Genomic DNA, 115343 nt, shown 5'->3' on the forward strand with positions numbered 1-115343 from the left:
CGACAACCACATGATTATTTGAGTGCAGATCTATTCCACAGTACAGTGTCATAACAGCCTCCTCTTTTAGCCTGGTTAGCTAGGTTGGTGTAGCACCAACCGGGGAGGCTGGCTAGAGGATTATCAGCGCTATTGGTTGGAGAATGTGGAAACTGGGTACCTCTCAGGATGCAACCAAACCGAATGCATTAAGTGCCGTATTGGGTGCGGGTTCCACGATGTTCTACTTCATGACTCCTCCTCAACCTGGATTTGACTTAACAAACTTCGATTTTGATAAGGACGTTTCACGTGTTTATGAAACTGGCGCACTGAACGATGCAACATCTACCATGCTGCCTGACGGGGCACCTTCAGTAGACAGCTTTTTGGGAAGGTCGCTGACTTTTTCAGTTCCGGCGTAATCTTTCATCCTTAACGTCATCGGCATCAATGAGATAAAATCGCGATTGGTTGCATTATCGTATAGGGTCGCGGTCAGAACCGTGTCACCAGCAGTGATACGAATCTGACTATCAGCCAGCGCCTGTTTCACCGTCACCATCGACATAGTCGTAGCACAGAGCATGAACAGCCCGACCTGACTAAATAGTTTTGTTTTTAGACCTAAGAACATAGTCCTCTCCGGTAACCTGCAGGTTGTTCTTCGCACAACCTATTCAAATGGTGGTCGTTTTTTACTTATCTGACGCTTCGATCAATACGGTTCCTGACATAGGTTCAATATCTTCAATACCGCTAATACCCACCCCGAGACGATGCATTTCATCACCTGCATAGAAGTCTTTATAAAGCATGAATACGTCTCCCCACGGGGCGTAGTAACTCAATTCTCCTTTTTTCCCATCGTGGTAGGCTTCACCGGAGGTGACCGTCAGTTTTTCGGGAGGATAGAACATCCACTGGGCATCACGGAAATTCGATAATTCGAGCCGTAACGGGAGCTGTTGGTAAAACTCCTTAGCGGCTTGGGTATCATATAGGTGAAAGGTTGCTGTCTGTCCCCGAGACGTAATGCTGACCTTCATTGACGACAGACTCAATTCATGAGCGGCGACGGTTAATGTGCCGGATATAAAGATCAACAGTCCAGACATTAAAGCAGATACAATCCATTTCATGTGGTTCTCCTTCACCTAATCCTCTACAAACAAAGACTGGTTGCATATTCACAAAACCTGGTTATACCCTTAACTTACCGATCACTCATCACGGTCGCTATCACGATCCTGCGTAATCGTTGCCTATTCGTACAATTCTGATTTATGTCTGAATATTGGGCTTTTTTCGGTCCGATGTTGCCTGTATAAACGTAACGTAATTCTAAAGCTGTAAATTACGCCTGCATCAGGTGTTCTAGTTCGTCCACCTTCTTTTCAAGTTGGTCAATGGTGTCATCCTGATTCAATCCATCCATTTGCTGCTTTAGTCTTTGTATATGCTGTTTTATAGTCTCTACAACATCGGCTTCAATACGCTCTTTGGCATCCGCACCTAATGCTTTTGCTTCTTCTAACAGCTGATCTAACTCACTTTCCAGTTGCTCAACTGTAGGCTCGGCAGTTTTATCGATCCAGGTCGAGATTGATTGGTCGATGCTTGATGCAAGCGACTGTAAGCTCTCACCAATCTGGTTTTGCACCTCCCTGGCTATTCCCGTTAATTTGGTACTGCCCTGGATCACTTGTTGGTCCTGAATTAATGTGCCCGGACTATCGCTAGTGATAAGTTTAATAATCTGTACGCCTTTGACTTTGGAGTCGTCTGTAATGACAAACAAAGCAGAATCAGTTGCCAAAGTATGGTGGCTTTCATCTACCGTCACATTCACGTCAAAATTACCCTGATCGGTGTAGATGACCTCATTCACCTTGCCAATGATTTGATCACCATGCATTAATGGCGCATTGTTCTTCAACCCGTCTACAGCATCATAGCGAATCGTAAAATTCACACCAGATTCCATACAACCGGCCAGAAACAACACAACTAAGCTACAACACAATTTACCTAAAAGTCTCATCAGACGACTACTCCAACACATTTTTTCTACAGAGCCTAATAGGGCGCAGTATGGCCTTTTCGGGTTAAATTGCAATGATAAATGTAGCGTGAATAGCCTCCTCTTCTATGTCGGATAGGCGGCACCTGTTGCCAGGTGCCTCCCTCCTCAGAACCGTACGTGCAACTTTCACTGCATACGGCTCAAGCCTCCACAAAGGCACCGTTAAGCACCCAGTAACTAAATTACCTTTGCGATACATGCTTAAAGCTTTAAAACTGCCCCAATGGTGACTCAGTGAATAAGAAACCAAGGTTCGTTGTCAGAAGACGCACTAATTTCATTCGAAATCATCATTTGCTTTTCTTCTTTAATAAAGTTCTTCAAGCTATTTCGCAACGGGAGACCAGCTAGAAGTCAGCTCGCTTTCGCGCCAGATATAAACCTGTATCCCCTTCGTTACAAAGGGGCATTCGCTTTCTCTAGCCTCCTTTACCTGCATACCTATCGGCAACCCTCACAGGTTGCTTTCCCATAGGGAGGTATACAGGCTTACCCTGTTCCGTATGTCGCGTAAAATGTCAACTTAGATGCCCACTATAGTGCGAAGAGTACGCTGATCACGAAAGAGTAATGTCCAATCTCTTTCCGACTCTCGCTGCCATTTTGGCTACAGCGTATTAACCACTTCCGCTGCTTCATCATATAACGCACCTTACATGGATTCACATTACATTCATCATATTGACTCCCTAGCACTCACCCGAATTGTGGTTCTCAGGAGGAACATCCTCTCACGATTCCGTTCCCACTCAGCCTAACGTCTGAGTTTCGTTACATTGTCGGTTCCGCTGCTTTATTCAGGAACCTAGGGTCATCTGGTGATACAGACGGTTCACTCTTGTCGTGGTGAACAACGCTTCATACGACTTCAGGTCGCACAGATATATTTGTGTTAGAAAATCCTGACCATCTGAATGGGTTCACCATGTTACGGTTGAGTGCTAATGAGAGACGATACTATCGATAACTGATCTATCGTTGGAATTAAATATCCGGCTAATAAAACCGACATGCCATTTAATCTGCAGAATAAGGGCGTTCCTATAACCCCCCCGCCGAATCACTCACAGGGGCTGTCTGAGTGACAAATAAAGAACGCCTACCTTACTGCAGATAAAAAGCTTTTCAGCTCTTCAGTCTGCGGAGCAGCGAAGACTTCTTCGCTGGGGCCGCTTTCCCAGACTTTGCCCTGATTCATGAACACGACTCTGTCCCCAACCTCCCGGGCAAAGTTCATTTCATGGGTAACCAGAATCAGGGTCATCCCCTCTTTCTTTAACTGCTCCAATACTTTAAGAACTTCTCCAACAAGCTCAGGATCCAGTGCAGAGGTAATTTCATCACACAACAACACCTTAGGGTTCATAGCGAGCGAGCGGGCAATAGCAACGCGCTGCTGTTGTCCACCGGACAAGTTCGCCGGATAGGCATCGAATTTATCGCCTAAGCCGACTTTTTCCAGCAACTCTTTAGCCTGAGCTTCACATTCCTTCACATCTTTTTTTAACACCAATTTCGGTGCCAGCATCACGTTCTCACCAACGGTCATATGAGGAAACAAATTAAAGCTCTGGAAGACCATTCCAACACTGTGGCTAAGCAGGCGTAATTTATACTCGTCATCTTCTACGGCCTGACGGTCAACCACTATCGCCCCGTCCTGATAGGTTTCCAACCCGTTCATACAACGTAACAGTGTACTTTTTCCGGAACCGCTGCGACCAATGATAGAGACCACTTCACCAGCCTTAATCTTCAGGTCCACACCTTTCAAAACATGGTTATCACCATAGTATTTGTGTACTTGATCAACACTAACGAGAGACATAAGCTTTTTTCTCCAAATAACGAGCGAATAATGACAGAGGAAAACAAGTAATGAAGTAAAGTGCGGCAACCATGGCGAACACTTTAAATGGCTGGAATGTAGCGTTGTTGAGCATAGTGCCCGCTTTTGTCAGCTCCACAAAACCGATGATTGATGCCAAGGCAGTGCCTTTGACAATCTGTACCGAGAAACCAATCGTCGGAGCAATCGCAATACGATATGCCTGAGGAATAATCACATTACGCATAGTCTGAATGTAGTTAAGTCCCAGAGTCCGACATGCTTCCCATTGCCCTTTGGGCAGGGCATCGATACAGCCACGCCAGATGTCATGAAAATAAGCACTACTATAAAGGGTCAACGCTAACGCCGCGGCTGACCATGCACTCACTTCTACCCCCAGCAAGGACAAACCAAAAAACGCCATAAACAGCTGCATCAGCAATGGTGTGCCTTGAAACAGTTCAACATACAGTTGAATGGCTCGGCCCAGGTGAAGATTTTTGGTACTTCTGAGCAGTGTCAATCCCAGACCCACAATACCACCACCAATAAAAGCGATCAGAGACAACAATACTGTCCAGCGTGCAGCCAATAACAGATTGCGCAAAATATCCCAATCGGTAAATTGCATCATCATAATAGTCTTCTCCTACAGCGCAGGATTTTTAAATACACGGGCTTTTATCAGTGCGAAAAACTGACGCATTAAGACCGCAAGAACAAGGTAAATCAACGCTGTGACAGCATAGGATTCAAAGCTTAAAAAGGTTCTCGACTGCACAAAGTTAGCCGCAAAGGTCAGTTCCTCTACCGAGATCTGAGAAACCACCGCAGATCCCAGCATGACAATGATGCACTGACTGACCAGCGCCGGGTACACCTTCTGGTAAGCAGGTAGTAATACAATCCGGGTAAAAATCTGACTTCTGGTCAGCCCTAATGTTTTACCTGCCTCCCATTGACCTTTTGGTGTTGCTTCAATCCCGGCACGAATAATCTCTGCACTATATGCTCCCAGGTTAAACACCATAGCAATAAAACCGGCTTCCCACGCACTCAGTTTTACTCCTAATGCAGGTAAACCAAAAAAGACAAAAAACAGCTGAACGATAAAAGGGGTATTGCGGGTTACTTCTATATAAGTGCCACATAGCCAACGTAACCAAACCAAAGTACTGGTACGCCCTGCAGCACACAAAGTACCGACAACTAATCCTGCAATTGTTGAAATGACGGTTAATTCAATGGTGGTCCACAGACCTGCCACAAACTGTGGCAGGTAAGGAACCAGACCAGTAAAATCTAGCTGGTAACTCATTCAGATATCCTTATATATCAAGGTCTTTTGGAAACGGAGCTTTAAGCCACTTTTGAGATAGAGACTCTAATACGCCTTCAGATTTTGCTTTAGAAATCAGTTTATTCACTTCTTCCACTAGCTCACTTTCGCCTTTCATTACCCCTACGTAACAAGGTGAGTTTTTCAGCATAAATTTGGCTTCCGGGGCTTTACTCGGATAGCGAGTAGCAATTTCCGTCACGACAAGGTTACCAGTCGCGATGAGATCAATCTGACCTGAAAGGAATGAAGACAGTGTCGCATTGTTATCTTCAAAGCGTTTGATGGTAGTGCTCTGAGCAGCAATTTTGCTCAGTTCAATATCTTCAACCGAACCGCGAGTAACGCCAACAGTCTTATTCGCTAAATCAGCAGGTTTGCTAACTTCTTCTCCTGACGTTCCAAATACGCCAAGGAAAAATGGCGCATATGGGTTACTAAAGTCGATAGCTTTTTCACGTTCCGGATTTTTACCCATACTAGAAATAACCAGGTCAACTTTCTGTGTTTGCAGGTAAGGTATACGGTTTGCGCTGGTTACTGGTACCAGTTCCACCTTTACACCCATCTCTTTGGCCAGATATTTCGCCATATCAATATCATAGCCTTGGGGCTTCAGATCGGTCCCCACAGAACCAAATGGAGGAAAGTCTTGCGGAACCGCAACTTTCAGAACAGCCTTTTCCTTAATAACGTCCAGCTGATTCGCTGAGGCTGCTGAAATATTTGTTACCAATGCTGCTGTTGCAGCCACTAAAGAAATTAACTTACGAATTTTCATTGCTATTTCCCTATACAATTAAGACACGATTGAAACATTCAACACAAATACTGCAACGATCGTTCCAAGTTGTTAGAGAAAATATAATTGATTGATTTTATTAACCAAATATCTCGATTTGGACTCCATTCACTTTCAAGTAGCAAAGTAAACGGCCAAACGAATCCTATTTCTGGTGCGTTCATGCCCCAAAACAGATCAGTACGAAACGGCCTCAAAACAGATATATGCCCCCCCCTCAAAAAAAGAGATCACCCGCCTAGGCTAGAGCAGGATGATCTCTGGAAAGATACATTACATCATGAATTTGATTTTACAGGTGTCAGCGTTTTCAGGGCCACCTGCTCTGACTGCATCATAAAGCGGTAAGTAATCGCTGCGACCGTACCGCCGATAAACAGTGCGTAGTTCGCCAGTTCAGTTACCACAAAGGTTGCGATAATGGCGGCAAAGCCAGCGATCAACAGTGCGTACACACTTTTCTTATTGATACCATTTTCATACCAGTAACGACCTTTAGGTGATTCGGTATACAGCGAATCTACATCAATTTCCTTTTTCTTAATCAGGAAGTAGTCAACGATAACAATACCGTAAAGCGGACCAATCATCGCACCCAGTATGTCAACCGTATAGTGAATCACTTCCGGGTTGTTAAACAGGTTCCACGGGGTAAGTAGTACCGAACCAAAGGCTGCGATAAAACCACCCGCTTTGAAACTGATTTTTTGTGGAGACACATTTGAGAAGTCAAATGCCGGTGCCACAAAGTTAGCCACAATGTTGATTCCGACGGTAGCGAAGATGAAAGTCAGCGCACCCAGAACAGTAATCAGACCAGAATCAAGCTTGTTCACCGTTTCCACCGGGTCAACAATCATCTCACCAAATACCGGGATAGAAGCCGAAACGATGATGACAGCGAACACAGAGAAAAGCACAAAGTTAAGAGGTAGACCTAGCAGGTTGCCCAGTTTCAGTTGCTTATATGAGCCACAGTAGCGGGAAAAGTCGCTGAAGTTCAGTGTCGGACCAGCAAAGTATCCGGCAACCAGAGCAATGGCGATTACCATCTGTGTCACCACATCCCAGCCTTCCAGGTTTTTGCTGCTTAGGTTAAAGCGGATATTTTCCCAGCCAGCTTTATCAATCATGTACACACACAGTGCAGCCATCGCAATATAAATAGCCGGGCCTGACCAGTCGATCACACGACGGATCATATCCATACCAAACATAAATACGATACCCTGAAGCACCCACATAGAGACGAAACCAACCCACCCAAGGTACGACAGGCCAATGAAAGAGCTGTCCGCCAGACTTTCTAACTCAGGGAAAAAGTAAAGAAGCAAAATGATAAATGAGCTAGAAGCCAGGTAAGTCTGGATACCGTACCAGACCACAGCAATCAGGCCTCGGATTACAGCTGGAATATTGGCACCAAATACGCCAAATGACATACGTGCAATAACAGGAAATGGTGCGCCAGCCTTTTGGCCCGGTTGTCCCATCATGTTAGCAAAGACCATTACAATAGAAATACCCACTAACAGGCTGATCAAAACTTGTATGCCGTTTAAGCCTAATGCAAATAAGCTTGCTGCAAAAACATATCCACCGACGCTATGAACGTCAGACATCCAGAAAGCAAAAATGCTGTACCAGCCCCACTTCTGTTCTGTATCCGGCAGTAAATCCTCGTTGCTCAGTTTAGGACTTTGAGGTAATGCTGTTTTCATACGACTCTCCGTAGTCACCATTGTATACAATTTACAACCAACTTCGTATGCGAACATTATGCCAAAACTGTACTCACTTTATTTTTCATACTGTTACGCGTGATCGTCTTTATTTTCTTAGGTTTCGTTCACCATTGAGGTGCACAAATCACCAAAAACGTGCGTCACAGAATGTGATTCAGACAAAGAATTACCAATAGACAGGGGTTTTTTGATGGTATACATTTTGCAACCATGTCTTGTATACAATATTAACTTTGTTTGTATAGAGTGTATTCATGTCTAATGATGAAAAGATTTATAGAAAATTATTGAAAGCTATCGTTGAACATCAGCTTCCCCCAGGCTCCAGATTGCCTGAAGATCGGCTCTCTGAAGCATTCAATGTAAGCCGAACCGGGATCCGAAAAGTTCTTCAGCGGTTGGCCATCGAACAGTTTGTCTTAATTCGGCCAAACAAAGGCGCTCAGGTAAACGAGCCAAGTGAGAAAGAAGCGCATGAAGTCTTCGATTCCCGGATTCTTATTGAACCACAGCTTATTTCTGATCTACTGCTGAATTGGGATTTACAACAGTCAGAGCGGTTTCGCAATATGGTTGATCAGGAGAAACAGGCTTATATCGATAATGACCTTGCCGCCTCAATTCAACTTACGGCCAAGTTCCATTATGAGTTAGCGCAAGTTGCGGGTAATGCCGTTCTTGCGAATTTTGTCGAACAACTTTGTTACCGTTCATCGCTGGTTATAGCCGCATTCGGTTCTAAAGACAGTGTCAGTTGTGACTGTGGTGACCACAGTGACTTTATTAATATTCTCGATACCGGTGACATCGTAAAAGCACAGTCCTGGATGAAGCATCACCTACAGCACATTAAATCCTCACTGAACCTTGAAAGCCAGAAAGAGGAAAATATTGATTTCCAGCGTCTGTTCGCTGATTAAGACAAAGATATGTATATAAAGTAATCGCTATCAGGATCAGAAAAGAGAAAACCACAGGATTTAATTATATGGATAGTAACAACCCTCGTGACTATATGGGATATGGTCGTGATAATCTGCCAGACGTAGTATGGCCGAATAAAGCAAAAATTGCCGTTCAGTTTGTACTGAACTATGAAGAAGGCGGTGAAAACTGCGTTTTACACGGTGATGAGCACTCCGAAGTCTTTCTTTCTGAAATGTTTGGTGCACAAGCTTACAAAGGTCGTCATATGAGTATGGAGTCACTGTACGAATATGGCTCAAGAGCCGGTGTCTGGCGCATTATCAATGAATTTGAAAAACGAGGGCTGCCTTTAACGATCTTTGGCATCGCAACAGCCTTGCAGCGTAACCCTAAAATGGTTCAGGCAATTAAAGATAATGGCTACGAAGTGGTATGTCATGGTCTGAAATGGATCCATTATCAGGATATGCCTAAAGATATGGAGCGCCAGCATATGCAGGAAGCGCTGGAGATCATTGAAGGGCTTTTCGGCAAGAAACCAATGGGCTGGTATACCGGGCGTGACTCGCCAAATACGCGAGATCTGGTAGCGGAACATTCACACTTGCTGTATGACTCCGATTATTATGGTGATGATCTGCCGTTCTGGACTCAGGTCGACGACGTTAACAATCCTGGAGAAAAGCGACCACATCTGGTGATTCCGTACACATTAGATACAAACGACATGCGCTTTGCTTCTCCTTATGGTTTCAGCCACGGTGATGAGTTCTACCAGTATCTGAAAGATACGTTTGATTGTCTGTATGCTGAAGGTGAAACCACGCCTAAAATGATGTCTATTGGCATGCACTGCCGTATTCTCGGTAAACCTGCCCGCTTTATGGCACTGAAACGTTTTCTTGACTATATTCAGTCACATGAAGGGGTCTGGATTGCTAAGCGTGAAGATATTGCTAACCACTGGATAGAAAACCACCCGGCGGAGTAACGCAAAAACACAAAAACCCTGATAAATATCAGGGTTTTTTATACCAATACCAGTAATTACATTATTAGATAATTGCTGGACTGGTATTATATTCCATCACAATGTAAAGCCAATGGTTTACGCAATACTGACCGTCTGACTCACGACGGCTGCTTTTTCCGGAAACGCCTGATTCTTCACGCACAGCTGAATATCGCCCTCACCAGAAGGGTAAGCCACCACAGTCAGTATATCTCCGGCCATCAGATAGTTTTTCTCACCAAACTCTTCATAAGCGGTTGCACCAATAGACATCACACACTGCTTAGGAAAACCATGTGCTTCCAGCATGGTATGCAGATCTTCCAAAGGCCCTTCATCAGCCTGATTATTCATGGTATCAACGATCCACTCAAGAAGAGCACGGTTGAACAGGCTATACTGACTCACCTTGGTATTGATACCGTATGGAAATAACACGCCATCACGCTCAACAAAAGACGCCAGCCAGTAGTCATTCAGAATACCCTGTTCATCAAAACGGTCTACTGGTAACCAGGTATCGCTCACGCCTTTACTGGCACTGCCCCAGTTTTTCTTCTCTGAGATTTTCTTTGCCCCTTCTTTGCGCAGGGTACAATCATTGAATACCGTAAAGTGGCTCGGCTCAATACTTTCTACCTCACCTTCATCAGAATAAGTCATATCGCACAGCAGCAGAATTTCTGGCTCTAACTGAGGCTGTTCACCCTGTGGTATTTTCTGGAGAGCATTTGAATATGGGTATACCGATAACTCAGAGTCGGCTTCCGGCAAATAAAAAGGGAAAATCCCCTTAGGTTTTCCCTCTTCAGCAGATACAGATAAAAACTCTTTCAGTTCACCTGCCTGTTCCAGGTGACCGGCAAAGTTTCCTGCAATTCCAAATCCAATAATATTGTTAAGATCCATAAAAAACCTGTTTTTCTGTCAAGTTAAAAAGAGGTGCGGTTAAACCGCACCTTTTCAGAAAGTTCGCTGGGAGGAGATAATCTTACAGAGCGGTAATCATCTTTTCCAGGCAAGTAAGCCCGACAGCGACATCTTCAGTGAGTACATCTTCCAGCGGATTATGACTGATGCCCTTTTCACAGCGTAAAAATAGCATACTCATAGGCGCTATAGTGGCCATCATCATCGCATCGTGACCTGCGCCACTTGGCAGCAGATGAACTGGCTTACGTGTGACATCTTCTGTCACTGAAGACCAGAGACTTTGTAACTTAGAATCACACGTCACAGCCGAAGCTTCATATATTTTTTCTGCCTCGGCTGTCACCTGTCGTTTCTGTGCAATGCTTTGCAATCGCATCAATAACTGAGTACAACTATTTTCTAACAGTTCCTGATTCTGGCTGCGGATATCAATACTAAACTGTACCTTTCCCGGTATCACATTGACTGCACCGCCTTTGATGTCACATTTGCCGACAGTCGCGACGATACCTTGTGCTTTGGCATAGGCTTCGATCGTCGTGATCATCTCAGCCGCCGCGCACAGCGCATCATTTCTCAGCTCTAAAGGCACGGTTCCGGCGTGTCCTGCCATGCCAGACACATCCACAATAAAGCGTTTCGCTCCGGCAATGCCTGTGACCACGCCGACAGGCAGACCACAGCTTTCCAGTACCGGCCCCTGCTCTATATGAACTTCCAGATACGCCTTGGTTTTATCGCCTGCACGGCTCGCCTCTGGAATCGCGTTTATGTCCAGGCCAAACGCTTTCATGGCCTGCCCGATGCTAATGCCAGAGGCATCTTTGATATCCAGCCAGTCCGGATTCCAGGTACCCGCTACGCCACAGGAGCCCAGTAGCGTCGTATTAAAGCGAGTCCCTTCTTCATCAGCAAAGGCAACCACATCAACATGAAAAGGCAGCTCAATATTGTTAAGTTTAAGGTTACTCAGAGCCTCAATAGCCATGATCACACCCAGGGTGCCGTCATATTTACCGGCATTTACAACCGTATCACTGTGCGAACCAATGATAACCGTGCCTTCGGTTGGGTTGCTGGAGAGCAAGCGCCCCCACTGATTTCCAACCTCATCCTGCCAGGTCTGAAGGCCAGCTTCCTCCATCCACGCCCCAAGCTGATGATGAGCAGCCTTGTGCTCATCAGTGAGGTATGCTCTGGTTACCATTCCCTCCATGGAACTAAATGTGGCGAGTTGCTCAATTCGATCCATTACCCTTTGAGCATTAACTTCGTCTTTCTGAACGTGAACTTTATTAGAAACCGGCATCCTTTCTCCTGACCTTTTCTCTTATTATTTCGAATACAGTTCCATGGCGGCGACAACAGCCTGCCCTGCAACGATCGGTGCACGGTGCTTAATCAGAATCGCTTCCAGCCCCGCAAGGGTAGCCAGAACACATTCCTGACGAGCATTATAGCCCATTGTACCAATACGCCAGATCTTTCCGGCCAGCGGCCCAAACGATGTGCCGATTTCAATACCAAAACGCTGTAACAATTCCGAACGGATGGCTTCACCATCCACCTGTTCCGGGATATAAACACCCACAACGTTATTCATTTTGAAGTCTTGTTGACCGAACAGCTTCAGTCCCATAGCAGTAAGCCCCTGAGCCATAGCGTCACCGGCAAGCTTATGGCGGGCAATCACGTTGTCAGCACCTTCTTCAAGGAAGATACGAGCACATTCTCTCGCCGCGTACAACATACTTGTCGCTTCAGTATGGTGGTTCAGACGTTCTGGTCCCCAGTAATCCATCACCATTGCCAGGTCAAAGTAATTAGAGCGGATGATCTCGTCTTCACCAGCGACATGGTGAGCCGCTTTAATACCGGCCTCGACATGCTTTCTGCGGTTAATCACCTCAACGGCCGCTTCACTTAGCGTGATAGGTGCGCTGCCCGATGGACCACCAAGACATTTTTGCAGGCCGGCAGAAACCGCATCCAGATTCCACTCGTCTACTTTAAGATCGTTACCTCCGATGGAAGCTGTCGCATCGCAGTAAAACAGCACACCGTGGCGCTTGCAGACTTCGCCCAGCTCATCCAGAGGCTGGTTCATCGTCGTAGAGGTATCACCCTGTACCGTTGCTAGAAGCTTAGGTTTGAACTGTTTGATCTCTTGTTCAACTCGTTCTGATGATGCGACTTCACCCCATTCAAAATTGATAGTACGAACCTGAGCACCAACACGCTGCGCAATTTCACACAGAAGATGCCCAAAGCGGCCAATCACCGGGATCAACACTTTGTCACCTGGTTTTAAGATGGAAACTAATGCCGCTTCAATACCGGAACGCGCCGTACCGTCAATCAGCATTGTCTGCTGGTTCTGAGTCTCAAATACACCACGGTACAGTTCCTGAACCTGATTCATATAGCCGGTCATGACGGGGTCATACTGACCAATCAGTGCTGACGACAGAGCCTGATGTACACGCGGGTAGGCATTGATTGGCCCTGGTCCCATCAGCAGGCGTTGCGGCGGGTTTAATGTCTCAAATAATTGTTTAGTTTCCATTGTCTTCTCCATGTATTCCAAGGCCATCACTGCGGGGATCGCTGGCGGCTGTCGTTTTGCCGTTGCTATCCATAACAATTGCACCAGCATGACCCATTAATTCGCTGTTATCCGGTACAGAAGTGATGTCATGCCCTCTCTGAGTCAGTTCATCACCCAGTGCTTTGAATAATTGGTTTTCTAATCGTAATTGGTTGGTATCATCGCCCCAGGTTCGCCCGAGTAGCCAACGTGGCTCGGCAATCGACTGAGCCAGGGCCTTGTCCTGATACACAAAGCGGGTAAACAGGCATGCCTGTGTCTGAGGTTGCCCCTCGCCGCCCATCGTTCCATAAACGATACGTCGGCCATCGTTAAGCTCGGCATACGCCGGGTTTAAGGTATGAAACGGTTTTTTTCTTGGCTCCAGGCTGTTCAGGTGAGCCGGATCCAGGGAGAAACTTTTTGCCCGGTTGTTCCAGACAATCCCGGTGTTCGGCAACACCGCACCAGAACCAAACTCCCAGTACACACTCTGAATAAAACTCACCATGGTGCCGTACTGATCCGTAGCCCCCATCCAGACCGTATCTCCCGGTTTTGCTACTTTCGGCCATGGCATCGCCACTGACATATCCACCTGCTCCGCAAGCGAATCAACCACTGAATCATCCAGCCAGAGCTGCAGCGATTTAGCCAAATGTGCCGGGTCAGTAATTTCATTATCCCGAACCAGAAAAGCCTGTTTTGTTGCTTCCACCAGCAGGTGAACATGATCGACTTCACACGTGACTTTATCGGCCAGACGATCGTAGATAGCGAGTATCAGAAGTGAAGCTAAACCCTGCGTCGGGGCATCATGGTTATATAAACACCCTTTACCAGTATTCACACTCAGCGGCTCACCGACAGAAGCCTGATAGGCCTGCAGATCGGATAAAGAAATCGGGCTGCCCAGAGCGTCCAGATCGGCGGCGATCTGTTGTGCCAGTTCCCCGCGATAAAAATCATCCAGACCACGTTCAGCTAACTGCTCAAAAGTGTCTGCCAAGCGCAGGTTCTTTACAGAATCCCCCGCCTTCAGAACCTCTCCTGCTTTGAGGAACACATCACTGAAACTTTCTAGCTGATGTAAGCGGTCATAGGTTTTCACGCTGGCATCATGCAGACTGTTCGTCACCTCAATGCCATCTCGTGCAGCGTTAATCGCTGGGTCTAACAGCTGAGATAGCGGTATGTGGCTTGAGTTAATCTGCAGCGCTTTATCCCACGCAGAAATCGTTCCGGCAACCGTCACCGCGGCTTCACCGCCACTCTCAGGAAGCTCGTCACCCATCTTTTTATAATGGCTGATCGTTGCTTTCTCGGCCGCAAAGCCGCAACCGTCAATGGCAACAGGGGCTTTATCCTTCTCACAGATCAGCCAGAAGCTGTCGCCGCCAATACTGTTCATATGAGGGTATTGCACAGAAACCATCGCAGCCGCAGCCACCATCGCCTCACTTGCCGTTCCACCGGCTTTCAGGATATCTAATCCAACCTTGGCTGCCTCATGGTGAGGAGCCGTAAAGGCTATCTGATGCTTCATAGCCCCTCCTTGTCATTAACCAAAAGTAACGCCATATTGATGAGCGATTGCTCGCTGTCAGGCAGCCCGAGAATAGAAATACCACACGGACCTTCTGGCTGATCCAGAACTGGAATATGCAGTTGGGGGCACCCTGACAATCCAGCTATCGCCGTCAGTCCCATAAGCTGCGAACGGTATTCCGCAAGTTCACCTGCCGTAGTCGCAAGCTTAGGTGGTCCTGCTGGTGTCGTAGGTAAAAGGATTGAGCCACCGCACTCTTTCAAGAGCACAATCAACGACTCGCGAAATTCTGCTTGTTTCTGAATACCTTGATCGTACTGTTCTGGCGTAATAGTTCTTGCCCAATGGACACGCTCAGCAATGGCAGGATCAAGCGCTTCTTCATGCTCATCTAGCCACTCAGCGTGCCCCTGGATGATCTCGAATCCCTGAATAGTACGGAATAATTCACTGAGCACAGCGAAATCGCTGAACAACCCTTTGTCATCTACTTCGCAAACTGACAGGCCCGGTTGTGCTGCCGCCTCTGTTACCCGCTCGATTCGGGATAAGTACTGAGGTCCCTTCAGAGAACTCACCACGTTAAGGACATCCGACCGGATATCAACATTCGTGTTGGCCAGAGCCTGATACGCTTTTTTCAGTACCGGTAGCTGACGTGCAAATAAACCAGCCGTATCGAAACTTTCTGCGAGTTCAAAAGCGTTATCGAGAGAGAATTTACCCAGTGTTGGACGCAGACCGTAGATACCACAATAGCTGGCGGGTACCCGAACTGATCCACCGGTATCCGTACCGATAGCGAAATCAGCTTCACCACGAGCAACAGCAACAGCTGAGCCACTTGATGAGCCTCCGGGAATGCAGTCTTCCGCTTTCGGGTTAACCGGCGTGCCATAATGCACATTCTGTCCATTCAGACTATATGCCAGCTCGTCTGTCTGTACTCTTCCAACACATTCCGCTCCCTGAGACAAGAGCGCAGTAATCAGAGGAGAGGTGCTCTCCGCTGGGGAATGGGTAGCCAGCCAAGTTGGATTACCAGCCCCGGTGACATAACCTTTCACGTCAAACAAATCTTTGAAAACAAACTGTAAGCCAGTCAGGTCTCCCAGACCCGCGGGTAACAGCTCGTCGGGCCCTTGTTGACAATACACAGTGCGATCGACATCAGTCATAATCATTCCTTATGCATGCTTCTCAGATGCTGCAGATTCAACGGCTTCCTGACTTGCATATCGGTTCGCTAAGATAGCGCAGTAGAAGATCTGAATCGGATGGTAAAGCATGATTGGCAAAAGCAGCATCCCCAGGTTTGGATCAGCACCAAAGATAACTTTCGCCATCGGAACTCCGGCAGCCAGTGTCTTTTTCGTACCACAGAATACCGCAGCCACTTCGTCTTTTCTTTCAAAGTGAACCTTACGGGCACCCCACTGAATAGAATGAACCATCACCAGCAGAACCACACAGCATATAGCAACACATACCGCTAACAGTCCAACAGAGAAGTCGCTCCAGATATGGTTTGCAACTGAGTCACAAAACGCGTTATAGACAATCAGGATGATGACGTACTTGTCGACTTTATTGACTACAGCTTTGTGTCGCTCAACAAATTTAACCAGTAACGGGCGCAGTAGCTGTCCGGCAATCATAGGCAGTAGTAACAGCTTAGCAATAGAGATAACGGAGCCCAGCAGATCCAACTCTACTCCTTCGAATCCCATGAATAACTGAATAAACAAAGGCGTAATAAATACCCCGAGAATACTAGACAGTGATGCGTTAAAAATAGCACCCGGAACATTACCTTTACCCACACTGGTCATCGCAACGGAAGAAGAAATAGTACTAGGCAATACAAAAAGGTAGCAGAAACCGAACGCCAGAGCCGCCGGCATAAACGCGAGGAACGTATCACCAAGTAACAACCACAATGCCGGATAAAGCAAGAAAGTGGCACATTGAATATAAACGTGCAGCCGCCAGTTGCTCACACCCGCTTTAATCGCCGCTGGAGAAAGTCCAAGGCCATGCAGGAAAAAGACAATAGCAACACCAATGCCCGTTAACTTATCTAGATGAATAAGGCCATCCGTTTTACCGATTGATTCGGTAAACGTCGCTAATAAAATGGCACTTACTAAGCCCAGTAAAAACCACTCTTTTTTTAATTTATTTACAACACTCATTATTTCGTCCTTTATTCCAATTCGCCAAGCTGGCGGTAGTTGGAACTGATTGTCTGGCTAAGATTGGAAGCGTGTTCTTTCAACAACAGAAAAGTTTCATTAACAAAGTAGGCGATCAGGCTCATCGGGACGGCATAACTGTCCAGAGGTAATTCGTTATTCATATAACAAACAAACACCTGATTGACATCAGACGCATATTTCTGACCCGACTGATCGGTGATTAACAGGCAATCGTAAGGTTTTAGAAACTCTACGATTTGCTTAAAATTCGCCACCCGGCGACGAATGCCAAACAAAATGACAAAATCATCTTCACTGATCGACGCTAAGTCTTCTCCGATGGTCTGTCCCGGAAGTGGGAGTAATTCAACGTGCTTACGGCACTGAGCAAGCTGCTGGCGAAAATGCATCGCTAACGGGTAACTATTACGGTATCCGATAATTTTAATGCGCTTCGCTGTGGCCAGCTTTTTAATAAGCTGGTCAGTGTTTCCCTCTGCTAGCTGAGACCACAATTTCTCAAGTGCTACGGCATCCTTACTGAAGCCTGTGTCGTGCAGCTCACCTGTAATCACCGGGTTACCTTTATCACGTTCAGACATCATTTCGCTTCTCAGCGCAACATGATCCTCATACCCTAGCTTACGGATGAAACGGCTTACACTGGTCTTCGATACCTGACAAGCTTCCGCTATTTCACTGGTAGACAACATCAGGATTTTGTCAGGGTTTACCTGAAGAAAATCCGCTATCCGCCGGTTCCCATCACTGAGTGATGAGTAATGTTCAGTAATACGTACACTTAATGAATTATTGTTTGTCATTTGCTTTTTCCGGTTACTCTGTTACCTGCTTGACTGTTGATAAAAATTTGCGTTTTATGGGTTGATGCAAACGTTCTTGTGTTAACCTCACGACACCCAAAAAGAAACGATCGAAACATCACGACAAAATTATTGCAACGATCGTACCATATCTATTCTATAAACATAAGATTATGAGTTGATGAGTAAAGTAGATTATTTCGCTTATTTTTCACTCGATAGCGATGATGCAAACAACCTTTTAAATGAATGATTTTGGTGCAATCATCACCAAAGCAGGGCAAGAAACTTCTGGTTTTGGCTTCAAAAAGAAATGATAAGAGAGATTGGGGCTAGTGGGGAGTCAGGTAACAGGTTATCAAAATAATTAATTACACTGTCAGAGGTTAATTTGGGATATTGCAAAGGAAGTGACAAAGATAGCGGCCTCCCGCGAGGACTCTCAATCCAACGTTTATCTGTAGACTATGTGGGTGAAGCCGTTAAGCACTTTAATCCGGCTTTTGTTCGCGGTTGTCTTGGCGTTAAAATCCACGACTAATCACTGTTCTACTGAGAGCCACATTAACCAAACAGACAAACCTGAAAAACTATGATTTACTCACCTGCCATACCAACAAAAAGTTATTCGCTGGCATAGGAATTTTTTTGATTAGCTGCATTCCTTTGCCCCAGTTGATTAATTGCTCAACTGAGCGAATTCCACCAAAGCCACTGGCTTTTAGAGTTTTATCGAAATCCCGGTTGCTATCACTGGTGTATTCGCCGTGTATTTTCATAGGCCCATACTGACAAAATATGCCTCCATCAGGCAAATTTGATGCTATCAGTTCCATCATCTGTCGGGCTTCTTCCGGCTGCATTATATGAGTGGTATTGGCAGTGAATACGGCATCTACCGGAACATCAGGCCATGCATCCCGACCGATAGTAAACTCAACTGGCAGAGTAATATTGTGCAGTCCTGACTCGTTTATCCAGGCACTAATGCTGACATGGTTTTCTGGCATATCACTGGTATGCCAAATAAGGTGAGGCAACTGCTCCGCAAAAAACACCCCATGCTGTCCGGTACCTGAACCTATCTCCAATACTCGTTGAGATGCTTTAAAATAGACGGAAAGCTGCTCCAGAATAGGCTGTTTATTTCGTTCACAATAAGGCGAAAAATGCTTGGGCATAAGTTTCGTTCCTGAATACCTTTAACTAAACACAGCATTATATATCTTGTTTGTGCTGGTTCGTAAACTACGGTCTACATTATACTAACTGAGAATTTTTTGCCCCAATGAGTTGCGATTGACATCATAGCGAATAGTAGTGTTCTGATTTTAGAATACATTAATTAATGTCAGGCAAAAGGAAGGACAGGACCCCTATAATTTTCCTCCAGCTAATATTCTGTATAGTTCATTATAGCTAACATCTTCGCGGCAAATAGCATAAGATACACGGCCTTTACCTAGTACTGAGCCACTCATCGTAATGACAGATAACACACAGCAAGTGACATTTGCCGATCTTGGTTTGATTCCAACCTTAGTCGAGCGACTAGAATCCTTGGAATATAGCCAACCGACTCCAATTCAATCTCATACCATTCCTCACGTACTTGAAGGGCGAGATATTGTAGGTGGTGCCAATACCGGTTCTGGTAAAACCGCCGCTTTTGCGTTGCCAATTCTGCAAAAGATCTACCAGCAAGATACATCACCTAATTGTCGTGGCAACTTCGTGTCTCATCTGATTTTGGTTCCAACTCGTGAGTTGGCATCACAGGTGGCTTACAACATTAAATCCTACTCGTACCATCTTAGAGATAAAATCAAAACGGTTGCGGTATTTGGTGGCGTATCGGTGAACCCTCAAATGCTGGCTCTTCGTGGTGGTAGTGACGTTATTGTCGCAACTCCGGGCCGCCTACTGGATCTAGTATCTAGTAACGCCATCAAGTTGGACCAAGTAAAAACACTCGTCCTCGATGAAGCCGACCGTATGTTGAGCCTCGGATTTACCGACGAACTCAATAAAATTCTTGCACTACTACCCGAGAAGAAGCAGACACTGCTGTTTTCTGCCACCTTCCCTGAAAAAGTTACGAGCTTGGCTAAGGACTTGCTGCACGATCCCGTTGAAGTCCAATTACAGAGTGCGGAAGCCAGTACGTTGGTACAGCGTGTGTTTAGTGTCAACAAAGGTCAGAAGACCGCAGTACTTGCGCACCTAATCAAACAGCACCAGTGGCGACAGACTTTGATTTTTGTTAATGCCAAGAATGCCTGTAACCACCTAGCTCAAAAACTGTCAAAACGCGGCATCACTGCGGAGGTTTTCCATGGTGACAAGGGGCAAGGCGCTCGTACTCGCGTGCTTGAAGGGTTTAAGTCTGGTGAGATTCAAGTACTTATTGCTACCGATATCGCGGCTCGTGGTCTTGATATAGAAAAACTACCAGTGGTTATTAACTTTGACCTTCCACGTAGCCCTGCTGACTATATGCATCGCATCGGGCGTAGTGGTCGTGCGGGCGAAATCGGCCTTGGGTTATCGCTTATTGATTACGATGACTATCACCACTTTAAAGTGATAGAAAAGAAAAATAAGTTCCAGCTTGAGCGTGAGCAGGTTGAGGGCTTTAAAGTGGAAGACGATCAAAGCGAAGCCTACTTTGCACCGATGAAACCACGTGCAAAGCCTGCCGGTACGGGTAAAAAGAAGAAAAAGCGCAATCAGTAGAATGTAGTTGGTGAGAGAGCTAGCGAGTTTGCTTTCTCACTTTAATCGCGTCTTTTATAGTAGTGTAGAGCCTTACTTGAAACGTCAAGTAAGGCTCTTTTGTCTTTCAAGAGTCGATTACGCGCTATCGTACTATCGACGCGTCGAACGTCCGCGAGATGAGCGTTTCTTAAATGCAGATGCCGCTTTAGCCTGCGACTTCAGAATCGAATCAACGGTGAGCGGCATCGGCTCTTTCGGTTCAAGACCATGAGGGAAAGTACGTGCTCTCGGTGGTAAGTTATATTCTTCCGCGCTCGCTCGTGGCATGCGCTTAAAGCGATATAGGTAAAAGTTCTCCAGCTTTTCTCTCGCCCATTCGGTTTTCTTTAAATACTTAACGCTACTCGCAATTGAGGGCTTGGTGTTAAAGCAGTTAAAGCGCATTGCGGTATCTAGAATGTCCCAGCCATAAAAATCCACCAACTCTTGCAACATAGTTTCTAGCTTTAGCCCGTGCAGTGGGTTATTGCGTTGCAGTTCGATTCTTTCTTCGTCAGTCATCATTTTAGGGGTCTCACACATTAAAGGGCGGAGTTTAGCAAAGTATGCAGTGCAGAGATATCTAAAGTCACGATGCGATGATTTGAAAAAAGTTTGGGGACAGGTTTTGTCTATTGCCTGTCTAGGTTTCCCATACTTCAGTTAATTTAGTTTTTGCTAATTTTGTAAAGTCGATAGCAAACTTTGTCCATCTTTGAGTCAGCGAGATCTACGCTGACTCTGTGATCACCAAGCGATTCTGCCCGTTTTAATTCAATATCTCAATTTTTATTGAGTCATATTCTTGCTCATTGGGCAAAATTAACTAATGATTATCTATGGTATCTATTGCTTATTTTGTAGATTGTTGATAGTTACTTCTATATAAAAGCACATTGCTATGAGCAGAATGTGATTTTTTAGTTAAGACAATTCTTGTAATAGTGATAGCAAGATTAGTCTTTCACAGTTCACCTAAATGAAGATTGAAAATATGAGTACAGGTACAGTTAAGTGGTTCAACGGAGATAAAGGGTTTGGTTTTATTACGCCGGACGATGGAAGTAAAGATTTATTCGTTCATCATTCGGAAATTAAAATGGATGGTTATAAATCACTTAATGATGGTCAAAAAGTTGAGTTTGAAGTGGGCAAAGGCCAAAAAGGTCCGTGTGCAATTAACGTCAAGCCATTATAAATTGCGTAAAGATACATAGCATTATCATCAAACAGACCCATGAAGATTTATTCTGGGTCTGTTTATTGTGACACTATCCATAAAATGCTTTCTTCTGAATTTTGTCTGTAGAATCTAGCTGACATAACACTCCTTTGTCCAATAGTAAGTTAGCCAACGCTGAGATATTTTGTGATCTACTCTGGAATATGAGGGTGTCAAACCGCTAACACCCATGATTTTGCTCTCTCCTGATAGCGGGCATAATGATATTACCCTGATAAACCACTAAGGCAGAACCGTGAAGATTTCCTCTTCGGACAATCTGGACTTAGGCAGTTCAGCATTAAAATCCGTTTTCTTACGGTAACCCAATGCGGCCATAACAACCGCTGTGTATCCTTGCTCAAGCAGGCCCAGTTCTTCATTCATAGCCTTAGTGTCAAAACCTTCTATTGGTACAGCATCAATCCCAAGCGCTCCTGCGCCCAGCAAAATAGTCCCCATATTCAGGTACAGCTGTTTCTCCATCCAGTGTTGAGCATCCTTTAAATCATAGCGATGCATATTAACAAAACGAGTACGACCTGCGTTGACCAGCTCTTTAGATTCTGGAGTAGAGAATCGGCCATCGTTCTCTTCAGTTTCCAGAATGTGCTTAATGTAATTATCATCAATCTGTGTCTTGGCACAGAACAAAATCACATGGGAAGCATCCGTTACTTTTACCTTGTTAGAAGCAAACGTGTTTTGAGTTGCTTTTGAAAAACGCGTTTTGGCTTCCTCTGTTTCTGCTATAACAAAATGCCAGGGCTGAGAGTTTACGCTGGATGGACTACAGCGAAGTAAGATCTTAATTTGTTCAAATAACTCCTGCGGTATTTTCTTATCCGCATCAAACTCCTTGGTTGCATATCGAGCCAAAGCCACATTTGCAATATTCATTTTTATTACCCTGCTTCTGTCCGTTAATTAGATGGTTAAGATATGTTCGTTACTCGGCCTGAGCCACTTTCTGCTCTTGTTGCTGTAGTTCATACATGGCGCGGTAACGTCCTTTGTGAAGAGCCATGAGCCGGTGATGGCTTCCCTGTTCAATCAGGTGCCCTTTCTCAAGTACCAGTATCTTATCAGCATGATGAGTGGTTGACAGCCGGTGAGCCACGACAATCATGGTGACTTTTCCCTGAAGGTCGTTTAATGCTCGTTGTACCACCTGTTCCGTTTCACTGTCTACGTTAGCGGTGGCTTCATCAAGCAATAATACCTTCGGTGATCCCGCTAAGGCCCGGGCGATGATCAGTTGCTGACGCTGACCGGTAGACAAACGTAAACCACCTTCACCTAATGCCGTCTGGTACCCATCCACCATATCCATGATCACATCGTGCAGATGGGCCTGTTTCGCAGCCTGATGCACGGCGTCTTCACCCAGGTTTCTCCCCATATCGATATTATCGAAAATGGTCGTGGCAAGAATAAATGGCTCCTGGGGAATAAAGCCCACTCTCTGTCGCAACGTATCATGGGTAAATTCATTCAGAGCCAGTCCGTCAATGGTTATCTGCCCCGACTGAGGCTGATAGAAATTCAGCAATAAGCTGAGTAACGTGCTCTTTCCGCTGCCGGTATGCCCGACCACTGCAAAAAATTGCCCCGCCTCCATGCTAGCATTTATATCATGCAGAATCGGTTTATCAGCCTGATAACCGAAACTGAGTCCTTCAATCGATAACCGGCCGTGCTCAATCTCTGAATACGTGCCTTTTTCGGTTTGAGACGAAGGCTCCTGCAATAATTCATATACCCTATCACCAGCGACAATCGCCTGCTGATACAGACTGAAACGCTGAGTGATATCGACCAGAGGTTCTGTAAATCGACCAAGATAATTGAGGTAAGCATACAACACCCCAATTTCCGCTACCCCCTGAACCACTTTCAGGCCAAAGAACCAGACCACTCCTGCGAGTACAAGGATACTAAGCAAGTTAATGGCAGGCCTCAGCAGCAGAGACGCAATCACTACCGTTTTTAGGCGGGTGTCATAATAATGCTCATTAATCTGCTCAAACTGTGAAAACTTGGCCGGTTGCTGATTGGTGGCCTGAATCACCGGCATACCACTGATGGATTCACTGATGGTCGCATTGATGTCAGAGCGAAACTGGCGACTGTCTGTCACCACTTTCACACTGAATTTCTGATACAGATAAATCAGAGCGACGACCGTTGGGATAAGCAACAAGGCCACCAGCATCAACTGAAAATCTAAAATAGCCATGGCGATCAGAATACCGATAAGCAGGATCATATTCGCCAGCACATTAGACAGAAACTGCACATAAATGTCTTTGATGGACTCAGTATCGTTGGTGATCCGGCTGACCAGTTGTCCGGTCCGGGCATAGTCAAAATACGCCATCGGCAGTGTCAGCACATGCTTAAACACCCGCTTACGTATATCCAGAACCGCATTCAGAGCCATATCCAGAAACCTGAGCGTTTGCTGATATTTAAGGTACGTCCCAAGCAGGGTGGAGAGGATAAACAGGCTGATGACACCCACCACAGGCCAGACTGGATAAGTATCAGGCATAATAAAGTCGTCAATAAAGACTTTACTTAACATGGGCCCAAGCACATCAAACCCGGTTGCTATCACCACCAGCATAATGGTTTTCAGCAGCAAGATTTTGTCGGCAAACACGTAGCTCATCAGTAGCCGGAGTGAGCCAGAGTCTTTATTCTGCCTAAGTTTGCTATTATTCTTCATGGGGTTGTTCTCTGCCATCAGGATGCATTCTCCATCGCCTGCTCCATTTGCTGATACGCCGCCATTCTGGAATACCAGCCATCCCCCGCAGTGAGTTGTTGATGGTTTCCTCGCTCAATAATGCTGCCATGAGACATCACGATAATGTCATCCGCCTGCTCAATTGCCGATAAGCGGTGGCTCACAATCAGCAGGGTCTGTGCTTGTCGCTGTTGCAGATGTTTGATAATCACTTTTTCCGTATGAACATCGACAGCAGACAGGGCATCGTCCAAAATCAATATCGGCGCATTACTGATGAGTGCCCGGGCGATGGAGACTCGCTGCCTCTGCCCGCCAGATAAAGTCACTCCCCGCTCTCCGACCAGCGTGCTGTATCCCTCCGGAAACTGGAGAATATCGTCATGAACCTCAGCCAGCCTTGCCGCCTGGTAAACATCCTCATCCGAAGCCTCTGGCCGACCCATTCGGATATTCTCCATGATACTGGTACTAAACAGAAACGCATCCTGAGGCACATAAGCATACAGTCCCCGTAGCCGGGCAATAGGGATCTGTTTAATCGGTGTGCCGGCGATTTCAATGCAGCCTTCAGCAGAATCCCAGTAACGCATAAGCAGTTGTAACAATGTTGATTTTCCCGCTCCCGTTGCGCCAGCTATCCCCAGGACATGATTTTCCGGCAAGCTAAAAGAAATATCGTTCAGATTAGGCTGAGCCGTTTCAGGATACGTAAACGTGAGGGCATCAACCGTCAACTGATAGCCATCAGGAATGGACTGTCCGGAATCATGAATGCTGTCAGGCAGTTGTAACAGATCTTCTAAGCGTTTAATTGCAGCGTTACCCCGCTGCAGAATATTCATCAGCCAGCCAAAGGCATACATCGGCCAGATCAGTTCAGATAAGTACAACGTAAAACTGGTCAGTTGCCCGACCGTCAGTCTGCCTTCATGAATTTGCCAGCCACCAGCCGTTAACACGATAAGCAGAGCCGCACCTAAACTGAGCTGGATAATAGGATCAAACTTGGCTTCTGATCGCTGAACCTGATAGGTACTCTCTGCGGCCTGTTCTGCAATCACATTAAACTGTTCAGCTTCTATTGACTCACGCCCCATAGACTTGATCATACGAATACCGGTCATGGCCTGCTGCGTTTGTTCATTCAGTGATGAGAACTTATCCAGCGTCTCTTTAAACTGATGATGAATCCGGCTGGAAAGACGATAAAAGCCAATGCCCATAAACGGAAATGGGAGTGCGGCCAACGCGGCAAGCTGCCAGTCGATAAACACAAACATCATGACTAGGACAAAAATAAACGTCAGCAGCCCGTCAAACCCGGAGAGTATGCCTTCGCCCGCCGCTATTTCGACCGCATCGATATCGTTCGTCGCCCGCGCCATCAGGTCACCCGTAGAATGACTGTTGTAGAAAGCCTGCCCCTGACGGGTGAGGCGCTGATAGAACTGCTGACGCAGAATATTACCAAGTTTGTAAGAGGTACCGAACAGCATACGCCGCCAGCCATAACGCAGCAGATACACCGCAATACTGGCCACCAACAAACCTAACAAGTAATTTTCCGTCGAGCCTAATTCACGGGTTTCCAGTAACTGGTCGATAGACTGTCCGATAAGCCATGGAATGACCATATTAATCACTGCAACGGTAAGAAGCATGATCAGAGCAAGGGCATATGTGTACCAGTAGCGGCGAAAAAACCACCCCAGATGTTTAAATAACTGCATGGTGTTCTATCCAGAGAAGATGAAGAGTTGCCATTTGCCAGCTACGTACACTATTACGATTCGAACCACTAAGCAAACGGATGTGTATTCTATGCGTTGGCCTCGGGTTTAAGTATCCTGAACGTTTGCCTATTTCTACAAATCGTCAGTTCAATACTTAATCAGGCATCAACAAAAAATAATTTCGCTTTTTTTTGAAGATTTTTATTGCGCAGAGAATAATCGGGGATTACTATCTGCGCGCTTCTTGATGATAGCCAATCCTAGTACATCACAGGCTGTTTGTGACAAGGCGATAGAGCAACTATCCAAGAGTGACTTTGACTGCGGTTTCCGCGCTTATTGACGCTCAACTTTTCATCCGGGTATGAAAAGTTACTTTTCCTTAGGAGGTTGCTTATGACACATGCCGTGTTAGATTTCGCGTCGTTTTCATCTTCTGCACCAACAGCAGAAGAAATCCAACTGATTGAATCTTCCGTAGCACAATTCGGTGCACCGCTGCTTTTACTCGACTGCGATATTATCAGGCAGCAGTATCGTGCGCTTCGTGACGCTCTGCCAAATGTAACACTGCATTTTGCACTCAAGCCATTACCTCATTATGCCGTAGTGAGAACCCTGCTTGATGAAGGCGCAAGCTTTGATCTGGCCTCTTCTGGTGAGGTAAAACTGGTTGCCGCACAGAGAGTGCCTGCTGACAAAACGATCCACACGCATCCGATCAAACGAGATCAGGATATCTGTGATGCACTGGCTTATGGGTGCAACGTTTTTGTCGTGGATAACCTGAATGAGCTGGAAAAGTTTGTCGCGTACAAAGAGGAAGCCGAGCTACTTGTGCGACTGAGTTTCAGAAACTCTGAGGCCTTTGCCGACCTCTCCAAGAAATTTGGCTGCAGTCCGGAACTGGCAATACAGATCATCACCAGAGCAAAAGAGCTGGGTATTCGGATCAAGGGGCTGTCTTTCCATGTGGGCTCACAAACCATGAACCCGCAGAAATACGTCGATGCGATCAATGTCTGCAATGATCTGATGCTTAAAGTTGTTTCTCTTGGTCTGCCGGCACTGAGCACTCTGGATATCGGCGGAGGCTTTCCGGTGAGCTACTCGAATAAGGTCATACCGATCGGCGAGTTCTGTAAACCGATTAATGAAGCGCTGTCTGAACTGCCAGAAACCGTCAGTGTGCTGGCTGAACCCGGTCGCTTTATTGTTGCGCAGGCCGTGACCAGCGTTGCCTCTGTTATGGGACAGGCAGAAAGAGACGGAAAAATCTGGTACTACCTGGATGACGGAATTTATGGCTCTTTCAGTGGGCTAATGTTTGATGAGGCAACATACCCTCTGACCACGATTAAACAAGATGTACAGCGCTACCCAAGCGTACTTGCCGGACCAACATGCGACAGCATTGATGTCATTTCAGAGCACATCATGCTGCCAAAACTGGACAATGGTGATCTGGTCATCGGACGAATGATGGGAGCCTATACGTCTGCAACGGCGACAGACTTTAACTTCATTCAACGAGCTCAGTGTATCGCGTTCAATGAAGAGGCCGGACAAAAAGTACAACTGGGCTGATTTTTAGCCCCTTCAATGTGTTGGAGCCCCAAATCATAACGAGGGGCTCCATTTTCATACACTGCTTAAAAGCAACCTTCAGTGATGACACGTTGCACGGTAAAGGCCTATTGCTCTGTCTTATCAATACCCAGATATTTAAGCATCAGCTTTTCATAAACCGGTTCGGTATCGCCATTCTTCATTTTTCGGATGAAATATTTTTCAAAGAAGATTTTGGCAACATGAACCCACCTGCCTTTTTTAAACCAAACGACATTTCTCGGCGGTATCTGAGGCATAGCAACAAAAGCCATCCCGGTGTCGCCCATATCGGCAAGGCAGACTGCATTCCATACCGCCTTAGTACTCACTTCCTTACCTTCCAAATCCGCGCCGATATTAAAGGTTAATGCTCTCACCATGGCTTCTATCATGTAGCCGGTTTTGGGTACACCGGTCGGAACAACCGTGCTTTCTTTCGGTGCAATCGCAATACAAACGCCAGCTGCGTAGATTTCAGGGTAAGCAGGGTTACGCTGGTATTCATCCACAATCACGAACCCTTTCGGATTCACTAAGCCGTCAAGCCCCAGCAGTGGATCTATGCCCTTAAATGCAGGTAACAGCATGGCATGCTCATAGGAAAGACTGTGGGTCTTTTTCACATTGCCGAGATCATCCAGCTCATCGACGGTCAATGTCTTATCTTTAGCGGAGAGAGACTTCGCGTTACATATCCATTGAATATCACGCATACGCAGTTCGGATTCGAGCATACCTTTTGAGTCACCCACACCGTTCAACCCCAGATGTCCGATATAAGGTTCACTCGTCACGAAGGTCATCGGTACACGATGGCGGATTTTTTTATCTCTGAGATACTTATCGACAATAAAGGCATATTCATACGCAGGTCCAAAGCATGACGCACCAGGCATTGCCCCGACAATCACCGGGCCTGGATTATTGATAAGTTTATCCAGGTCAGCCCGACACGCTTCGGCGTGCCCAATATTACAAACACTTGACGTTCCACGCTGTTCAGGCCCGGCACCTTCTACACCTGAAAAATCAAGCGCTGGCCCTGTGCACAACACAAGATAGTCATAAACGAGCGTTTGCCCGTCAGAAAGCTCGATGGTCTTAATGTCTGGCTGCAGGCAGGTGAGTGCTGCATGAATAAACTGAATCCCTTTTTTTTCAACATATTGGGCAATAGGAAATGACGTATCGCCACGATCCCGCCATGTCACCGCAATCCATGGGTTAGAAGGCGTAAATTCAAAATCGGCTTTATCATTAACTAATATAACCTCATGCTCTTTAGAAAGGTGTTCTCGTAATTCATATATCGCTGACATACCACCTAACCCGGCTCCAATTACGATAACTCTCGCCATAGCGTCCTCCAGAACGGTCTATTTGATAGAGAGAGTCAGTGAGAAACGGACTCTCTCTATGATTAAGTACAATATGAAATCCTGCTTTTACTACACCACATCCCAGGCCAAATCTAATTTAAGTAAAACAAATCTATCTTCGTGTTTTTGCCCCTCACGCCATTTTTCTGCGCATATACAGATAATAGAGAACAGGAATAACCACCAATGTCAGAAGCGTAGAAGCAAACAAGCCAAAGACCAGACTAATGGCTAGCCCATTGAAAATAGGGTCGTCCAGTATAAACATGGCCCCTATCATTGCAGCCAGAGCAGTCAGGATGATCGGTTTTGCCCGAACCACACCGCTGTTCACCACGGCCTCAGCCAGATCGACGCCTTGTGCTAACTGCTGATTCACAAAATCAACCAACAGAATCGAGTTACGTACAATGATCCCCGCCAGAGCAATCATCCCTATCATAGAGGTTGCCGTAAATGGTGCATGTAACAACGCATGTCCGGGCATCACTCCGACCAGAGTCAGAGGGATGGGAGCCATAATAATGAGCGGCACACTGTAAGAGTTGAAGTTCATCACCACCAGCAGGTAAATCAGGATAATACCCACAGAGTAGGCAATCCCCATGTCCCTGAAGGTTTCGTACGTAATTTTCCATTCACCATCCCATTTCAGTGCGACATGAGATAACCCGTCAGGCTGGTTAATCAGGGATTGATCCCATTGCGGGTATTCCTCACTCAGCTTGCTGGAAATTTCAGCCATACCATACAGAGGGCTATCCAGTTCACCGGCCATATCTGCCGTCACCATTATCATCGGCTGCATATTCTTATGCATGATACTGTGTGGCTGTGTGCCTTTGCGGATCTGCACCAGTTCACTCAATGGAATACGGGTTCCGGCGGCCGTAGGAATAGACATGCTAAGAATCCCCAGTAAATTGACTTTTTCACCATCGGCCACACGTAACCTTATCGGCTCTGCGTATTTTCGCCCGGACGCATGAAGATAGGAAACGTCACTGCCACGAATCGCACTGGCAATAGTCTGACGTATCATTGCCTCTGGTATTCCCAAACGTGATGCCCGGGCACGATCAATGGTTACCATCCAATGTTCCTGCGCTGCCGGGACATCCACATCAATATCGACAATATCTGCTGTCGCTTTAAATGCTTTCTGTACTTCAAGCGCTGTCTGTTCACGCATATTCTGAGTCGGTCCATACACTTCAGCCAGAATCGGAGACCACACCGGTGGTCCTGGTGGAATTTCTACCACCTTCAGAACCCCACCGGCTTTCTCAGCAATAGGAGCCAGCCGCTCACGCGCATCACGGGCGATATCGTGGCTGGCCCGGTCACGCTCATGCTTGCCTAGCAGGTTAACCTGCAAATCACCCAGTTCCTGCGACTGACGCATGAAGTAATGACGAACCAGACCATTAAAATTAATCGGTGCAGAGGTACCGGCATAGAGTTGTACAGAGGTGACTTCCGGCAGTTTTTCAACCTCAGTTGCAAGCTCATGAAGCACCGTCTGAGTTTCCTCAACAGGTGTCCCTTCCGGCATATTCAGCATCACCTGAAATTCCGATTTATTATCAAACGGCAGCATCTTAAGCACCACCAGTTCCACCACGGGTAATGCCATTGCCCCAATCAGGGCGACACTAACAACAAGACTCAGTAAACGGCGTGACGACTTGGCTTTTGTTCCTGTCAGAAACTGTCCCAGAAACCGACCAAACCGACCCTGTTTCACCACAGGTGTATGTTCACTATGCTTACCTGACTTCAGCAAATGAATGGCCAGCCACGGGGTCACAATAAAGGCGACAGCCAGTGAAATAAGCATACCCGTACTGGCATTAATCGGAATCGGGCTCATATACGGCCCCATCATACCGGTAACGAAAGCCATCGGAAGTAAAGCAGCGATAACAGTTAACGTCGCCAGAATCGTCGGGCCTCCCACTTCATCAACGGCCTGAGGAATCGCTTCTTTCCAGTTTCCGCCGTCTTTCTGATGCCGGTGAATATTCTCAACCACGACGATGGCGTCATCAACAAGGATCCCGATAGAGAATATCAGAGCAAACAAAGAAATGCGGTTTAGCGTGAACCCCCATACCCAGGAAGCAAACAGGGTAATCGCCAGGGTCAGCAAAATCGCCCCGCCGACCACGACAGCTTCCCGCCAGCCCATACTAATGACCACCAATACCACAACAGCCGTTGTAGCAAAGATGAGTTTGCTGATCAGCTTATTCGCCTTTTCACTCGCGGTCTGGCCATAATCCCGTGTGACTGTAACGTTAACCCCCTGTGGGATCAGTACATTCCGGACCTGATCAATGCGGGCGGTAATAGCCTGAGTCAGATCAACGGCATTAACCCCGGGCTGTTTCGCAACAGAGACCGTCACCGCAGGAAAAACCTGCCCTTCCTGACTCATCCAGACATTTTGTGAAGGTACGTCTGCGACTTCTTTTACCTCGGCAATATCCGCCAGATAGATTGGCTGGTTATTACGCGTACTGACAATAAGCTGCCCAACGTCATCCGCTGAGGTCAGGAAACTGCCGACCTGCAGACTGATCTGACGGTTGTCCTGAGTCAGAGACAAACCATTGTGTTGTTGGTTCGCATTTTGCAGAACCTCAGTAACGCCCATCCAAGTCAAACCGTAGGCATTGATGAGGGCCGGGTCGATAGTCACCTGAACTATCCTGTCATGGCGTCCTACCGTTTCGATCTGACGTGTGCCGGGTAAATGCTTCAGCTCGGTCTCCAGCCCGTTTGCTACCTGTGTCAGTTGTTCAGCGGTAATATCTGCCCGCTTACTCCACAGAGTCAGGTTCATGATTGGAACATCATCAATGGCACGAGGCTTCACCAGAGGCTGACCGACACCAAGGTTGGCCGGAACCCAATCCTGATTCGAAACCAGCTGGTTATACAGGTCAACTAACGCCTGTTGTCGGGGCTTTCCCACCTTGAATGCCACAATAAGCATGGCCTGCCCCGGCTGAGAAAATGAGTACATCGTATCAATGTCTTTCATTTCCGACAGTACCTGCTCTGCCGGCAAGGTCACCAGTTGCTCAACCTCTTTCGGTGTCGCGCCAGGGAACGGAATGTAGATATCCGCAAAAGTCACTTCTATCTGAGGTTCTTCCTCTTTAGGAGTAATAAATACCGCACCAATCCCCATCAACAGTCCGATTAGCGCCAGCAATGGCGTGATCGGAGAGTGCAAAAACTGTTTGGCAATCCTGCCTGAAATGCCAAGCTCATGATTATTTCGCATACAGGCCTCCTTGGCTGCTCAGTACGGCGTAAGCATCTGTCGCTATCTTATCTCCGACTTTTAGACCAGAAAGAATCTCAACATACCCGTCATGAGCTCTGCCCAGACGAACCTGTCGCAAAATAAAGTGATCCTGTTCTTGTATATAGACAGCAGACAGCTCGTTCTGACGCAGCAAAGTGGTCTCCGGAATGAGCAGTTTTGCCTTCTCTTCCAGTGGCATCGCCAGTTTTACCCAAATACCATTTTTCCATACCGGAGAGTCCTGCTCAGGCAGGTCAGCCCGAAGCACAAAGCTATGGCTTCCCGGAGAGGTAAACTGGAATAATTCATGCTCAGTAAGGGTCAGAGACTGACCATCAGGAAAGGTCACTTTAAGAGGCGTGGACTCTTGTAACTCGCTGGCATACCGGATAGGTAACGAAGCCACAACGCGCATACGCTCAAACGAATAACCAGCTAACAGTACCTGACCCGGATTCACCGTTTCACCTAAAGAAACCATCCGTTCTGATACTATTCCTGCATAAGGTGCGGTAATCCGGGTATAGCCCAGATTTTCACGTGCCTGAACGACGCCGGCCTTCGCCTGTTTCAGCGCACTGCTGGCTGCTCTTGATTCAGTCAGTGCCGCATCATAGTCTCGTTTGGCCACAGAGCCTTTTTTGAATAAGTCAGCAAGACGTTTGCGCTGACTTTCCGCATAAGAGACACGAGCTTCAGCCGCCTTCAATGCCGCTTTGGCCTGGTCTAGTCCGGCGGTCTGGGAAGTATTGGTTATCTGAATCAGTAAATGGCCTTCAGGTACGACGTCATTCACATCAACACCAATGGCACTGACTCGTCCGCTGGTCTGTGCTGCTACGCTTCCCTTATCAATGGGTTCCACCTGGGCATCCAATACTAACCATTCGGGAACCGTCTGAGCCGTTACATCAAATACAGCCACCTGACTATCCGCAGCAGAAGAAAACCAGGAAGGTATACAGAAAAAGAGGAAAACCAGAAATTTACGCATAACCCAGCACCTAAAGTTTATCGTTTAGAACAACTCAACTAAGAATCGAGTTGCAGGAATCATTTAGCGTAAGTCTAGTACACTTTCAAATATTAGAAAAGACTTATATAGAAAATTCTTAATCACCTTGTGACCACCATACGATGACATAACCACAACGGCGTTATCTGACAGTTAAAGGCTTTGATTAGAGGGATGAAAAACACATTAAAATTGACCTTATCACTAGTACATGTGGGTATGCCCTGACCGGTAAAAAATAAAAATATTGTCTTCCTCGGTGTTATACGCCGTCCATGACGGAAGCCCCTCTCCATTTGGATTGCCTGACTTAATAAAATTATTAATAACAAATGAAATCTCTTTCTTCATTAAATCCAGCTTAACTGTACTCCGTGATATGGAATATATCGACCAGACTGAACTCTTTGTTTTCATACTGATATTTAAATATACAACAGTTAGGGATACCGTTTTTCAGCACCTCATCCGGTTCGTGCCAGTGGGATAAAAACTGTTTGCAGGCTCCGGAATGAGATACCGCCAGAACACACTGATGATCATCTTGCTCCATGATATTGGTACAAGTCTCAACAACTCGCTCCCGCAACTGTTGCCGCGATTCACCACCAAACTGTACATAATGACTATCTCGTGTGGAATATTCAGGATGAAGGTCTTCACTTTCAGATTCGTACACGCCGAAGTTCATCTCCTTCAGGCCTTTTAACCTTATGTAATGCATTCTGTTCCGCGTAACCAGCTCTGCGGTATCACAAGCCCGCTCTGCAGAAGAGCTGTATAAATGATCCAGTTCGATATCATCAAAAAACTGAGCGGTTTCACGGGCCTGCCGGATACCATTTTCCGTCAAAGGTGAATCACACCACCCTTGAATCTTTCTTCTGACGTTAAACAGAGTTTCCCCATGGCGCATCAAATAGAATGTTTTTGTCATAGTGGCTCCTAATGCTTTTATACGCAAAACAGCCCGCCGAAGCGGGCTATTTCTGTTCGGCCTAATCGAAAAATTACAGTTCAGAACCGTTAGAAGCAATCACTTTCTTATACCAGTCGAAAGAGGCTTTTTTCTTACGATCCAGGTTACCGACACCATTATTATCTTTATCTACATAGATAAAGCCGTAACGTTTTTCCATTTCACCGGTTGACGCACTCACCAGGTCAATACAACCCCACGGCGTATAACCCCACAGCTCCACACCATCTTTCACTGCTTCACCCATCTGCTCGATGTGCGCTTTCAGGTAGTTGATCCGGTAGCTGTCATTGATAGAACCGTCTTCTTCAACAGTATCAAAAGCGCCCAGACCATTTTCAACCACCATCAGAGGCACTTCATAGCGGGAGTAGATATCATTAAGTGTTACGCGCAAACCAATCGGGTCAATCTGCCAGCCCCAGTCAGACGCTTCCAGATATGGGTTTTTCACGCCCCCCATCAGGTTACCGGAACCTGTTTCATTGGCCGGGTCAGCGGACACACAGTTAGACATATAGTAGCTGAACGTATAGTAATCAACCGTACCTTCAGCCAGGGTCTCAACGTCACCCTCTTCCATTTTCACTTCGATGTTGTTTTCTTCGAAGTAGCGTTTTGCATAGTAAGGATATTTACCACGAACCTGAATATCACCGCAGAAGTAGTTGTGCATTTTCACATGTTCCTGCGCAAGCAGGACATCTTCCGGATTACAGGTGAACGGGTATGTTGTCAGGAACGCAATCATACAGCCAATCTTAAAATCCGGATTAATGTCATGTCCCAGCTTCACCGCTTTGGCACTGGCGACAAACTGGTGATGCAGAGCCTGGAAGCGCAACTGCGGATCATCAACCTGATTTACAAAGTCAGTCGTACCATCATTCAGAATACCCAGACCAAGGTAATTACCCAGCGGCATAGTACCGATATTGATTTCATTGAAAGTGAGCCAGTACTTCACTTTACCGTTAAAGCGCTTAAACAGCGTTTCAGCATAACGAGTGTAACAATCAACGACAGCACGGCCTGCCCAGCCATTGTATTCCTGAGTAAGGCCAAACGGTAATTCATAGTGAGAAATGGTAACCAGTGGTTCGATGTCATATTTCTTCAGTTCATCAATCACATTTTCATAAAATTGCAGGCCAGCTTCGTTTGGTTCAAGCTCCATGCCGGTCGGGAAAATACGGGTCCAGTTGATTGAAAAGCGGAAGGTTTTAAAGCCCATTTCAGCAAACAGGGCAATATCTTCTTTAAAGCGGTGATAGAAATCGATCGCCTCGTGGGAAGGATAATGAACGCCCTCTTCGATGGCACGGGTAATACGACGTGAAACAGTATGGGTTCCCCCACTTAACATATCACTCGTACTCGGACCTTTGCCGTCAACGTCCCACGCTCCTTCGAACTGGTTTGCAGCGGTCGCTCCGCCCCATAAAAAGCCTTCAGGGAAAACTGTATTACTCATTATCTTTCTCCGGTCATTCTGGTTAGAAACAATATTCCACATAAAACAGCCAGATCATCGACCTGCCGGTTTGAATGTGAACACTTTAACCATACTCTACACCACCAATGAAACCGGTTACAATTAATTTTTAAAAAATTTGACCAGGGTATGATTGTATACGCCGGTTTTAAGAATGCACCCCTTTCTTACTTTGCTTCCATCTTCTCAGCCACCTGAACGGAGCTTAAGCCTCTGTTGCTGACAACTTATATTCAACCTGATTGATGGCCTTTCGGTAGAACAGATAAGCCGACATTCCCGCCAGTATATTACCGCACAGTGCACCAACAAACAGACCGACTAACCCGTGCCATTGCGCTCCGAGCCAGACACACGGCAGAAAGAATGCAAACAGACGCAGTGCCGATATCGTCAGTCCAATGTAGGATTTACCCAAAGCGTTCGATACTGATACCATGATCATACAGATACCAAGCAACCCAAGACTAAAAGGCACTACCGTTAAGTGTTTATAGAGAATGGCCCTCACTTCGGGCTCACTACTCATAAGTTCAACCAGAGGAGTCGCCAATAAGAAAGTGAGTATGGCAATAACCAGCTGAAAACCAAATACAAATTTTACAGCAATGCCTACCAGCGTCCGGATATCAGCCGTGCGTTTTTCACCCATCAGTCGACCAATCATGGGTGGCATTGACATCGTCAGTGCCAGAACAGCAACAATAGAGAAAAATTCAAATCGCGAACCCAGCGCCCAGGCGGCTACGGCTGCCGAACCAAAACCAGCCACCAGCTTAGTGGCAATAGTTGAAGACAGCGGCGGAAGCAACTGACTCAGCGTTGCCGGCCCCATAATGTGAGCAATTTCAGACAGGCTGTGGCGAATGTCCAGATCTTCCCATTTGAACAGCATCCAGTGTTTGGAGGAGACCTTAGTGACGACATACAAAGCCCCCACTGTAAATGCGATGCTCGTAGCAATCGCAGCCCCATTGATGCCAAAGCCAAAGGTAAAAATAAACAGTGGATCCAAGGCCAGGTTGAGCAGGCTGGTGACAATCATCATCGTCCCCGGCAGCATGGTGTTTCCGTTCGCCCGGCATAAGCAGTACAGCAGATACAACACGGCACCAATCCACGAACTTAACAGCCATAAAGGCCAGTACTGATCGATGATTGGATTGACTGTCTCCGGAGCGCCTAACAAAGAAAGGATGGTATGCCTGAGTACATAAATCAGAACGCCGAACGATGCCAGACTTATCGTCCCTATCGCGATAATCAGCCCTCCCAGTTGCTTGGCATAACGGTTTTTACCCGCACCAATTGCTTTGGAGATCACTGCTGTAGATGCAATACCCAGGCCGACCTGGAGGCCGATAATGAGCATTTGCATAGGCATGGTAAACCCCTGTACCGCTAACGGCAGCACACCTAACTGACCAATAAAAGCACTGTCTATCAGTTGAAAGCTCATCAGAGAAAGGACGCCGAACAGCATTGGCCAGGTCATTTTGTACAACTGCAGTCCGGGTGACATTGTTTGGTTATTTTGCATATATACGGCTCAGGTTATCAGCTTCTGATGACGTCATCTCACCAGTCTGTAATCAGGAAAGCAGAGCATATTACCTTTACTGATACCCATGACACAACCATACCTGTCGTTTAATCTGAGTAGACTCCTGCTTTACTTTTATCTCATCAGTCAAATTAGCACCTATGCCCGGATAATCTACATCTGACTTATGTGAGACTATTCATTTAGTCGCTCACAGTTCTATTACTAGGCCATTTCAGGTCTGACAAAGCGCCCCCTGGCTTTTTCGACCTCTTCCCTTAACACACACTCTTCCGCATGATCATTAATAAGTCCCATCGCTTGCATAAAAGCATAAACCGTTGTGGGCCCCACAAACTTCCACCCCGCCTTTTTTAACGCTTTAGACAATGCCTTAGAGGTTTCAGATGTAGAAGCGGTTTGAGGTTTAGCCAATTCGTCTTCATCGGGTTCATAGCTCCAGAAAAAAGCGGCAAGAGAACCATATTGAGCCACCATGTCTCTGGCACATTTTGCGTTATTAATCACCGCATCTATCTTCCCACGGTGGCGTACGATCCCCTTATCGGCTAGCAGACGCTCAATATCGTCGTCCGTGAATTGAGCTACTTCATTAAAATCAAAACCATGAAATGCGGCCCGGAAATTTTCTCTTTTGGACAGAATCGTTCGCCAGCTCAGGCCAGACTGAAAGCTTTCAAGGCAAAATTTCTCAAATAACCGGATATCATCATCGACCGGGTATCCCCATTCTTTATCGTGATACTCAAAGAATTCAGGCGCAGCGGAACACCAGCCACACCGAGGTCTCCCATCAGGTCCTTTTACCGTTGAACTCATTTTTACACCTCCATCTTATGATTAAGAAACGTATGGTTGAGAAAAACGGCAATCACGGGTTGAAGGTATTGGCGTTATCTGCATGTTTTCACCATTAATGCACTACACGTTGCTGTTTTCTGAACTATTAAAGGAATACATTCGAATTTCATCCCGCGGAAACCAGCCTGTTTTTTCGTAAAATCCTTGCGCCTTTACATTGTCGCTGTAGACAAACAAGTGCGTTTTGGAAATCCCCATAACAGCCAGAGCGGCAACGGACTTTTCCACCAGGTTATGACCTATTTTCTGTCCCCGATACTTTGGTGAAACCGCTAAATGCTGCAAATACCCTCTACGACCATCGGTTCCGACCAGAACGGCCCCAACAATGTCATTATTATCCAGAGCCACAAAACTTAGGCCCTGATTTCTATTGAGGTAGTTTTCGATACTTTCTTTTGAGTCTGCATCCCGCAGAGACAGGCTTTCTGTCTGACTCCACAAACTGATCACCGATTCATAGTCGGAAATGTCCATTGTTCTGATTGTTATCACTTAAATATCCTTAATTCACATCAAACCTATACAGCCAAGAGATTTTAAGCCAGCAGTCAGGCAGGTACGCACCGGCCGGTACTGAGGTAATGTACCCAGTCTTCTCTTCCCCGCTGCTTAGCTGCATACACCGCCTGATCAACATCGTACCCCACTTTGTGGAATTCAATCGCCCAACGATTATCTGCACTCTGCTGCAAGGTGACATAAGATGCTCTGGATGAATGATTCTGCATTGAATGAACCAGAGGCTCTTCGTCAGTGTATGCCTGCAACCCGACACTTCCCGGATTAATGATTAATTGTCCCGTCGATAACTCAACGCATCTTGGTATGTGTGTATGACCACAAAGCACAATCGGTGAAGAAACTCCGTTTAACAGCCTGATTATTTCGCTGTCAGCACGAACCGCTGGTCCGCCGGTATGGATATCTTCTAGCAAATACACCAGATCATCATCCGGAGTACCGTGACAGGCATAAATGTCAGGAGTGATCTGTGCATCAAATGGCAGCTGTTTCATCCACTCCAGAGGTGGCTCTCCAAGAGAGCCTAAGATGAATTTCATCGTTGGGTTTGAATCTATTTCATCTTGTGTAGCTTCATAAATTTGCCGGTCCTGATTTCCTGAAATCGTTACAGCTTCCAGTTCAAGCAGGTAGTCATAAGTCTCTCTTGGAGCAATAGGGCCATAGAGTATGTCACCAAGATTAACAAACGTTGTTACACCTTTTGCTTTTGCATCATTAACAACAGCCTTAAGTGCAAATATATTGCTATGAATGTCAGATAAGACGGCTATTTTCTCCAATGACTTCTCCTTGTGCTTCTTATCTCGCGTCGTCTGTTTTTCTCTGGTTAGATAACCCTATCCGAATGCATTGTGTACTCCTGATGCCCTGAGTGCTCATCGGCTTGTTCGCTCACCACAGTAAAACCCTGAGATAAGTAAAAATTAATACTTGCTTCATTTTCTTTATAAACAGACAGTGTCAGGGGTGCTCTTTGCTCTTTTGCATGCTGTATCAGTTGCTTACCAATACCTTGTCCCTGATATTCGGGTGTAACAAAAATCGCCGCTAAGTTACTTTCATACAACGCATAAAACCCCACGATGTTTCCTTCCTGTTCATATACATAAACTTCCGAAGCAGGAATGTAAATGTTGCGCATATTCTTAACCTGAGATTCCCAGAACTCAGGCGCAACAAAGTCATGAGCTTCTACCGAGGCCACCAGCCAGATAGTAAGCACAGATTCAATGTCGCTTTCCCTGTATTTTCTAATCATTATCAATTAACGCCATTCATAATGGATAAACGTTTTTAAGACGTTCTTGTGGAGTGAGTAATGAAAGATACTGGTAAAAAATCTTGCTGTTCTTTTTTTTATTCGTATCCCGATACCTGGTAATGGACAAATCAACCTTAGAAGGCATCAACGACGTGCTACCAATTATTCAGGCTCATGCTACCATGTATTTTAATACTCAAAATGAATCATATGAAGCTCAGGAATAAGGGCTATAAAACATCATAGCCCTGGGGAAGTGTTTGCTGGTGCGTATTTTATGTCAGTAACCAATAAGTCAGTGGCTGCCAACAATAAGGCTGTTCACTGATAAGCTGGATATTCGTTGCATCTTCCGGCGTAAATACCCGGGCAGACAGAACGTATTCGCCATCGTTAATAAATATTTCCAGAGAAGACGAATCGGCCAACACTTGTAGTTCAACATCCTGACCATTTTCCCACAGAATTTCACGGACCAATTCCCCATCCGAAGGCAGGGTCCGACTGCGATCAAGCAATATTCGTTGGTTATCCGCATCAAGAATAAAGTCACAATAGTACTTGCCGTTATCCATCAGTCTTAGGGTCACAGCACCAGTTTCCGGCCAGCTAAAACGGGTATGCAGCTCAAAGCTTTTAGACGCCACATCCACCACTTGTTTCATGACTGGTCCGGTGAATTCAACCTGATGCTGGTCTCCACGCATTGCCTGCAATTCACGCGCAGGATTTTGGTACAGCCTGCCGTTCTTCCAGTGAAGCTCTCGTATACAGGTTAGCTGATGCATCCAGTTATCCTGCAAACTCGGTTGATCGATTTCGTCCGGCATCCCCATCCAGCCTATCAGCAATCGACGGCCATCTGCAGCAGCAGCTGTTTGTGGTGCGTAGAAGTCAAAACCGTGATCAAGCTCCTTAAACCCTTCAAGCGATAGCTGATCATTCTCATCCAGTGTTGCCTGCGCATAGCCGCAATGGTGAGGAATATTATGAAATTCACTCTCCGATGGTATGCCCTGAGGACAAAAGTTACTGATAAGCTGACCATCGACCTGATACAGATCCGGGCATTCCCACATATAGCCAAAATCACCCATCTTGTCACCAGACAGACCGACATAGGACCAATTATACAAATCATCAGAGCGGTACATGGCGAGCCGTCCCTGAAGCTTACCGTCTGGGTTTTCTTTCTGAGCCCCCAGTAGCATAAGCCAGTGGTCACCATTACGCACCACCTTTGGATCACGACAATGTGGTGTAACACCCGGTGGCAGTTCCTTAATGACCGGGCCCGATTTAGTGAAATGAATTCCATCCGTTGAGGTGGCAATGCACTGCGTGGTCATACGGTCACGATCTTCACCAACCCGCACATTGCCGGTATAGAACAACACCAGCTCTTTTTCAGTTGATATAGCATGCCCCGAATATACGCCGTGACAGTCAAACCAGTCTGACGGATACAGTGCGACCGGCTTTTCGTGCCAGTTCACCAGATCGGTACTGGTGTAATGCACCCAATAACGATTTTTATCTCCGGGAATAAGCGGATCTAAACCATAGAAGAGATGGTATTCCCCCTGATGAAAGATAAAGCCATTGGGATCATTAATCAGGCCTTGCTGTGGAGCATGATGCCACTTAGGGCGAAAAGCTGACCGGGCAGGAAGTAAAATATCGGAAATCAGCTTGTGCTGGTTACTCTCTATAACTTGTCCGATACGATGCCATTCCTGCTCTGTTAGCGGTTCGTCAGGGTGCCAGCTAAGTTGGGACAGGGATGAGCTAAATGACCATTCTTCAGCCTCTGCAGTCAATTTTTCCGAATTCACTAACTCGAACACGACACTTTCTTCAACCCGCAATATTCTGCGTATATTCTCTTTACCACCACAAGCCGCAATCAATTTATCCAGCATCATCATACCTGTAAAAGCCTTCGTCTTAACATTAAAATCGGGAACGTTTGCAATTCTTTACCACATAGATAAACGTTGCAAATAACAGTCAATTAATCTGTGAGAGCTATCAACATGTAATTGTTAGGGAGAGCCAGAGAGGCCCCCTTGATTGAGTAAAAATAGCGACGCATAGACTCCGACAGCGTTAAGCACCCGGAGTAATGCTTCAAGACGAGAAATCAATTGATCAGGGCTGTATTACAAGCATCAATAACTCGTTCTACAGTTAAGCCAAACAGATTGAACAATTCATCGGCCTGAGCAGATTCCCCGAAGCTGTTCATACCAATAATACGGCCGTCTAAGCCAACATATTTGTACCAGTAATCTGCAATACCCGCTTCAATAGCAACACGAGCCGTGACAATTAGACATTACAAAGCGGTCACGGTTGGCCCATTCCGGATTCTGCGGGTTATGGTTCATGTGGCTGCGCCAAAGCACTTCGGCAATATCTGCCATCCCCATTGGTGCTCCCGGGTGACCAGAATTGGCTTTTTGTACACCGTCCATGCTGAGTACCCGGATAGCATTTGCCAATGTCCTACGTGAAATAGATTCTATTGTCATATAAAAATACTCTTTTAATAAAAATTCTCAAATTCTTTGATAGGTAGTTTCCCACGCAATAATAGAAAATTAAGGAAACGGCTTGTCGAAGTTGAAATTATTTTTTCTTCATTTACCTGATGCTTTTTAAGCAAATCAACGGAAAGATGAAGACGAGAAATCTCTTCACAAAAATGTGCATCAGAACCTGTTGTAAAATAAACACCAATTTTATTACCTATTTCGACAATTCTATCGCACCTTGCATCACTCCCCTTCCGACTCTTTCCTGACAGGGAGGTATTATTAACTTCAACCGCTATATTATTATCTTTGGCACATTTGAGTACCTGCTCCATATCAAATGGGAAGTTTGGATTCCCTAAATGACCAAGAACATCAATTCGCCCACTTTTAATAACATTAATAAGAGCGGCTGTGTGTTCTGCCTCTGAAGCTGGTTTAAATACTGGTTCGTGAAAGCTGGCGATAACCCAATCCAGATGTTGGTCTGACGAAGAAGGGAGATCGATCTCTCCCTTTACATTGAGTATATTAGCTTCTACGCCCCTTAAAATGCCTACACCATGCAAAAAGCGGGGCAAAATTCTTTGATTATTGAAATACCAGTAGTGGGGAGCCCCTGGCATTTCCGGAGCATGGTCTGTTATACAAAGAAGTTTTAGCCCCTTATTCTTCGCTGCAAGCGCATTCTCCTGAATAGTGCTAAATGCATGTCCGCTTGCAATAGAATGCGTGTGGGTGTCAATAACAATATCCATTGAGCCCTCCTAGAGAAATAAACTAATTAATTTCAAATGATCCGTCTTTGTTGAGGAATAGGTTTAAGTCAGCTCTAATTGAATGATTAAGTACCTTTTCAACATTTACCGCATCGGATTTTTTATAAAAATCCAAAGCATCTTCCGGAGAGCTTCCGCCACGAATTTTTCTGTCAACTAACCTCTCTTGTAGAAATTCAGTTTTAGTATCAACAAATATTGTAAAATCAGCTAGATGACAAAGGCCTTCCCATACTGGTTCTTTAAGTAAAAGATAATTCCCTTCCACTACAACAATATTCTTATCAACTGATATAGCGTCATCGACAGGGTCATGGATATTTCTATCGTAATAAGGCCATTTAGGGCTATTGTCTTTTAACTGCTTAAGCTTTCTGATTAACTCAGATAAATTAAAGGTTTCAAACGCGCCTTTAATACTTCTTAATGGAATAGTTTTACCATCACGTATTATACTACTCTCATCTAATAATTCATTTGGATAATGAAAACCATCAAATGGTAATACCTGCAATGGTTCAATATTTTTATCCTTCTCAGATAAATACTCCCAGAATGCGGCAAGTGTTGATTTTCCGCTTCCCGGAGGAGCACAGAGAAAAATGATAATTCTCTCTTTTTTTTCCTGATAAAGGCGACTGAATTTCTCTACCAGTGGTTTATGTATTAATTCTATATCTTTCTTTGGAAATTCTGCTCGGACTTCGAATCCGCTGATATTTAAGTTCACTTTCATCGTGATGCCTTATTACGCGATCTCCTCTTCGATTCTTTTCAGCAGCATTTCACAAGATAGTTTCATGACTGTTTTGATAAGAGACTCATACCTCATCTGCGAAAAAGATTCGAAAGAAGAAAACCTCAATTGATCGATCGATTCTAAATAAAAGCTGTCTTGCTGTGAGCTGAGAATGGTTTGATGTTTAAGAAAGTCATAGATTGTTTCATCCCCAAATTCCAGCTTTTCTGGCTGCGACAATGTGTAGTCCAATACCTGGTTATACAGCCCAATATCGGCATAGGTTTGCAAAGAGATTTTGCCCATAGCTAACATTAACTTGGACACCACATCTGTCGTTACAAGTGGGCCTTCTTCCTTTAATAATGGCTCAACCGCATACTCTCTGACCAGTTCATCCTGAACAAATACATCTGGCAGCAAAGCCTTTAATTTGAGGTTTAATATTTTATTAGAAACCTGAAGAAATGAAGTAGCATTGTCGCACTCCTCCAGTTTATCCAGTAAATTTTCTATATGAGACAAACTCTTATAACCCCTTAATTATGTGGTAGCTAACAGGCTACCACATAAAGTCGTTGTAACTACACTGTCAAGCTCACGTCGTAAAACTCTAGCAACGCTTTTTCTGCATGTTCATTCCACACATAATTATGTCCTTTCAGTATTGCATCGAGCTCTGCAAAAAAAGGCTCATCTTCCGCAAGAGACATAAAATCATCAATAGCAGTCAGCGGAAGATCAATATGTGGATAGATCAGTTTCTTTCCGCCAGGAATCTCTAGCTGACTCAGAATGGTGTCCGGAGCCGCCTGAAGACCACCAACGTGCGTAATCATAAATGAAGGGTTTATTCGCCGTTCAGATGACAACTCTAGTGATTCGAGCATATCTCCTGTCGAGCCACCGGATGTACCGACAATATGGGTTGCTTCATAATGCACATTGTAGAAGTTGAATGGTACTTTAAATTGCTTATCCGTGGGTCCTGCAAAGAAGTTAAGGCATCCGTCATTACCAAGAAGGTCATCTGCCTGCTCAAGTACCTGTGAGACGGCAGCATAGACCATAACGTCATCATATCCTTTCCCATCATTTAGCGACTTTAGAAACTCCACTGGGTCTGCATGCTTTGCTGTATTTACATAATGAAGTTCGACACCGTTTTCCTTTGCGGCAGAGACCGGGATCAGGCTTTCTGCTCGCGCTAAACGCTCTTCATCTATGTCGGTTACCACGATCAGTTTTGGTTTTACAGGTCCGTTGACAGCATAGTCAATGGCTCCAATTCCCATCGGTCCGGCACATGCCAGTAGAGCAAGAGAGCCGTCTTCTTTGATGCCCATTTGGTGTTCATAAACATAGGGCGTTGTGTGGTAACTGGCATGGTATGCGCCAATGATACAACTCATCGGCTCTGCCAGTGACGCATCAGCAAAGTAGTGACCCTTGTATGGCAGAACACAACCCAGTTCGATGGCTATTTTAGGTATGATGGAATACGTGGCATTACCACCAAAAGTCTCATAGCTATAGCCTGCAGAGTAGCCTGATGGTAGCCCCATTGCAGGTTGCAGTACGAAGTAGTCACCGGCTTTAAACTGATCTTTCAGATTATCACCCACTTCCACAATAATCCCTGCATACTCGTGTCCGGTGATAACTGGTACCTCATCAATATTTTCCGGCACTCGCTTGTGGTTACTGCCTAGTAGTGCAGCCTTATATGTCGACAAACAGATACTGTTTGAAATGTTTTTAACCAATAGCTCATCACTTGTAATCTCAGGAAAATCAAATGTTCTAAGCTGAACATCTTTTTCTCCACAAATGACTGCCGCTGTAGTCTGAACCATGTTATTTCTCCTCTATGGGGCGAGTTCTCGCCCCATACTTCCTCATTTATGCCTGCTGTCCGATTGATGTGAAAAGGTCATCAAGTGCGGGGTCACTGATAAAGTTCTTTATTGTGACAACCGGTAGCCCTGTTGCCTTAACCGCTCTGTTTTTCAGGCTTTCATGCGTTACAACAACATCCGCCTCTGCAGGTACTTTTTCTATGGCGTAATTTTTCACCTCTACATCATAACCAGCCTGAGTCAGTTTTCGCTTAAAGGTTGAAGCCCCCATGGCACTGGATCCCATTCCGGCATCACATGCAAATGCAACAAACTTAATATTTCTGATCTCATTGCCTGATACTGAAGCGTCAGCCTTTGCGTTCGTAGTAGTAGTAGTAATTGCGCCTTCCGCTTTCATATCTTTCATATTGGTAACGGACTGCTCGAAATCACCTTCTTTATTTTTGCTCTTGGAGACTTTCAAAATGGCACTTGCGACTATAAATGAAGCGATTGTCGCTGTAGTTACACCTGCAATCGTCGCCAGGAAACCGCCCTTAGGAGTCAGCGCAAGGTACGCAAAGATAGAACCTGGACTAGGGCCAGCCACTAACCCGGCATCAAGCATATTGAACGTCATGATGCCTGTCGCGCCACCAGCTATCATGGCTAAAATCATGGATGGCTTCATCAGCACATACGGGAAATAAAGCTCGTGAATACCGCCTAAGAAGTGAATGATGATTGCACTTGGCGCTGAGCGTTTACTTAGGCCCTGACCGAACTTCGCGTAGGCAAGCAACATACCCAAACCAGGCCCCGGATTAGACGCTACCATGAAGAAAATTGACTTGCCTGTTTCTGACGCAGCCTGAAGTCCTAGCGGGTAGTAAATACCCTGGTCGATAGCATTATTCAGGAAAAGCACTTTTGCCGGTTCATTAATAATCGAAAGAAGAGGTAAGAAACCTGTGGCAACCAGGGCTTCAATACCTGATTTTACAAACAGGTTTGCCGCCGTTACGGATGGGCCCACAACTTCATACGCAAACAAGCACATGACCATACCCATAATCCCGAGAGAGAAGTTATTTACAACCATCTCAAACCCGGACGGGATTTTGTGCTGAATGCGCTTATCTACCTGAACAACTACCCAGGCACTGAGCGGTCCCATTAACATCGCACCGACAAACATAGGTATTTCGGCACCAACGATAACCCCCATCGTACCGATAGCACCCGCCACAGCACCACGCTTTTCACCAACAATATGACCGCCGGTATAACCAATCAAAAGTGGTAACAGATAAGTAATCATCGGCCCGACGATACTGCCAAACGCCTCATTTGGCATCCAGCCGGTTGGAATGAATAGAGCGGTAATAAAGCCCCACGCAATAAATGCGCCGATATTCGGTAAGACCATGGCGGTTAAATGCCCGCCAAAGGCCTGTACATTGGCTCTCATGTTATTTGTCACGTTATTTTCCTCTTAACAGGTTTTTATAATGTTCAGTACTTCTTCTTTTGAAGTTGCTGAGGTAAGGCTTTCAATATTGGTTTCATCTACAAGCACCTCACTAAGTGACTGGATAACTTGTATATGTGTATCAGAATCCTTTGCAGCTAGCGTTAATAGCACGTTGACGGGTCCAAGCTCTGAACCAAAATCAACAGCTTCACTAAATACATGTATACCTAAACCAGTCTTCAACACCCCGGTTTCCGGTCTGGCATGTGGCATTGCTATGCCAGGGCATAATACATAGTAAGGCCCATTTTCAATGGTCGACTGGATGATAGCGTCAGAGTAATCAGCGGTAACATAACCTTTCTCTTCAAGGTATCGGGTCGTTGTCTTTACGGCGTCTTGCCACCTTGTGTTACAATCAGTAACGACGTCGATTAGGTCATGGTCAACTAGGTCATATAGCATAGTGATATCTCGTGGTATTGATTTGTTGAAGCTATTATCGATAAGAACCTTAAAGGCGAGCAATTCACCCAAAAACGTGATAGACCTCAAAGAAAACATCAAGTCAACAATCAATTAACAACTCAATTCTCAAAATCCACATGAAAATTTCTTAATTATTTTGTTTTAATTACAATTCAATAGGAAATATTAGAGCTCAGTCAAAAATAACAAATCTATTTTTAATTTATTAAATTTGATATAGATCCGCTTATTGAGGTTGACGCAATAAAATATGTGATTTCCAGCTCGAATTGTCTTTTTGAAGCGGTAAGAAACCTGAGGATATGTAGTGATGTATGTCACCATTTCGTCTTTACAACAACATCCAGGTAACCTAATTACAACATTGGCCATTTTTTGCATTAAATGGCGTTGTAGCGGAGTTAGTTCTTGAGTGCTTTATTATTATCGAGAACATTAGGGCGTGTTTCATAAAACAGAGCTGGATTAACTTCCCGTCGGTTATTCTTCTTTACTATTTTTTAACTTAAAAACACCCTTCTCCTGATAAGAAAGCCGCATGTTACCGGTGATTTATCAAATCAGAGAATGGCTTCCTGTCTATGCATTGATGGTAAAAATGCTCGTGAGTTACGCTCTGTAACAAACCGTAACAGATGGCAAAAAGGCATTTACACCTCCACACTGGAACCGGTAACATAATTTTCATTGAATGCCTTTGGTTGTGAAATATACCGTTTTAATATGGGCCACTTAATTTTCGATGAAAAATTGAGCCATCGTATAAATCATCGGAAAAACATATCGTTAGTAAATGCATCAATATTCACTGCAAATGATAAGTGTGATCTGAGTAATATTTTCTTACAAAGTTTTCGGCTTTTGTAGAAAATTATGTGATGTGACGATATATTTCGAGCCAAAGACTACTAATAAGAAAATTATTCCGAGAGCTGACTCACATAAACAGCCGTTCATAACATGAAACATCATTAACCCTCAAAAATAAGGCATACACAGATATGCCACTATGTTCATTTTTCAATAAATACATTTCAACTTAATGAGGAGCACAAAATGAAGGGCTTTTTTAGTAAGCTTTCACAAGCGTTGATGCTGCCAATCGCCTTGCTGCCGGCTGCTGGTATTATGCTTGGTATCGGTGGTAGTTTCACCAACGAAACAATGATCAACGCATATCAAATTGATATGCTGCAAAACGGCACGTGGCTAAACAGTTTTCTACAAATTATGACGGCTGCGGGCGGTATTGTTTTCGCTAACCTTCCGGTTATGTTTGCACTGGCTATTGCAGTCGGTTTTGCAAAATCAGAAAAAGGTGCAGCAGCAATTGCAGCACTGATCTCATTCCTGGTTATGAACGTTGCTATTGCTAAGACTCTGGTTGTAGGTGGCCTGGTCGAAGGTGGTGCAGTGGTTCTGTTCGGTGACACATACAACGGCCTGTTGACCAGCACTCTGGGTATCAACGGTACACTGAGTATGGGTGTATTCGGCGGTATCATCGCTGGTGCGTTCACTGTTATTCTGCATAACAAATACCATGACGTAAAACTACCAGATTACCTGGGTTTCTTCGGCGGCGCTCGTTTCGTGCCAATCGTATGTGCATTCTCTGCACTGTTCTACGGTATCGCACTGACTTTCATCTGGCCATTCATCGGTGCCGTATTCGGCTGGGTTGGTGGTGCACTGGGTGAAATGACAGCGTCTGGCCACGGCTACATCGCATCTTTCATCTTCGGTATCATTGAACGTTCACTGATCCCAATCGGTCTTCACCACGTATTCTACCTGCCTCTATGGCAAACAGACATCGGTGGTATCGCTAATATTGCTGGCGAAGCAGTGAAAGGTACTCAGAACATCTTCTTCGCATCACTGGCTAGCGGCGACTTCTCGCAGTTCACTTCAACTAACTTCATGACCGGTAAATTCTCATTCATGATGTTTGGTCTGCCTGCTGCGGCTTACGCTATGTACACACTGGCTGACGAAGAGAACAAGAGCGCTGCAGGTGGTCTGCTATTCTCTATCGCACTGACTGCATTCCTGACAGGTATCACTGAACCAATTGAGTTTACATTCCTGTTCCTGGCTCCTGCTCTTTACTACGCAATCCACGTACCACTGGCTGGTATCTGCTTTATGCTGATGGATATGCTGAACGTTAAAGTAGGTATGACCTTCAGTGGCGGCTTCATCGACTTCGCTCTGTTCGGTGCTCTGCCTGGTATGACTGGTGTTCAGAACAACTGGTACTTCATCCCTGCAGTAGGTGTGGTTTACGCATTCGTTTACTTCTTCGCTTTCCGCTGGTTTATCATTAAGTTCGACGTGAAAACTCCGGGTCGTAAAGGCAGCGCAGTTGCAGTCGTATCAAAACAAGACTACCGCAATGCAAAAGCAGGCGCTGGCGACACAGCAATGGCTGACGCAATGATCGAAGCACTTGGCGGCAAAGAAAACGTTGTTGATGTAGATGCATGTATTACTCGTCTGCGTATCACTGTTAAAGATGGTTCTCTGGTTAAAGAAAACGATCACTGGACAACTAACCTGGGCGCGAAAGGTCTGGTTAAAGTTGGTGACACTGGTATCCAGGCTATCTACGGTGCACAAGCTGCAACTTACAAAGCACAAATTAACGCTCGTCTGGGTCAATAATGCTTTTAGGTTTCAAGTATCGGCGAATAGGTTCATTCCTTATTGATTTAGCCATCGTCAGAATGTTCGCCCAACTTGGCATACAGGTGTACTTCGGTATTGTCACTTATCTGGGTAAAGGGGCCGGTGTGTCCCTTTCCTTAAGCGACAACATCACCCTGCCTGTATTGCTGTTGTTATCAGTGATGGTTCTGCTGCTCTTTATTGGTGTATACGTTGGCTATCACTGGCTGTGTTACAGGTTGCTGGGAAATTCTCTGTCGAGATATTTCCTGCACATTAAAGTAGTTTCAGGCAATGATAAGCCTCTGACACAAAGCCGGTATTTGAAAAGGGAATTTGAGAAGGTATTGCTGTGTGTTGCCACGGTAGGCATGTATATGTTTTACAGCGGCGCTCAATTTGTGGCTTTTGGTTACCAGCCTTACCATGATAAGCGCAATCACACGAAAGTTGTAGATGCCTGACAGGCGAGAGTATCGCTTTTATCCCCCTTTATTTAAAATGCACACTATCTGATAGTGTGCTTTTTTGTTTTCTGTAAGCGGAAATCAGTAAAGCCATTCTACTCCTCAACAATCGCCTGCTTCGGACATTCATCGACACAGGCACCACACTCAGCACAATGCTCCGCACTTATTTTATAGGGCTTATCCTCGATGATGGCACCGTCAACCGGACAGCACTCCTTGCACTGACCGCAGCTATCACACTCCATGGTTATTTTAAACATGTTACATCCTCTATAACTGAACGTGTCTAAGTAGCAAATTGCTGCAAATCAAACACGATACGCTCTCCCCCGCGAACCTGATCACGAAGGTGAGCCAGTTTGGCATCCAGAACTGACAACTGCTTAAGACCGGCACGCTCTTCCTCACTAGTGGGAATAACGGCAGCAATACCCCCATTTTGGATAACCAGACGACGATCACCAGACAGTGCCAGTAGCGGATCATGGGTAGCAATAAGCACCATTTTTTCCTTTTTGACCAGCAGTTCCAGAGCCCGTAACCGATCCACCCCTGCATTTTCAATCTCATCAATAAGCACGATGGGTGATGCGCTGAGGCACGCCACATCGGCTATCATCAGGGCTCGGGACTGGCCTCCAGACAATGCTGTAACTGGTGTTTCCATAGAAAATGGTTCTCCAGCCAGCTCTACTGCCAGGGTAAACACCTGCTCCACGCTTGCGGCCACATCGCTGACAAGACGACTCTCTGCATGCATGGAAACAAATTCCCGAACCGTCAGATCCATAACAAAATTCATGTTCTGGGAAAGTTGGGCGACGAGTTGCTGATCACCAGACATACGCTTTTCTTCGTCCGGAACCTGTCCGTCCAGCAGAATCTGGCGGCGTGACGGTGTATCTTTCTGAGCCAGACTTTCGATGTCCGCCAGTAGTTGGCTCTTACCTGAGCCCGTCGGCCCTACGATGCAGATAACCTCTCCCGCCCGGATTTCTAAATCCTGATCCTCGGGCCGTCCTTGCTTATCAAACCCGGCTTTTACCGTCACACGTTGGATGCTGGTCTGGCTCTGTGCCTGAAAGAGCTGCATCTGTTCAATAAATTCCTGACATTGGTCTATCAGCGTCTCTATTGTCAGTTCAAACTGACTCAGATGCTCATCAGGCAATCCATTCAGGAATTCGGCAAGCGTCTCCTGACGTACGGAAATATCCAGAGCCAGTGCAGTAAAAAAATCCCGCAGATAAGGATACTCCGCCAGCAGTTGCGGCAGTGGTCGCTGTAATAGGTCATTCCGGTTCATGAAAAATCCATTGTCTTGATGTTACCAACCTGGCAGTCAGGGCCGATACGGGTTTCTCCCAGACAGTAGGAGCATAATGCAGCCGGCATGACGAATCTGAGCCGCATATCGTTGAGCGTATCCACCTCCTGAGCCGCAAGCAGATGACGCTGCAACAGCAGCCCCCCCTGCCCGGTTAAACCGTTCACTGGTAGTACGGCCGCCCGTGAGTTAACCTGCCGCACACGAAAAGCAAACACTTCGCGCTCTGCCTGCGACACGATGTCGCCTTTGGTAAGAACCGCGAGATCGGCATGCTTAAGCATGGGCCCGATCTTTCGGGGAGTGTGTACCCCACTTAAATGATCCAACACACAAACCGCCAGAACGTTTTTAATATGAGGTGAACAACGGTTACACAACCCGGCACTTTCACTTACCAGCAGATCAAGGTCTTTTTCCCGCCCCCACTGTACGGCACCTTCAATATTGGTGATAAAGAAATGATCCGGACATAAACCACCAGCCAGACCCGTTTTGACCAGAATACCGGATTCACTGTAGCGAAGGTGGTCATCGCTGGTCAGACAGTCGAATTTGACCACACCGACTTTCAGGCCCTGAGCAATCAGAGGTTCAATAGCACGTAAGATCACCGATGTTTTACCACTGGATGGTGGCCCGGCAAAAGTGACTAACTTCATAAGCTCTGCGCCTCAGCAATCGAGTCTAAAGCGCGCTGCAGGAAAATATCATCAATATCCCGATTCACTGTCAAAAGATCCTGTTCACGCAGAAAATCCCAGCCCAGCCACATTAGCGGTTTATCCTGTAATTCGTTACTGACTTCTGCATGCGGTACCGGGAAACGGGCACCGCCCATGCTTCTGGCCAGTTCCTCGCCAGTCAGATAGTCGAGTACCGGTTTTAGAGTATTAATGCGTGATGCTTTTACCTGCAGGGTTACCGGACTTGCTAAAGCCCCCTCCTCCGGCCAGACGATCTGCATACGCTCCTGATGTTTAACCCTGTGAGCAAAGAACTCAGGCATAACATAGATAGCACCGGGTGCGTTTTTATCTATCTGCTTAACCATCTGGGACGGGTGTTGCCCCTGCAATACATTGTCAGCAAGACGGCGCAACCCTTCATCACCATGATTAAGATAGGTAGGCAAAAGTACCGCGTGACAGAAGAATTCACTGCCGCCCCTTAAGGTGATTGATCCTTTCCATCGCGGGTGAAGTAAATCTTCCCAACTGGTCGGTATAGGCCGATCGCCAAGCTGATCGGTATTGACGACAATAACCAGCGGATTGACACCTAATACGGAATATTGTCCCTTAGGATCAAGTATGCCGGCCTGCAGGTAACTGGTGCTAGGCTTCACCTGACCGTAACCAGTAAATGCACCGGTATCAACAAAGTTCTGCTGAAACCAGCGCCCGTAGAAAGTGTTGAAATCCGACGACACAATAATATCCGGCAGCTCATCTGGACTCTTCACCTTCGATACATAGGAATAATAAGAGAGTTCCTGGTTTAAGTTGCCTTCTACAGCGTATTGGATATTTAAATCCTGGCTGTCACGCAGGGCTTCCATAAAACTGGACACATCACGACTGAATGGCACTTTCAGACCACAGGGCATAAGTGCCAGCAGGCTTAGTCCCGCCTGCTGCTCTAGACTGGGAAGTCCCGGAGCCTCCAGAGGCGCTTCGGTACAAGCCACTTCACGTAATAAGCGTACAAAATTATCCACATCCAGCGATCGGGTATGTAACGCCGTAGACAGCGTAAGAAAAGGCCCCAGTTTTCGCAGCCCATCCTCACTGACCAGAGCCTCAAGACCATGACTCACAAAGACACTCCGCGTTTCCGGATAAGCGGTAATAATGTCTGCGATTTTAAGATTAGCATGGAGCGGGGTGGACATAGGCTCTCCCTGTCGTCTGAGATTGGTAAGTAAACGAATACTTGAAAATGGTTTTTACTTACGTTGATCTCAGCATGAATCATACCATCCTCCTAAGGTACACCTTTAGTCGCCGAAAGCCTGATAAGATCGGTGGTTCAATCCGTTTATACCGGTGGCTGAACAACTTAGCCCAAAAAGGTAACGAACAAGAAGATGACATTTTGTCAGTCAGAATGTCGGTTTTGTTTCAACGCAAGTGGAATTTAAGCTCATCAAGTACTTAAGGCTCCCCCCTGCTTTATAAAGATCAGTTTATCTATAGAATGAACGGCTATAGGTAAACAGAGCTTATAAGGCGTACAATCAGAAAGTCTAAACAAATCAAATAAGAATACCATGAGCACAAAATCAACAATGATGGATAAAAATGCCGCCTTACCGGGTCGTTTGTCACCGATGCCAGTTATTGAACCGCATTATGTGAATCACACAGATTTAACCCAACCAGCAATAGAAGGGCAGGAGGAAATTCTGTTCGGCATGGGATGCTTCTGGGGAGCAGAACGTCTGTTCTGGCAACTGGAAGGCGTCATTTCTACATCCGTCGGATACAGTGGCGGCTACACACCAAACCCCACTTATAAAGAAGTCTGTACCGGCCAGACCGGACACGCAGAAGTTGTCCGGGTGATCTTTGATCCGCAAGTGATTTCTCTGGACAAACTACTGAGCTATTTCTGGGAAAATCACGATCCAACTCAGGGGATGCGACAAGGGAATGACCTGGGGACTCAGTACCGTTCTGCCATCTACACCTTTACGGAAGAGCAGCAACAAGCTGCCCTGCGAAGTAAGCAAACCTACCAGGCCGCTCTGAACGCACACTCCGAAGCCCAAATCACCACAGAGGTGGCTCCGGCGGGCAACTATTATTTTGCCGAAACCTACCACCAGCAGTATCTGGCCAGAAACCCTGATGGATACTGTGGCCTTGGCGGCATTGGGGTTTGCTTTCCGCCCGATCTGGCCTAACAAAATTACCGACTGTCGGTAAGTTCAGCATAGGACAATACCGAAAGCATAAAAGGTAACGGTCACTCTCCTGTTGCTCTACTCAGCAACAGGAATAACTTGCCTTCACTCACATCTGTGTAAAGAATTTATCTATTACATTCTCATCAAACCATTATAATAGTTCGGACTGAGAAAAACCGTTGAACAAGGCACACAAGAATATAATAAGCTATCTTTATATCAATGGCTTCCATAAATCAGAACGACTGACAACCTAACCGAACATAATAGAAAATAGCCTTTAATCTATTGATTTTAAAAAGGTATCACTATGCCCCTCAGTTCAAAAACACCCGATCATCTAAAACCTTCTATCATTTTCCAATTACAGAAATCAGCCAGATTTGAACTCTTTTTGGGATTAGCGATTGTCGTGTTATTGATTGCGTTAAGTGTCTTTCTGAAAATAGAGCTTATAGAAAAATTCTATGCGTTCACCAGAGCACATGAAGAGTGGGAACTGGATGAGCTTTTTTTAAGCTTATTCTGGCTTGGCCTCGGCGCTATTATTTATGTGATCCGCCGGATGAGAGACATTAAAATCCTCAACAGAGAAATTGTTAAACACGCCTATTATGATCCTATTACTCACCTGCCCAATCGGACATTAGCGCTAGACAGACTGGAAAAACAGATCCATAGTGCCAAGAGGCATTCTGAGCACGTTGTTGTGGCTTTTCTGGACTTTGATAATTTTAAAGCCGTTAACGATACCTACGGCCATGATGTGGGTGATGCACTCATAAAGCAAGTCGGTTCCCGGCTGTCCAACGTTATCCGCTCTGATGAGACTATCGCTCGCCTTGGCGGGGATGAGTTTCTTCTCATCGCAATGTTTAAACATAATTTAGGTGATGTGCCTCGGCTATTGTCCAGAGTACAAGCGACTCAAGACAAACCCTACATGATCAACAATCAGGCATTTAACATCCAATACAGTATCGGAATTTCGACTTACCCTGAAGATGGTGAAACATCTCAGGCGTTGATTAAAGCCGCTGATATTGCAATGTATAAAGCAAAACGTAAAGGTTCTGGATACTACGCTTTTTACTCTGAAGATCCGAATAAGCCAACCCAGACCAATTCCAGTCATTAGATGTCAGTGTACTACTCCATCATTCCTTCTGATTACAGGGACATGGCGTCTGACTGACGGGCAATAATCTCAGCCCGGAACCAGTTTTTAGTTTCGTAACCTTTTTTTTCCAATTTATTTAGCATCAGTTTCGCCATCTCTTCCCCGACACCATGAGTATCGTAACGCAACGTAGTAATAGATGGCTTGCTGTAACGGCTCAGCTCATAATCACCGTAACCGGCAATGGCGATATCTACGCCCGGCTGGTAACCCAACTCCTCACAGGCGGCAATCGTACCCAGAGCCATCGTATCGTCTGCGCATAAAATCGCGGTCGGACGTTTCGCCAACGACAGGATCTCTTTCGCCATTTTTATCGCATCAGCTTCATTCAGCTCACCATTGAGCAATAGCTTCTGATCCAGCTCAAGACCTGACTCCTCAATGGCTTTCTGATAGCCCCTTTTACGAGACTGAGACAAGGTCAGTTCAATCGGTGCATCCAGAAAAGCGATACGCTTATGCCCCATGGCAACCTGACGTTTGGTCAGTTCATAGAATGCCTGTTCATTATCCACATCGACGAAGCTGTCTGTGGCAAAACTTTCATCATAGCCATGACAGATATAGGGAAAGCCTTTTTCCTCCAGCATAGCAATTCGCTTGTCATTACTCCGTGTCCGGACTATAAACAGGCCATCAACCAGACCACTCTCAACAAAGTCTGCGTACACTTTGCATTCATCCTGGAAATCAGCCAGCGTCGTTACTATCAGCTGATAATCATGCCGGGCGAGAAAACCAGATGCTCCGGCAAGCACTTTTGAAAACGCAGGCGAAACAAAGATTCGGGAATTAGACGGCAGGATAATACCAATATTCCTCGATTTCCCGGACGCCAGCCTTCTGGCCGTTGGGTTCGGCTTGTACCCCATCTCCTGAGCGGCCTCAAGCACCTTTCTGCGAGTATCCGGATTCACGTCCTGATAACCGTTTAAAGCACGTGAAACGGTAGACTTTGACAGCCCTAAAGATTCTGCTAATTTTTTTATTGACATAGTTTTTGGCTTATTCTTTTCATTTCGGCATGCACTTTATTCATTCCCGGATAACGCCTGTTTCAGGCCTTCAATATCAAATCCGCTCTTCTGTTTCAGTATCAAACAGCAGGACACGGGACAGGTCAACCAGAAGATCCATCGTATGGCCCCGTTCGACCTCAGAACGCAAATCCAGACGAGCCTTAACGTCTTCTCCGCCAATCTCAAACAGGACTTCCTTGTCAAAGCCCATAGGCTCAACCAGGTTAATTTCGATTTGTTCAAAATGGAACGTACTGGCACTTTCTGCAAAGAACGCTTTGTCATTAAAGAAGTCGGGGCGAATACCTACCTTCACCGCTCTTCCTTCTTCTGCAATGTCATCGGTCAGTTTTACGCTGGACAATAAGTTACGTGGTAACTTAAATTGCCCCAGTTGCAGGTATTCATTGTAGAGCGTGCCATCAATAATATTCATCGATGGTGAACCAATAAACGTCGCCACAAAGATATTTGCCGGATTCAGGAAGATCTCCATCGGCGAGCCGACCTGCTCAATGATACCATCGCGCAGTACCACCACTTTATCCGCCAGTGTCATAGCCTCGACCTGATCGTGAGTCACATATACACTGGTTCGGCCAAACTTATGGTGGATCTGTGCGATTTCGGTGCGCATATGATTACGCAATTTAGCATCCAGGTTAGACAGAGGTTCATCAAACAGGAAGCAATCTGCATCACGTACTATTGCCCGCCCCATCGCAACGCGCTGACGCTGACCACCAGACAGATCGGCGGGTTTACGTTTCAGGTACTCTTCCAGCTTCAGCATTTTGGATACATCCTGAAGGCGACTTTGTATCTCCGCCTCATTCATTTTCAGGCGGCGCAATGCAAACACGATATTTTCTTCCACCGTCTTATGCGGATAAAGCGCGTAGTTCTGGAACACCATCGCAATATTGCGGTTTTGAGGTTCTACGTCATTGACCACACGATCACCAATGGTGACTTCACCGCTCGTCGCCTGCTCAAGCCCGGCTATCATACGCAGAGTCGTTGACTTACCACAACCGGACGGGCCAACCAGCACCACAAATTCACCATCTTCTATGTTCAGACTGATGTTCTTAACAACCTTAGTCTCGCCATAGTTTTTAACAATATTTTTCAGAGAAATCGAAGCCATAATATTAACCTTTCACACCGCCATCAGTTTTCCCGCCATCCATATGGCGCATTGCGAATAAGAAACAAACGATCACCGGAGCCAGAGTCAGCATTGACGCCGCCATGATACGATCCCAGATAGCATTTTTAGACACAAACAGCTCCTGGAGGGCCAGAGGCAGGGTATAAAATTCTTTGAACTGCTTTAAAAATACCGACGCGAACAGGTACTCGTTCCAGCCGATAATGAAACAATAAATAAACACTGTGGCCAGCATAGGCAGAGACAGTGGCAGCACCACTTTCCAGATCGCTTCCTTACGTGAATACCCATCCATCATAGCCGCTTCTTCCAGCGCAAAAGGAATGGTGCGGAAATAGTTCCCCAGCATGTACAGCGCAACCGGTAGTGTCTGAACGATATAGATAGCAAACAGACACAGAACGCTGCCCCACATGCTGCTCGCCAGACCGATATTAACCGCCATTTGATACAGTGGCACCATCAGCAGAACACCACCGACCATGTACACAAACAATACCGATCGCTGCACAATCACCTGACCACCAAACCGCAACCGGCTTATTGAGTAGGCCCCCATAACCGCAAAGATCAGCGATATCACTGCAGCACCGGCAGACAAGGCAAAACTGTTCAGCATAAAGCGGCCAAACGGGAAAACATCCTCATTACTGGTAAATTTAGCCAGAATAGCGTCCTTTTTTGCCTCAGGAAGCTTAGGATTCTCCAGTATTTTCTGAATCGCCGCAGGCACTTCCACCTGCTTCGGCTCTGTCAGCCCCAGCAGCTCTTTATAGGCGTCCAGATTGACTATTTGCGGGATAAGAGAAGGATTCCCCCAGTCAAACTGATGCTTGAGCGAAGTCGACAGGATCTGCGCAAAAGGAAGCAGGCAAAAGCTGACCAGCAAAAATATGGCCAGTACAAACCCGATACGCCCTTTAATGGTCTTTTTTCCTAGCATAGTCAGTTACCACTTAAGAATTTTCTTCACATAGAACCAGATCAGAACACACAGGACGCTGAACTGAATCACCGATGTTGCGGCCGCCAGCCCCTGATCAATCACCCCGGTAAATGCCTGGTAATACGTAAACACAGGCAGCGTTTCTACATTCGGAGCCAGCAGGAACACATCTTCAAACCGGTTCAGGTTCCATATAAGGCGTAAGATAACCACCGTCGCCAGTACAAAATAGATTTCCGGCAACGTGACATGGAAAAAGCGCCCTATCGGACCGTAACCATCGATCGCCGCTGCTTCATACTGATCCCGTGGAATAGAGGTCAGCTTGGACAGGATCAGCAGATAAGCGATCGGAAAGTGTTTCCACACATCAAAAATGATCACCACCCACACGGCGGTGTCAGGGTCACCGATAAGATTGGTTCTTGAATCCAGCAGATGCAGCACATCCACCACCAACCAGTTAAATACACCGTTGACCGGGTCAAAAAGAAACTGCCAGCCAAATACTACTGAGATTACCGGAGCGAAATATGGCATAAGTATCGCTGCACTCACCAGCCCGCGGCCTCTGAAGGGATGACGCATCAACAAGGCTACCGCTAAACCCAGTAATGTCGTTCCTGCTACAGTCCCTATCAGATAGATAGTAGTTGTCGCGATAGAGGCGTAATAGTCCGGATTCGACAGCAATTTTGCGTAGTTTTCGAGCCCGACAAACAGCTTATCACCGTTCAGTTTGACGTCGAAAAAACTCAGATACACATTAAACGCAATCGGATAGAGAATCAGCAGCCCGATAATGCCGAGGGTCGGCGCGACCAGTTTCCAGCCAAACCGTGCTTCTGCCCGCTCTAATGGAGTCATGGGGTTTTCCTTCTTAATTTGGGGTGTACCGGGTACACCCCATTTTAAGTACTAGTCTGCAATCAATTGCTTCATTTCATTCTCGGCCCAATCGAGTGACTCAGTGGTGCCTTTCTCTTCGATAACCGCACTGTAAATCATTCGTGGGATAATCTGCTTAGAGAAAATCTCACCGGATTTAGGGAAAGCCTTTCCATCGACCACAGAGAACGTTTTGATATTGTCAAAACCGGCAATGATTTCCTTGATGGACTCTTTGCCATACCGCTTGAAGATACCTTTCGGATCATTCAGGAAGTCATCCGTTTCAGCGATATCCCTCAGCATAGGCAGATGCCCGCCGGGAGCCATATGAGAATACGCCACAACCTGATCTTTCTCATTCATGTATTCGATAAACGCTTTGGTCGCGTCGACTTCGGCTTTACTGTCGTTTTTCATGATAGAAAATCCAACCAGAGTGCCAAAGGTAGAAGGCGATGTATGTGTAATGGTTGGAGCCAGACGGGTGTTTTTCACCAGATCCGGATCGAAGGTGGCCCCTTTCAGATCAGAGAAGTTTTCACTTCCCAGAGAACTCGCTGCCGCTTCAGCCAGTGCAATGTCATCCATGATGTAGGTCGAGTAAAAGAACATGGCCAGCTTACCCTGCAGATAGTAATCACGGGCACGCCAAGTTTGCGGACCCGGAGGAGTGTACTTAGACAGCTCTTTGTAATAATTAAGTACTTCTTTCTGGGCTTCAGAGTTGAAGATCAGATTGCCGTCTTTATCGAACTCGCCTGCGTCGTTAGACAGCGCAAACTGAGTGTAAACCTGCTCGGCAAAACTATCGGCTTTCGTGCCGATTAAAATACCGTACTGGTTTTCTTCTGGTTTATAAAAATACTGAGCCGCTTTCTGAATATTTTCCCATGTGGTTGGTGGCTCAAGGCCAGCTTTTTCAAACCAGTCGGACCGATACCAGATCCCCTGAACCCAGCCACGATATGGCACAGCAACAAATTCATTTTTGGCCGGATCCTCAACCATTTTCAGCGCGCCGGTATAGAAGCGATCTTTACCAAGTTGGTTTACCACATCGGTCGTCGCGCCCATATCAACAATACCTTGTTTAGCAAAAGCCAGCGACAGGTTAGAGCCAACTTCAATCATATCCGGTAGTGTATTGGACGCTGCCGCTGCCGCCATTTGCTTCGGCACATCGTTCTCATCCACTGCCACAACCTTGATATCAATACCCGGGTTCAGCGCTTCAAATACGTCCGCCATTACCTCAATGGTCTGCATCCGGTCAGACTGTGTCTGAGTTGTCCAGTATTCCACTGTTGTCGCATAAGCCGATCCTGATAAGGCCAGCCCTGCAGCAGCAAGTCCAAGAGTCAGAGTGTTTTGTTTCATCATGTTATCCCTTTCTAATTAGGAATTATCTTGTTATGAACAGGCCTGTTAGCTGGCCCTTGCCGTTATTGGCTCAGCCACATTACCTGATATGGCTGTACAGTAAGCCTGCCTGAGGCAGGCTTACCAGAAATTAAATCCCGCTGTATCCCTTCCAGTAACGAACGGGTATCCAGCTCAACCGCCTCACCGGAGATATTGATCACGACTGCGATACGTTCACCACGAACGAAAGTGACCAACTGATTACCCGATCTCACTACCCGTTGTGACGCATCCGGTGCGAAAGCACTTTCCTGTTTGCGAATGGTCAGTAGCTGCTTAAACCGCTTCAGTACCAGTGTCCGGCGGGAAGTCTCATCGCTCAGTTCCTTCTCTACCTGATTACGGTCCAGTTTTTCCCGGTTGATTGCCCGGTTATAACCCAGCTTATCCAGACCATCCTGATCATTCTCCGAGCCCAGCAGGCTATGAATATAAATACCCGGCACACCGGCCATAGAGATAAGGATGGACTGTGCGGCCATAAAACGATTCAGGTTGGTATCATCGTCTGAATCTGCGTCACAAATCGCATCAAAATAGTTAATATTCAGTTCATAAGGGCTTTGGGTCCCATCGCCATTATCTTTATAAGAGACCCGCCCCCCGTTCCTCTGCACCACGGTCAGTAAATTCTCAACCTGCTCTTTGCTCAGAATACCTTCGACGGGACGAACCCCAATCCCATCGTGTGATGCCAGAAAGTTGAAGAATGTCGTGCGGGCGCTACAAGGCTCAAGGCCAGCCATCCAGTCGACCATTTTTTCACTGTTTCCCGTCTGTAGGGTGTGCAGTGTCAGAGGAGGCAAAGGAAACTGATACACGAGGTGTGCTTCATTTTCTCCGTTGCCGAAATAGCTGATGTTGTCTTTATGCGGCACATTGGTTTCCGTGATCAGTTTGACATGCGGTGCCGCTGCGTCGAGAACCGCCCGCATAGCCTGAACCAGAGCATGAGTCTGAGGCAGATGAATGCAGGAAGTATCCATCTCTTTCCACATAAAACCGATGGCATCCAGACGGATAAAAGAAGCGCCCTGTTCGGCATAGAACAGCAATAACTCAGCGATTTTCTTAAAGACGTCCGGACAACGGAAATTCAGGTCAATCTGGTCTGCGCTGAACGTTGTCCAGATATGCTTCTCACCATGTGCTGTTTTGTAAGGTGTCAGCAGAGGCAGAGCACGTGGACGGGTGACCGAGCTATAACCTCTGGCCGGGTCAGCTTCAATAAAGAAATCTCGGTACTGTGCCTCACCGTTCAGATATCCCTGAAACCAGTCACTGGCCTGAGAGATATGGTTGATAACGCCATCGAACATAAGGTCATAGTCATCCGCCAGTTCCCGGATATCATTCCAGTCACCCAGTTCAGGGTTAATCTTCCAATAATCGACAACGGAAAAGCCATCATCAGATGTGTATGGATAACATGGCAAAATATGTACGGCAGACAAAATACTTTGCACATTAGCATTCAGGAACTGATGCAGTGTTTCTAGCGGGTTTTCTCCTTCCGCCTGAATCGAATCGCCATAGGTAATCAACATTACATCATTCTGATCGACCCACAGCTTCTTACCGGAAAGCCCTTCATACTGACCAATCACCGAAATAAGATCGGGGATCAGCGCATTCAGTTGTTCGGGAGAATACACACCAGCCAGAATCTGCTGCAGATCTTTCTGTACTCGATTTAACGTTACCTGTTCCAGCACCATGTCTTGTTCCACTCGTTATATACACAAGCAAATTTACCCCCAGACAACAAAACCGGTTTTGATTTACTTGATAAAAAATGGTAATAAGAATTACTACCACCGATAAATGACCTAAAACCAAGTCTAGATGGTAAAATCAGTCGATATTTTGAACTAAACCTCATTTTACTCTTTAACCAAAACCGGTTTTGGTTAATCGTGAATTTGATCACTAATCAGACAATATAAGGTTAAATGTACTGCAAGAAGAAGACTGTTTTCCGCTACATTATGTGACTGAGACTAGGGCGAACTGGCGAGCAAATCATAATGAACATACTGTTAATGCACTTCCGTGTTGGGGAAACCGATGGTGTTTCACTGGAAATGGATAAGTGGAAATGGGCACTGAACGCGCTTGGACATAAGGTTTTTTATCTTGCAGGAAGCGCCGGATGTGTCCTGTCTGGTGAAGCCGAACTGGTTCCGGAACTGCATTATCAGGATCCCCTGAATAACACCATCTTACATAATGCCTACGTGAAACGAACCGACTATTCTTCAGAAGCCGAGCTGATGCAAGCCATTGATGCTCGTGCAGAAATCATTGCCAACCAGATTATCAGGCTAATAGAAAAGAGCTCTATCGATATGATAGTCCCCAACAATGTCTGGTCACTAGGGTACCACCTGCCTGCAGCATCAGGTCTGATGAAAGCGGTTGAGGCGACACAAACCCCGGTTATCTGCCATCATCATGACTTTTTCTGGGAACGGGACAAGTACTCACACCCTACCGGGGAAGGAATCACAACCCTGCTAAATACGTTGTTTCCGCCAAAACACCCTTTGATCACCCACTGCGTCATTAACCGCATTGCCCAGAGAGAACTCAAACAACGCCGGAATATTGATGCTACGGTCGTGCCCAACGTATTCGATTTTCAGGGTAGCCACTGGCACCTTGATGACTATAACCGGGATTTACGAGAACGCTTTGGTATCAGAGAACATGATGTTCTGTTTCTTCAGGCAACACGCATTGTTTCGCGTAAAGGTATTGAGTTGGCCATCGACTTAATTCACCGGATCTCACAGCAAAAAGACCGCCTTATCGGGAGCCCGCTTTATAACGGTCAGATTGTTACCCCAAGTAGTCGACTGATACTGATGTTTGCCGGTCAGTGTGAAGAGCCGGATTATTTAGACCGGCTAGTTCAAAAAGCGGATAAGCTTGATGTTGAACTGCTGTTTATCAATGACAGAGTCGCACATTCCCGGACAACCAAGTACGGACAGAAAGTGTATTCATTATGGGATGTCTATTGTCATGCCGATATTATTACCTATCCCAGCCTGCTGGAGGGCTGGGGAAATCAGTTTCTGGAAGGGTTGGTCGCTAAAGTACCGATGGTGGTTTACCGTTACCCGGTTTATGATCAGGACATCGCTGATTATCAGTTCAATATTATTGATTTGGGGAACCAGCACAATATTGACGAATACGGGCTGGCAACCATAACCCCAGAACGGCTTAATAAGGCCGCCGATGACACCGTAAACTTCCTCACTGATATTAAGATGAGAAAACAAATGGTAGAAGAAAACTACGCTATCGGGGAAACGTCTTTTTCTTATCAGGCATTGAAGGAAAACCTCCACACTATTTTTCCTGATTAAGATTTCGGTATTAGCTAGGTGGCCCTATATCCTCAGTTAGCCTTCCTCTCAAAATGATAACGTTTACAATAAAACCGTACCAACTCGGCTATTACCCTATAGAGTAATCCTATTATAAAAAGGACAAATAGTGTAAACGTTTCCATTTCATGAGTAAGATCACAGCATCTTCCTGTCGACCGCTGATAGACTCAACCTACTTTCAACAGATTTGCGAACAACTGATTAGGGCGTGTTGACGTTTCAATGTCGCCTACGCAAATAAAGGCAAAACTACAGAGATCGAAAACTATGAACTCATTAATCCAAAGCGTTAAAAATTCGTTTGCTGACGTATTTAGCTATACCCCGACCCATGTCATTCAGGCTCCCGGACGCGTAAACCTTATCGGCGAACATACCGACTATAATGACGGATTTGTGCTGCCCTGTGCGATTAATTATCAGGCGATCGTCGCAGCGGCTAAACGCAGTGATGATGTCGTTCGGGTGGTGTCTGTTGACTATGGGAATGAAGTGAACCAGTTTGATCTTAATCAGGAAATTGAGTTTCAAGCCGATTGCATGTGGGCTAACTATGTTCGCGGTGTCGTAAAATGTTTACTTGGCAGAGGCTACAAGCTGGGCGGAATGGATATCGCGGTAAGCGGTAATGTCCCTCAGGGAGCAGGCCTTAGTTCTTCTGCCGCTCTTGAAGTCGTTATCGGTCAGACATTTAAAGAACTGTATCGATTAGATATTTCTCAGGCAGAGATTGCACTGAATGGTCAGCAGGCAGAAAACGAATTCGTCGGCTGTAACTGTGGGATCATGGATCAGCTTATTTCAGCTGAAGGTAAAGATAACCATGCCCTGCTTATCGACTGCCGTTCTCTGGAAACCAAAGCTGTTTCCATGCCTGAAGACATGGCGGTTGTCATTATCAACTCCAACAAAAAACGTGGCCTGGTTGACAGCGAATACAATACCCGCCGTGAGCAATGTGAAGAAGCCGCACGAACTTTTGGCGTAAAAGCGCTGCGCGATGTTTCTATTGAGTTGTTTAATGAGCGTAAATCCGAACTTGATGACGCGGTAGCCAAACGCGCCAGACACGTTATTACGGAGAATGACCGCACAGAAGAAGCCGCCAAAGCGCTGGAGTCTGGTGACATGAAACGTATGGGAGAACTGATGGCTCAGTCTCATGCCTCTATGCGTGATGATTTTGAGATTACCGTGAAAGAAGTGGACACTCTGGTTGACATCGTCAAGGAAGTGATTGGTGATGTAGGCGGCGTTCGCATGACTGGCGGTGGCTTCGGTGGGTGTATCGTCGCATTAGTTCCGCCATCACTGGTCGACAATATTAAAGAAGCCGTGGAAGCCCGCTACGAAGCTGAAACCGGATTAAAAGAAACCATCTATGTTTGTCAGGCTAAAGATGGTGCCGGTCTGGTTGAAGAGCTGTAAGACTTTTTTACCCGGTACGAAAGTAAATAGCCGGTCATACAGACCGGCTATTTGATACTAAGGCAATACCTTTAAGAATCAGTGATTAACTTCTCTGAGCACCGACTAATTCAGCTACCAGATTATCGTATAACGAATTATCCAGAAAATTAGTCAGAGAAATATGCTTCGCACTCGCTGCATGTTTGCGTGCACGGTCAGTCAAATCTCTGTGGGTAACGACAATGTCAACATCACCAGGCAGATTGTTAATAGCCACGTTAGTCACATCAATTTCCAGATTTGCTGCTTCTACTTTCTTACGCAGCAGACTCGCCCCCATGGCACTCGAACCCATACCGGCATCACAAGCAACGATGATCTTGCGAACCGCAGCCATATCAACGTTGGCAGCAACAGGAGCCGCACCTTTAGATGTCGCTTTCATGTCTTTCATCTGGTTAGTCGCTTGTTCCAGAGAGTCTTCATCATCAGTTTGTTTCTGAGTTTTCAGCAGGAACGATGCGATAACGCAAGATACCGCCGCTGAACAGATAACCGACAGGATAACGCCCACAAACGCAGATTTAGGTGTCATCAGCAGTACTGCAAAGATAGAACCTGGAGACGCAGGAGATACCAGACCAGATTCGAACATAACGTTAACGAATACACCCGTCATACCACCACCAATCATGGCCAGGATCAGACGAGGATTCATCAGCACGTATGGGAAGTAGATTTCGTGGATACCGCCCAGGAAGTGGATGATTGATGCACCCGCAGCAGATTGCTTAGCGCTGCCTTTACCAAACATCATGTAAGCCAGTAACAGACCAAGACCAGGACCCGGGTTTGCTTCAATCAGGAAGAAAATTGATTTACCCAACTCTTCAGACTGCTGGATACCCAGTGGTGAGAAGATACCGTGGTTGATAGCGTTGTTCAGGAACAGAATTTTCGCAGGCTCAACAAAAATGGATGTCAGAGGAAGTACGCCTGTCTCAACCAGAACGTTTACGCCAGCCGCCAGGCCACCAGACAGAGCTTTCACCGCAGGACCGATGATCATATACGCGATAATCGCACAGATCATACCGATAATACCGGCAGAGAAGTTGTTCACCAGCATTTCGAAGCCGCTTTTCACTTTACCGTGAATCGCCTGGTCGAATTTTTTGATAGCCAGGCCACCCAGAGGACCGGCAATCATAGCACCAAGGAACATAGGAATATCGGTACCAACGATAACCCCCATGGTTGTTACAGCACCGACAACGGCACCTCGGTCGCCACCCACCATTTTACCACCGGTATAACCAATCAGTAGTGGCAGCAGGAATTTGATCATAGGGCCAACCATGGACGACAGTGTTTCGTTTGGTATCCAGCCGGTTGGAATAAATAGTGCAGTAATGAAACCCCAGGCGATAAACGCGCCGATGTTAGGCATTACCATATTAGAAAGGAATCGGCCAAAGTTCTGAACTTTAACCTTCGCTTCAGGTGATAACATATTAGTACCCCGTTCGATGTTCTATTGTGTTTATGTATTGGTGTTTATGTTTACGGCTTCTGGTAAAAGCCGCTGTTGTTTGCTTAAGACCCACTCAAATTAACACAATAAAATTCAGATTACCCTAAAGCGGACTTTTTGTGATTGAGATTACAAAACCACCAGTGTTCAGACATTTTTATAGTGATGATGTTCACAGTAACAACCTGCAATTGAACTACATTTCATGAAAATACGAATTGTCAATAAATATCATTGGCTTATGATCACATAATTCACTTCCACAGAGGAAAATTATTGGTGACCAAAATCACATTTTAAGCAATAAAAAATAAATTAGAAAAATCAAACGTGATACACATCACTAATATAACCTCATATATCCAGACACAAAAAAGTCAATCCACGCTCGGGTAACAAAATGTAACTTTGTGACAAATTAGTTCTGCTATGCAGTGATTTATTTTCAAAAGGGAAGATAAAAGATGAGGTGTATGAAGGAGAAATATTGAGGTGTACAAAAGAAAAAAGATGAGATGTATAAGGGGGAGACGTTTTCCCCGACCGTAAAGGGACCGGAAACCCTTTACGGCCAGAAAAATGACGGGTATTAACTGTGCTAGTAAAGCGCTTCTACCTGAATAGCTTCTTTACTGTCTTCAGCCAGTTCGCAGTACTTAGCCAGTGTACCTCTGATACCGACAGCCTTAATCGTGTCCTGAAGCTCTACAGCCTGAGGATCATTATCATTGGTATATTTAAGCGCAGCAGCAACACCTTTCAACAAGGTATCATTTGCAGTGCCGTATTCGATTGTGCCACGCAGAGGCTTAATCAGGCGATCGTCTTTACCCAGTTTTCGAAGTGGCTGACGGCCTACACGGTCTACTTCATCCACAAGATAAGGGTTAGCAAAACGACCCAGAATCTTTTCGATATAAGCAGCGTGTTTTTCTCGCTCAAAACCGTAACGGTTAATCAGCACTTCACCACTTTCTTCCATGGCTTTTTTCACATCACTACGGATAGCGTCATCTTCAATGGCTTCACGAACCGTTTTGTGACCTTTCAGGTTACCCAGATACGCCGTCACACAGTGGCCAGTGTTCAGTGTAAACAGCTTACGTTCCACAAACGCCATCAGGTTATCAGTGCGTTCCATACCCGGGATATCAGGGATATCACCTTTGAACTGAGTTTCATCAACAATCCACTCACTGAAGGTTTCTACTGTTACTGCCAGAGGATCCGTCTCGCCTTCTTCAGCCGGAGGTACAATGCGGTCAACCGCAGAATCAACAAATCCAACGAATTCTTCTACTTTCGCTTTAACATCACCGGACAACAGCTCAAATACCGCCTCTTTGAGCTGGCTGGTGCCACGAACCATGTTCTCACAAGCAATAATATTCAGTGGAGCAGTCACTCCGTCTTTCACTCGTTTTTCAAGGCCAGCAGCCAGAGTCTTTGCGATAATCTTTAATACTGTAGGGCCCACAGCAGTGGTTACCATGTCTACTTCAGCAACATAATCCACGACTCTTGGATCGGTAGAATTGATTGCAGTGACACCCGTCACTTGTTCTACGACACAGTCTGCACCGACAACTTTTACCGGATACTCATTTCGCTCAATAAGAGCATTAACGACGGTTTCATTGACATCGGCAAATGTCACTTCAATTCCAGCATCTGCCAGTAATTTACCGATAAAACCACGGCCGATATTACCGGCACCAAAATGCAACGCTTTCATAACTTATCTTCCAAAAAGGTTAAAAATCGAAAAAGAAGGCCAGCCCGGGGGAGGACCGGCCTTAAACTCACTGTTTAGGAGCATGACTCCGAAGTTTGTTAAGCATTTAGAATTCGAAGTACATCATCCGGGTTGGATGTCGTCTTCAAACAGTTAATCGCTTCTTCGTCGTCCAGTGAATTTGTAATAGCAGTGATAACCTGAATGTGATCGTCACCCTGAGCCGCAATGCCAATAACCATCTTGGCTACATCGTCTTCATCTTCACCCCACTGAACACCTTCAGGGAACTGACAGAAAACGATGCCGGTTTCTTTCACATGATGTTTGGTTTCAATCGTTCCGTGAGGAACGGCGATAGATTCGCCCAGATAAGTTGAAACCAGTTGTTCACGTGCCAGCATGCCTTCTACATACTCAGCCGCAACGTGGCCCAGTTTGACCAACTGTTCACCGGCAAAGCGGATAACGTCTTCTTTTGACTTAGGTTCCAGACCCAAGAAGATATTATCGCTGGTCAGTTTCAGTGTACCGTCATTGCTGGAGCTGCTTGTTTCTGCTGGTGCTTCGGCTTTCTCGGCACCACCGTCTTGTGCCGCAACCAGTTCAGCAACTAGGTTGTCGTACAGAGAGCTGTCCAGGAAATTGTTCAGAGAAATGTGCTCTGCATTTGGTGCATGTTTACGAGCGCGGTCAGTCAAATCTTTGTGGGTGACTACGATGTCTACATCACCAGGCAGGTTGTTAATTGCCACGTTAGTCACGTCAATGTTCAGATTCGCCGCTTCTACTTTCTTACGTAGAAGGCTGGCACCCATTGCACTCGAGCCCATACCGGCATCACAGGCAACAATGATTTTACGAACGTCAGCCATGTTAATGCTTGCAGATGCTGCTGCACCTTTAGAGCTGGCTTTCATTCCCTGCATCTGGCTGGTTGCTTTTTCCAGAGAATCTTCTTCATCATCCGTTTGTTTCTTAGTTTTCATCAGTAGTGATGCGACAAAGAATGACACTGCAGCTGCACAGATTACTGAAAGAATAACGCCAATGAATGATTCTTTCGGTGTCATTAGCAGTACAGCGAAAATAGAACCAGGTGATGCTGGCGATACCAGACCTGAATGGAACATAACGTTCACAAATACGCCTGTCATGCCACCAGCGATGACCGCCAGAATAAGACGAGGGTTCATCAGCACATATGGGAAGTAGATTTCGTGAATACCACCCAGGAAGTGAATGATAGAAGCACCAGCCGCAGATTGTTTAGCACTGCCTTTACCAAACATCATGTAAGCCAGAAGCAGGCCAAGACCCGGACCTGGGTTCGCTTCAATCAGGAAGAAGATGGATTTACCCAGTTCTTCAGACTGCTGGATACCCAGTGGTGAGAAGATACCGTGGTTGATGGCGTTGTTCAGGAACAGGATCTTCGCAGGCTCAACAAAAATTGAAGTCAGAGGAAGTACGCCTGTGTCGACCAGAACGTTTACACCTGAGGCCAGGGTAGTAGACAGAACTTTTACTGCAGGACCGATAATCATATAGGCAGCAATAGCGCAGATCATACCAATGATGCCGGCAGAGAAGTTATTGACCAGCATTTCGAAGCCGCTTTTCACTTTACCATGAATGGCAGCATCAAACTTCTTAATGGCAAGACCACCCAGAGGACCGGCAATCATAGCACCCATAAACATTGGAATATCGGTACCGACAATAACGCCCATTGTTGTAATTGCGCCGACAACGGCACCGCGGTCGCCACCTACCATTTTACCACCGGTGTAACCGATGAGCAGAGGCAGTAAATATTTGATCATTGGGCCAACCATGGAGGCCAGTGTTTCATTTGGCATCCAGCCGGTTGGAATAAATAGTGCGGTAATAAAGCCCCAGGCGATAAATGCGCCGATGTTAGGCATTACCATGTTAGAAAGGAAACGGCCAAAATTTTGTACCTTTACCTTCGCTTCTGGTGATAACATATACGTACCCCGTTCGATGTTCTACTGTGTTCGTGTGTACGGTTTCTGGTAAAAACCGTTGTTGTTTGCTTAAGACACATTCAACTTAACACAGCATCTCATGTATGGCTTCTGAACGGGTTTTTCGTGATCTAATTCAAAAAAAATATTGGGGCAGAATATTTTTATAGTGATCAACATCACAAATAGACTCTGTAATTAAACTACAAATTCCAATTTTTATAAAAGTCAATAATAATAAAAGAACTTACATCACGTTTTTATTATTTTAATTGAACAGGTGTTAGTGATTTGAATCACAAATTAAATCATAAAAATAAAATTTATGACTTGCAATGTGATATTGATCACAATGATAGATTTATTTCATTCTATAAAATAAATAATAAATATTCCTCGCTTCCTTCATGTAATTTTTTAACGTGTCCAGGGCATGTTGGCGTTTTATATTTCACCCTACTGAGAGCTATTTTTTCTGATAGCAGGCAGAAATTGCAGTAACTAGTGGGTCTAATGACAAAAGAAACAACAGGAATATAATAGAAAGAAAATAGGATGAAGGTGTACCACTTCATCCTATGGTATGGATACAGCAGGATCTAGATATGGATCAGCAACAGATCAACGGGAGCCATATTGACCAGTTTATGAGCTGATGACCACCAGCGATTCCAGAAACCATGATGATGTCCACTGACCAATAAGTCAGCATTAAGCTCTTTCACGGCCTCTACAACTTGCTCTTCAACATTCCCCATCACAACTAACCTGTCTGTCACTGGATAGTCAATCAGGGAAGTAATTTCTTCAAGCTGTCCCATCAATTTATCGTGATCTCTCTCGATATTCCGGACTTCTTCCGGGTCATAATCCAGAAGTTCCGCATCCTGATGAACGATATCCACACTGATAAATGACAGCTTAGCGTCCAGGTTTTTAGCCATAGAAACGGCCCGGCTTATCACCAGATCACTAGGCTGAGATAAATCAATAGCAACCAGTACATGCTTATAACTCATAATACCCTCCCTGTTGTTTCAGCTTAAAATAATTAACCGGTAAAGCTTGATGAAACTCGCTTACGCCTTCCCTTCTTTTAGTATAGATCCCGGCTATTTTGTTCCTTATCTTATTATTGATAAATTCATCAGAATTGGGTTGGAATAAATCTACCCAATATCAACAGGTAGCACCTTCTATAGCCTATAGTTATTAGAGCGTTAAAAATAATCTATAGCGGGAAGGGGTCATGTTACGTGCTATCACTCTACTGTTTTTAGTACTTATACCACTCAGTATTCAGGCAAAGGAATGCATTGGCCTGGTTGCTGCGGGCGACGTTCAGAGTCCTTTCTGGAGTAATGTGGTGAAAGGCGCAATGTCTGCCAGTAATGAACTGCATGTAAACCTGCATTTTCGCGGTGTATCCGATGCCAGTCGTCAAAAGTTAGTCCTCGATTATATTGTTAAGACGCATCAATGTCCGGCGATAGTGATCGCACCAGCCAAAGACTCCCTCAAAGAAACCGTCAGTGAACTCATCCAATCCGGAATTGGTGTGACGTATATAGACAGAGATATTGGTGGTGACAGAACGGCCATTATAAAGTCCGACAATTTTTACGCCGGCAAACTTGCCGCCCAGTTACTCAAGCAACAGCTCAGTGGCAGAAAAAATATTGCTTTGCTCAGAACCCAAAAAGGGATAGCGTCAACGGATGCCAGAGAAGCTGGATTTAAACAAGAGGCTCAGCGGTTAGGAATGACTATTGTCCTGGACCGGTATCTGGGGCTGTCTATAAGTGAGGGCAGAACGCAGGCTATCGATATTTTCTCCACCAACCCTGATATTGACGGCATTTTTACGCCAACCGGAACCACGACAGAAGTCGTGCTAAGAGTGTTAGAAAACCGAACATTACCGACAACACCTGTCCATATTGGTTTCGACGGCTCTGACTATCTGGATAAAAAAATAAGGCAAAATCAGCTGTACGGCTATATCAAACAGGATCCATTTAATATTGGGTACTATGGTGTATACTCCGCTTACAACCAGCTTCACGGCAAGCCCTATGAAAAAACAATGAGTGTCCCGGTCTTCTTTATCTCTAAAGTCAGCTTAGGGAAGCAGTAATACCGCTTCCCTAAAACGATGAACAGGCAAAACTTCACACAAAGGCTCTACCGGTTATCGCACACTATTTTTCACGATTATATGGCCACGCCATCACTCCACCTTCCATGACTTTCGCATTCTTCCAGCCATGTGCCTGAAGAATCAGTGACGCTTCATAACCGCGCAACGAGATTTTACAATAGCAAATAATCTCTGTTTCTTTATCCTCAGGTAGATCTTCCAGACGTTTTCTCAGCATACCCAGCGGAATCAGTGTTTCGCCGATTCCAAGACGCATCTGTTCAAATTCATCAGGGCCACGAACATCCAGAATGAATGGTTTTTCATGATTTTCCAGTTTCTCATGTACTGCACATGGAGAAATCCCCTGCAGACGCCCTTTCAGCTTATTCTGCATCAGATGAGCTGTCGCCACGAAGTGGTCTATCGCCAGAGAAAACGGTGGCGCATAAGGCATATCCAAATTGATAAGATCGTCAACCGTGAAACCACCTTTCAGAGCCATTGCCGCAGTAGCAATCTGTTTACTCACATCACCAGGTCCCACGCACTGAACGCCTAATACCTTACCGGTTTTCTTATCGGCCAGCATCTTACTGATCAGAAGGTTCGCGCCCATGAATCCCGGTTTGTCCGGACTGGCGTTCACGACCGTTTCATAAGTGTCATAGCCAAGCTGTTTTGCAGCCGCTTCTGAGAGGCCCGTTGAACCCGCTGAAAAATCGAATACCTTACAGATACCAGTTTGCAGTACTCCGGAGAAGGTTGCGGTATTGCCTGCAATCACGTTCTCACCTGCTACACGCCCTTGCAGGTTCGCCAGGTCACCCATAGGAGCATGTACTTTCTTATTTGTGATTACGTTGCGTGATTCAACACAATCACCGGCAGCGTAAATATCTGGATCAGAGGTCTGCATATACTCGTTTACTGCAATGCCTCCGGTTTCTCCGATAGTCAGTCCGGCTGCTTTCGCCAGATCGACATTAGGTCTTACACCAATAGCAACCACTGCCAGTTCACATTCCAGCTCCGTACCGTTCGCCAGCTTAACACCGGTTAACTTACCACCCTCTCCCAGGAAAGCCGCTACGCCATTATTCGTAATAACATTAGAGCCTTTCGCACGCACATGATTCTCTACAATCTCAGCCATTTCCCAGTCAAGGAAAGTCAGTAGCTGTGGTGCCAGCTCAACAACCGTAATATCAATACCAGCCAGTTCCAGTGCTTCACAGGTTTCAATACCGATCAAACCACCGCCAATTACAACCGCTTTCCTGATGTTTTTTTCATCTCGGATCTTACGCAGAAAATCCGCATCTTTCATAGACTGAAGGGTTGTAATCCCATCCAGATCAGTTCCCGGAATTGGCGGAATAATCGGCCTTGCACCGGTACACACAACCAGTTTGTCGTAGTTGATCGTATCGACATCACCAGATTGCAGATGCTTACAGGTCACAGTGTGTTCTTTCGGATCAATAGCAACCACTTCGGTTTCTGTTCGGGCATCGATACCTTTCGCATTCAGAAAGAATTTAGGGTTACGGACAACACCAGTCGGTGTGCTGATCAGCTCATTGCGGTCATCAAACACCCCGCCGACATAATACGGGTAACCACATGATGCCATCGACAGATCTTTATCTTTTTGCAGAAGAATAATTTCCGCGTGCTCATCCAGTCTTCTGGCTTTTGCCGCTGTTTTAGGGCCAGCTGCAGAACCACCGATAACCACTATTCTCTTCTTTTTCATATCTCTACCCATATTTAACTAAATTTTGTTTTTCAATACCTTAAGATGAATAACTGCCATTAGTCACAATACAATCTCTCCATCTTAATTTATTAGCATATGCCAAAAACAGAAAATTAGCATATGCTAATAATTAATGTCAATGACCTTTATATCAGAAAGCGACAATCCACAGAAAGCCATAGGTAACTAATGGCACACTGTATGTGTTATAAGATTACATTTTTTATTTAGGCTGAATAAACTTTGAAGTCGCACGGGCCAGAGCTTTTTGATTGTGCGTAATAGAACCTTCCAGCTGATAAATACCTCGTCGCTGCCCCGTCAATTCTGCAGACACGACAAGCTCTGCTCCCACAGGTATTGGAGCCATAAAACGTACCACCAGTTCTGCTGTTAGGGCCTGAATTCCATGTATAAACAGACAATGGGTCATTGCCGCATCCAGCAATGTACTTGTCATGCCGCCATGCAGCAGGCCATCGTAGCCCTGATGGCGCTCAGTTACCTCAAACGTTGTCGATACTCTTTTTTCTACATCACTTTCAAATGCCAGTTGTAGCGAGTCAGGATTATTCTCAGGCTGACCACACACCATACAGCTGGTGTGCGATTGCCTCGCTGCGTGATAATCATTCATTTTTATTCTCCCCCTTTCGTTCAGCACACTTTCTTAATCAAACCACTACCACCATCTATGATTTTCTCTGCCAAATACGCCTTCAGAAAATCAATAGCCACTTCTCCGGTACAGTGACAAGGAATAATAAATTCCGGCTGCCAGTCGGTCAGAGCATCGCAGGTAACCTGCAACCTTTGTTCAGAAGCCCGGTTAAGGTGCAGACCTCCGATGATACCGGCGATTTTTTGCTCTCTGGTGACAGATTGAATATGCTGAACTGTATTGATCAGACCGGAGTGGCAGCAACCGGTTAAAATAACCAGCCCCTGCTCAGTCTCGAACCACATGGAGATATCATCGTGAATAAGATCAGGGGTAATCTTTGCCTCGTCCAGAAAGAATGGTCCGCCGGTGTCTTCCTGTTGGTGTTTTCTGGGTATGGCTCCGGAAAAGCCGACGCCCGGAAACAGGTGTTCAGCTTCCGATAGTAAACGAACCTGCTCATCCGGCAGTGACTGAATCGCCAGTCGGTGTTTTTCCGGCATGGCAATTTGCCTTGGTGCCTTATCCGGATAAATACTGTAGCGCTGCGCCAGCAGAGCCTGCGGATGACACACCACGCTTACCGTAGGATTGATAGCCAGAAATTCACTGATGCTTCCGGTGTGATCGTAGTGACCATGACTGAGCACCAGCATGTCCACTTTCGCCAGATCACACCCGAGTGCTTCAGCGTTTTTAAACAGAATGCCACTATTGTCTGTATTCTGCCCGGTATCGAACAGAATAATCTTATCGTCACATTCCACCCACAAAGCAAAACCGTGCTCCGTTAAAAGCCCGGCGTTACTGGTGTTATCAATTAAAATACGAAATTTAAGATCTTTAACCACGATTTATATCCAGAAATATATGTCCGAACAAACTGTCCTGATAATACTGCATCAATAACAACGCCAGACGAATATCGATAAACAGACCTTCCTCGCCAAGGATGGCGAGGCAGAGCTACATGGACGTATTTATGCGTGTCTGTGTTCGATGTTCGTCTGGTGATACAGATCAACTCACTCTAATGATCGCAGGCATTCGCACCAGAGACTAACGTTCCGCCCATATAAGACTGAACCAGAGCTTCCGGTGTTTCTGACGGTGCCCCTACCACAACCTTAATGGACTGCGCTTCGAAAAGCTGTTTCGCTTTCTGACCCATTCCCCCGGTGATCACAAGATCAACGCTCTTCTCACCCAACCAGGCCGGCAGCAGTCCAGGTTCATGCGGCGGCGCATCAATATCCGTTCTTGCCGTGATTTGTTTGTTGTCCAGATCCACGTCTAACAGCGCAAAGCTCTTGCAGTGACCAAAATGTAAGTTTAGTAGCCCATTAGCTACTGGAATGGCTATTTTCATTCTATTTCCCTTTAGTTTTACTACTTAAATACAGGCGATGTCCTGCACCTGCTTCCAGATAGTTTGAATTTCTTGCGAGACGAGGCTGTCGCCCATCTCAATCACACTTTTTCCGGCAATCTGAGCTTCTGTGATACGCTTGTCATAGCTGACTCGCCCCAGAATAGTGGCCCGGTAAGTTCGTGCCAGCGTCTCAATCTCATCAGCTACCGATGGGTTGATATCCCATTTATTCACACATAAAGAGACAGGAAGTCCGAAATGTCTGGCCAGCTCCAATACCCGTTCAATATCGTGTTTACCGGATAAGGTCGGCTCAGTCACCAGTACCAGATGATCCGCACCGGTAATGGATGCAATCACCGGACAGCCGATCCCCGGAGGGCCATCCACCAGCAGTAAATTTGCTTTGGTCTCCTGCGCTTTTTTCTTTGCCTCACTGCGAACCAGACTCACCAGTTTGCCCGAGTTTTCAGCGGCAATCCCCAGATGGGCATGAACCATGGGACCGAACCGGGTGTCGGACTGATACCACTCACCACATTCGCGATCAGGAAAATCGATACAGTGATCCGGGCAGAAATGCACACACACGCCACAGCCTTCACAGGCAACAGGGTCGACGCTGTACTCACCACTGTCTTCATCACGGACAATGGCTCCGAACCGGCAGTAATCAGTGCACAAATCACATTGAGAACAGTCTGCTGTACGAATTGATGCTTCATGACCACTGGTAAAAATATGCTTTTCTCTGATGTCCGGTTTAAGGATCAGGTGCAGATCAGCCGCATCAACATCACAGTCGACTAATACAGCCTTTTCTGCCAGAGAAGCAAAGGAGGCAGTCAGGCTGGTTTTACCCGTGCCACCTTTACCGCTCAGAACGATAATCTCTTTCATCCGTTTTCTCCTGCTCTCAACCCGTCTTCTATCGCTGACAACATCAGCTGAAAGTCAGATTTCAATTCAGGTAGCGCTGACAACAGAGGTTCTCCACGCGAATAGACCTCAGCGACTTTCCGGTTTTCCGGAATACGCAGTAAAACAGCAATGCCTTCTTCCTGACAAAACACATCCACGCAGTTATCGGTTTGGTCAAAACGGTTAATGATCACAGCAAACGGACGACCTAACTCTTCGACGGTCTTAACCGCAATTTTCAAGTCATGCAGACCAAATGGCGTCGGTTCCGTTACCAGCAGAACAAAATCGGCATCACGCACCGTTGTTACCATGGAGCAGGACGTGCCCGGCGGGGAATCAATGATCGACAACCCATCCTCAGTGGCACGCTCTTTCACGGCTTTGATAAGCGGTGTTGCCATGGCCACCCCGATATTCAGCACACCTTCAACGTATTGAACCTTTCCTGCTCGTCCGTGAATCAGCGAGCCGATAGGATGCATTTCTTCAGTAATGGCATTTTCAGGACAGGCGTACATACACCCGCCACAGCTATGGCAGAGCTCAGGAAAAACGATGGCATACTCTCCCTGAGAAACAATGGCATTAAACTCACAGATATCGGAACAGTCACCACAACCGTTGCAGAGTTCACGATTAACGACAGGAACCGGGACTGACACCGTATCAGTGGCATCAATTTCCGGATGAAGGAACAGCTTTCCATTCGGCTCTTCCACATCACAATCCAGATACATCACGTCCTTACCGGCCGACAGAGCCAGAGCGACGGACACCGTTGTTTTCCCGGTGCCCCCTTTTCCAGAAGCTATGGCTAATTTCATCGGTCTTTTCCTGTATTTTCGGTCACGGTATCCTGACCTTTTGCCAACTCAGGTGTCGTCGTAACGATCCAGTCTCCCACCTGATAATCATAAGCTCTGGCGATAACCGGGCATTTAATCTGAGTCAGGAAGTAGACTTCTCTGTCGGCGGTGTTCAGGGTTTCAAAATTAGCCTGCCCTTTGGCGATGACGATATCTGCAGAATGATACTGTTCAACAAACGAGGATGAGCAGTGATGCAGCAATGTACCGGGCGCATCGGTGCCGTTATCAATGATGGTGGCAACAGTGTCTATTCCGGCTTCAATCGCATCAGCCGCCACAGCATCATTAATGACCGGTGACCCTTTAACGGCATAAGTCACGTTCAGATGCTCCGGTAGCTGTTCAATAAGCAACCGATCAAACACAGTTTCACCCGCATTATCTGCCAGAATAAGAACGTTCTGCGCGCCACTGAGAGCTTGTCTCAAGCGGGCAACCATATCCGTGTCGACAGAGTGTCGCAGAGCCTGCTCGAACGAAGCCTGTATCTTGTCGTCATCCCAGGCTGAAGCTAGCGCGAAATCCAGAATATTGCCGGCAATAGCAAAACGAAGCGCCGCTTCAAACGGGTTATCACTCTGTTCTATCTGGGCTCGGGCCTGAGGAGCCATCGCTAACGCTAGCTGAGTTGAATCTTTTTTAATTTGCAGATAAGGGTCATCACATCCCACTTCCTGACGCAGAATACGATGGATCTCCTGCCCCATTTCTGGTGGAGACAGGTTTAAATCAAACTCTGATACCTTGCGTAAAATACGACGCAGAGCATGACCTGTCCGGGCTTCATCGTGACAAATCTGCCGACCGGCCTCCAGAGACTGCCGTATAAAACAGGGTATACAATCCAGGCTACTTCTCATGCATTCCCCCTGTGTTAACCCCAATGAGATTCAGCATTCGCACTGTTGATTTCTGTGAGCTTGCCGCTGTTAAACAACTCAATACACTCTTTCAGGCTGACCGCATCAGTATCGTAGATTTTTACACCGGCGCTCTGCAGCACCTTAAATGCTTTCGGCCCACAGAAGCCGGTGATCAGATGCTTAGCTCCTGTTGAAATAATATTCTGAGCCGCCTGAATACCAGCGCCCTGCGCCGCATTCAGGTTCTGCTCATTATCAACGAACTCACAGCTTTGCTGCTCAGTATCGTAAATAAGAAACCCGGGTGCCCGGCCAAAACGTTTGTCTAAATCACCATCAAGAGTGGCAGAAGAGGTGGTTAAAACGATTTTCATAGTCCCTGCCCCATGCCTTTACGACCCTGAGCTGCGCGATTGCGTCCCTGACCTCTTCCGACACCGGCACCTTGTCCTCTGCCACAGCGTCTTCCGCCAGTACCGTCTTGCCTATTTCTGCGTCGTCTCATCCGGTTACATTGCGGAACATTACCGTTTTGTTCTTGATTGTTGTCTGCCACGCTGACACCAAGACCACGACCTGTTTTTGGTCCGTTACCCATAGGACCGGTTTTATCATATCCAGGCATTACTGCCTCCTGTTTCTCTGATTCTGTCTTCGACACGATGTGTCGGTACTCCGACAGCTATTTCCCCGGCCTCTGTTACCTCTGCGCCGCCCCATGCCACAGCCGGGCATGGCAAAACATGCCTGCTCTAACTGATCGTCCTGCCAGGCCTTAATCAATTCACTGACTTCACCGGAACAGAACGGGTAAACCTTTATGCCGCTTTCTTCGATAGCGAACTGTAACGAACGGGAAATAGCCCCACATATCAGCAAGTCAACTTTCTGTGCAGATAAAAATGTCAGTTTATTCATCACTGAATCTACCGGTAAATCGAATGCCTGCTGGTGCAGGATCTCTTTTTGCTCTGCCTCCAATAGGAGTACATGCCCGGCAACATCAAACACTGGGGATATTCGGTTATTCCAAATTGTTAATGCTACTTTCATGCTGGACTCCATTGCTGATACTTATATAGAGCAACAAGCGTTCCAGATTACAAAAGTCCAAGATTATTTTTTATTTTATTGATATATAAGGGAAATTATCGACGCAAGAAATGGAAAGGAATTGTAATGGTTGCAAAATCGCAACCATTATGAATGCATGTCGTTCCATGGCTGCAATGATTGCAACCATCAAATTAATTGGTATTCGAGGATTAAATTAATAGCCGTACAGATGTTGACGGTCATCACTCTTATCAGCTTTCAGTGGATTGCCTGATATGCCTGTAGTTTTTGATATTAAATAAGCCGGTTACGGCCATTCTGCTGCGGAAACGGAATCTTTAAGGATTTCATTTTACGGTACAACGTTGTTTTATGTATACCAAGCTCTCTGGCTGTCGCTGCCCGGTTATAATGATTACGTTTTAAAGCTGCCTGAATAGACTGTTTTTCAGCCACCTCCCGCACTGAACTAATATCTTCGTTTGACTTGGTTTGTACTGCTTTTCCGCCGAACTCCACTGGCAAATGGGCCGGGCCGATCTTGTCGTTTGAGCAGAGAACAAAAGCTCTTTCAATCGTATTTTCCAGTTCACGGACATTACCCGGCCAGTCGTGAGCCATCAGTAACGAAAGTGTTTCCGGTGTGACCCCCTGGACAGAACGCTTCTGCAACCGATTAAAGTTACCGATAAACTGATCCACCAACAGAGGAATATCTTCCTTACGGTCCCGGAGCGGAGGCAATTTCAGATCCACCACATGGATCCGGTAGTACAGATCCTGCCTGAATTCACTACTAGCCACCATCTGCATCAAATCCCGATAAGTCGCTACGATAATTCTCGCACTGCTTGTTTCCGGTTTTACAGCCCCAAGCGGCTCATAAACCTGTTCCTGTAATACACGAAGTAACCGAACCTGAAGCGCCGGACTGATCTCCCCGATTTCATCCAGAAACAGGGTTCCTCCATCGGCCAACGCAAAACGTCCCGGCTTGTCCTGAATCGCTCCGGTAAATGCCCCTTTTTTATAACCAAACAGTTCTGATTCCAGCAAATTATCCGGTAGGGCTCCGCAATTCACTGCAATAAAAGGTTTCTCAGCACGTGGACTCATGTCGTGGATCGCCCGCGCCAGAAGCTCTTTACCTGTACCCGTTTCTCCCTGAATAAGTACAGTACTCGGGCTTGTCGCTATGGCAGGCAACAGCTCGAACAGATTCCGCATAACCGGGCTGTGACTAATAAAATCCCCCGCCTGAGAACGTCCTTTCAACGCATTTCTCAGTGCCTCAACTTCACTCAGATCCCGAAAGGTTTCAGCCCCACCAATGATCCGCCCTTCCGCATCTTTAAGCACTGCGGTAGACACAGAAATAGGGATCCGTTCACCTTCGGCATCAATAATAAAGCAGGGTTTGTTGACGATAGGCGTTTCGTCACTCAGAGTGCTTCGCAATGCGCAATCAGACTCGCACATACTGGATTTAAACACCTCGGAGCAGAGCTTTCCTAAAGCTTCTTCTCTGGAAATACCGGTGATCTCTTCCGCCGCCCGGTTAAAAAAACTGATACGCCACTGTTTATCAACCGTGAAAACGCCATCTGAAATACTTTCCAGAATGTCTTTGGTCATCGCAGGTAAACAAGGGGTCATTATGCTTTTCCGTATCGGTTTATTATCCCAATTAACCTACCACAGGTCACCCGATGGATACTAATGTAAAAGATAAGAGCCCATATAAAAAAAGCTGCGCTCCCAAAGAGCACAGCCGTGAAATAACAGCAGATAAAAATGAAAAGGCTTAAGCTGCAGAAAACGTCAGAATATAGTGGTCCGGACACCCTTCAGCATCAAAATTCAGCACCTTAAATCCGGCTCCCTGCACTTCATCCATCGCCATCTGCGGTGATACCCTTGCATGACTGCCTTTAAAATCAACAAAAACAAAACGGGTTCCCGGAGCGGTCTGTTCACGCATTTTTTGTAGAAATTCATTCCTCTTCAGGATAAAACGGTAGGTATTCGCCAGAAAAACCGTATTAACACCAGCCGGAATACAAGGGTCATCAGCCTCGGACTGAACCACGGTCAGGTGAGCAAAACCAGACTCACTAAAGCGGTTTTTCATATAAGCCACCATATTCGGTTCACAGTCGATAGCGTAAACCTTTCCGCTTTTAATTGTCTGTGAAAATAGATTGGAGAAATACCCTGTACCTGCTCCAATATCGGCAATAACTTCATTTTCTCTTAGTGCAAGCGAGCTCATGATATGGCTGGTTTTCTGCCACTCTTCCCGATGTTCTGCATCAAAAATTTCTTTTAGTCTTTCTGGTTCTGAAAAGCTGATCCCCATAACGGATGTCTTCCTCACTTTACTTCGTTCTAGAGTATACCGTCTGTATAGCACGAAACATGCCATACTCTATCTCTTTGTTTTTAATATTATTATTATCTGGCAGACGAGTGATCGCGTCTTTTTCACATCAAGAACAAGTGTTAAAAAGACACAACGCTGTCATTATGACACTTCACTAGCACTACCCGCATCGATCAGATCTGAACGCCTCAGCCTCACTAACGTGCCGTCTGCACTTCCCGTAATAGCGGAAATGCCTGATTTACCTGTTCCTGAGTCACAACAAATCCAGTCATGCGATTATTCTGATCATACGCTCTGGCAACCGTTCCCTGCTCTGTATGGTTAACCTGCCACTCTACTGCTGACTCAAATGATCCGCCAAGTTGGATCGGGTAACCAGGCGTTTTCACTTTGACCATCATGGCAGGCAAGCCCAGCTCACCTTCACTGGTAAGCAATTGCTTAGCGAGAATATTGGCACTGAGAACAATGGGCTGCAGGAATGCCATTATTTTACCTTCAATTTCTGCGCAGTCCCCCAGCGCATAAATGTCTTTCACCGATGTACGCAGCCGGTTATCAACCACGATGCCACGGTTCACCGCGAGTCCGGCTTTCTTCGCCAGCTCGGTCCGGGGAGTCAGACCCGCCGCAGAGATAACACAATCCGTGTCATAGCTGACACCTCTACTGGTTTGTACCGACAGGCTGGCACTGCGACGGTTCATTTCTGTAACATAATCCAGACAGTCTACCTGCATGCCCTTACTACGCAGGTAACACTCCAGTGGTGTACTCAGAAATCCGGGTATCAGGTTAGACAGCAGGTGCATCCCCGGCTCAATAATATGTACCTGTTTGCCGGAAGTAAGCATATCCAGGGCCAGTTCAACACCAATCAGACCTCCTCCCATAATCAGGACACGTTCAGCCCGGACAATACGTTGATGTGCATCCCGATATTCCTGCAGACTGTTTAACGTGACAATGTCACCCGTTGCATTCCCACTAAGTAGAGGAACAAACGACTGAGCACCGGTGGCAAATACTAATCTGGAGTATGGATAACACTTCCCATCAGCAATAATACTGTGAGCTGCTGGGTCAATGCTCTCTACTCTGGTATAACAGAACAGCTCTATCTGCTGCTGCTCAGCGAATACGTTTCCGGGCGTAGAAACAAGATCTTCAGCTGTCTGTTTTCGGGTAAAAACATGACTAAGATCCGGTTTGTTATACTCATCGCCACTGTCAGCCGTAAATACCTGGACAGGCAGTTCGCTGTTCTGGCGGCGTATATTTTTTACCAGTTGGTAAGCGGCAAAGCCGCTACCAATGATGATCAGAGGGTTGGTCATCAGGCGGCCTCCTCACTGCTTTTATTGTGGTCAGCAAAGACATCCTTGCCCAAGTTGCATTCCGGGCACAGGAAGTAATCCGGTACATCGCTCCAGGCTGTTCCCGGCTCTACACCCTGATTCGGCTCGCCAATGTCCGGATAATAAACCCAGTTGCATACTGTGCAGATCATGCACTGGCAGTCATCCGGGTGTTTTTCCTGTGCTGTCTGGTGTTTCTCTTGTGCTGTCTGGTGTTTCTCTTGTGGTAATAGTTCACTCACGGCTGGTGTTGCTGGCACAGGCTCAGATTGTCCGGAGTCTGTTGCCGCTTTTGCGAGTCCAGTATCGGATACTGCCCACAGACGAGCTATCTGACGGCCATGTTCCCGGCATTCCCGCATGGCTTTACCATCTGGACGCCACTTGGTCTTCAGGCTTAACGCCGTCTCAAACCCTGCATCCGTCAATCGGGCATGGATACGATCCACGGCCCCGCCATTCCAGCCATAACTCCCGAACGCAGCCGCTTTCTTTCCTTTAAACCTAAGACCTGTGATTTCCTCCAGCATACCGGCGACCTTCGGCATCATCACATTATTCATCGTGGATGAGCCAACAAAAAGCCCCTTAGAGCGAAACACATTCGCCAGAATTTCGTTCTTATCGTGTTTGGAAACGTTAAACACTTTCACCGCAACTTTGGGGTCCACATCATGAATCCCCTGAGCGATCGCATCGGCCATCATTCGGGTATTGTTCGACATGGAATCGTAGAAAATCGTAATGCGATCTTCCTGATAATTATCCGCCCATTCAAGATACTGATGAACGATCTGTGTCGGGTTGTCACGCCATACAATGCCATGGGATGTGGCGATCATATCCACCGGCACATTAAAGCTCAGCACTTCTTTAATTTTTGCGGTAACCAAATGACTGAAAGGCGTCAGGATATTGGAATAGTAACGCAGACACTGGTCCATCAATTCATTTTGATCCACTTCATCATTGAATAAATGTTCATCGCAATAATGCTGACCGAAGGCATCATTACTAAACAGTACGGCATCACCGGTCAGATAAGTCATCATGCTGTCCGGCCAGTGCAGCATAGGGGCTTCAATAAAGATAAGCTGTTTTCCATTACCGATATCGATCGTGTCGCCGGTTTTAACCGTGTTAAAGTTCCATTCCGGATGATGATGGTGTCCGACAATGGAATCGATGGCCGCTTCAGTACAGTAAATCGGTGTACCGGGAATTTTCTCCATTAACGCAGACAAGGCCCCAGAGTGATCTTCCTCAGCGTGGTTTACCACCACAAAATCAATCTCGTTCAAATCTATTTCCATCTCCAGATTCAGCAAAAACTGGTGGCTGAAACGGTGGTCTACCGTATCAATAAGAACCGTCTTTTCTTCCCGGATCAGATAGCTGTTATAACTAGTCCCCTTCGTCATTTTGTATTCGGTACCGTGAAAATCCTGAACTTCCCAGTCACGCTGGCCAACCCAATGAATATTGTTCTTTACATGAATGGTCATGGTTTACTCCTGTTACAGATAAATCGTTCGTCTTAATTGTTATTCTGTAATAGCAGTTAGCGTGCCAAAATATATCTCATTGTTTTATAAGCATTTTTAAATTTAAAACTATTAATGCACTGTCATATTGACACTATTGATATATGTCCTAAAGACACCTATCATAGTCAAATAGACACATTCCGGAGATCAACATGAATAGCGTATCCAGACAGTGGCTTCAGATTGCACTCGATCTGAATTCCAGCCTTTCCAATCAGGATAGATTTGACCGGCTCCTTACCACTATCCGTCATACTCTGAATTGTGATGCCTCTGCTCTATTGCTTTTTCAGGATCAACAATTTACCCCACTGGCGATTAATGGACTGGCGGATGAAGTCTTTGGCCGACGCTTTGATTTAACCTTCCATCCCAGATTAGAAGCCATCGCCCGTGCCGGAGATATTGTGCGTTTCCCCTCAGACAGCACGCTTCCGGACCCTTATGACGGCCTGATCCCTAATCACGAAGATAAACTGCATGTGCACTCCTGTATTGGCCTGCCTCTGACTATCGATGAACGGCTTATCGGCGCAATTACCATTGATGCCTTCGACCCGGAGCAATTTAATAATTTTTCTGATGATGATCTGCGGATCATCAGTGCCCTCGCTGCCAGTGGCCTGCATACCGCCCTACTGTTACAACAGTTGGAAAAGCAAGCTGTCGTCAGCCATGAGCCCCTGACAGAAAAACACAACATCAAGCAGGAGATGATAGGAACGTCTACAGTAATGAACGAGCTTCGGTCACAAATAGACGCCGTAGCGGCGACTGATCTGACCGTGTTAATTACCGGCGAGACTGGTGTTGGTAAAGAACTGGTTGCCAGCGCTATCCATTATCATTCTCCCAGAGCGAACCAGAATCTGGTCTATCTGAACTGTGCTGCCCTCCCTGAATCTGTTGCTGAAAGTGAGTTATTCGGCCACGTAAAAGGTGCCTTTACCGGGGCTATCAGTCATCGTAAAGGGAAATTTGAGCTGGCAGATAATGGCACGCTATTTCTGGATGAGGTCGGCGAGCTGTCCTTAGCTTTACAGGCTAAATTGTTACGGGCTTTACAATACGGGGATATTCAGCGCGTCGGTGATGACCGGCATATTCGGGTTAAAACCCGAATCGTAGCTGCAACCAATCGCAGCCTGCATGAGGAAGTAAAAGAAGGCCGGTTTCGCGCGGATCTCTACCACAGGCTAAGTGTATTTCCCCTGCCTGTTCCGCCACTACGAGAGCGGGAGAATGATGTTGTATTACTGGCTGGATTTTTTGCTGAGCAGTGCCGCAATAAACTGGGTCTGAATACCATCAGGCTGGATGACAAACTGGTTTCCACCATTAAGGCATATCACTGGCCGGGAAACATCCGGGAACTGGAACATGTTATTAGCCGAGCCGCTGTGATGGCAAAAGCCGAAGAAAAAGATGGGGATCTCTTATTACAAACAGAGCATCTGCTGATTTCTGACCACCACCAGGCCATCGACATTACCCCTGCAGAAATCGATAGTAATACCTTTGATTATAATGAAGATTTTGGACTAAAGTCCGCAACGGAAGCATTCCAGAAAGAGCTGATTGAGCAGTGCTATAAGCACAACCATTACAACTGGGCTGCGACAGCCCGTCAGCTTAAGCTGGATAATGGTAACCTGCACCGGCTAGCTAAGCGTTTACAATTAAAATAGACGAACAGAATCAGGCGCAGTCCATCGGATACTGTGCCTGACTCTCTGACACTATTTAACCACCCCACCCCGGCTTAGCGCCTCTGGATTGAGTAACTTTAGCAACTCTTTGCGTGACAACTCTGTTTCTTCTTCTGCTACATCAATAATTGCCCGGTTCTGTTGATAAGCCTTTTTGGCAATATCAGCCGCCTTCAGGTAACCGATCACCGGATTAAGTGCGGTCACCAGAATCGGGTTCTTTTTCAAAGGAGCAGACACGTTATCGTAGCGGACCGTAAATGTGGCTATTGCCTGATCGGCCAGAGAACGGGCACTGTTACTCAGCAGCCCAATACTCTCCAGAATGTTATAAGCAATCACCGGCAACATCACGTTCAACTGAAAGTTACCGGACTGACCTGCAATTGTGATCGTCGTATCATTACCGATAACCTGAGCAGAGGCCATCGCTACCGCCTCCGGGATCACCGGATTGACCTTACCCGGCATAATCGAAGAGCCGGGCTGTAAACCCTGAAGCTCAATTTCTCCCAGTCCGGCCAGAGGGCCAGAGTTCATCCAGCGCAGATCATTAGCAATCTTCATCAGAGCCACAGCCACCGTCTTCATCTGTCCGGATAGCGCGACGACGGAATCCTGACTACTCAGGTTAAAAAAATAATTTTCACTTACGGTAAAGCCTGTTCCCGTCGAGTGGGAAAGGTTCTGTGCAAACCGCCGGGCAAACTCAGGATGAGCATTAATGCCGGTACCCACTGCGGTGCCTCCCTGAGCCAGAGCTTTTAGTGTCCCCAGGCCCGCCTCCACAGACTGTTTACCATGCTGAATCTGGTACTGCCAGCCACTCAACTCCTGATCAAACCTGATGGGCATCGCATCCATTAAGTGCGTGCGTCCGGTTTTGACGACCGATTCCAGTTCGTCTCTTTTCACTGCAATGACATCCATCAAGTGTTTAAGCGCCGGTAATAAGTCCTGCTCTAGCGCCAGAACGGAACATACCTGAATAGCTGTTGGGACGACATCATTGCTGCTCTGTCCCATATTGACATGGTCATTGGGACTGATGATTGTTCCCAGCGCCCTGCTGGCTAATGTCGCTATCACTTCATTGGCATTCATATTTGAGCTGGTTCCGGACCCGGTCTGATACACGTCCACAGGAAAATGTTCCAGATGCTGGTGATTAATGATCTCCTGCGCTGCATGGCTGATGGCTCCGGCAATGTTGTCTTCCAGGAGGCCAAGCTGCTGATTGGTTATCGCTGCGGCCTGTTTGATTAACGCCAGTGCACGGATAAACCCAGAAGGCATTACCTGAGAACTGATAGAAAAGTTATTCACTGCACGCTGTGTCTGGGCCTGATAAAGCGCATCTTCCGGAACATGGACATCTCCCATGCTGTCTTTTTCCACCCGATATTTAATTTCCATGCTCGCCCCCAACAATACAAATGACAATCTTTTCTATTAATAATCATAGCAAATGATGCTCATTACCGTCCTGACACCCGACTACCTTTGTCATGATAGCCGCTTCCTTATGATAAATTAAAACCATCATCACATTATTTGTGGAACAGCATTTCATTTTATTTGCTTGTTAATGTCGCTATGAGGATAATGAATTTATCAAAGAAAAAGGAGAGACCTAATGTCCGTTAACAACGTTGCCATCATCGGTGAATGTATGGTGGAGCTCAGAAAAACCGAATCCGGAGTCGAGCAGGGGTTCGGCGGTGACACCCTAAATACTGCAATTTACCTGTCCCGGCTTACTCTCGGATCCGGAGTTCATGTCTGTTACGTTACCGGACTAGGCAAAGATCCGTTCAGTAAAGGTATGCTGAAAAACTGGCAAGATGAGCAGATTAATACCGATATGGTTTATCTTTCTGACGATAAACTCCCAGGGATGTATGCCATTGAAACTGCCGACGATGGGGAACGTAGCTTCTATTACTGGCGTAATGACGCCGCGGCTAAATTCTGGCTGAAAGACTTTTCTCCGGAAGCTCTGGCAAAAGAACTGGCCCAACATCAGCTTATCTACCTCAGTGGTATCAGCCTGGCAATACTGCCTGCTGACAGCCGTCAGACACTTATTGACGCACTGACACTTTGCCATAATGATGGTATCTCAATTGCGTTTGACAACAACTTCCGCCCGGCGCTCTGGGAAAGCAAAGACGAGGCGCAACATTGGTATAAGCAGACTCTGAGTATCACTGACACCGCATTCCTGACCTTTGATGATGAACAGGCACTATGGGGAGATATATCCGAACAGGACGCCATCACAAGGACTCAGGCACTGGGAGTAAAAGAAATTGTGATCAAACGGGGAAGCGATACCTGTCTGATCATTCATGATAATACAACCACCGAAGTCGCTCCTGCCAGAATCGATAATGTTGTTGATACGACCGCTGCAGGAGATTCATTCAGTGCCGGGTATCTGGCAAAACGTATCCTTGGCGGATCATGTGAAGAGTCTGGCGCTTCCGGGCATAAGGTGGCGGGAACGGTTATTCAACATCGTGGTGCAATCATTCCGAAAGACGCGATGCCGAACATTTAAAGGAGAACAGAGTGAAAGATTTGAATCAACAGCTTCAGGCACTGAAAGTCATCCCGGTTATTGCTATCAAAGACGCAGCAAAAGCGGTTAAGCTGGCTCAGGTACTTATCGAAAATGGTCTGCCATGTGCAGAAGTTACCTTCCGTACCGCAGAGGCCGCTCAAGCCATTCAGAATATGCGCGAAGCCTACCCTGAGATGCTGATTGGTGCCGGTACGGTATTAACCAGCGAGCAGGTCGACCAGGCCATTGAAGCGGGTGTGGATTTTATTGTCAGTCCCGGCTTTAACCCGACAACGGTAAAATACTGCCAACAACGTGGCGTGACTATCGTTCCGGGGATCAATAACCCAAGTCTGGTAGAACAAGCAATGGAAATGGGGTTGCGTACACTTAAGTTTTTCCCTGCCGAGCCTTCCGGCGGCGCAGCCATGCTGAAAGCACTATCAGCCGTTTATCCGGTTAACTTTATGCCAACCGGTGGTGTAAACCCAGAAAACGTCAAAGACTACCTGGCGATTCCTTCCGTTCTGGCCTGTGGCGGCACCTGGATGGTACCAAACAACCTGATTGACGAAGAACGCTGGGACGAACTGGCACAGCTCATCTCAGAAGTAGCGGCTATCATCGGCTAATATCGGAGGACTATTTATGTTATTTGGCAATATCAACCAGCTGGAGCTGATCCCCTATACCTACACAAAGTTGCGTAAATGTATAGAAGAAGCAGTGGTTATTGCAAAGAACAATCCGGAAGGGAAGTATGCACTCACGGATGACCGCATTTTCGTTATGATAAATGCAACGACCACAGAACCAACCGAAGAGCGTGCCGCCGAGATCCACAAAAAATATATCGATATTCAAATAGTGCTGGAAGGTGAAGAACGCTTTGGTTACTCCAATCAACTGGATGACTCATTCAAGTCACTTGAAAAGCTGGAGAACGATGTATTGTTCATTGAGAATGTGACACATGAAAACTATATCGACCTTTACGTCGGAGACTTTGTCGTATTCTATCCTGAACAGATCCACCGTCCGCAATGCGCAGTAAATAAACCAATGCCGATAAAAAAGGCCGTCATTAAAATACCTCACGATATTTTCTCTTGAGCCGGAAATAGAGAAAAAAATAGCCAGGTGCAAACCGCACCTGGCTCATCGAGAGTTGACTAAGATCTAAGTAAGTTTTGTAACCATTGGGATATAACGGTTGATGCAGAATTTATCACACTCGTTCTACATGTCGAGATTTTAACCATTTAATTTATTTAGAGTTTAATATTTTCCTGAGCCTAATTTGATAACCCTGGTAAAGCACACATATTGATATGTTATATATGGCATATACTATATTAATAATATAATCTTACTACATGTTAATCAGGGGAAAACTACCGCATTTCTGTCGAAACAGCAGGTACCTTTGATCTGGAGAGTGAATTTAAGCTTTGGGTATCCGGGCTGGGAACGCTTGAGTTTGGTTTTCTGAAAGGAACCGATATGCGGAAAGTTGCCGCTCTGTTAAGTTCCGGCATTTAAAAAAAGAGCCAGGGGCGTAACACCACTGGCTTATGGAGATTCAAATAAAGGTCAACTTAATTATGTGTAACTTTAGCTAGTTAATCTTGTAACCATAAATAAGATGAAAGGCACTTTAGCACACGAATATATCGAGTCGAGTTTTGCGTTGTTTAATTTATTGAAATTAATAAATATAAGCCTTTAATGTTCGCCAGTGATGGTTGATAGACAGTCTTCTACTCTGTTTTTCCCGTTTCGTTTCGCACGGTATAATGCTTTATCCGCCGAAGAGTAAAGCTGGTCGATGTCTTTATGTTCACTGTCGATTGAACAAAGCCCGGTACTTATCGTCACGGTAAATTTTTCTCCTCTGGAGGTGAAAAAGTGCTGACTAAGTTCCTGATGTATTCTCTCAATTATGATTTTGGCCTCAGCAAGTGAGGCGTGAGGTAAAACCATGGAGAACTCTTCACCTCCGACACGACCGATGATATCTGATTTTCTAAGTTGTTTTTTAAACAGTGTGGCTAAATACTGGAGAACATGATCGCCGGTCGGGTGACCATAGGTATCATTCACAAATTTAAAATCATCGACATCAATGATAGCGAGTGTCAATGGGAAATCGTATCGCATAGAGCGAGTGATCTCTTGTGTCGTCAACACCCAGTAATGGTTGCGGTTATATAGTCCGGTGAGTCCATCCGTTTGCGCCAGAACGGTGAGTTGTTCTTCAAGTTGGGCCCTTTGGGTGATTTCGTTTTTTAATGACTCTCTTTCTTTTTCCAGTGCCGCTGTGTATCTTCTTCGATCATTTTCCAGCCATGCAGTAATCCATACCACCAGAAAATAGGTAAATGAAAACCGAACCCAAAAATTATCGGAATATATCGTCTTCAAGCCATGGGTAATATCTAACCCGGCCAATAAGAAAACAAAGAGAAGCGAGCTCCATAATGTTCCTCTCTTACCACCAAAGACAAAAATGCAGAACAGAGGATATGTGTACACCCATAACACTTTTCCCTGATATTTTTCCTCTAAGAATGAAATAGATAAGAGCATAAGGAAAAAAAGGCCGTTACTCGCATGATAGGCAATATTAGGCTTATGACTCACCGTAATATGTAAGAGGCAACCAATGATAAAAAGCTCGAAGACGATGACAACGAGAGCAATAGCATATTGCCCCATAAAAAGATCGAGTACAGCAAAAGTGATTCCTAAAGGAATCATTGTCAGTGTCAGCCATGCAAAATTTTTCAACCGAATAGCTTCGTTGACGCTGTTGCATTCTCCCTGTCTGACAATATAGTCAACAAATTTTTTTACAGGGATTAATACCTTAATCATTGAGTCTCTCTATACACCAAGCCCTTCAAATATTTATTATCATGGCTTATTTGCATGGTTTGTCAATTTAGTAAACCTCAGATCAGTTTAAGGATCATCATCAATATTCATAGGGATCAGATGGAATATATTTTTGTTACTGTTGACCACTCATAGCCTTATTTTCCATTGCCCGAATAAACTTAACTCTCCAATAAACGGGCAAAAAGTAAATAAGGATGGGCATGACCGATGGGGTTATTTAACCTTTTTTTGAGAGAATACTCGCAGAACATCTGTCATTCTACTGCATGGTATGCAGGCTCTAATAGATTAGTTGAAACATCGTTTTGGAATGTTTGTATAAACCTCGTGGCTAACTCATTCTCTGACGAACACGGATAAGCCGTGTATGAACTTTCGACATGAAATAGACATTAAAGGTGCCCTGTGAAAAATACTGCCCTACCCCTCGTTACCCAAGTTGCAGCAAGTGTTACGCTCGCAATCTCCTTTGCCAGTCAAGCGGCTACATACAATGAAGCACCACAATTAGCTGAATTGGTTAACTCCGGAACGCTGCCAGCAGTGGAAAAACGGCTGCCGGAAAACCCGCTGGTCGTTGAACCCATTGAATCTATCGGCCAATATGGTGGGGAATTAAAGCTACTGGGTCTGAAGAAAGATAATGGTCATCGTATGCGTATGCTGAAGTACGATAACCTGTTCAACTTCAACCGCACTTACACCGGCATTGCGCCTAACGTGGCCACCGGCTATACGGTAAACAAAGAGCTGACCGAATACACCATCACCCTGCGCAAAGGCATGAAGTGGTCTGACGGGCACCCATTTACCGCTGAAGATATCGCCTTTTATATCGATCTGATGAACCGTGGCGACTGGTCTGGTAACCGTCCGTTTTTTGCCCGTAATGTGGGAGACGCCAGAGCTGAAGTGATCAACAAACACACGGTGAAGATCATCCTTGCTAAACCAGACGGCATGTTTATCCGTAAACTGGCCAATACAGATGGCTCTAACATTGTCCAGTTCCCGGCTCATTACTGTAAATCGTTTCTGCCTGAATATAATAAGGATGCGGTAGCCAATGCTAAAAAAGATGGCTTTGATAACTGGCAACAATATTTTCAGACCAAGTGTCGTGCCATCTATTTCCCGGAACACTATAGCAACCCGGATCGCCCGACAATTAATGCCTGGAAAGTGAAAGTTCCACCAGGTCCAAAAACACAATACGCAGTCTGGGAGCGAAATCCTTATTACTGGATGGTAGACACAGCGGGCAACCAATTGCCTTATCTGGATAGTGTTTATTTCTCCTATTCAGAGAATAAAGAGGAAATGGTGTTGCGCGCCGCCGCAGGTGAAACGGATTTCCAAACCCGCCATATCGGTCTAACCGTCTATCGCCCCATGATGATGGATAGCCAAAAGAAAGGTGGCTATAAATACGGCTTCCGCCCTAGCACCAAGATGAACGCCTTAGTCTTACCTCTTAACCAAACTCATAAGGATCTGGTTAAGCGCGAGCTGTTTAGCAATAAGGATTTCCGTATCGCATTGTCCCACGCAATCGATCGTGATGGGATCAGCGAAATCATGTATTCCGGCGTAGTAGAACCTTATCAGGCAGCGCCGTCTGAAGGTTCCGCTTTCTATGATGAAGAGTTCGCCACTCAATTTACCGAGTATGCCCCAGATAAAGCCAATAAGATGCTGGACGCGATCGGCTTGAGCAAACGTGACGATGACGGCTATCGCCTGGATAAGACAGGTAAGCGTCTTCGTATTGAGGCCTTGATGAATCAAACTTTTGTAGGCGAGGAAACAGACATCCTTGAGCTGGTCAAAAATGACTGGCGCCAAGTGGGTATCTTCCTGGATATTCGCGTTGTTGAGGGTTCATATTTGCAAACGCAACGTCTCGATAACAGCTATGACCTATTGCCGGCTGGCGGCGATGGCGGTATTGGCGTAATAGACACGTTCGCGAACTATGCGGTGCAAAACCCTGCCTCCACCTGGGGTGTTGGTTACTACTACTGGATGAGCGACAAAAACCATGCAACTGCGGTTGAGCCGCCGGCGCATGTGAAAAAGCAAATCGAGCTATATAGAAAAATGGGTGACACAGCTTCTCAGGACGAACAAAACAAGCTGATGAAAGAGATCATCCAGATCTCCAAAGAGAACTTCTACACCATCGGTACAGTCTCTTCTTTGGATGAAGGCGTGATAATCAAAAACAATGTACGCAATAGCGATACAGTGGTGCCTAACTCTTACTCCATCGCCTCTCCAGGCCCAATGCGTACTTCGCAGTTGTGGAAAGAAGCTAAATAAGACAGTTTGCCCCGGCAAGGCCGGGGCCTTATCCTAATACAAAAACTCGCAATAACTATAACTAACTCTCTACAATGTTAATTTTAGGCGCTCATTTATCCCGATAAATAAGCGCTTTTTTTACGTCTGCCTATGTCTAATGCCATCCTGGGAAAAATTTTCTAGTTACCTGAATCAATGTAGTGGAACAAACATATTCGGGGTATGGATGCCCGGGTAAAGCAGGCAGCGATGTCTTGAGTGACTTGTGGAGCCATATCCATTCAGATCAAAGACTTTCCTGCTTGGTATAAACCATACTGTTTTGCGAGGAAGAGGAACTCTCGGGCTAGCTGAGACCCTAGTTTTCCCGTAATCAGAGATAGTGCTAAATAGGATTGGTATAAGAATAAATAAAAAGAGGAAACACAGAAGTGGGGTTAGTCTGGATGAGCGGCGTATAGCGAGGGAACCAACGCCGCCGTCGGGTTTACTCTACGCGCAAACCATAAGATTTAAATTTCTCCAGCACAACGGCAAGCTCTTCATCCGACAATACCGGCACATTATCTGTCGTTGCCAGCAGCTTGAGGTAAAGTTCAGCCAACACCTCAGACTCATGAGCCAACCACAGCGCCTTAGCCAGATTCTCCTCGGCAGCGATCAGGCCGTGATGTTGCAGCAGGATAGCCTTACGGTTAGCAATGCCTTCAGCCACGTATTCAGACAGTTTAGCGGTGCCGAAAGTGGCATAAGGCACACAAGGAATGTCGTTGCCGCCGACGGCTGCGATCATATAGTGGATGGCAGGAATAGCCTTGTTCAGGATGGAAACAGCGGCGCAGTTGATGGCATGGTTATGCACCACGGCGTTCAGCTCCGGGCGCGCCATGTAGACCGCCTGGTGGAAGCGCCATTCGCTGGAAGGCAGCTTGCCCTCCTCAGCCTTGCCGTCCGCGTCGACAAATACAATTTTCTCTTCAGTCAGTTGATCGTAGGCAATACCGGATGGGGTGATCAACATACCGTCTTCATAACGGACGCTGACATTGCCCGCTGTGCCCTGATTCAGGCCCAGACGGTTCATCTCCAGACAAGTATCAATAATTTGTTGTGATTGTTCTACTCTGTTCATTGCTATTTCCTAAACGTCTGTAACGCCTTTTTTGATGATAATATTGCCGTATTTGGCCGTTTCTCCGCTGAGTACAGCGGCATAACATTGCTTAACGCGTTCATAGAAAGTGAACCGTTCCATTCGCTCTATGTGATGTGTTTCTACCTGCGTTGCGCTATTCAGTGCTTGTAGATAACGCTCCTCAACCTGGGGATCCAAGGCATCCCCGGGTACGGCCTGCATCATCACGAGAGGCTGTTCAACGTATTGATCCAGTTGAAACAGCGGTGCTATACCCGCCAGAAGAGTGTCTACCGTCACACCATCTGTGCGGATCACCTTGCTGCAGAAGGAATGGGCAGGAAAGTGCGCATCTGCCAATAAGATTTCGTCGCCATGACCCATTTCCGCCAAAGCGGCTAGAAGCGAGGGGCTGATCGCCGGATGAATACCCTTTAACATCTATTACTCACTTTTTCTTTAAGGGAACAGCCTGATTCCAGGATCTTGTACCGTTGTTAAAGCCGCCGGGGCCGTCCATCGCCGCAAAAAACAGAGTGGTCACCACTCCATCCTCCACCAACGGGAAAGGTCTTTCCATCTGCCCCAGAACACCCTCGCTGCCGTCCCGCCACTGCACCGTCTTGGAATAGGCCAGAGGATCTTCATCGAGACGCCAGTCGAGGCCATTGTCTGAATGGCACAAAATACCCGCGTGGTGCTCACCGCAAATCGAGCTGCCCATATCTTTCGCCAGCATGTGATAGCCGTCGTTATCCAGCCAGATGGATGGATCTTCAATTTCACCCACCTTATCCGGGCCAAAGATCGGCTCAGAGCTGATGACCCTGTATGGTCCCAAGTAATGGTCGGCCTTAGCGATGCCGATCGTCATCCTGCCGTGGATGTCCCCATCATAGGCACGGGCCTTAAACATCAGCAGCACACTGCCGTCGTCGTGAATGATCGGCGACGGGTTGGAGGTCAGGAAGCTGTAAAAGGTGTTTGGCTTGGTCGGCAAAATTGGGCAGTCAAACCTTTGCCAGGGACCGTAGGGGCTGTCGGCCACCGCTACGCCGACTCTCTTGTTGCTGCGTGCCACAACACAGTGCTTACCCGTAACGTCGGCATCATCGCCGTCCGGGAAAGGCTCAAACGGGTGGGTAGAGCCCATATAAAAGAGAATATATTTCCCCTTATGGCGGAATATTTTGGGATTGTGCGCCGACTGCCCGTCCCAAAACTGGGTGCCCCGCTTGCCCAGGGCGACATCGGAGAAGACATAAGTACCGTCGGCACTGTCCGCCACAGCATGCACAATCTCACTATCTGTGATCCAGGTGGTGAAAAACGGCTTTTTCTTGCTCCAGCGGGAAGCAAACATATGGTATTTGCCGTCGTCTCCTTTCACTACGGAGCTGCCCCATACCCAATAATCATCCATAGAAAAGCCGCTAGCCGGGTCCAGCTCGCCTATTCTCTCTAAAATACTGTTTGTCATATCATCAAGCCGGTTTCGGCCCTCTTAATCAAATCCAATTAATAACGATTGAACGGTGTCATCGCCTACTCTGCATATAGTCTTTGATAATCCGCCTGCTGCTCACCCGGCAGGATGCGCTGCACCTGCGGGCGCATGCTCTGCTGCGCCTGCTGCGGCGAGGCATAAACTCCCAATCCGCTGAAAGCGAACATGGCTGCGCCCAGCGCCGTGGTCTCGGTGGCGGACACCACATCAATCGGCTTGCCGGTGATATCAGCGCGGATCTGGTTCCAGAGAGCGTTCTTGCTGCCGCCACCCACCACCAGCAAACTGTCGGTGTCAAAGCCGCCCAACTGTTCGAGAATGGCAAGCGCATTCCTGGTCTGCCGTGCGGTGGCCTCCAGCGCCGAACGATAGAGCTGACCGCGGGTGGTCTGAATGGAGAAACCATCGATCAGACCGGCATCCGGGCCTCGCCCGGAGGTAAGCGGTGCCGCGAAACGTACGCCGCCAGAACCGGGAGCGACGGAGCTGCCTTCGGCAATCATCTTTTGATAACGCTTGGGATCCTGCTCCAGCTCGGCAAACAGCAGACGGCTTAACCATTCCAGCACGCCCGATCCCAACCATTGAATGCCCGGGTTGTAGTGACCATGCAAAGCGTCCCACTCGGTGGTGACGCCTTGCGCCTTGTGCCCGGCTGTAATGCTGACCTGGTTGACCCGAGCCATCAGGATCTCCCAGGTGCCGGAGCTGAGCACAGGCTGATTAAGCGCTGCGCCAGAGCCAAACAAGGCAAACTGGGTGTCGTGTCCGGCGCTGATCACCGGGATGCCGGCGGTCAGTCCCAGCAGCTCTGCGGCTTGGGGCTGCAGTTGGCCGACGCGCTCTCCGGCGGCGACAAACTCAGGAAAACGTCTCTGATCGATACCCAAGGTATCAAGCACAGACGCATGCCATCCCTGCCCAATCAGGTCAGTCATCATGGAGGTGCCGGCCATAGTCAGATCCGTGCTCCAGTTACTGGTCAGCCTCTGATTGAGCATGGAGGAAATAAAGACAAACTTGTCCATCTTGCGGTAGACATCCGGCTCGTTCTCTTTGAGCCAAAGCAACTTAAACAGCGTATTGAAGCTGTAGCTGCCGATGCCATTGTTCAGATAGAGAGATTCTTTATCCAGATATTCACCGAGCCGCTGCAGCACCGGTTCGGTGCGCGGGCACTTCCAGGAAATAACCGGGTAGAGCTGTCGTCCGGCGCTATCGAAAGGAGCGCCATCCACACCAAAGGTGGTTACTGTGACGCCGTCAACCTGCCTTCCGCTCAATTGGGCTGTTACTGCCTGACTGCATTCGGTCAGCTTGCCCCAGATCTGGTCGATATCCCAGATCTGCTGCTCCGCCGAACCAAGCTGCGTTCTGGTTTCGTTGACGATATGATGGCCGGCCAGGATCTCGCCCCGCTCGTCGATGGCGATGGCCCGGACGTTGGTGGCACCGCAGTCCAGGATCAAAACTATGCTCATAAACTTACCTTCTTACTTGCTGGGAAATGAGCTGAGGGCGCGCCTTGAGCGCGCGTCTAATCTGTAGGAGCGGATTTATCCGCGATAGCCGCAGGCTGCCGCAAGGCTTCGCCTTAATCGTTGCGAAAGCCGCTCCTACAATGCCGGTTAGCGGTAGAGAGGGCCGAAGTTGGCGCAGGCACGGTAGTCCTGACCTTCCTTATCCATGCCGAAAGAGTTCCAGGCGCTAGGACGGAATACATCCTGCTCTGCGACGTTATGCATGCACACCGGAATACGCAGCATGGCGGCCAGCACGATAAAGTCGGCACCCACGTGGCCATAGCTGATCACGCCGTGGTTTGCACCCCAGTTGGCCATCACGCTGTAAACATCGGTAAAGGCCCCCTTGCCGGTCAGGCGTGGCACAAACCAGGTGGTCGGCCAGGTTTCGTTGGTACGCTTGTTCAGGGTGTCATGCACTTCTTCCGGCAGATCCAGCGACCAGCCTTCGGCGATCTGCAGCACCGGTCCCAGCCCTTTCACCAGGTTAACTCTAGTCATGGTAAACGGCATGCCGCCCTTAGTCAGAAACTGCGAAGAAAAACCGCTGCCACGGAAATATTCAGTGATCGCCGCCGGCCAACGAGTCGCGTTCAGGCAGTTCTGCGCATCGTCTTCTGTCATTTGCCAATGCGGCTTGAACACGGGGTTACCCTCGTCGTCCGTCTGCTGACCGGTGCCATCCAGCGCCGCTGAGCCAGAGTTGACCAAGTGGATAAAACCAGACTCGGGGCGGAAGCCGGTGACGCGTTCGACCGCATCCTGGCTCCAGTAGGTGCGCACATCGGCGAACACCTGGGCCTGACCGCTCATCAGGTGACCGAACAACATAGAAACACCGTTCAGCGCATCGTTTTCTGTCGCCATCAGATGAGGTGCTCGGATGCCGTTCCAGTCGAAACTAGAGTTAAGAATGGCTTCCATAAAGTCACCGTTGGGACGATGATCATTCCAGTGACGCTGTCCCTGGAAGCCAGCCAGAATAGCGTTGTGGCCCTGCCCCTCTTCGATAAAACCCAGTTCGGCCAGGCGTTCATTACCCACCATCAGATCACGGCAGATAATGGTCATCTTCACTACGGTTTCCCAAACCTTATCTTTCTCCGCCGCGCTCAGTTGCTGCTCCGCCGGGTTGGTATCTTCACCCTCCTGGCACCACTGCTTGACCCAGCCCAGCGCCAGCTCGTACTCTTCTTTGTCATAAATGTCGAGGTCGAGGCGGCGTTGCAGTTCCATCATATCGACATATTCGTTTCGCATGCCCAAATAATCCTGGAAAAAGGCCTGATCGATGATTGAACCGGCGATGCCCATTGAAACGGAACCGATAGACAGGTAGGACTTACCACGCATGGTGGCAACGGCCAGACCAGCACGAGCAAAGCGTAGAAGTTTTTCAGTCACGTCTGCCGGGATGGACGTATCATCGGCCTCCTGAACCTCTTCGCCATAGATAGAGAAAGCCGGCAGCCCCATCTGGTTATGACCGGCCAATGCCGCCGCCAGATAGACGGCACCGGGCCGTTCGGTGCCGTTAAAGCCCCAGATCGCCTTCGGCATATGCGGATCCATATCGATGGTTTCCGACCCATAGCACCAGCATGGGGTTACAGTGATAGTCAGGCCTACATTCTCACGCTTGAACTTGTCGGCGCACTGCGCGGCTTCAGTTACCCCGCCGATGGTTGTATCGGCAATCACGCATTCCACGGCGTTGCCGTCGAAGTGGTGCAGCTCGGCGCTCAGCAGCTCAGCGACGCTACGCGCCATATTCATGGTTTGCTCTTCAAGGGATTCCCGCACCCCTTCACGTCGTCCATCGATAGTCGGGCGAATGCCGATTTTTACATTAGGTGTAGTCGGTTTCATTCTATCTCTTCTTATTTCTGCTTTCGTTGTTTGTTTCATATCAGTTGGCTTATCCATCAATAACCAAAACCCGGTTTTTCTTAAGGTACTGCCGTAACTTACTGTTTACCGGGCTATCACTAATAAAGATATCTATCTCTGTGGCATCACAAATCTTGATCAGCCCCTTCTTGCCTATTTTGCTTGCATCGGCAAGCAGTACAACCTGAGCCGCACAACCCAGCATGCGACGCTTGATAGAGGCATTCAGTTCGTTAGACTCCCAGACGGCTCCGTTTTCATCGACCCCACAACAGGACAGTAAAACCACATCCAGATTCAGGCGGGACAACGCCTGTTCGGCAATGGGTCCGTGAAAGGCAGAGTATTTGACGGAAAAACTGCCTCCGGTCACAATGACTGACACCTGTTCTTTTGTTGCAACGCTCTGCATTATGCCAGTGGAATTGGTCACCAAAGTGCAGGCCATATCCGGCATCTGTCGGGCGACATGCAGACAGGTAGAGCTGGCATCCATTCCAATGACGCTTCTCTCAATAAGGTAGTGCTGTGCATGTTTTGCCATCACATGCTTAGCTTGCGCGTTTAACTTCTGTCGTGAGGAGAATGTCTGGCCTATGTCACGTGTCTGCAGGCTGACTGCACCACCATGGGTACGACATAACAGGTTGTGTTTTGCTAATGTATTCAGATCGCGGCGTATGGTCTCGACAGAGACACTGTACTCGTCGGCTAACTCCTCAACCTTAACCTCACCTTGCTTTCGGATTTGCTCAACAATGTGATTTTGTCTGTTGTTCATGCTCTAAATATCACTTAGTGAAACGTCATTTCAATAAAATAGATGTTAAGTTGAAAATAGTAAGCACAGCACACGTTCAAACTGTTTGTGCGATTAATATCACGCTAGTCCGGGTAAAGCGGGCATTTTGGTTGAAGGATTACAATGAGTTAATGACTGATTTGGGGAGAGCGAGATTAAAACGGGCATGAACCTGCATTAGATAAGACCGTATTTACATAAATGACCCAAAGATAGCGTGAGAAAGCTCGCATCTAACTGCATCTGACTCTGTTGGGCCAGACAAACTAATTATTATGAAAAGGTATTTCATAATAATAGACAGGTGTATCATGACCAAGCCCACAGCTGGTGAGCTGACAGGAACAAGCAGCCAGACTACTGGCCAACCGGATAATCGCAGTGCCTTTACTGGCGTCAGTAAGCAGGGGCTGAACCGCTGGAAACAAAATACCTTTGGTATGTTTATCCACTGGGGACTTTATTGCCACCGGGATCTGGCCGGATATTATCAGGGGCAATACTGCGACATCATTAGCGAGTGGCTGCCTCACTTTGCCCGTATTCCTATGCATGATTATAAAGGGTATACCGCTGGCTTTAACCCTGCCGAGTTTGATGCCGACCAGGTAACGGCATTGGCCAAAGCAGCCGGAATGTGAGTACCAGTTGGACTGGGATATCAAAACCGGCCACGACAACTACATGGAGCCACTTTATATCAAGCCGTATTACAGGGAAGGTATTGCTACCAGTAATGACAACTGGGGTTATAGCCGAAACGACAACAATACCAAGTCCAGTAAGGATCTGATTAACCAGTTGTGTTCAGTGGTCAGCCGGGGCGGGAACTTTCTGCTCAATATAACCCTGGATCATAACGGGCGTATTCCACAGCCCCTTGTGCGGTTACTTGCTGAGATAGGCCAATGGATGCAGGTGAATCAGGAAGCAGTGATCGATACGGAAGCTACCCCCCTGCAAACCGGCTTCAACTGGGGAGTGGTAACGCATAAACCAGACACAAATAAGCTGTACCTGCATGTGCAGCGTCAGCCTGAGCAAAACGTTATCTGCTTACACAGCCTCAACAATCGAATCAAACAGGTGCGATTGCTCGATAATCAAATCAGTGGGCATGTTTCCTGTTTGCAGAAAACACATACGGATACGGGCATCACGGCCAGCACCCTCAACCTGCAACTCGGGCACAATTATGATCGGATGCCTCTGGTGATCGAGCTGGAGTATGAAGGTGAGCTGGACATCAATCCTGTCGTACATCAGGACCGCCTGGCCAAAGTGCGCCTGGATACGCTCAATATCGCTCACTTTGATCCTGAAAAACTCAATTACCGCTGGACCTTCCAGATCCAGCGTCCAGGCCGGTTCGCCTTAGATCTGGTTTCGCTGGAAACCATGCATCATAAAGATCCTCTGTGGGTGCACCACGGTAAAACCGGGCGCATAAGTTATGCGGATCAGAGTTGGGAGTTTGAGCTAAACCTCGACAAAACAGACGCCAACGATGCTCAGGTGCCCTGGAAAAACGTACACAGTCGCTTAGGCGAGCTGTATTTTCCCCAAGCCGGTGAATATACACTGGAGATCAGCGAGTTGCCGCTGGCTATTGATCAGTCTGAAAAATATGGTCAGGATTACATTAATCTTGAATATCTGCAGTTGGGCACCCGCTTGGCCTGAGCCTGGAGTTTGTTGATAACCCGATAAGGTGACTCTTATGACGCTGCTTATGTTTATGCTAATGAAAAGGTAAGCAGCGTCATTCTTATCGTCCGTTTTACTGTGATTTAACCGAGGTTCGAGGTCCAGAAGAGATCCTGTTTAGATCACTCCGATCACGACTCCCAGTTCAGTATGACTTTCCCTGACGATCCGCTACGCATGGTATCGAAGCCTTTCTGGAAGTGCTCAATATCGAAGTGATGAGTGATAACCGGTGTCAAATCTAAGCCGGATTGGATGAGCGACGCCATCTTGTACCAGGTTTCGAACATTTCGCGGCCATAGATGCCTTTGATGATGAGTCCTTTGAAAATTACCTGATTCCAGTCGATCCCCATATCCGTAGGCGGAATACCAAGAAGGGCAATACGGCCACCGTGGTTCATCGCTTTCAGCATGCTATTGAAGGCTGACGGCACACCGGACATTTCCATACCGACATCAAAGCCTTCTGTCATATTCAGCTCTTCCATCACCTGTTCAATAGACTGCTCCGCCACATTCACGGCGCGGGTAACACCCATTTTACGAGCAAGCTCCAGACGATACTCGTTCACATCAGTGATCACCACATGCCGGGCTCCGACATGACGGGCAACAGCAGCGGCCATAATACCGATAGGCCCCGCCCCGGTGATCAGCACATCTTCACCAACCAGATCAAATGAAAGCGCAGTATGTACTGCATTACCGAACGGGTCGAAAATGGCCGCCAGATCGTCCGAAATTTCATCCGGAATCTTAAAAGCGTTATAAGCCGGGATCACCAGATACTCACAGAAAGCACCGGTGCGGTTTACACCGACTCCGACCGTATTACGACATAGATGAGTCCGGCCACCACGACAGTTCCGGCAATGACCACAGGTAATATGTCCTTCCCCCGAGACACGGTCACCAATACTGAATCCGCGAACTTCCTGACCGATACCGACAACCTCGCCCACATATTCATGGCCTACCACCATAGGCACCGGAATGGTTTCCTGTGCCCACTGGTCCCAGTTGTAGATATGAATATCGGTCCCACAGATGGCAGTCTTCTTAATTCTGATCAGAATATCGTTATGACCCATCTCCGGTTTTTCAACCTCGGTCATCCAGATGCCCTGCTCGGCTCTCAGTTTGGATAAGGCTTTTACTTTCATCAGATAATTCCCATCTCTTTACCGCTTTCAATAAAGACATCAATGGCTCTGTCCAGTTGCTCACGGCTATGCGCCGCCGACATCTGCGTGCGAATACGCGCCTGCCCCTTAGGCACAACCGGGAAAGAAAAGCCGATAACATAAATGCCTTTTGCCAGCGCCCGCTCTGCAAACTCGGCAGCCACTTTCGCATCGCCCAGCATAATAGGAATGATCGCATGGTCAGCACCAGCCAGCGTAAAACCCACCTCCTGCATGCGCGTACGGAAATGAGCCGCGTTGTCCCAAAGGTGTTCCCGCAGAGCATCACTTTCGGCCAGAAGATCAATAACCCGGATTGACGCCGCGACAATCGCTGGTGCCAGAGAGTTAGAGAACAGATAAGGGCGTGAACGCTGACGCAGCCAGTCGATGACTTCTTTTTTACCCGCCGTGTAACCGCCGGACGCGCCGCCCATTGCTTTGCCCAATGTGCCGGTAATAATATCGATACGATCGATCACATCGTGATACTCATGGGTACCACGGCCGTGTTTCCCCATAAAACCCACAGCGTGAGAATCGTCCACCATCACCAAAGCGTCGTATTTATCCGCCAAGTCACAGATCGCAGGCAAGTTAGCTACCACCCCATCCATAGAGAAGACACCATCGGTGACGATCAGTTTATGTCGTGCTCCAGCTTCATCGGCGGCTTTTAACTGCTGTTCCAGTTCCTGCATATCATTGTTGGCATAGCGGTAACGCATCGCTTTACACAGACGAACACCGTCAATGATGGAAGCATGGTTCAGGGCATCAGAGATAATCGCATCCTCTTTTCCCAGAATGGTCTCAAACAAGCCGGTGTTGGCATCAAAACAGGATGAATACAGAATGGTATCCTCCATGCCGAGGAAATCAGACAGCTTCTTCTCAAGCGTTTTATGAGCATCCTGAGTACCGCAGATAAAGCGCACGGAGGCCATACCAAAACCATGTTCATCCATGCCGGCTTTTGCCGCTTCAATTAAGGCAGGATGATTGGCCAACCCAAGATAGTTGTTTGCACAAAAGTTCAGAACCTCTTGTCCGGATGCAACCCATACTGCCGCTTGCTGTGCAGAAGTGATTACACGTTCAGACTTATACAAACCCTCAGCTTTTACCTCTTCCAACTGCTGCTTGATCTGGTCATAAAATGCAGATGCCATACATCCCACCCTTAATGAAATTTATTATTAAAAACATATTGTTATGCTAATATTTCTATTGCATTGTCGAATATTTACAGTGTAAACGCATTTTAATTCATTCCTACAAGAACTATTATCCCCTTGCCAGGAAAAACATCTGTTCTATCAAGGAATAAATGATATATATCAATTAGTTAATATCCATTAAAGCGTTCAGGAACCATCAAATACGACCGGTAATGTATCTTAACCCGTCAGAACACTGTCTTCCGGATATTTCAGCAACGTAGCCTCTGGCCGGGCAAGCATATAAGCCAGCGTCAACGGCCCGATACGACCGATGATCATGACCACAATCATGATGTACTTACCCGGTTCAGACAGCTCTGCACTTAATCCGGTACTGAGTCCAACCGTTGCAAACGCGGAGATGGTTTCAAATACCACACGCTCGAAGCTAGCATTTTCGGTCACCATCAACAAAAACATCGCCAATATCAGCAGCACACCACTCACCACGATGATGGCTAGTGCTTTAGTTACTGTAGGCCAGTTGACCGTCCTGTGAAACATCACTACATGATTTTTCTGTCGCAAAAATGCCCAGGTTGCGACAAACGCTACCGTGAATGTCGAGACTTTGATTCCCCCTCCGGTCGAGGTTGAACCCGCGCCAATCAACATCAGAATGATCATCAACAACATTGATGGCTGAGTAAGGTGAGCAACGTCAATGCTGTTAAACCCGGCCGTTCGTGCCGTCGCGGACTGAAAAAAAGCGGCCATCCACTTTTCCCAGATATTGAGGCCCTGCATGGTATGATTCCGCTCCAGAGCCCAGAACAGCAGCGTCCCCATAAGCAATAACACGGGGGTCGCTACCAGCATAATTTTGGAATGAAGGCTGAAACAACGCCAGCCTGAACGCCAGTGATTCCATACATCGCCGACGACGGTAAAGCCTAATCCCCCGAAAATAAACAATCCAGCCAGCGTCAGGATGATCATGGGATCACCGGTATAGCCAACTAGACTGTCAGAAAAGAGAGAAAAACCAGCGTTATTGAACGCAGAGATTGAGTGAAAAAGCGCATAAAACAGCCCCTGCCCCCAGCCCATTTCCGGTACCCAGCGCAGCGACAACACAGCCCAGCCAATGCTTTCCGCTAACAGAGCAAAAATGACGATACGTTTAACCAGACTTTGCAGGTTAACGGCCCGGTCCTGCCCTAAGGCATCTTTGGCAAGTGCCTGCTGCTGCAGGCTCAGGCGGACACCAAACATATACAACAGTACCGCTGAAAGTGTCATTTGTCCTAAACCGCCGATTTGCATCAGCAGCATCAACAAAACCTTACCCTCGATTGTAAAATGTGTGGCCGTATCAACGACACCAAGTCCGGTAACGCTGATGGCCGATGTCGCAGTAAACAGGGCATCGGTAAAGCTCAGACCGGTGATAGAAAATACTGATGATGTAAGCAATACCGCGGCTGGCAATAACACAGACAGAAAACTGAACAGAATGATCTTGGGCTCCGAACCATTCTTATGGGTTTTCTCTTTATCCAGTGAATAAAATATGCCTCTGCGTTTTGAAGAAGTCATGATAAAGTTTTCAGCTGCTTAGTCAGTACCGGCTGTGGACCCGCCACGATCAGCATATCGCCAATTTCCAGCACGGTTTCCATACTCGGTGCTTTTGTCATATTCGGGCCGCGCTTGAAGCCGAGAACCTGAACGCCTTCTTCCTGACACAACTCTATCTGGCCGATGGACATTCCCATCATACTTGATCCTGCGACCACTTCTGTCATGGCTAACCCGCTGCCCAACTCCGTAAACTCCAGTACACGCCGATCAAGCATTTTGCGCGCGACACGAATGCCCATATCCCGCTCAGGCATAATGACGTGATCGGCACCAAGCTTCTGCAAGATTTTAACCTGATACTTATCATTTGCTTTAACCCATACGGATTTCGCCCCTGACTCTTTCGCCACTAACGTGGCCAGAATAGAAGCGTTGATATCTTCCCCGATAGCAATCATGACCATATCGTAATCTTTTAGCTTCAGTTCGTAGACGGTCTCTTCAATAGTACAGTTCGCAACAATCGCCTGGGTCGAAAAATTCATCGCTGCTTTCACTTTTTCTTCGTCTACATCAACAGCCAGCACTTGTGCACCTTCATCCGTCAGTTCCTGACATACCGATAGCCCGAATCTGCCCAACCCAATCACAGCGAACTGTTTATCACGTATATTCATTTTCTTGCCTTATGTGAATTCTGCCAGCACTCAAACACGCGCTAGCCTTATTTACTATTCTCTAAAATCCGGTTAATCTCCTCCGCTCACGGAAAAACATTCATGAATCTTAAGCACAAATTCAACCTATGCTCTCTACTAAATTAATAGCGCTTTTACCGGATCTTGCTTACTTCAATACGGTGGTTCTGGAGGGAAGTTTTACCGGTGCCGCAAAAAAACTGAGTGTGACGCCATCCGCACTGAGTAAAACCATTACCCGGCTTGAAAAGGCGCTGGAAGTAAAATTATTTGAGAGAACGACACGTAAACTGATCATTACCGAGGCCGGAAGAAAAATTCATGACCAGTGTGTGATTATGCTTAATGCGGCCCATCAGGCCGTTGATATATCCAGTGCAGACCACGCCGAACCTGCAGGCCCTATTACTGTCGCCGCTCCGGAGGCCTTTTTGAATGTGGTATTGCAGCCATTTGTGATCCCCTTTCTTAAACAGTACCCCAAAATCCAGCTTAAACTGCGCGCAGCTGATGGTGATATTGATCTGCTTAAACAGGGTATTGATGTTGCGTTTCGCCTGACCGACCAGCCTGACGAAAAACTGGTATTTCGGGAAATTGCCAAAACCAACCTGTTACTCTGCGCCAGCCCTGGCTATCTGCACCACAGAGGCGTGCCTTCCCACCCCCAGCAGCTAGCCGGGCACGACTGCCTTTATCTGGCAGAGACTGATACCGATCATATCTGGGATTTTTTCAAAGATGATGAGTTTCACAGCGTGTCTGTATCGGGAAGGTATGCCGTTAACCACTCACAAATGCGTTTGAATGGGGTAATCAACGGACTTGGCATCGGGATCTTTCCGGACTTTGTAGTGCAAGAAGCGATAAACACAGGAAAGGTAACAAGAGTGCTCGATGACTGGACAATAAAGAGCAATTATCAGGGCGTGATTGCTCTTCAATACGCGCAGACACAGTATATGCCTGCACGCTTACGGGTGTTTATCGACTATGCCATGCAGCATTTCCGGGTCAACGAGCCGACAAGTTAGAAATCAGAAAACTCAGGAATCGGCTCGCGACCACGTAACGCCAGAAAATCAAGGAAACGGCGGGCGGAGCTGGTAATAACCTGTTCTTCCGGAACACCTACGGCGTCCAGCAAAGTTGCTGTTTCAGCAAATTGACCTATCGTTTCACAGAAATGACTGTCACTTCCAGTGGTAATGTAAGCACCCACCTCCTTTGCCATCCTTGCAATTTCATAGCAGCGTTCTTTACTCCCCTGACGGCTAAAGCCTTTCAGTGAGCTATTATTGATCTCAATCGCCACATGATGATCTCTGGCACAAGTAATCACTTTTTCAAAATCGAAATCAAACGCCGGGTTGCCCAGATGCCCCAATGCATCCGCATTACCGCTTTTAATCACGTTCATCAGGGTTTCAGTGTGTGTGGCTTTATCGACCGGCGGATACACTGGCTCATGAAAGCTGGCGATGACCCAATCACTATTGGGGTACACATGAGGATGTACATCAAGTTCACCTTTAGCATTCAGAATGTTCGCTTCAATGCCCCGGATAACGCCGACGCCTTCAAGAAAACGTGACAACACTTTCTGATTAACAAAGAACCAGTAATGCGGCGCACCGGGCATTGACGACGCATGGTCGGTTGTACAGAACAGTTTCAGCCCGTGCTTATGCGCGGACTTTGCATTTTCAATCACAGTACTGTAGGCATGGCCACTGGCATAGGTGTGAGTATGGGTATCAACCTCGAATTTCATAAAACCTCGCTCCTTAGGGCGTATCATTCTGTGACAAGTGTATCAATTTATGAGCAATTCTTCAGCGAATCTTTGATACTCCATACGAAACATTTGCTGAGTTTTGCAACCCCGGCGAATTGGACAATACTTATTACAACGCTAATAACCTGAATTTTCTATGGCTGAACGTAACTACTCCCTTAATATCCACATTACTAGCTTGTTTATACTGCTTGTTCTCATTCTGGGAGGAACACTGATTGCTATCAGTTATGTATATTCACAGCATCTGTTTTCAAAAATTTCCCAAAATATCAGTCAGGAAAACAGTTCTAAACTTGAACGTTATTTTGAAAATGAAATCTCACCTATCATTACAACTCTGGATGTAATGGCTACCCTGGAGCTGCCTCAGCAATCAACTAATATCAATCCACACAGCTGGCTGAGATCGGTTCAACTGGTCTTCGACAAAAATCCAAACCTTTCGGCTCTCTACTATGGTTCCTCTGACGGTACATCCACTCAGTTCCGCCCTCTGAAAACCCCACTACTCAAAAGACAGTTTGAGGCCCCTTCCAGCACCAATATTATGCTTAATTACACCAGCATGGCGGGCCGGAATGACTATCTTTTTTATGATCATGACCTGATGCTTACCGAAACCCGCACCGGAACGGATAACCGCTTCGACCCACGTGTGCGCCCTTGGTTTCGTAACGCCGACAGGGAAGGAAAGATTGGGCTGACAAACCCCTATCAGTTCTATTATCTGAAAGTTCCCGGTATCACTCTTTCCCGCCTGAGTACAGACGGGAATACCGTGGTCGCCGCTGATTTTACGTTAGAAAACCTGTCCGGGCTGCTTAAAGATCTGGCATTTACCCGTGAATCCAAACTGGCTCTCTTTGACTCGCGTTTTCAGCTTCTTGCCGGACACCAGATAACACCGGACACACCTTCAGGAAGCGAAAGTGTCCGCCAGTCAATGACTGACTCTGTATTTTCCACCGTTCTCAACCGTAACAGCAGTAACGCCATTCATCAGGAGATAGAGTACGAAGGAGAAACGTGGTCTGTCACCCTGACACCGATTAACCTTGCCAGTAATGTCCGGCTATTTCTGGCAGAAGCCATCCCAAGCTCAAGCCTGCTCAGTGATTTGATGACCATGAGAAACTATCAGATCGCAGCAGGGTTTGCGCTTCTGTTTATCTGCCTTATTCTCATATGGCAAATCAGTGCCAGAGTCACCCTACCTCTCAATACCCTGAGTGAACTGACAGAGAACATTCGTAATTTTAATTTTAAAAAAACCCGCTACCCTCGCAGCATGATTAAAGAGGTCAACAGCCTCACCCACTCTATTCAGCTTATGGAACATACGCTGCATGACCTGCTGGGACTATTAAGGGAAACCGCACGTAATCATGAATTTACTGATCTGGCTAAGACCATCGCCAAACAGAGTTACCTGATCACTCATGCAGAGACCATCATGCTGTATATGCTGGATGATACCGATGAGCAATTCTCTGTGGTCGCTAATCATGCCATTATTCCGCTGAAAATAGACATCAATGACCTGATCAATGATACCCCCTGGTTACGCTCAACACTCACGAAGGGTAATATTGCCCGCATCAATAAAAGTGACAACGCCATTAAAAAGTACCAGGACATTTTCTATAACACAGACCTGTACCTGTTTCCTCTGCTTAACAGAAACGAAGAGCTGGTCGGTATTCTGGCATTAGGTTATGAGCGCCCGATTGAGGCCAGCCAGAAAGACAAACACGCTTTCTTACAGGAACTACTCGGATTTGCCGGCATTTCCAAAGACAATATCGATCAGATGCACAAACAAAAGCAGATGCTTAAGTCTTTTATTGAACTGATTGCATCAGCTATTGATACCAAGTCACCCTATACCGGTCTGCACTGCCAGCGAGTACCTTTTATCGCCGAAGAACTGACAAAAATCGCCGAGAAAGACAGGCGTTACTTCCCCGAGTTCTCGATGAGCAAACAGCAATGGGAAGAGCTCAGTTTTGCCTCATGGATGCACGACTGCGGGAAAGTAACCACCCCTGAATATGTGGTGGATAAAGCAACCAAACTGGAGACCCTGTATAACCGTATACATGAAATCCGTACCCGGTTCGAAGTCTTGAAAGCGCAGAAAGAAGTGCGTTGCTGGAAAGAAATCTGTGAAGGTGGCGATAAAACCACCCTGCTTAACGAACTGCAAACCGAATTCAGTACTTTGGATGAAGAGTTCACCTTTGTTGCACGATGCAACAAAGGTGATAATCCTGTTAGTGAAGAAGATAAACAACGGTTGCTAAAAATTGCAGAACGCACCTGGATCCGCACACTGGACAACAGAATTGGCACTTCATGGCTCGAGAAACAATACGATACGACGCCTCCAGACCTTCCGGCAAAAGAACCTCTTTTAGCCGATAAAGACGCCCATATGGTCCCCTGGGAAGCAAGCATCAACCCAACCAGTAACTGGAATGACAGCTTTAACCTTAAACCAGGCCCCGTACAGTATAACCGGGGCGAGCTGCATAACTTGATGATCCCGAACGGTACTCTGACCAAGGAAGAGCGATTTATGATTAACAACCATATCGTTCAGACCATTAATATGCTGCAGTGTCTGCCCTATCCGGAACACCTGAAAAATGTGCCGGATATCGCGGGCAACCACCATGAAAGAATGGACGGTAAAGGTTATCCAAGAGGGCTGGACAAAGAATCATTGTCTGTTCAGGAGCGGGTGATGGCCATTGCAGATGTATTTGAAGCTCTGACTTCCAGCGACCGGCCCTATAAAAAAGCCCACTCTCTGGGGGGAGCTCTCGCCATTATGACCGATATGGCCACCAGCGGTCATATCGACCCCGAGCTTTACCTGCTGTTTCTGGAGCATGAAATAGACAAAGATTATGCGAAACAATTTCTTTGTAAGGAGCAGCAATCCGTAAACGAAGATGAAAGGGACAGCTATATCAGAAAGGTGAAAAATCACCTTTCTGATTATATCTAGGGCACCCTATATGCTCTGGGCTTTACTATGAAAGACCAATTTTATCAGCTTGGCTGCAAAACTGTTCATCAGGCTGGCGGTAATTATCAGCGCAATTCCCATGACCTGATAGTTAGAAAAACTTTCATCAAAAAACAGCATCTGCCATACGGCGGTAAACAGCAGATTGGTAAAAATCAGCGGTGCGACCTGCGAGTTACTTTCTGCCAGCTTGTACGCCATTGAACGGAAAATCTGATTAAAAACAATCAATACTGAAAAAACCACCAGCCATACCCATATCCAGGCCTGCTCCACCGGTTGAGTTAAAAACAACCAGTCCAGTTCAGAAATACCCTGCACACTCAGCAGCGGCAGTATGCTCAGTGCCGCAAATAAGAATGTCCATCCGTTCAGCGCCGCTGGTTTCATGTCCCCTTTGCTGGCACGAAACAAGCTCACCTGCGAACCCGCGTTAAGCATACCGGCTGCCAGTCCCCACAATAGTTCAGGCTTTACCTGAATGCCGGAAACATCACCGGCCAGCAGCATCACACCAATAAAAGTCGCCGCCAGTCCGAACTTAGTTTCAGCCTGGATATCGACTTTAAAAAACAGCTTTTCCAGCACCGGAATAAACAGTGGCCCGGTCGCGAACAGCACCACACTTTCGACCAGTGACAAGGTCTCCAGAGAGATTAA

General features: G+C 46.7%; 101 protein-coding genes and 3 pseudogenes (1 of these 104 running past the window's edge). 22 read left to right on the plus strand and 82 right to left on the minus strand.

All coding sequences use genetic code 11. The annotated features are described in order from the left end of the window. Window positions 1-295: 295 nt before the first annotated feature. The 8 genes from DI392_RS14925 to DI392_RS14960 form a co-directional block, all read right to left on the minus strand. Complete coding sequence (locus DI392_RS14925; protein ID WP_109320503.1) at window positions 296-616, minus strand: cyclophilin-like fold protein; 321 nt, start codon at window positions 614-616, stop codon at window positions 296-298. 61 nt (window positions 617-677) lie between these two features. Continuing rightward, window positions 678-1121, minus strand: coding sequence for a cyclophilin-like fold protein (locus tag DI392_RS14930; protein WP_181388433.1), 444 nt, complete (start codon window positions 1119-1121; stop codon window positions 678-680). Between the two features lie 215 nt (window positions 1122-1336). Further along, window positions 1337-2023, minus strand: a complete 687-nt coding sequence (locus DI392_RS14935) for a hypothetical protein (RefSeq protein WP_146194538.1) — start codon at window positions 2021-2023, stop codon at window positions 1337-1339. A 1141-nt stretch (window positions 2024-3164) separates the two neighbouring features. After that, the gene (locus DI392_RS14940) at window positions 3165-3893 is read right to left on the minus strand and encodes an amino acid ABC transporter ATP-binding protein (protein ID WP_109320505.1); all 729 of its coding nucleotides are present in this window, start codon (window positions 3891-3893) and stop codon (window positions 3165-3167) included. Then, window positions 3880-4533, minus strand: coding sequence for an amino acid ABC transporter permease (locus tag DI392_RS14945; protein WP_245884086.1), 654 nt, complete (start codon window positions 4531-4533; stop codon window positions 3880-3882). Before DI392_RS14945 ends, DI392_RS14940 begins: the two co-directional genes overlap by 14 nt. A gap of 12 nt (window positions 4534-4545) precedes the next feature. After that, window positions 4546-5214 carry an amino acid ABC transporter permease gene (locus tag DI392_RS14950; RefSeq protein ID WP_109320506.1) on the minus strand — a complete coding sequence of 223 codons (669 nt, stop codon included), beginning with the start codon at window positions 5212-5214 and terminating at the stop codon, window positions 4546-4548. Window positions 5215-5224: 10 nt separating this feature from the next. Next, window positions 5225-6016, minus strand: coding sequence for a transporter substrate-binding domain-containing protein (locus DI392_RS14955; protein WP_109320507.1), 792 nt, complete (start codon window positions 6014-6016; stop codon window positions 5225-5227). Between the two features lie 299 nt (window positions 6017-6315). After that, entirely contained in the window at window positions 6316-7758 is a 1443-nt protein-coding gene (locus DI392_RS14960; protein ID WP_181388434.1) for an NCS1 family nucleobase:cation symporter-1, read from the minus strand. Between the two features lie 278 nt (window positions 7759-8036). On the opposite strand from DI392_RS14960, the gene DI392_RS14965 reads away from it, so the two are divergent. Beyond that, entirely contained in the window at window positions 8037-8702 is a 666-nt protein-coding gene (locus DI392_RS14965; protein ID WP_109320508.1) for a GntR family transcriptional regulator, read from the plus strand. A 68-nt stretch (window positions 8703-8770) separates the two neighbouring features. After that, window positions 8771-9700 (plus strand): allantoinase PuuE, encoded by a 930-nt coding sequence (gene puuE, locus DI392_RS14970; RefSeq protein WP_109320509.1) that lies wholly within the window; start codon window positions 8771-8773, stop codon window positions 9698-9700. 117 nt (window positions 9701-9817) lie between these two features. Here puuE and DI392_RS14975 read toward each other — a convergent pair whose 3' ends face one another. From DI392_RS14975 to DI392_RS15020, 9 genes and pseudogenes are all read right to left on the minus strand, one after another. Beyond that, window positions 9818-10630 carry a DUF5718 family protein gene (locus tag DI392_RS14975; RefSeq protein ID WP_181388435.1) on the minus strand — a complete coding sequence of 271 codons (813 nt, stop codon included), beginning with the start codon at window positions 10628-10630 and terminating at the stop codon, window positions 9818-9820. An 82-nt stretch (window positions 10631-10712) separates the two neighbouring features. Further along, the gene (locus DI392_RS14980) at window positions 10713-11963 is read right to left on the minus strand and encodes an allantoate amidohydrolase (RefSeq protein WP_109320510.1); all 1251 of its coding nucleotides are present in this window, start codon (window positions 11961-11963) and stop codon (window positions 10713-10715) included. Window positions 11964-11987: 24 nt separating this feature from the next. Beyond that, window positions 11988-13220, minus strand: a complete 1233-nt coding sequence (locus tag DI392_RS14985; RefSeq protein WP_109320511.1) for a pyridoxal-phosphate-dependent aminotransferase family protein — start codon at window positions 13218-13220, stop codon at window positions 11988-11990. Then, the gene (locus tag DI392_RS14990) at window positions 13210-14787 is read right to left on the minus strand and encodes a gamma-glutamyltransferase family protein (protein ID WP_109320512.1); all 1578 of its coding nucleotides are present in this window, start codon (window positions 14785-14787) and stop codon (window positions 13210-13212) included. The genes DI392_RS14985 and DI392_RS14990 overlap by 11 nt, the downstream gene beginning before the upstream one ends. Beyond that, window positions 14784-15968, minus strand: coding sequence for an amidase family protein (locus tag DI392_RS14995; protein ID WP_181388436.1), 1185 nt, complete (start codon window positions 15966-15968; stop codon window positions 14784-14786). The genes DI392_RS14990 and DI392_RS14995 overlap by 4 nt, the downstream gene beginning before the upstream one ends. 9 nt (window positions 15969-15977) lie before the next feature. Next, entirely contained in the window at window positions 15978-16985 is a 1008-nt protein-coding gene (locus tag DI392_RS15000) for a bile acid:sodium symporter family protein (RefSeq protein WP_109320514.1), read from the minus strand. A gap of 11 nt (window positions 16986-16996) precedes the next feature. Beyond that, window positions 16997-17812, minus strand: a complete 816-nt coding sequence (locus tag DI392_RS15005; RefSeq protein ID WP_109320515.1) for a MurR/RpiR family transcriptional regulator — start codon at window positions 17810-17812, stop codon at window positions 16997-16999. A gap of 342 nt (window positions 17813-18154) precedes the next feature. Beyond that, window positions 18155-18271: pseudogene (locus tag DI392_RS15010) on the minus strand (HipA N-terminal domain-containing protein); the annotation flags it as partial. A gap of 131 nt (window positions 18272-18402) precedes the next feature. Next, on the minus strand, window positions 18403-18993 hold the full coding sequence (locus DI392_RS15020; protein WP_109320516.1) for a DUF938 domain-containing protein: 591 nt from the start codon (window positions 18991-18993) through the stop codon (window positions 18403-18405). A 304-nt stretch (window positions 18994-19297) separates the two neighbouring features. Here DI392_RS15020 and DI392_RS15025 point away from each other — a divergent pair, with 304 nt between their 5' ends. After that, complete coding sequence (locus tag DI392_RS15025; RefSeq protein ID WP_109320517.1) at window positions 19298-20548, plus strand: DEAD/DEAH box helicase; 1251 nt, start codon at window positions 19298-19300, stop codon at window positions 20546-20548. A gap of 132 nt (window positions 20549-20680) precedes the next feature. Here the strand turns inward: DI392_RS15025 and DI392_RS15030 are convergent, their stop codons facing one another. Then, entirely contained in the window at window positions 20681-21094 is a 414-nt protein-coding gene (locus tag DI392_RS15030) for a VF530 family protein (RefSeq protein WP_181388437.1), read from the minus strand. A 460-nt stretch (window positions 21095-21554) separates the two neighbouring features. Between DI392_RS15030 and DI392_RS15035 the strand changes: the two genes are divergently transcribed. Beyond that, the gene (locus DI392_RS15035; RefSeq protein ID WP_425445699.1) at window positions 21555-21767 is read left to right on the plus strand and encodes a cold-shock protein; all 213 of its coding nucleotides are present in this window, start codon (window positions 21555-21557) and stop codon (window positions 21765-21767) included. 267 nt (window positions 21768-22034) lie between these two features. Here the strand turns inward: DI392_RS15035 and nfsB are convergent, their stop codons facing one another. The 3 genes from nfsB to DI392_RS15050 are packed head-to-tail and all read right to left on the minus strand — an operon-like array spanning window position 22035 to window position 26276. Further along, window positions 22035-22691, minus strand: a complete 657-nt coding sequence (gene nfsB / locus DI392_RS15040; RefSeq protein WP_109320518.1) for an oxygen-insensitive NAD(P)H nitroreductase — start codon at window positions 22689-22691, stop codon at window positions 22035-22037. Window positions 22692-22740: 49 nt separating this feature from the next. Next, window positions 22741-24522 (minus strand): ABC transporter ATP-binding protein, encoded by a 1782-nt coding sequence (locus tag DI392_RS15045; protein ID WP_109320676.1) that lies wholly within the window; start codon window positions 24520-24522, stop codon window positions 22741-22743. Window positions 24523-24539: 17 nt separating this feature from the next. Next, window positions 24540-26276 carry an ABC transporter ATP-binding protein gene (locus DI392_RS15050; RefSeq protein ID WP_109320519.1) on the minus strand — a complete coding sequence of 579 codons (1737 nt, stop codon included), beginning with the start codon at window positions 26274-26276 and terminating at the stop codon, window positions 24540-24542. A gap of 399 nt (window positions 26277-26675) precedes the next feature. On the opposite strand from DI392_RS15050, the gene DI392_RS15055 reads away from it, so the two are divergent. Continuing rightward, window positions 26676-27866, plus strand: coding sequence for a type III PLP-dependent enzyme (locus DI392_RS15055; RefSeq protein WP_109320520.1), 1191 nt, complete (start codon window positions 26676-26678; stop codon window positions 27864-27866). Between the two features lie 107 nt (window positions 27867-27973). On the opposite strand, the gene DI392_RS15060 is transcribed toward DI392_RS15055, so the two are convergent. The 19 genes and pseudogenes from DI392_RS15060 to DI392_RS15155 all read right to left on the minus strand — a co-directional run bounded on the left by DI392_RS15060 (window position 27974) and on the right by DI392_RS15155 (window position 48126). Next, a complete protein-coding gene (locus tag DI392_RS15060; RefSeq protein ID WP_109320521.1) occupies window positions 27974-29248 on the minus strand; it encodes an NAD(P)/FAD-dependent oxidoreductase in 1275 nt (424 codons plus the stop codon). Between the two features lie 154 nt (window positions 29249-29402). Further along, window positions 29403-32564, minus strand: a complete 3162-nt coding sequence (locus DI392_RS15065) for an efflux RND transporter permease subunit (protein WP_109320522.1) — start codon at window positions 32562-32564, stop codon at window positions 29403-29405. Then, entirely contained in the window at window positions 32554-33582 is a 1029-nt protein-coding gene (locus tag DI392_RS15070) for an efflux RND transporter periplasmic adaptor subunit (protein ID WP_109320523.1), read from the minus strand. Before DI392_RS15070 ends, DI392_RS15065 begins: the two co-directional genes overlap by 11 nt. 382 nt (window positions 33583-33964) lie before the next feature. Continuing rightward, window positions 33965-34540, minus strand: coding sequence for a histidine phosphatase family protein (locus DI392_RS15080; RefSeq protein WP_109320525.1), 576 nt, complete (start codon window positions 34538-34540; stop codon window positions 33965-33967). Window positions 34541-34613: 73 nt separating this feature from the next. Continuing rightward, window positions 34614-36056 carry a glycoside hydrolase family 1 protein gene (locus tag DI392_RS15085; RefSeq protein WP_109320526.1) on the minus strand — a complete coding sequence of 481 codons (1443 nt, stop codon included), beginning with the start codon at window positions 36054-36056 and terminating at the stop codon, window positions 34614-34616. Between the two features lie 226 nt (window positions 36057-36282). Then, window positions 36283-37617, minus strand: a complete 1335-nt coding sequence (locus DI392_RS15090) for an MATE family efflux transporter (protein ID WP_109320527.1) — start codon at window positions 37615-37617, stop codon at window positions 36283-36285. Window positions 37618-37845: 228 nt separating this feature from the next. Then, the gene (locus DI392_RS15095) at window positions 37846-38460 is read right to left on the minus strand and encodes a DNA-3-methyladenine glycosylase I (protein ID WP_109320528.1); all 615 of its coding nucleotides are present in this window, start codon (window positions 38458-38460) and stop codon (window positions 37846-37848) included. Window positions 38461-38562: 102 nt separating this feature from the next. Further along, window positions 38563-38997: a GNAT family N-acetyltransferase gene (locus tag DI392_RS15100; RefSeq protein ID WP_245884088.1), complete on the minus strand. Its 435-nt coding sequence runs from the start codon at window positions 38995-38997 to the stop codon at window positions 38563-38565. Between the two features lie 56 nt (window positions 38998-39053). Beyond that, the gene (locus tag DI392_RS15105; protein ID WP_109320530.1) at window positions 39054-39809 is read right to left on the minus strand and encodes a metallophosphoesterase family protein; all 756 of its coding nucleotides are present in this window, start codon (window positions 39807-39809) and stop codon (window positions 39054-39056) included. 47 nt (window positions 39810-39856) lie between these two features. Beyond that, entirely contained in the window at window positions 39857-40288 is a 432-nt protein-coding gene (locus DI392_RS15110; protein ID WP_109320531.1) for an N-acetyltransferase, read from the minus strand. Window positions 40289-40566: 278 nt separating this feature from the next. Then, window positions 40567-42213: a glycoside hydrolase family 32 protein gene (locus DI392_RS15115; protein ID WP_181388438.1), complete on the minus strand. Its 1647-nt coding sequence runs from the start codon at window positions 42211-42213 to the stop codon at window positions 40567-40569. A 221-nt stretch (window positions 42214-42434) separates the two neighbouring features. After that, window positions 42435-42623 carry a transketolase-like TK C-terminal-containing protein gene (locus DI392_RS20045; RefSeq protein WP_425445700.1) on the minus strand — a complete coding sequence of 63 codons (189 nt, stop codon included), beginning with the start codon at window positions 42621-42623 and terminating at the stop codon, window positions 42435-42437. After that, a pseudogene (locus tag DI392_RS15125) lies at window positions 42610-42825 on the minus strand (transketolase); the annotation flags it as partial. The pseudogene DI392_RS15125 and the gene DI392_RS20045, both read right to left, overlap by 14 nt. A 14-nt stretch (window positions 42826-42839) precedes the next feature. Continuing rightward, window positions 42840-43586, minus strand: a complete 747-nt coding sequence (locus DI392_RS15130; RefSeq protein WP_109320533.1) for a phosphatase — start codon at window positions 43584-43586, stop codon at window positions 42840-42842. 22 nt (window positions 43587-43608) lie between these two features. Next, window positions 43609-44343: a nucleoside/nucleotide kinase family protein gene (locus DI392_RS15135; RefSeq protein ID WP_109320534.1), complete on the minus strand. Its 735-nt coding sequence runs from the start codon at window positions 44341-44343 to the stop codon at window positions 43609-43611. Window positions 44344-44355: 12 nt separating this feature from the next. Then, window positions 44356-44871, minus strand: coding sequence for an MltR family transcriptional regulator (locus DI392_RS15140; protein WP_109320535.1), 516 nt, complete (start codon window positions 44869-44871; stop codon window positions 44356-44358). A gap of 59 nt (window positions 44872-44930) precedes the next feature. Continuing rightward, window positions 44931-46202, minus strand: a complete 1272-nt coding sequence (locus tag DI392_RS15145; protein ID WP_109320536.1) for a zinc-binding dehydrogenase — start codon at window positions 46200-46202, stop codon at window positions 44931-44933. Between the two features lie 46 nt (window positions 46203-46248). Continuing rightward, window positions 46249-47670, minus strand: coding sequence for a PTS mannitol transporter subunit IIBC (locus DI392_RS15150; RefSeq protein WP_109320537.1), 1422 nt, complete (start codon window positions 47668-47670; stop codon window positions 46249-46251). Window positions 47671-47682: 12 nt separating this feature from the next. Beyond that, entirely contained in the window at window positions 47683-48126 is a 444-nt protein-coding gene (locus DI392_RS15155) for a PTS sugar transporter subunit IIA (protein WP_109320677.1), read from the minus strand. Window positions 48127-49206: 1080 nt separating this feature from the next. On the opposite strand from DI392_RS15155, the gene DI392_RS15160 reads away from it, so the two are divergent. Next, on the plus strand, window positions 49207-50817 hold the full coding sequence (locus tag DI392_RS15160; RefSeq protein WP_109320538.1) for a PTS transporter subunit EIIC: 1611 nt from the start codon (window positions 49207-49209) through the stop codon (window positions 50815-50817). Beyond that, window positions 50817-51284, plus strand: a complete 468-nt coding sequence (locus DI392_RS15165) for an RDD family protein (RefSeq protein WP_109320539.1) — start codon at window positions 50817-50819, stop codon at window positions 51282-51284. Before DI392_RS15160 ends, DI392_RS15165 begins: the two co-directional genes overlap by 1 nt. Window positions 51285-51382: 98 nt before the next feature. Here DI392_RS15165 and DI392_RS15170 read toward each other — a convergent pair whose 3' ends face one another. The 4 genes from DI392_RS15170 to DI392_RS15185 are packed head-to-tail and all read right to left on the minus strand — an operon-like array spanning window position 51383 to window position 54511. Beyond that, window positions 51383-51550, minus strand: coding sequence for a DUF362 domain-containing protein (locus DI392_RS15170; RefSeq protein WP_109320540.1), 168 nt, complete (start codon window positions 51548-51550; stop codon window positions 51383-51385). Between the two features lie 26 nt (window positions 51551-51576). Continuing rightward, on the minus strand, window positions 51577-52596 hold the full coding sequence (locus DI392_RS15175; protein ID WP_109320541.1) for an ATP-binding cassette domain-containing protein: 1020 nt from the start codon (window positions 52594-52596) through the stop codon (window positions 51577-51579). Then, a complete protein-coding gene (locus DI392_RS15180) occupies window positions 52593-53279 on the minus strand; it encodes a GTP-binding protein (protein ID WP_109320542.1) in 687 nt (228 codons plus the stop codon). Before DI392_RS15180 ends, DI392_RS15175 begins: the two co-directional genes overlap by 4 nt. Next, on the minus strand, window positions 53276-54511 hold the full coding sequence (locus DI392_RS15185) for an ABC transporter substrate-binding protein (protein ID WP_109320543.1): 1236 nt from the start codon (window positions 54509-54511) through the stop codon (window positions 53276-53278). Before DI392_RS15185 ends, DI392_RS15180 begins: the two co-directional genes overlap by 4 nt. A 378-nt stretch (window positions 54512-54889) precedes the next feature. Between DI392_RS15185 and msrA the strand changes: the two genes are divergently transcribed. After that, entirely contained in the window at window positions 54890-55525 is a 636-nt protein-coding gene (gene msrA / locus DI392_RS15190) for a peptide-methionine (S)-S-oxide reductase MsrA (RefSeq protein ID WP_109320544.1), read from the plus strand. Window positions 55526-55838: 313 nt separating this feature from the next. Next, window positions 55839-56666, plus strand: a complete 828-nt coding sequence (locus DI392_RS15195; RefSeq protein WP_109320545.1) for a GGDEF domain-containing protein — start codon at window positions 55839-55841, stop codon at window positions 56664-56666. A gap of 32 nt (window positions 56667-56698) precedes the next feature. Here DI392_RS15195 and DI392_RS15200 read toward each other — a convergent pair whose 3' ends face one another. From DI392_RS15200 to DI392_RS15225, 6 genes are all read right to left on the minus strand, one after another. Continuing rightward, window positions 56699-57706 (minus strand): LacI family DNA-binding transcriptional regulator, encoded by a 1008-nt coding sequence (locus DI392_RS15200; RefSeq protein ID WP_109320546.1) that lies wholly within the window; start codon window positions 57704-57706, stop codon window positions 56699-56701. A 76-nt stretch (window positions 57707-57782) separates the two neighbouring features. Then, window positions 57783-58880, minus strand: a complete 1098-nt coding sequence (locus DI392_RS15205; protein WP_109320547.1) for an ABC transporter ATP-binding protein — start codon at window positions 58878-58880, stop codon at window positions 57783-57785. Window positions 58881-58884: 4 nt separating this feature from the next. Continuing rightward, window positions 58885-59847, minus strand: a complete 963-nt coding sequence (locus DI392_RS15210) for a carbohydrate ABC transporter permease (RefSeq protein WP_109320548.1) — start codon at window positions 59845-59847, stop codon at window positions 58885-58887. 6 nt (window positions 59848-59853) lie between these two features. Beyond that, window positions 59854-60717: a carbohydrate ABC transporter permease gene (locus DI392_RS15215; protein WP_109320549.1), complete on the minus strand. Its 864-nt coding sequence runs from the start codon at window positions 60715-60717 to the stop codon at window positions 59854-59856. Window positions 60718-60768: 51 nt separating this feature from the next. Continuing rightward, complete coding sequence (locus DI392_RS15220) at window positions 60769-62121, minus strand: ABC transporter substrate-binding protein (protein WP_245884090.1); 1353 nt, start codon at window positions 62119-62121, stop codon at window positions 60769-60771. A 62-nt stretch (window positions 62122-62183) separates the two neighbouring features. Then, window positions 62184-63881, minus strand: a complete 1698-nt coding sequence (locus DI392_RS15225; protein WP_109320550.1) for an alpha-amylase family glycosyl hydrolase — start codon at window positions 63879-63881, stop codon at window positions 62184-62186. Between the two features lie 309 nt (window positions 63882-64190). Here DI392_RS15225 and DI392_RS15230 point away from each other — a divergent pair, with 309 nt between their 5' ends. Beyond that, window positions 64191-65540, plus strand: a complete 1350-nt coding sequence (locus tag DI392_RS15230) for a glycosyltransferase family 4 protein (RefSeq protein ID WP_109320551.1) — start codon at window positions 64191-64193, stop codon at window positions 65538-65540. Window positions 65541-65831: 291 nt separating this feature from the next. Beyond that, window positions 65832-66992 carry a galactokinase gene (gene galK / locus DI392_RS15235; protein WP_109320552.1) on the plus strand — a complete coding sequence of 387 codons (1161 nt, stop codon included), beginning with the start codon at window positions 65832-65834 and terminating at the stop codon, window positions 66990-66992. A gap of 94 nt (window positions 66993-67086) precedes the next feature. Here galK and DI392_RS15240 read toward each other — a convergent pair. The 4 genes and pseudogenes from DI392_RS15240 to DI392_RS15255 form a co-directional block, all read right to left on the minus strand. Further along, window positions 67087-68487 (minus strand): annotated as a pseudogene (locus DI392_RS15240) (PTS mannitol transporter subunit IICBA); the annotation flags it as partial. Between the two features lie 619 nt (window positions 68488-69106). Beyond that, complete coding sequence (locus DI392_RS15245; protein WP_109320553.1) at window positions 69107-70243, minus strand: mannitol-1-phosphate 5-dehydrogenase; 1137 nt, start codon at window positions 70241-70243, stop codon at window positions 69107-69109. A gap of 98 nt (window positions 70244-70341) precedes the next feature. Further along, complete coding sequence (locus DI392_RS15250) at window positions 70342-72234, minus strand: PTS mannitol transporter subunit IICBA (RefSeq protein ID WP_109320554.1); 1893 nt, start codon at window positions 72232-72234, stop codon at window positions 70342-70344. Between the two features lie 599 nt (window positions 72235-72833). After that, window positions 72834-73253: a universal stress protein gene (locus DI392_RS15255; RefSeq protein WP_109320555.1), complete on the minus strand. Its 420-nt coding sequence runs from the start codon at window positions 73251-73253 to the stop codon at window positions 72834-72836. 230 nt (window positions 73254-73483) lie between these two features. On the opposite strand from DI392_RS15255, the gene DI392_RS15260 reads away from it, so the two are divergent. Further along, on the plus strand, window positions 73484-74371 hold the full coding sequence (locus tag DI392_RS15260; protein WP_109320556.1) for a substrate-binding domain-containing protein: 888 nt from the start codon (window positions 73484-73486) through the stop codon (window positions 74369-74371). A gap of 64 nt (window positions 74372-74435) precedes the next feature. On the opposite strand, the gene DI392_RS15265 is transcribed toward DI392_RS15260, so the two are convergent. The 14 genes from DI392_RS15265 to norV all read right to left on the minus strand — a co-directional run bounded on the left by DI392_RS15265 (window position 74436) and on the right by norV (window position 87130). After that, window positions 74436-76133, minus strand: coding sequence for an FAD-dependent oxidoreductase (locus tag DI392_RS15265; RefSeq protein WP_109320679.1), 1698 nt, complete (start codon window positions 76131-76133; stop codon window positions 74436-74438). A gap of 226 nt (window positions 76134-76359) precedes the next feature. Beyond that, on the minus strand, window positions 76360-76773 hold the full coding sequence (locus DI392_RS15270) for a PaaI family thioesterase (RefSeq protein WP_109320557.1): 414 nt from the start codon (window positions 76771-76773) through the stop codon (window positions 76360-76362). Window positions 76774-76793: 20 nt separating this feature from the next. Beyond that, window positions 76794-77648 carry an MBL fold metallo-hydrolase gene (locus DI392_RS15275; protein WP_181388439.1) on the minus strand — a complete coding sequence of 285 codons (855 nt, stop codon included), beginning with the start codon at window positions 77646-77648 and terminating at the stop codon, window positions 76794-76796. 179 nt (window positions 77649-77827) lie between these two features. Beyond that, complete coding sequence (locus DI392_RS15280) at window positions 77828-78166, minus strand: NifB/NifX family molybdenum-iron cluster-binding protein (protein ID WP_109320559.1); 339 nt, start codon at window positions 78164-78166, stop codon at window positions 77828-77830. A 24-nt stretch (window positions 78167-78190) separates the two neighbouring features. After that, window positions 78191-79069, minus strand: a complete 879-nt coding sequence (locus DI392_RS15285) for an ATP-binding protein (RefSeq protein ID WP_109320560.1) — start codon at window positions 79067-79069, stop codon at window positions 78191-78193. Then, a complete protein-coding gene (locus tag DI392_RS15290) occupies window positions 79066-79917 on the minus strand; it encodes an ATP-binding protein (protein ID WP_109320561.1) in 852 nt (283 codons plus the stop codon). Before DI392_RS15290 ends, DI392_RS15285 begins: the two co-directional genes overlap by 4 nt. Next, window positions 79914-80822 (minus strand): damage-control phosphatase ARMT1 family protein, encoded by a 909-nt coding sequence (locus DI392_RS15295; protein WP_109320562.1) that lies wholly within the window; start codon window positions 80820-80822, stop codon window positions 79914-79916. Before DI392_RS15295 ends, DI392_RS15290 begins: the two co-directional genes overlap by 4 nt. A gap of 14 nt (window positions 80823-80836) precedes the next feature. Then, window positions 80837-81199 carry a NifB/NifX family molybdenum-iron cluster-binding protein gene (locus DI392_RS15300; protein WP_109320563.1) on the minus strand — a complete coding sequence of 121 codons (363 nt, stop codon included), beginning with the start codon at window positions 81197-81199 and terminating at the stop codon, window positions 80837-80839. Continuing rightward, window positions 81196-81450, minus strand: a complete 255-nt coding sequence (locus DI392_RS15305) for a DUF5320 domain-containing protein (RefSeq protein ID WP_109320564.1) — start codon at window positions 81448-81450, stop codon at window positions 81196-81198. The genes DI392_RS15300 and DI392_RS15305 overlap by 4 nt, the downstream gene beginning before the upstream one ends. Beyond that, on the minus strand, window positions 81450-81878 hold the full coding sequence (locus DI392_RS15310; protein WP_181388440.1) for a NifB/NifX family molybdenum-iron cluster-binding protein: 429 nt from the start codon (window positions 81876-81878) through the stop codon (window positions 81450-81452). Before DI392_RS15310 ends, DI392_RS15305 begins: the two co-directional genes overlap by 1 nt. 297 nt (window positions 81879-82175) lie before the next feature. Next, window positions 82176-83537 (minus strand): sigma-54 interaction domain-containing protein, encoded by a 1362-nt coding sequence (locus DI392_RS15315; protein ID WP_109320566.1) that lies wholly within the window; start codon window positions 83535-83537, stop codon window positions 82176-82178. 148 nt (window positions 83538-83685) lie between these two features. Then, window positions 83686-84240 carry a class I SAM-dependent methyltransferase gene (locus DI392_RS15320; protein WP_109320567.1) on the minus strand — a complete coding sequence of 185 codons (555 nt, stop codon included), beginning with the start codon at window positions 84238-84240 and terminating at the stop codon, window positions 83686-83688. 221 nt (window positions 84241-84461) lie between these two features. Next, window positions 84462-85604: an NADH:flavorubredoxin reductase NorW gene (gene norW / locus DI392_RS15325; RefSeq protein ID WP_109320568.1), complete on the minus strand. Its 1143-nt coding sequence runs from the start codon at window positions 85602-85604 to the stop codon at window positions 84462-84464. Next, a complete protein-coding gene (gene norV / locus DI392_RS15330; RefSeq protein WP_109320569.1) occupies window positions 85604-87130 on the minus strand; it encodes an anaerobic nitric oxide reductase flavorubredoxin in 1527 nt (508 codons plus the stop codon). The genes norW and norV overlap by 1 nt, the downstream gene beginning before the upstream one ends. Window positions 87131-87324: 194 nt before the next feature. On the opposite strand from norV, the gene norR reads away from it, so the two are divergent. Beyond that, window positions 87325-88860 carry a nitric oxide reductase transcriptional regulator NorR gene (gene norR / locus DI392_RS15335; RefSeq protein ID WP_109320570.1) on the plus strand — a complete coding sequence of 512 codons (1536 nt, stop codon included), beginning with the start codon at window positions 87325-87327 and terminating at the stop codon, window positions 88858-88860. Between the two features lie 51 nt (window positions 88861-88911). Here the strand turns inward: norR and DI392_RS15340 are convergent, their stop codons facing one another. Next, entirely contained in the window at window positions 88912-90297 is a 1386-nt protein-coding gene (locus DI392_RS15340; RefSeq protein ID WP_109320571.1) for a class II fumarate hydratase, read from the minus strand. A gap of 220 nt (window positions 90298-90517) precedes the next feature. Between DI392_RS15340 and kdgK the strand changes: the two genes are divergently transcribed. The 4 genes from kdgK (at window position 90518) to DI392_RS20050 (ending at window position 92989) form a co-directional block, all read left to right on the plus strand. After that, complete coding sequence (kdgK, locus tag DI392_RS15345) at window positions 90518-91444, plus strand: 2-dehydro-3-deoxygluconokinase (protein ID WP_109320572.1); 927 nt, start codon at window positions 90518-90520, stop codon at window positions 91442-91444. 11 nt (window positions 91445-91455) lie between these two features. Next, window positions 91456-92079 carry a bifunctional 4-hydroxy-2-oxoglutarate aldolase/2-dehydro-3-deoxy-phosphogluconate aldolase gene (locus DI392_RS15350; protein WP_109320573.1) on the plus strand — a complete coding sequence of 208 codons (624 nt, stop codon included), beginning with the start codon at window positions 91456-91458 and terminating at the stop codon, window positions 92077-92079. 16 nt (window positions 92080-92095) lie between these two features. Then, window positions 92096-92560: a NanQ anomerase/TabA/YiaL family protein gene (locus DI392_RS15355; protein ID WP_109320574.1), complete on the plus strand. Its 465-nt coding sequence runs from the start codon at window positions 92096-92098 to the stop codon at window positions 92558-92560. A gap of 288 nt (window positions 92561-92848) precedes the next feature. Continuing rightward, window positions 92849-92989 carry a PH domain-containing protein gene (locus DI392_RS20050; RefSeq protein WP_109320680.1) on the plus strand — a complete coding sequence of 47 codons (141 nt, stop codon included), beginning with the start codon at window positions 92849-92851 and terminating at the stop codon, window positions 92987-92989. Window positions 92990-93172: 183 nt separating this feature from the next. Here DI392_RS20050 and DI392_RS15365 read toward each other — a convergent pair whose 3' ends face one another. Next, window positions 93173-94324: a GGDEF domain-containing protein gene (locus tag DI392_RS15365; protein ID WP_109320575.1), complete on the minus strand. Its 1152-nt coding sequence runs from the start codon at window positions 94322-94324 to the stop codon at window positions 93173-93175. Between the two features lie 429 nt (window positions 94325-94753). On the opposite strand from DI392_RS15365, the gene DI392_RS15370 reads away from it, so the two are divergent. Next, the gene (locus tag DI392_RS15370) at window positions 94754-96670 is read left to right on the plus strand and encodes an ABC transporter substrate-binding protein (RefSeq protein ID WP_109320576.1); all 1917 of its coding nucleotides are present in this window, start codon (window positions 94754-94756) and stop codon (window positions 96668-96670) included. A 469-nt stretch (window positions 96671-97139) separates the two neighbouring features. On the opposite strand, the gene fucA is transcribed toward DI392_RS15370, so the two are convergent. The 6 genes from fucA to DI392_RS15400 all read right to left on the minus strand — a co-directional run bounded on the left by fucA (window position 97140) and on the right by DI392_RS15400 (window position 103488). After that, window positions 97140-97784 (minus strand): L-fuculose-phosphate aldolase, encoded by a 645-nt coding sequence (fucA, locus tag DI392_RS15375; RefSeq protein WP_109320577.1) that lies wholly within the window; start codon window positions 97782-97784, stop codon window positions 97140-97142. A gap of 9 nt (window positions 97785-97793) precedes the next feature. Beyond that, window positions 97794-98228 carry an L-fucose mutarotase gene (gene fucU / locus DI392_RS15380; RefSeq protein WP_109320578.1) on the minus strand — a complete coding sequence of 145 codons (435 nt, stop codon included), beginning with the start codon at window positions 98226-98228 and terminating at the stop codon, window positions 97794-97796. Between the two features lie 7 nt (window positions 98229-98235). Further along, a complete protein-coding gene (locus DI392_RS15385; protein WP_109320579.1) occupies window positions 98236-99267 on the minus strand; it encodes a glycoside hydrolase family protein in 1032 nt (343 codons plus the stop codon). Window positions 99268-99332: 65 nt separating this feature from the next. Next, entirely contained in the window at window positions 99333-100775 is a 1443-nt protein-coding gene (fucK, locus tag DI392_RS15390) for an L-fuculokinase (RefSeq protein WP_109320580.1), read from the minus strand. 147 nt (window positions 100776-100922) lie between these two features. After that, entirely contained in the window at window positions 100923-102686 is a 1764-nt protein-coding gene (gene fucI / locus DI392_RS15395; protein ID WP_109320681.1) for an L-fucose isomerase, read from the minus strand. Between the two features lie 49 nt (window positions 102687-102735). After that, entirely contained in the window at window positions 102736-103488 is a 753-nt protein-coding gene (locus DI392_RS15400; RefSeq protein ID WP_109320581.1) for a DeoR/GlpR family DNA-binding transcription regulator, read from the minus strand. 332 nt (window positions 103489-103820) lie between these two features. Between DI392_RS15400 and DI392_RS19805 the strand changes: the two genes are divergently transcribed. Next, a complete protein-coding gene (locus tag DI392_RS19805) occupies window positions 103821-104150 on the plus strand; it encodes an alpha-L-fucosidase (RefSeq protein WP_245884092.1) in 330 nt (109 codons plus the stop codon). 7 nt (window positions 104151-104157) lie between these two features. Then, complete coding sequence (locus DI392_RS15405) at window positions 104158-105192, plus strand: alpha-L-fucosidase (protein WP_245884094.1); 1035 nt, start codon at window positions 104158-104160, stop codon at window positions 105190-105192. Window positions 105193-105347: 155 nt separating this feature from the next. On the opposite strand, the gene tdh is transcribed toward DI392_RS15405, so the two are convergent. From tdh to DI392_RS15425, 4 genes are all read right to left on the minus strand, one after another. Then, window positions 105348-106382, minus strand: a complete 1035-nt coding sequence (tdh, locus tag DI392_RS15410) for an L-threonine 3-dehydrogenase (RefSeq protein WP_109320582.1) — start codon at window positions 106380-106382, stop codon at window positions 105348-105350. Then, complete coding sequence (locus DI392_RS15415) at window positions 106382-107575, minus strand: glycine C-acetyltransferase (protein WP_109320583.1); 1194 nt, start codon at window positions 107573-107575, stop codon at window positions 106382-106384. Before DI392_RS15415 ends, tdh begins: the two co-directional genes overlap by 1 nt. 228 nt (window positions 107576-107803) lie before the next feature. Continuing rightward, a complete protein-coding gene (locus tag DI392_RS15420; RefSeq protein WP_109320584.1) occupies window positions 107804-109165 on the minus strand; it encodes a TrkH family potassium uptake protein in 1362 nt (453 codons plus the stop codon). Beyond that, entirely contained in the window at window positions 109162-109827 is a 666-nt protein-coding gene (locus DI392_RS15425; RefSeq protein ID WP_109320585.1) for a potassium channel family protein, read from the minus strand. Before DI392_RS15425 ends, DI392_RS15420 begins: the two co-directional genes overlap by 4 nt. Before the next feature lie 128 nt (window positions 109828-109955). On the opposite strand from DI392_RS15425, the gene DI392_RS15430 reads away from it, so the two are divergent. Then, the gene (locus DI392_RS15430; RefSeq protein WP_109320586.1) at window positions 109956-110882 is read left to right on the plus strand and encodes a LysR family transcriptional regulator; all 927 of its coding nucleotides are present in this window, start codon (window positions 109956-109958) and stop codon (window positions 110880-110882) included. Here the strand turns inward: DI392_RS15430 and DI392_RS15435 are convergent. After that, complete coding sequence (locus DI392_RS15435; RefSeq protein ID WP_109320587.1) at window positions 110879-111622, minus strand: phosphatase; 744 nt, start codon at window positions 111620-111622, stop codon at window positions 110879-110881. The two genes, DI392_RS15430 and DI392_RS15435, sit on opposite strands and share 4 nt — an antisense overlap. Before the next feature lie 160 nt (window positions 111623-111782). Between DI392_RS15435 and DI392_RS15440 the strand changes: the two genes are divergently transcribed. Beyond that, window positions 111783-114662 (plus strand): HD domain-containing phosphohydrolase, encoded by a 2880-nt coding sequence (locus DI392_RS15440; protein ID WP_109320588.1) that lies wholly within the window; start codon window positions 111783-111785, stop codon window positions 114660-114662. Window positions 114663-114668: 6 nt separating this feature from the next. Here DI392_RS15440 and DI392_RS15445 read toward each other — a convergent pair whose 3' ends face one another. After that, window positions 114669-115343: the 3' portion of a DMT family transporter gene (locus DI392_RS15445; protein WP_245884096.1), read on the minus strand. Its footprint extends 249 nt past the window's final position; the window shows 675 of its 924 coding nt (coding positions 250-924); its start codon lies beyond the right edge, outside the window; its stop codon occupies window positions 114669-114671.

The organism is Vibrio albus (assembly GCF_003144035.1).
GTDB lineage: Bacteria > Pseudomonadota > Gammaproteobacteria > Enterobacterales > Vibrionaceae > Vibrio > Vibrio albus.

Bases quoted from the DNA above. Each gene is read 5' to 3' on its own strand.
- fucK (WP_109320580.1), bottom strand. From the start codon at position 100,775: ATGAGCATAGTTTTGATCCTGGACTGCGGTGCCACCAACGTCCGGGCC.
- DI392_RS14930 (WP_181388433.1), bottom strand. From the start codon at position 1,121: ATGAAATGGATTGTATCTGCTTTAATGTCTGGACTGTTGATCTTTATA.
- DI392_RS14925 (WP_109320503.1), bottom strand. From the start codon at position 616: ATGTTCTTAGGTCTAAAAACAAAACTATTTAGTCAGGTCGGGCTGTTC.
- DI392_RS15290 (WP_109320561.1), bottom strand. From the start codon at position 79,917: ATGAAATTAGCCATAGCTTCTGGAAAAGGGGGCACCGGGAAAACAACG.
- DI392_RS15315 (WP_109320566.1), bottom strand. From the start codon at position 83,537: ATGACCCCTTGTTTACCTGCGATGACCAAAGACATTCTGGAAAGTATT.
- DI392_RS15030 (WP_181388437.1), bottom strand. From the start codon at position 21,094: ATGATGACTGACGAAGAAAGAATCGAACTGCAACGCAATAACCCACTG.
- msrA (WP_109320544.1), top strand. From the start codon at position 54,890: ATGAGCACAAAATCAACAATGATGGATAAAAATGCCGCCTTACCGGGT.
- DI392_RS15365 (WP_109320575.1), bottom strand. From the start codon at position 94,324: ATGATTAAGGTATTAATCCCTGTAAAAAAATTTGTTGACTATATTGTC.
- DI392_RS14990 (WP_109320512.1), bottom strand. From the start codon at position 14,787: ATGAAGCATCAGATAGCCTTTACGGCTCCTCACCATGAGGCAGCCAAG.
- DI392_RS15430 (WP_109320586.1), top strand. From the start codon at position 109,956: ATGCTCTCTACTAAATTAATAGCGCTTTTACCGGATCTTGCTTACTTC.
- DI392_RS14955 (WP_109320507.1), bottom strand. From the start codon at position 6,016: ATGAAAATTCGTAAGTTAATTTCTTTAGTGGCTGCAACAGCAGCATTG.
- DI392_RS15165 (WP_109320539.1), top strand. From the start codon at position 50,817: ATGCTTTTAGGTTTCAAGTATCGGCGAATAGGTTCATTCCTTATTGAT.
- DI392_RS15000 (WP_109320514.1), bottom strand. From the start codon at position 16,985: ATGAGTGTTGTAAATAAATTAAAAAAAGAGTGGTTTTTACTGGGCTTA.
- DI392_RS15210 (WP_109320548.1), bottom strand. From the start codon at position 59,847: ATGCTAGGAAAAAAGACCATTAAAGGGCGTATCGGGTTTGTACTGGCC.
- tdh (WP_109320582.1), bottom strand. From the start codon at position 106,382: ATGAAAGTAAAAGCCTTATCCAAACTGAGAGCCGAGCAGGGCATCTGG.
- DI392_RS15420 (WP_109320584.1), bottom strand. From the start codon at position 109,165: ATGACTTCTTCAAAACGCAGAGGCATATTTTATTCACTGGATAAAGAG.
- DI392_RS15180 (WP_109320542.1), bottom strand. From the start codon at position 53,279: ATGAAGTTAGTCACTTTTGCCGGGCCACCATCCAGTGGTAAAACATCG.
- DI392_RS15160 (WP_109320538.1), top strand. From the start codon at position 49,207: ATGAAGGGCTTTTTTAGTAAGCTTTCACAAGCGTTGATGCTGCCAATC.
- DI392_RS15415 (WP_109320583.1), bottom strand. From the start codon at position 107,575: ATGGCATCTGCATTTTATGACCAGATCAAGCAGCAGTTGGAAGAGGTA.
- DI392_RS15270 (WP_109320557.1), bottom strand. From the start codon at position 76,773: ATGAATGATTATCACGCAGCGAGGCAATCGCACACCAGCTGTATGGTG.
- fucU (WP_109320578.1), bottom strand. From the start codon at position 98,228: ATGTTAAAGGGTATTCATCCGGCGATCAGCCCCTCGCTTCTAGCCGCT.
- DI392_RS15355 (WP_109320574.1), top strand. From the start codon at position 92,096: ATGTTATTTGGCAATATCAACCAGCTGGAGCTGATCCCCTATACCTAC.
- DI392_RS15385 (WP_109320579.1), bottom strand. From the start codon at position 99,267: ATGACAAACAGTATTTTAGAGAGAATAGGCGAGCTGGACCCGGCTAGC.
- fucA (WP_109320577.1), bottom strand. From the start codon at position 97,784: ATGAACAGAGTAGAACAATCACAACAAATTATTGATACTTGTCTGGAG.
- DI392_RS15250 (WP_109320554.1), bottom strand. From the start codon at position 72,234: ATGTTATCACCAGAAGCGAAGGTAAAGGTACAAAATTTTGGCCGTTTC.
- DI392_RS15050 (WP_109320519.1), bottom strand. From the start codon at position 26,276: ATGCAGTTATTTAAACATCTGGGGTGGTTTTTTCGCCGCTACTGGTAC.
- DI392_RS14940 (WP_109320505.1), bottom strand. From the start codon at position 3,893: ATGTCTCTCGTTAGTGTTGATCAAGTACACAAATACTATGGTGATAAC.
- DI392_RS15340 (WP_109320571.1), bottom strand. From the start codon at position 90,297: ATGGAAATTAAATATCGGGTGGAAAAAGACAGCATGGGAGATGTCCAT.
- DI392_RS14935 (WP_146194538.1), bottom strand. From the start codon at position 2,023: ATGAGACTTTTAGGTAAATTGTGTTGTAGCTTAGTTGTGTTGTTTCTG.
- DI392_RS15090 (WP_109320527.1), bottom strand. From the start codon at position 37,617: ATGCAAAATAACCAAACAATGTCACCCGGACTGCAGTTGTACAAAATG.
- DI392_RS14975 (WP_181388435.1), bottom strand. From the start codon at position 10,630: ATGGATCTTAACAATATTATTGGATTTGGAATTGCAGGAAACTTTGCC.
- DI392_RS15060 (WP_109320521.1), bottom strand. From the start codon at position 29,248: ATGGCGAGAGTTATCGTAATTGGAGCCGGGTTAGGTGGTATGTCAGCG.
- norR (WP_109320570.1), top strand. From the start codon at position 87,325: ATGAATAGCGTATCCAGACAGTGGCTTCAGATTGCACTCGATCTGAAT.
- DI392_RS14985 (WP_109320511.1), bottom strand. From the start codon at position 13,220: ATGGAAACTAAACAATTATTTGAGACATTAAACCCGCCGCAACGCCTG.
- DI392_RS15055 (WP_109320520.1), top strand. From the start codon at position 26,676: ATGACACATGCCGTGTTAGATTTCGCGTCGTTTTCATCTTCTGCACCA.
- DI392_RS15115 (WP_181388438.1), bottom strand. From the start codon at position 42,213: ATGCTGGATAAATTGATTGCGGCTTGTGGTGGTAAAGAGAATATACGC.
- DI392_RS15175 (WP_109320541.1), bottom strand. From the start codon at position 52,596: ATGAACCGGAATGACCTATTACAGCGACCACTGCCGCAACTGCTGGCG.
- norV (WP_109320569.1), bottom strand. From the start codon at position 87,130: ATGACCATTCATGTAAAGAACAATATTCATTGGGTTGGCCAGCGTGAC.
- DI392_RS15145 (WP_109320536.1), bottom strand. From the start codon at position 46,202: ATGGTTCAGACTACAGCGGCAGTCATTTGTGGAGAAAAAGATGTTCAG.
- fucI (WP_109320681.1), bottom strand. From the start codon at position 102,686: ATGAAACCGACTACACCTAATGTAAAAATCGGCATTCGCCCGACTATC.
- DI392_RS15440 (WP_109320588.1), top strand. From the start codon at position 111,783: ATGGCTGAACGTAACTACTCCCTTAATATCCACATTACTAGCTTGTTT.
- DI392_RS15245 (WP_109320553.1), bottom strand. From the start codon at position 70,243: ATGAAAGCGTTGCATTTTGGTGCCGGTAATATCGGCCGTGGTTTTATC.
- DI392_RS15265 (WP_109320679.1), bottom strand. From the start codon at position 76,133: ATGAAAAAGAAGAGAATAGTGGTTATCGGTGGTTCTGCAGCTGGCCCT.
- DI392_RS15095 (WP_109320528.1), bottom strand. From the start codon at position 38,460: ATGAGTTCAACGGTAAAAGGACCTGATGGGAGACCTCGGTGTGGCTGG.
- DI392_RS14950 (WP_109320506.1), bottom strand. From the start codon at position 5,214: ATGAGTTACCAGCTAGATTTTACTGGTCTGGTTCCTTACCTGCCACAG.
- DI392_RS15135 (WP_109320534.1), bottom strand. From the start codon at position 44,343: ATGAAAGTGAACTTAAATATCAGCGGATTCGAAGTCCGAGCAGAATTT.
- DI392_RS15070 (WP_109320523.1), bottom strand. From the start codon at position 33,582: ATGCGTAAATTTCTGGTTTTCCTCTTTTTCTGTATACCTTCCTGGTTT.
- DI392_RS15300 (WP_109320563.1), bottom strand. From the start codon at position 81,199: ATGAAAATCGTTTTAACCACCTCTTCTGCCACTCTTGATGGTGATTTA.
- DI392_RS15435 (WP_109320587.1), bottom strand. From the start codon at position 111,622: ATGAAATTCGAGGTTGATACCCATACTCACACCTATGCCAGTGGCCAT.
- DI392_RS15425 (WP_109320585.1), bottom strand. From the start codon at position 109,827: ATGAATATACGTGATAAACAGTTCGCTGTGATTGGGTTGGGCAGATTC.
- DI392_RS15225 (WP_109320550.1), bottom strand. From the start codon at position 63,881: ATGGTGCTGGAACAGGTAACGTTAAATCGAGTACAGAAAGATCTGCAG.
- DI392_RS15005 (WP_109320515.1), bottom strand. From the start codon at position 17,812: ATGACAAACAATAATTCATTAAGTGTACGTATTACTGAACATTACTCA.
- DI392_RS15205 (WP_109320547.1), bottom strand. From the start codon at position 58,880: ATGGCTTCGATTTCTCTGAAAAATATTGTTAAAAACTATGGCGAGACT.
- DI392_RS14960 (WP_181388434.1), bottom strand. From the start codon at position 7,758: ATGAAAACAGCATTACCTCAAAGTCCTAAACTGAGCAACGAGGATTTA.
- nfsB (WP_109320518.1), bottom strand. From the start codon at position 22,691: ATGAATATTGCAAATGTGGCTTTGGCTCGATATGCAACCAAGGAGTTT.
- DI392_RS15220 (WP_245884090.1), bottom strand. From the start codon at position 62,121: ATGATGAAACAAAACACTCTGACTCTTGGACTTGCTGCTGCAGGGCTG.
- DI392_RS15255 (WP_109320555.1), bottom strand. From the start codon at position 73,253: ATGAGTTATAAGCATGTACTGGTTGCTATTGATTTATCTCAGCCTAGT.
- DI392_RS15295 (WP_109320562.1), bottom strand. From the start codon at position 80,822: ATGAGAAGTAGCCTGGATTGTATACCCTGTTTTATACGGCAGTCTCTG.
- kdgK (WP_109320572.1), top strand. From the start codon at position 90,518: ATGTCCGTTAACAACGTTGCCATCATCGGTGAATGTATGGTGGAGCTC.
- DI392_RS15400 (WP_109320581.1), bottom strand. From the start codon at position 103,488: ATGAACAACAGACAAAATCACATTGTTGAGCAAATCCGAAAGCAAGGT.
- DI392_RS15195 (WP_109320545.1), top strand. From the start codon at position 55,839: ATGCCCCTCAGTTCAAAAACACCCGATCATCTAAAACCTTCTATCATT.
- DI392_RS15110 (WP_109320531.1), bottom strand. From the start codon at position 40,288: ATGATTAGAAAATACAGGGAAAGCGACATTGAATCTGTGCTTACTATC.
- DI392_RS19805 (WP_245884092.1), top strand. From the start codon at position 103,821: ATGACCAAGCCCACAGCTGGTGAGCTGACAGGAACAAGCAGCCAGACT.
- galK (WP_109320552.1), top strand. From the start codon at position 65,832: ATGAACTCATTAATCCAAAGCGTTAAAAATTCGTTTGCTGACGTATTT.
- DI392_RS15170 (WP_109320540.1), bottom strand. From the start codon at position 51,550: ATGTTTAAAATAACCATGGAGTGTGATAGCTGCGGTCAGTGCAAGGAG.
- DI392_RS15080 (WP_109320525.1), bottom strand. From the start codon at position 34,540: ATGACAAAAACATTCTATTTGATGCGCCATGGGGAAACTCTGTTTAAC.
- DI392_RS15230 (WP_109320551.1), top strand. From the start codon at position 64,191: ATGAACATACTGTTAATGCACTTCCGTGTTGGGGAAACCGATGGTGTT.
- DI392_RS15305 (WP_109320564.1), bottom strand. From the start codon at position 81,450: ATGCCTGGATATGATAAAACCGGTCCTATGGGTAACGGACCAAAAACA.
- DI392_RS15310 (WP_181388440.1), bottom strand. From the start codon at position 81,878: ATGAAAGTAGCATTAACAATTTGGAATAACCGAATATCCCCAGTGTTT.
- DI392_RS15200 (WP_109320546.1), bottom strand. From the start codon at position 57,706: ATGTCAATAAAAAAATTAGCAGAATCTTTAGGGCTGTCAAAGTCTACC.
- DI392_RS15260 (WP_109320556.1), top strand. From the start codon at position 73,484: ATGTTACGTGCTATCACTCTACTGTTTTTAGTACTTATACCACTCAGT.
- DI392_RS15155 (WP_109320677.1), bottom strand. From the start codon at position 48,126: ATGCTATATGACCTAGTTGACCATGACCTAATCGACGTCGTTACTGAT.
- DI392_RS15215 (WP_109320549.1), bottom strand. From the start codon at position 60,717: ATGACTCCATTAGAGCGGGCAGAAGCACGGTTTGGCTGGAAACTGGTC.
- DI392_RS15320 (WP_109320567.1), bottom strand. From the start codon at position 84,240: ATGGGGATCAGCTTTTCAGAACCAGAAAGACTAAAAGAAATTTTTGAT.
- DI392_RS15285 (WP_109320560.1), bottom strand. From the start codon at position 79,069: ATGAAAGAGATTATCGTTCTGAGCGGTAAAGGTGGCACGGGTAAAACC.
- DI392_RS15280 (WP_109320559.1), bottom strand. From the start codon at position 78,166: ATGAAAATAGCCATTCCAGTAGCTAATGGGCTACTAAACTTACATTTT.
- DI392_RS14995 (WP_181388436.1), bottom strand. From the start codon at position 15,968: ATGACTGATGTCGATCGCACTGTGTATTGTCAACAAGGGCCCGACGAG.
- DI392_RS14945 (WP_245884086.1), bottom strand. From the start codon at position 4,533: ATGATGATGCAATTTACCGATTGGGATATTTTGCGCAATCTGTTATTG.
- DI392_RS15185 (WP_109320543.1), bottom strand. From the start codon at position 54,511: ATGTCCACCCCGCTCCATGCTAATCTTAAAATCGCAGACATTATTACC.
- norW (WP_109320568.1), bottom strand. From the start codon at position 85,604: ATGACCAACCCTCTGATCATCATTGGTAGCGGCTTTGCCGCTTACCAA.
- DI392_RS14980 (WP_109320510.1), bottom strand. From the start codon at position 11,963: ATGCCGGTTTCTAATAAAGTTCACGTTCAGAAAGACGAAGTTAATGCT.
- DI392_RS15045 (WP_109320676.1), bottom strand. From the start codon at position 24,522: ATGAAGAATAATAGCAAACTTAGGCAGAATAAAGACTCTGGCTCACTC.
- DI392_RS15065 (WP_109320522.1), bottom strand. From the start codon at position 32,564: ATGCGAAATAATCATGAGCTTGGCATTTCAGGCAGGATTGCCAAACAG.
- DI392_RS15025 (WP_109320517.1), top strand. From the start codon at position 19,298: ATGACAGATAACACACAGCAAGTGACATTTGCCGATCTTGGTTTGATT.
- puuE (WP_109320509.1), top strand. From the start codon at position 8,771: ATGGATAGTAACAACCCTCGTGACTATATGGGATATGGTCGTGATAAT.
- DI392_RS15020 (WP_109320516.1), bottom strand. From the start codon at position 18,993: ATGCCCAAGCATTTTTCGCCTTATTGTGAACGAAATAAACAGCCTATT.
- DI392_RS15130 (WP_109320533.1), bottom strand. From the start codon at position 43,586: ATGGATATTGTTATTGACACCCACACGCATTCTATTGCAAGCGGACAT.
- DI392_RS15085 (WP_109320526.1), bottom strand. From the start codon at position 36,056: ATGAGTAATACAGTTTTCCCTGAAGGCTTTTTATGGGGCGGAGCGACC.
- DI392_RS14965 (WP_109320508.1), top strand. From the start codon at position 8,037: ATGTCTAATGATGAAAAGATTTATAGAAAATTATTGAAAGCTATCGTT.